Annotated in this window: 90 protein-coding genes, 6 tRNA genes and 2 pseudogenes (2 of these 98 cut by a window edge); 55 read left to right on the top strand and 43 right to left on the bottom strand. The window is 68.2% G+C overall.

The window, feature by feature from the left end; translation table 11 throughout:
• The 17 genes from fabD to nagZ form a co-directional block, all read left to right on the top strand.
• Positions 1-626: the 3' portion of an ACP S-malonyltransferase gene (fabD, locus tag F1599_RS07905; RefSeq protein WP_149317032.1), read on the top strand. 307 nt of this gene lie to the left of the window's left edge; 626 of the gene's 933 nt are visible here — the last part of the coding sequence; the start codon falls outside the window, past its left edge; the stop codon is at positions 624-626.
• 55 nt (positions 627-681) lie between these two features.
• Positions 682-1,431, top strand: a complete 750-nt coding sequence (gene fabG / locus F1599_RS07900) for a 3-oxoacyl-ACP reductase FabG (RefSeq protein WP_053822165.1) — start codon at positions 682-684, stop codon at positions 1,429-1,431.
• A gap of 138 nt (positions 1,432-1,569) precedes the next feature.
• Positions 1,570-1,809 carry an acyl carrier protein gene (acpP, locus tag F1599_RS07895; RefSeq protein WP_006577662.1) on the top strand — a complete coding sequence of 80 codons (240 nt, stop codon included), beginning with the start codon at positions 1,570-1,572 and terminating at the stop codon, positions 1,807-1,809.
• A gap of 298 nt (positions 1,810-2,107) precedes the next feature.
• A complete protein-coding gene (fabF, locus tag F1599_RS07890) occupies positions 2,108-3,340 on the top strand; it encodes a beta-ketoacyl-ACP synthase II (protein WP_149317033.1) in 1,233 nt (410 codons plus the stop codon).
• Between the two features lie 28 nt (positions 3,341-3,368).
• A complete protein-coding gene (locus F1599_RS07885; RefSeq protein ID WP_149317034.1) occupies positions 3,369-3,848 on the top strand; it encodes an FUSC family protein in 480 nt (159 codons plus the stop codon).
• A gap of 173 nt (positions 3,849-4,021) precedes the next feature.
• Positions 4,022-4,621, top strand: a complete 600-nt coding sequence (rpoE, locus tag F1599_RS07880) for an RNA polymerase sigma factor RpoE (protein WP_006578764.1) — start codon at positions 4,022-4,024, stop codon at positions 4,619-4,621.
• A gap of 108 nt (positions 4,622-4,729) precedes the next feature.
• Positions 4,730-5,368 carry a sigma-E factor negative regulatory protein gene (locus F1599_RS07875; RefSeq protein ID WP_149317035.1) on the top strand — a complete coding sequence of 213 codons (639 nt, stop codon included), beginning with the start codon at positions 4,730-4,732 and terminating at the stop codon, positions 5,366-5,368.
• An 8-nt stretch (positions 5,369-5,376) separates the two neighbouring features.
• The gene (locus tag F1599_RS07870; RefSeq protein ID WP_149317036.1) at positions 5,377-6,450 is read left to right on the top strand and encodes a MucB/RseB C-terminal domain-containing protein; all 1,074 of its coding nucleotides are present in this window, start codon (positions 5,377-5,379) and stop codon (positions 6,448-6,450) included.
• Between the two features lie 158 nt (positions 6,451-6,608).
• Positions 6,609-8,090 carry a DegQ family serine endoprotease gene (locus F1599_RS07865; RefSeq protein WP_149317037.1) on the top strand — a complete coding sequence of 494 codons (1,482 nt, stop codon included), beginning with the start codon at positions 6,609-6,611 and terminating at the stop codon, positions 8,088-8,090.
• Positions 8,091-8,536: 446 nt separating this feature from the next.
• Entirely contained in the window at positions 8,537-10,330 is a 1,794-nt protein-coding gene (gene lepA / locus F1599_RS07860; protein ID WP_150082691.1) for a translation elongation factor 4, read from the top strand.
• A gap of 98 nt (positions 10,331-10,428) precedes the next feature.
• On the top strand, positions 10,429-11,328 hold the full coding sequence (lepB, locus tag F1599_RS07855) for a signal peptidase I (protein ID WP_150082690.1): 900 nt from the start codon (positions 10,429-10,431) through the stop codon (positions 11,326-11,328).
• A gap of 59 nt (positions 11,329-11,387) precedes the next feature.
• Positions 11,388-12,158, top strand: a complete 771-nt coding sequence (rnc, locus tag F1599_RS07850) for a ribonuclease III (protein ID WP_149317040.1) — start codon at positions 11,388-11,390, stop codon at positions 12,156-12,158.
• The gene (gene era, locus F1599_RS07845) at positions 12,155-13,105 is read left to right on the top strand and encodes a GTPase Era (RefSeq protein ID WP_150082689.1); all 951 of its coding nucleotides are present in this window, start codon (positions 12,155-12,157) and stop codon (positions 13,103-13,105) included. Before rnc ends, era begins: the two co-directional genes overlap by 4 nt.
• Positions 13,098-13,985 carry a DNA repair protein RecO gene (gene recO / locus F1599_RS07840; protein WP_150082688.1) on the top strand — a complete coding sequence of 296 codons (888 nt, stop codon included), beginning with the start codon at positions 13,098-13,100 and terminating at the stop codon, positions 13,983-13,985. Before era ends, recO begins: the two co-directional genes overlap by 8 nt.
• A 7-nt stretch (positions 13,986-13,992) precedes the next feature.
• Positions 13,993-14,775, top strand: a complete 783-nt coding sequence (gene pdxJ / locus F1599_RS07835) for a pyridoxine 5'-phosphate synthase (RefSeq protein WP_150082687.1) — start codon at positions 13,993-13,995, stop codon at positions 14,773-14,775.
• Entirely contained in the window at positions 14,772-15,200 is a 429-nt protein-coding gene (acpS, locus tag F1599_RS07830) for a holo-ACP synthase (protein ID WP_150082686.1), read from the top strand. The genes pdxJ and acpS overlap by 4 nt, the downstream gene beginning before the upstream one ends.
• A 17-nt stretch (positions 15,201-15,217) precedes the next feature.
• A complete protein-coding gene (gene nagZ, locus F1599_RS07825; RefSeq protein WP_150082685.1) occupies positions 15,218-16,267 on the top strand; it encodes a beta-N-acetylhexosaminidase in 1,050 nt (349 codons plus the stop codon).
• A 106-nt stretch (positions 16,268-16,373) separates the two neighbouring features.
• Here nagZ and efp read toward each other — a convergent pair whose 3' ends face one another.
• Entirely contained in the window at positions 16,374-16,934 is a 561-nt protein-coding gene (gene efp, locus F1599_RS07820) for an elongation factor P (RefSeq protein WP_006578548.1), read from the bottom strand.
• A gap of 175 nt (positions 16,935-17,109) precedes the next feature.
• Entirely contained in the window at positions 17,110-18,417 is a 1,308-nt protein-coding gene (gene earP, locus F1599_RS07815; RefSeq protein WP_150082684.1) for an elongation factor P maturation arginine rhamnosyltransferase EarP, read from the bottom strand.
• Positions 18,418-18,595: 178 nt separating this feature from the next.
• Between earP and uvrC the strand changes: the two genes are divergently transcribed.
• The 6 genes from uvrC (at position 18,596) to ybaL (ending at position 23,885) form a co-directional block, all read left to right on the top strand.
• Complete coding sequence (uvrC, locus tag F1599_RS07810) at positions 18,596-20,857, top strand: excinuclease ABC subunit UvrC (RefSeq protein WP_223819525.1); 2,262 nt, start codon at positions 18,596-18,598, stop codon at positions 20,855-20,857.
• Between the two features lie 242 nt (positions 20,858-21,099).
• Entirely contained in the window at positions 21,100-21,699 is a 600-nt protein-coding gene (gene pgsA / locus F1599_RS07805) for a CDP-diacylglycerol--glycerol-3-phosphate 3-phosphatidyltransferase (protein ID WP_150082683.1), read from the top strand.
• A 159-nt stretch (positions 21,700-21,858) separates the two neighbouring features.
• Positions 21,859-21,934: transfer RNA gene (locus tag F1599_RS07800), tRNA-Gly, on the top strand.
• A 54-nt stretch (positions 21,935-21,988) separates the two neighbouring features.
• A tRNA-Gly gene (locus F1599_RS07795) sits at positions 21,989-22,064 on the top strand.
• Positions 22,065-22,168: 104 nt separating this feature from the next.
• A tRNA-Cys gene (locus tag F1599_RS07790) sits at positions 22,169-22,242 on the top strand.
• A 410-nt stretch (positions 22,243-22,652) separates the two neighbouring features.
• Complete coding sequence (ybaL, locus tag F1599_RS07785; RefSeq protein WP_149317048.1) at positions 22,653-23,885, top strand: YbaL family putative K(+) efflux transporter; 1,233 nt, start codon at positions 22,653-22,655, stop codon at positions 23,883-23,885.
• A 185-nt stretch (positions 23,886-24,070) separates the two neighbouring features.
• Here ybaL and F1599_RS07780 read toward each other — a convergent pair whose 3' ends face one another.
• Complete coding sequence (locus F1599_RS07780; protein WP_150082682.1) at positions 24,071-25,000, bottom strand: LysR family transcriptional regulator; 930 nt, start codon at positions 24,998-25,000, stop codon at positions 24,071-24,073.
• Between the two features lie 101 nt (positions 25,001-25,101).
• On the opposite strand from F1599_RS07780, the gene F1599_RS07775 reads away from it, so the two are divergent.
• On the top strand, positions 25,102-26,202 hold the full coding sequence (locus tag F1599_RS07775; protein ID WP_150082681.1) for a YeiH family protein: 1,101 nt from the start codon (positions 25,102-25,104) through the stop codon (positions 26,200-26,202).
• A gap of 249 nt (positions 26,203-26,451) precedes the next feature.
• On the opposite strand, the gene F1599_RS07770 is transcribed toward F1599_RS07775, so the two are convergent.
• Positions 26,452-26,538: transfer RNA gene (locus F1599_RS07770), tRNA-Leu, on the bottom strand.
• Positions 26,539-26,718: 180 nt separating this feature from the next.
• On the opposite strand from F1599_RS07770, the gene F1599_RS07765 reads away from it, so the two are divergent.
• Both F1599_RS07765 and F1599_RS07760 read left to right on the top strand, forming a co-directional pair.
• Positions 26,719-27,093 (top strand): hypothetical protein, encoded by a 375-nt coding sequence (locus F1599_RS07765; protein ID WP_149317051.1) that lies wholly within the window; start codon positions 26,719-26,721, stop codon positions 27,091-27,093.
• A 156-nt stretch (positions 27,094-27,249) separates the two neighbouring features.
• Positions 27,250-27,657 (top strand): heme-binding protein, encoded by a 408-nt coding sequence (locus F1599_RS07760; protein WP_149317052.1) that lies wholly within the window; start codon positions 27,250-27,252, stop codon positions 27,655-27,657.
• A gap of 127 nt (positions 27,658-27,784) precedes the next feature.
• Here the strand turns inward: F1599_RS07760 and F1599_RS07755 are convergent, their stop codons facing one another.
• From F1599_RS07755 to F1599_RS07740, 4 genes are all read right to left on the bottom strand, one after another.
• Positions 27,785-28,129, bottom strand: a complete 345-nt coding sequence (locus F1599_RS07755) for a hemin uptake protein HemP (RefSeq protein WP_150082680.1) — start codon at positions 28,127-28,129, stop codon at positions 27,785-27,787.
• Between the two features lie 245 nt (positions 28,130-28,374).
• The gene (locus tag F1599_RS07750; protein ID WP_149317054.1) at positions 28,375-28,788 is read right to left on the bottom strand and encodes an ExbD/TolR family protein; all 414 of its coding nucleotides are present in this window, start codon (positions 28,786-28,788) and stop codon (positions 28,375-28,377) included.
• Between the two features lie 38 nt (positions 28,789-28,826).
• Positions 28,827-29,555, bottom strand: coding sequence for a MotA/TolQ/ExbB proton channel family protein (locus F1599_RS07745; protein WP_149317055.1), 729 nt, complete (start codon positions 29,553-29,555; stop codon positions 28,827-28,829).
• A 46-nt stretch (positions 29,556-29,601) separates the two neighbouring features.
• Complete coding sequence (locus F1599_RS07740) at positions 29,602-30,267, bottom strand: energy transducer TonB (RefSeq protein ID WP_149317056.1); 666 nt, start codon at positions 30,265-30,267, stop codon at positions 29,602-29,604.
• Positions 30,268-30,846: 579 nt separating this feature from the next.
• Between F1599_RS07740 and F1599_RS07735 the strand changes: the two genes are divergently transcribed.
• Positions 30,847-33,147, top strand: a complete 2,301-nt coding sequence (locus tag F1599_RS07735) for an AAA family ATPase (protein WP_149317057.1) — start codon at positions 30,847-30,849, stop codon at positions 33,145-33,147.
• 147 nt (positions 33,148-33,294) lie between these two features.
• Here the strand turns inward: F1599_RS07735 and murI are convergent, their stop codons facing one another.
• The 4 genes from murI to F1599_RS07715 form a co-directional block, all read right to left on the bottom strand.
• Entirely contained in the window at positions 33,295-34,143 is an 849-nt protein-coding gene (gene murI / locus F1599_RS07730; protein ID WP_150082679.1) for a glutamate racemase, read from the bottom strand.
• 122 nt (positions 34,144-34,265) lie between these two features.
• Positions 34,266-35,789 carry a fumarate hydratase gene (locus F1599_RS07725; RefSeq protein ID WP_149317059.1) on the bottom strand — a complete coding sequence of 508 codons (1,524 nt, stop codon included), beginning with the start codon at positions 35,787-35,789 and terminating at the stop codon, positions 34,266-34,268.
• 267 nt (positions 35,790-36,056) lie between these two features.
• Entirely contained in the window at positions 36,057-36,605 is a 549-nt protein-coding gene (locus F1599_RS07720; protein WP_149317060.1) for a TIGR00645 family protein, read from the bottom strand.
• Positions 36,606-36,748: 143 nt separating this feature from the next.
• A complete protein-coding gene (locus F1599_RS07715) occupies positions 36,749-37,750 on the bottom strand; it encodes a DMT family transporter (RefSeq protein WP_223819524.1) in 1,002 nt (333 codons plus the stop codon).
• A 305-nt stretch (positions 37,751-38,055) separates the two neighbouring features.
• On the opposite strand from F1599_RS07715, the gene acs reads away from it, so the two are divergent.
• Complete coding sequence (acs, locus tag F1599_RS07710; protein ID WP_150082678.1) at positions 38,056-40,038, top strand: acetate--CoA ligase; 1,983 nt, start codon at positions 38,056-38,058, stop codon at positions 40,036-40,038.
• A gap of 88 nt (positions 40,039-40,126) precedes the next feature.
• Positions 40,127-42,178: a sodium:solute symporter family protein gene (locus tag F1599_RS07705; protein WP_149317062.1), complete on the top strand. Its 2,052-nt coding sequence runs from the start codon at positions 40,127-40,129 to the stop codon at positions 42,176-42,178.
• Here the strand turns inward: F1599_RS07705 and F1599_RS07700 are convergent.
• The 9 genes from F1599_RS07700 to F1599_RS07660 form a co-directional block, all read right to left on the bottom strand.
• On the bottom strand, positions 42,175-43,347 hold the full coding sequence (locus tag F1599_RS07700; protein WP_150082677.1) for an HlyD family efflux transporter periplasmic adaptor subunit: 1,173 nt from the start codon (positions 43,345-43,347) through the stop codon (positions 42,175-42,177). The genes F1599_RS07705 and F1599_RS07700 overlap by 4 nt on opposite strands.
• 4 nt (positions 43,348-43,351) lie before the next feature.
• Positions 43,352-45,619 (bottom strand): type I secretion system permease/ATPase, encoded by a 2,268-nt coding sequence (locus F1599_RS07695; protein ID WP_150082676.1) that lies wholly within the window; start codon positions 45,617-45,619, stop codon positions 43,352-43,354.
• Positions 45,620-45,728: 109 nt separating this feature from the next.
• On the bottom strand, positions 45,729-47,213 hold the full coding sequence (locus F1599_RS07690; RefSeq protein ID WP_149317065.1) for a TolC family protein: 1,485 nt from the start codon (positions 47,211-47,213) through the stop codon (positions 45,729-45,731).
• A gap of 229 nt (positions 47,214-47,442) precedes the next feature.
• The gene (locus F1599_RS07685; RefSeq protein WP_150082675.1) at positions 47,443-54,378 is read right to left on the bottom strand and encodes an Ig-like domain-containing protein; all 6,936 of its coding nucleotides are present in this window, start codon (positions 54,376-54,378) and stop codon (positions 47,443-47,445) included.
• A 294-nt stretch (positions 54,379-54,672) separates the two neighbouring features.
• Entirely contained in the window at positions 54,673-55,638 is a 966-nt protein-coding gene (locus F1599_RS07680) for a helix-turn-helix transcriptional regulator (RefSeq protein WP_149319772.1), read from the bottom strand.
• Between the two features lie 547 nt (positions 55,639-56,185).
• Positions 56,186-56,515: a DMT family transporter gene (locus F1599_RS07675; RefSeq protein WP_149319773.1), complete on the bottom strand. Its 330-nt coding sequence runs from the start codon at positions 56,513-56,515 to the stop codon at positions 56,186-56,188.
• A gap of 124 nt (positions 56,516-56,639) precedes the next feature.
• A complete protein-coding gene (locus F1599_RS07670) occupies positions 56,640-57,128 on the bottom strand; it encodes a GFA family protein (protein ID WP_149319774.1) in 489 nt (162 codons plus the stop codon).
• 174 nt (positions 57,129-57,302) lie between these two features.
• The gene (locus F1599_RS07665) at positions 57,303-58,541 is read right to left on the bottom strand and encodes an NAD(P)/FAD-dependent oxidoreductase (RefSeq protein WP_149319775.1); all 1,239 of its coding nucleotides are present in this window, start codon (positions 58,539-58,541) and stop codon (positions 57,303-57,305) included.
• A 164-nt stretch (positions 58,542-58,705) separates the two neighbouring features.
• The gene (locus F1599_RS07660; RefSeq protein WP_149319776.1) at positions 58,706-59,626 is read right to left on the bottom strand and encodes a LysR family transcriptional regulator; all 921 of its coding nucleotides are present in this window, start codon (positions 59,624-59,626) and stop codon (positions 58,706-58,708) included.
• A 261-nt stretch (positions 59,627-59,887) separates the two neighbouring features.
• On the opposite strand from F1599_RS07660, the gene F1599_RS07655 reads away from it, so the two are divergent.
• The 3 genes from F1599_RS07655 (at position 59,888) to F1599_RS07645 (ending at position 62,515) form a co-directional block, all read left to right on the top strand.
• Positions 59,888-60,817 carry a Bug family tripartite tricarboxylate transporter substrate binding protein gene (locus F1599_RS07655; protein ID WP_395895092.1) on the top strand — a complete coding sequence of 310 codons (930 nt, stop codon included), beginning with the start codon at positions 59,888-59,890 and terminating at the stop codon, positions 60,815-60,817.
• Between the two features lie 6 nt (positions 60,818-60,823).
• The gene (locus F1599_RS07650; RefSeq protein ID WP_150082674.1) at positions 60,824-62,347 is read left to right on the top strand and encodes an amidase; all 1,524 of its coding nucleotides are present in this window, start codon (positions 60,824-60,826) and stop codon (positions 62,345-62,347) included.
• 77 nt (positions 62,348-62,424) lie between these two features.
• Positions 62,425-62,515 (top strand) — tRNA-Ser (locus tag F1599_RS07645).
• Between the two features lie 129 nt (positions 62,516-62,644).
• Here the strand turns inward: F1599_RS07645 and F1599_RS07640 are convergent.
• The 3 genes from F1599_RS07640 to F1599_RS07630 form a co-directional block, all read right to left on the bottom strand.
• Positions 62,645-62,992, bottom strand: coding sequence for a hypothetical protein (locus F1599_RS07640; RefSeq protein WP_150082673.1), 348 nt, complete (start codon positions 62,990-62,992; stop codon positions 62,645-62,647).
• 16 nt (positions 62,993-63,008) lie between these two features.
• Positions 63,009-63,293, bottom strand: coding sequence for a BrnT family toxin (locus F1599_RS07635; RefSeq protein WP_190286327.1), 285 nt, complete (start codon positions 63,291-63,293; stop codon positions 63,009-63,011).
• A gap of 176 nt (positions 63,294-63,469) precedes the next feature.
• Positions 63,470-63,871 carry a VOC family protein gene (locus tag F1599_RS07630; RefSeq protein WP_150082672.1) on the bottom strand — a complete coding sequence of 134 codons (402 nt, stop codon included), beginning with the start codon at positions 63,869-63,871 and terminating at the stop codon, positions 63,470-63,472.
• Between the two features lie 353 nt (positions 63,872-64,224).
• Here F1599_RS07630 and F1599_RS07625 point away from each other — a divergent pair.
• A pseudogene (locus F1599_RS07625) lies at positions 64,225-64,821 on the top strand (copper resistance protein CopQ); the annotation flags it as partial.
• A gap of 233 nt (positions 64,822-65,054) precedes the next feature.
• On the top strand, positions 65,055-65,777 hold the full coding sequence (locus F1599_RS07620; protein ID WP_149319781.1) for a TetR/AcrR family transcriptional regulator: 723 nt from the start codon (positions 65,055-65,057) through the stop codon (positions 65,775-65,777).
• On the opposite strand, the gene F1599_RS07615 is transcribed toward F1599_RS07620, so the two are convergent.
• The 13 genes from F1599_RS07615 to glpK all read right to left on the bottom strand — a co-directional run bounded on the left by F1599_RS07615 (position 65,758) and on the right by glpK (position 85,792).
• Positions 65,758-66,027, bottom strand: a complete 270-nt coding sequence (locus F1599_RS07615; RefSeq protein WP_149319782.1) for a hypothetical protein — start codon at positions 66,025-66,027, stop codon at positions 65,758-65,760. The two genes, F1599_RS07620 and F1599_RS07615, sit on opposite strands and share 20 nt — an antisense overlap.
• Complete coding sequence (bcsG, locus tag F1599_RS07610; protein WP_150082671.1) at positions 66,024-67,724, bottom strand: cellulose biosynthesis protein BcsG; 1,701 nt, start codon at positions 67,722-67,724, stop codon at positions 66,024-66,026. Before bcsG ends, F1599_RS07615 begins: the two co-directional genes overlap by 4 nt.
• A 147-nt stretch (positions 67,725-67,871) precedes the next feature.
• Entirely contained in the window at positions 67,872-70,439 is a 2,568-nt protein-coding gene (bcsA, locus tag F1599_RS07605) for a UDP-forming cellulose synthase catalytic subunit (RefSeq protein WP_223819523.1), read from the bottom strand.
• Positions 70,436-71,329 carry a cellulose synthase operon protein YhjQ/BcsQ gene (locus F1599_RS07600; RefSeq protein ID WP_150082670.1) on the bottom strand — a complete coding sequence of 298 codons (894 nt, stop codon included), beginning with the start codon at positions 71,327-71,329 and terminating at the stop codon, positions 70,436-70,438. The genes bcsA and F1599_RS07600 overlap by 4 nt, the downstream gene beginning before the upstream one ends.
• Positions 71,326-71,529, bottom strand: coding sequence for a hypothetical protein (locus tag F1599_RS07595; protein ID WP_149319785.1), 204 nt, complete (start codon positions 71,527-71,529; stop codon positions 71,326-71,328). The genes F1599_RS07600 and F1599_RS07595 overlap by 4 nt, the downstream gene beginning before the upstream one ends.
• Before the next feature lie 7 nt (positions 71,530-71,536).
• Complete coding sequence (gene bcsE / locus F1599_RS07590; RefSeq protein WP_150082669.1) at positions 71,537-73,549, bottom strand: cellulose biosynthesis protein BcsE; 2,013 nt, start codon at positions 73,547-73,549, stop codon at positions 71,537-71,539.
• An 18-nt stretch (positions 73,550-73,567) separates the two neighbouring features.
• The gene (locus F1599_RS07585) at positions 73,568-77,416 is read right to left on the bottom strand and encodes a cellulose synthase subunit BcsC-related outer membrane protein (protein WP_150082668.1); all 3,849 of its coding nucleotides are present in this window, start codon (positions 77,414-77,416) and stop codon (positions 73,568-73,570) included.
• The gene (gene bcsZ / locus F1599_RS07580) at positions 77,398-78,621 is read right to left on the bottom strand and encodes a cellulose synthase complex periplasmic endoglucanase BcsZ (protein ID WP_190286326.1); all 1,224 of its coding nucleotides are present in this window, start codon (positions 78,619-78,621) and stop codon (positions 77,398-77,400) included. The genes F1599_RS07585 and bcsZ overlap by 19 nt, the downstream gene beginning before the upstream one ends.
• A gap of 1 nt (position 78,622) precedes the next feature.
• Positions 78,623-80,965, bottom strand: a complete 2,343-nt coding sequence (gene bcsB / locus F1599_RS07575; protein WP_150082667.1) for a cellulose biosynthesis cyclic di-GMP-binding regulatory protein BcsB — start codon at positions 80,963-80,965, stop codon at positions 78,623-78,625.
• A gap of 488 nt (positions 80,966-81,453) precedes the next feature.
• Positions 81,454-81,837 carry a hypothetical protein gene (locus tag F1599_RS07570; RefSeq protein ID WP_053822121.1) on the bottom strand — a complete coding sequence of 128 codons (384 nt, stop codon included), beginning with the start codon at positions 81,835-81,837 and terminating at the stop codon, positions 81,454-81,456.
• A gap of 83 nt (positions 81,838-81,920) precedes the next feature.
• Complete coding sequence (locus F1599_RS07565) at positions 81,921-82,310, bottom strand: MliC family protein (RefSeq protein ID WP_190286325.1); 390 nt, start codon at positions 82,308-82,310, stop codon at positions 81,921-81,923.
• An 82-nt stretch (positions 82,311-82,392) separates the two neighbouring features.
• Entirely contained in the window at positions 82,393-84,003 is a 1,611-nt protein-coding gene (locus F1599_RS07560) for a glycerol-3-phosphate dehydrogenase/oxidase (RefSeq protein ID WP_150082666.1), read from the bottom strand.
• 190 nt (positions 84,004-84,193) lie between these two features.
• Positions 84,194-85,792: a glycerol kinase GlpK gene (gene glpK / locus F1599_RS07555; protein WP_150082665.1), complete on the bottom strand. Its 1,599-nt coding sequence runs from the start codon at positions 85,790-85,792 to the stop codon at positions 84,194-84,196.
• Between the two features lie 92 nt (positions 85,793-85,884).
• Here glpK and F1599_RS07550 point away from each other — a divergent pair, with 92 nt between their 5' ends.
• A complete protein-coding gene (locus tag F1599_RS07550) occupies positions 85,885-86,781 on the top strand; it encodes an NUDIX hydrolase (protein WP_150082664.1) in 897 nt (298 codons plus the stop codon).
• Between the two features lie 84 nt (positions 86,782-86,865).
• Positions 86,866-87,732, top strand: a complete 867-nt coding sequence (gene purU / locus F1599_RS07545) for a formyltetrahydrofolate deformylase (RefSeq protein WP_149319792.1) — start codon at positions 86,866-86,868, stop codon at positions 87,730-87,732.
• A gap of 61 nt (positions 87,733-87,793) precedes the next feature.
• Here purU and F1599_RS07540 read toward each other — a convergent pair whose 3' ends face one another.
• On the bottom strand, positions 87,794-88,561 hold the full coding sequence (locus tag F1599_RS07540) for a DeoR/GlpR family DNA-binding transcription regulator (protein WP_150082663.1): 768 nt from the start codon (positions 88,559-88,561) through the stop codon (positions 87,794-87,796).
• Positions 88,562-88,768: 207 nt separating this feature from the next.
• Here F1599_RS07540 and F1599_RS07535 point away from each other — a divergent pair, with 207 nt between their 5' ends.
• The 7 genes from F1599_RS07535 to waaC all read left to right on the top strand — a co-directional run bounded on the left by F1599_RS07535 (position 88,769) and on the right by waaC (position 96,449).
• Positions 88,769-89,980, top strand: a complete 1,212-nt coding sequence (locus tag F1599_RS07535) for an ABC transporter ATP-binding protein (RefSeq protein WP_150082662.1) — start codon at positions 88,769-88,771, stop codon at positions 89,978-89,980.
• Positions 89,981-89,984: 4 nt separating this feature from the next.
• Entirely contained in the window at positions 89,985-91,151 is a 1,167-nt protein-coding gene (locus F1599_RS07530; RefSeq protein ID WP_150082661.1) for an ABC transporter ATP-binding protein, read from the top strand.
• Positions 91,148-92,029 carry a carbohydrate ABC transporter permease gene (locus F1599_RS07525; RefSeq protein ID WP_023265145.1) on the top strand — a complete coding sequence of 294 codons (882 nt, stop codon included), beginning with the start codon at positions 91,148-91,150 and terminating at the stop codon, positions 92,027-92,029. Before F1599_RS07530 ends, F1599_RS07525 begins: the two co-directional genes overlap by 4 nt.
• Positions 92,022-92,843, top strand: coding sequence for a carbohydrate ABC transporter permease (locus F1599_RS07520; RefSeq protein WP_149319796.1), 822 nt, complete (start codon positions 92,022-92,024; stop codon positions 92,841-92,843). The genes F1599_RS07525 and F1599_RS07520 overlap by 8 nt, the downstream gene beginning before the upstream one ends.
• Positions 92,844-92,870: 27 nt before the next feature.
• Positions 92,871-93,179: a DUF2160 domain-containing protein gene (locus F1599_RS07515; RefSeq protein ID WP_006576489.1), complete on the top strand. Its 309-nt coding sequence runs from the start codon at positions 92,871-92,873 to the stop codon at positions 93,177-93,179.
• Positions 93,180-93,363: 184 nt separating this feature from the next.
• Complete coding sequence (locus F1599_RS07510) at positions 93,364-95,115, top strand: ABC transporter substrate-binding protein (protein WP_223819522.1); 1,752 nt, start codon at positions 93,364-93,366, stop codon at positions 95,113-95,115.
• A gap of 350 nt (positions 95,116-95,465) precedes the next feature.
• Positions 95,466-96,449: a lipopolysaccharide heptosyltransferase I gene (gene waaC, locus F1599_RS07505; protein WP_150082660.1), complete on the top strand. Its 984-nt coding sequence runs from the start codon at positions 95,466-95,468 to the stop codon at positions 96,447-96,449.
• A 568-nt stretch (positions 96,450-97,017) separates the two neighbouring features.
• Here waaC and F1599_RS07500 read toward each other — a convergent pair.
• Entirely contained in the window at positions 97,018-97,764 is a 747-nt protein-coding gene (locus tag F1599_RS07500; RefSeq protein WP_150082659.1) for a hypothetical protein, read from the bottom strand.
• Positions 97,765-97,980: 216 nt separating this feature from the next.
• Here F1599_RS07500 and F1599_RS07495 point away from each other — a divergent pair, with 216 nt between their 5' ends.
• The gene (locus tag F1599_RS07495) at positions 97,981-98,550 is read left to right on the top strand and encodes a DUF1801 domain-containing protein (protein WP_190286324.1); all 570 of its coding nucleotides are present in this window, start codon (positions 97,981-97,983) and stop codon (positions 98,548-98,550) included.
• A gap of 212 nt (positions 98,551-98,762) precedes the next feature.
• Here F1599_RS07495 and F1599_RS07490 read toward each other — a convergent pair.
• The 4 genes from F1599_RS07490 to F1599_RS07475 form a co-directional block, all read right to left on the bottom strand.
• Positions 98,763-98,837, bottom strand: a tRNA-Val gene (locus tag F1599_RS07490).
• Between the two features lie 139 nt (positions 98,838-98,976).
• Complete coding sequence (gene dnaQ / locus F1599_RS07485; protein WP_149319817.1) at positions 98,977-99,702, bottom strand: DNA polymerase III subunit epsilon; 726 nt, start codon at positions 99,700-99,702, stop codon at positions 98,977-98,979.
• A 10-nt stretch (positions 99,703-99,712) separates the two neighbouring features.
• Entirely contained in the window at positions 99,713-100,162 is a 450-nt protein-coding gene (gene rnhA, locus F1599_RS07480) for a ribonuclease HI (RefSeq protein ID WP_149319818.1), read from the bottom strand.
• A gap of 141 nt (positions 100,163-100,303) precedes the next feature.
• Positions 100,304-101,107, bottom strand: a complete 804-nt coding sequence (locus F1599_RS07475; protein WP_150082658.1) for a methyltransferase domain-containing protein — start codon at positions 101,105-101,107, stop codon at positions 100,304-100,306.
• 10 nt (positions 101,108-101,117) lie between these two features.
• On the opposite strand from F1599_RS07475, the gene gloB reads away from it, so the two are divergent.
• From gloB to carA, 11 genes and pseudogenes are all read left to right on the top strand, one after another.
• Positions 101,118-101,918 (top strand): hydroxyacylglutathione hydrolase, encoded by an 801-nt coding sequence (gloB, locus tag F1599_RS07470; RefSeq protein WP_150082657.1) that lies wholly within the window; start codon positions 101,118-101,120, stop codon positions 101,916-101,918.
• Positions 101,919-102,045: 127 nt separating this feature from the next.
• A complete protein-coding gene (locus tag F1599_RS07465; RefSeq protein WP_149319821.1) occupies positions 102,046-103,716 on the top strand; it encodes a transglycosylase SLT domain-containing protein in 1,671 nt (556 codons plus the stop codon).
• A 237-nt stretch (positions 103,717-103,953) separates the two neighbouring features.
• Positions 103,954-105,846, top strand: coding sequence for a propionate--CoA ligase (locus F1599_RS07460; RefSeq protein WP_149319822.1), 1,893 nt, complete (start codon positions 103,954-103,956; stop codon positions 105,844-105,846).
• 271 nt (positions 105,847-106,117) lie between these two features.
• Positions 106,118-108,487, top strand: coding sequence for a bifunctional salicylyl-CoA 5-hydroxylase/oxidoreductase (locus tag F1599_RS07455; RefSeq protein WP_150082656.1), 2,370 nt, complete (start codon positions 106,118-106,120; stop codon positions 108,485-108,487).
• Complete coding sequence (locus tag F1599_RS07450) at positions 108,484-109,290, top strand: SDR family NAD(P)-dependent oxidoreductase (protein WP_150082655.1); 807 nt, start codon at positions 108,484-108,486, stop codon at positions 109,288-109,290. Before F1599_RS07455 ends, F1599_RS07450 begins: the two co-directional genes overlap by 4 nt.
• A 132-nt stretch (positions 109,291-109,422) precedes the next feature.
• Positions 109,423-110,274 carry an enoyl-CoA hydratase family protein gene (locus F1599_RS07445; RefSeq protein WP_149319825.1) on the top strand — a complete coding sequence of 284 codons (852 nt, stop codon included), beginning with the start codon at positions 109,423-109,425 and terminating at the stop codon, positions 110,272-110,274.
• A 38-nt stretch (positions 110,275-110,312) separates the two neighbouring features.
• Complete coding sequence (locus F1599_RS07440) at positions 110,313-111,533, top strand: acyl-CoA dehydrogenase family protein (RefSeq protein ID WP_150082654.1); 1,221 nt, start codon at positions 110,313-110,315, stop codon at positions 111,531-111,533.
• Positions 111,534-111,577: 44 nt separating this feature from the next.
• Positions 111,578-113,248 (top strand): AMP-binding protein, encoded by a 1,671-nt coding sequence (locus F1599_RS07435; RefSeq protein WP_149319827.1) that lies wholly within the window; start codon positions 111,578-111,580, stop codon positions 113,246-113,248.
• Positions 113,245-113,679, top strand: a pseudogene (locus F1599_RS07430) (acyl-CoA thioesterase); the annotation flags it as partial. The gene F1599_RS07435 and the pseudogene F1599_RS07430, both read left to right, overlap by 4 nt.
• A gap of 312 nt (positions 113,680-113,991) precedes the next feature.
• The gene (locus F1599_RS07425) at positions 113,992-114,414 is read left to right on the top strand and encodes a RidA family protein (protein ID WP_149319873.1); all 423 of its coding nucleotides are present in this window, start codon (positions 113,992-113,994) and stop codon (positions 114,412-114,414) included.
• Between the two features lie 351 nt (positions 114,415-114,765).
• On the top strand, positions 114,766-115,343 hold the 5' portion of the coding sequence (gene carA / locus F1599_RS07420; RefSeq protein WP_064576072.1) for a glutamine-hydrolyzing carbamoyl-phosphate synthase small subunit. Its footprint extends 559 nt past the window's final position; only the first 578 of its 1,137 coding nucleotides appear in the window; its start codon is at positions 114,766-114,768; its stop codon lies off the right edge, out of view.

Raw genomic sequence — 115,343 nt, 5'->3', positions numbered from 1 at the left:
TTCCGTTTGCGGATGCCGTGCCGCTGGTGCGTTTCCGCGCCCAGGCGATGCAGGAAGCAGTGCCGGTGGGCGAGGGCGGCATGGCCGCGATTCTCGGCCTGTCCGACGACGACGTGCGCGCCGCCTGCGCCGAGGCCTCGGCCGCCGGCGTGGTCGAAGCCGTCAACTTCAACGCCCCGGCGCAGGTGGTGATCGCCGGCGCCAAGGCGGCGGTCGAGAAGGCCTGCGAAATCGCCAAGGCCAAGGGCGCCAAGCGCGCGCTGCCGCTGCCGGTCTCGGCGCCGTTCCATTCGTCGCTGCTCAAGCCAGCCTCGGACCGCCTGCGCGAACGCATGGCGGGCCTCACGTTCTCGGCGCCGTCGATCCCGCTGATCAACAACGTCGACGTGGCGATCGTCAACGATCCGGAGGCGATCAAGGACGCGCTGGTGCGTCAGGCCGCGGCGCCGGTGCGCTGGGTCGAGTCGGTGCAGAAGATGGCCGCCGACGGCGTCACGCATGTGATCGAATGCGGCCCGGGCAAGGTGCTGGCCGGCCTGACCAAGCGCATCGACGGCAATCTGGTCGGCGGCGCGATCGTCGATCCGGCCTCGCTGCAGGACACGCTGGCGCTGGTGCGCGGCTGATCCGCGTACGGCAAACGGATACGGCTAGGCCAAGCGAACAAGGAGAAATAACGGGATGAGCAAGACCCTGGACAATCAGGTCGCGCTGGTGACGGGCGCCTCGCGCGGCATCGGCCGCGCGATCGCACTGGAACTGGCCCGGCAGGGCGCGCTGGTGATCGGCACGGCCACCAGCGAGAAGGGCGCCGCCGCGATCGGCGAATACCTGGCCGCCGAGCAGCTCAAGGGCGCCGGCGCGGTGCTCGACGTCAACGACGCGGCGCGCTGCGAGGCGCTGATCGACGAGATCGTCAAGAATCACGGTGGCATCCATATCCTGGTCAACAATGCCGGCATCACGCAGGACCAGCTGGCGATGCGGATGAAGGACGAGGACTGGAGCGCGGTGATCGACACCAATCTGACGGCGGTATTCCGCCTGTCGCGCGGTGTGCTGCGGCCGATGATGAAGGCCCGCGGCGGACGCATCATCAACATCACCTCGGTGGTCGGCTCGACCGGCAATCCGGGCCAGATGAACTATGCTGCGGCCAAGGCGGGCGTGGAAGGCATGACGCGGGCGCTGGCCCGCGAGATCGGCAGCCGCAACATCACCGTCAATTGCGTCGCACCGGGGTTTATCGATACCGATATGACCAAGGTGCTGTCGGAAGAGCAGCATGCCGCGCTCAAGACCCAGATTCCGCTCGGCAGGCTCGGTCAGCCGGAGGACATCGCCAACGCGGTGGCTTTCCTGGCCGGTCCGCAGGCGGCTTATGTGACCGGCACCACGCTGCATGTCAACGGTGGCATGTATATGAACTGAGGGGGCGCGACGCCTTGGCGTCACCCCCTTTTTTAGAAGAACGGGCGCATTTCTTGCGAAAGACTGCGGACGGCATTTTCACGGGCCAAACCTGCTAAAATGCGCCCACTTTTTTGTCGAACTTCCCTGGAGGGCTAAATGGACAATATCGAACAACGCGTCAAGAAGATCGTGGCAGAGCAACTCGGCGTCGCCGAAGCCGACATCAAGAACGAATCCTCGTTCGTGAACGACCTCGGCGCCGACTCGCTGGACACGGTTGAACTCGTGATGGCGTTGGAAGATGAATTCGGCATGGAAATTCCCGATGAGGAAGCCGAAAAGATCACGACCGTGCAGCAGGCCATCGACTACGCCTCGGCGCACGTCAAGGCGTAAGCCTGTCGTATCCGGATTCCGGGCCACAGAAAACGGGCGAAGGGGTCGTCAGATCCCGTTGTGCCGTTTTCTGTGGCTTTCGTTTGTTCGAGCAAGCGGAGTTGCGGTGGAGCTGAACCTGGCTCCATCAGCGGCCATCGTGCCGCCGCGCTGGCGGCCCCGGATCGGGTCCGTCGGTCCGGCCGGCATGTTGGCCGATGCGCCGGTCCGCCGGCGCGGCGGAATCGCCATGGCGCCTTCACGGTGCCGCGGGCTGCCGCCCGTTCCGCCTTGCCTCATCCACCCGTAGGAAATCATAGTGAGCCGTCGTCGCGTCGTCGTCACCGGGCTCGGCCTTGTGTCTCCGGTCGGAAACACGGTTGCCGAAGGCTGGGCCAATCTGGTTGCCGGCAAGTCCGGCATTGCCACCATCACCAAATTCGATCATTCCGCGCTGGCGGTGCATTTCGCCGGCGAGGTGAAGGGCTTCAACGTCGAGGACTACATCCCGGCCAAGGAAGCGCGCCATATGGATACCTTCATCCACTATGGCATCGCGGCCGGCACCCAGGCCCTGCGCGACAGCGGCCTGGAAGTGACCGAGGCCAACGCCGATCGCATCGGCGTGCTGGTCGGCTCGGGCATCGGCGGCCTGCCCATGATCGAGGATACGCACGCGGAGCTGACCAACCGCGGCCCGCGCCGGATTTCGCCCTTCTTCGTGCCCGGCTCGATCATCAACATGATCTCCGGCCACCTGTCGATCAACCATAACCTCAAGGGCCCGAACCTGGCCGCCGTGACCGCCTGCACCACCGGGCTGCACAGCATCGGCCTGGCCGCGCGGCTGATCGAGGCGGGCGACGCCGACGCGATGCTCGCCGGCGGTGCGGAATCGACCGTGTCGCCGCTGGGTATCGGCGGTTTCGCCGCGGCGCGGGCGCTGTCGACCCGCAACGACGATCCGGCAGCCGCCTCGCGTCCGTGGGATGTCGATCGCGACGGCTTCGTGCTGGGCGAAGGCGCCGGCGTGATGATGCTCGAGGAGTACGAGTCGGCCAAGGCGCGCGGCGCCAAGATCTACGCCGAACTGTCCGGCTTCGGCATGAGCGGAGACGCGTTCCACATGACGGCGCCGAGCACCGACGGTCCGCGCCGCTGCATGGTCAATGCGCTGAAGAACGCGGGCATCAACCCGGACGAAGTGCACTACCTGAACGCGCACGGCACCTCGACGCCGCTGGGCGACAAGAACGAGTCCGACGCGATCAAGCTTGCCTTCGGCGAGCACGCCTACAAGATCGCGGTGAACTCCACCAAGTCGATGACCGGCCATCTGCTGGGCGGCGCCGGCGGCCTGGAGTCGGTCTTCACGGTGTTGGCGCTGCATCACCAGGTCGCGCCGCCGACGATCAACATCTTCAATCAGGACCCCGAGTGCGATCTCGATTACGTGCCGAACACCGCGCGTGAGATGAAGATCGACGTGGCCGTCAAGAACAACTTTGGCTTCGGCGGTACCAACGGCACGCTCGTCTTCCGTCGTGCCTGAAGCCGGCGCCCGCCGGCCCCTCCCTTGCTTGCTGTCCCTGGGACGTCATCCGCAGCGTTGGCTGCTGACGGCGTTCCTGGGCTGCGAGCTTGCCGCGCTGCTGTGGTTGCTGTGGCGGGCAAGGCAGGGTTGGGCGGCGGGCGAGACGGCGCCGCTGTGTTGGGCGGTCCTGGCAGTGGCTGCTGTGCTGTCGGGTGGCCGTACCTGGCGAGGGGCGTGGCGGGCGGCGGCATGCCGCCTTGCCGGCGTCGCGCCGGGCGGTTCGGCGGCTCGGATCGTCGTCGCGTTGCCCGACGGCGGACAAGTCAGGGCCCGCGTGGTGGCGTGCTGGCAGTTGGGTGGGGTTGCCGCGGTGCTTCGGCTGGCGCCTGTGGAGTCCGGGCAAGCCGCCGTGCCGCCCGTGCTGGTGATGGGCAGCGGTGGCGTTCCGGACGATCGGGACAGCGCTTCCGGTGCCTCGCGGCGAGCGATGCTGCGGGCGCTGCATGCGTCCTCTGGGCCGCTTTGAACACGATCGGCGGCCCAAGCGGTGCCGCTTAATGCATACTGACGCCCGGTGGCATTCGCCCCGGCTGTCAATACGCTTTTCGCTCCGCGGCGGTTTCGCGGGGTGCGGCGTAGGTAAAATACAACGTTTGTTTTGACAGCGATACCAAGAGATACACTGCAGGTGAACTATTCGTGAGCGAACGCGAAGCCGACCAGCTCCTTGTTGAACGCGTCCAGCAGGGCGACAAGCGGGCCTTTGAACTGCTGGTGGCCAAATACCACCGCAAGATCATCCGGTTGATCTCGCGTCTGGTCAGGGACCCCGCTGAAGTGGAGGATGTGGCGCAGGATGCCTTTATCAAGGCATATCGCGCCTTGCCCCAATTCCGCGGGGAATCGGCGTTCTACACCTGGCTGTATCGGATCGCTGTCAACACGGCCAAAAACTACCTGGCCACGCAGGGCCGCCGGCCCGAGGCGTCCAGCGACATCGATGCCGAAGAGGCTGAAACTTTTGCGGATGGTGAGCAACTAAGGGATATCAATACGCCGGAGTCGATGCTCCATACGCGCCAGGTGGCAGACACCGTCAACCGCGCCATGGAGGCCCTGCCGGAGGAATTGCGAACCGCCATCACGCTGCGCGAGATCGAAGGCCTCAGCTACGAGGAAATCGCCGAAGCGATGGGGTGTCCGATCGGTACGGTCAGATCGCGCATTTTCCGGGCACGCGAAGCGATTGCGGAAAAATTACGCCCGCTGCTGGGAACGGCAGAAGGCAAGCGGTGGTAGAAGTCAAAGACATGTCGTGCGGCCAGCGTTGCAGCCTGCTCCTGCATCGAGAAGCGACAGTATTGTGACGGGATTGTTCGGTGTTCGATGGTTATCGAGGGGTTGGAAATGGGTCAGGCTCACAGGCAATCGGTTCATGCGCCCGAGGCAGCGGAGCAGATTTCCGCATTGATCGACGGCGAACTGGCGCCGCATGAATTCGAGGCCGTGCTGGCGCTCGCGAAAAGCGAGCCGGGCCAGGAGCAATGGTCGGTGTTCCAGTTGATCGGCGATACGCTGCGTTCCGAGGAGCTGGCCCATGCCGGCTCGACCGCGGCCTTCGTGTCGCGCTTCGCCAGCCGTCTTGAAGACGAGCCGCATCTGCTGGCGCCGGCCGCGCTGGCCGATGCGCCGGTACGCCGCCACCGTCTGCTGTTGCGCCCGTCGTGGGTGCGCCGCGTGATGCCGGGCACCGCGATCGCGGCCGCCGTCGCGGCGGTCAGCTGGGTGGTGGTGCCGCAAATGCGCGATGCCGATCCGGCCGCGCCCGGCGCCATCGTCGCCAGCACCAGTGAAGGCGTCCCCGCGGCGCCCAAGGCCGCCGGCGTGCTGACCGTCGCCGCCGATGCCGGCCAGATGATTCGCGATCCGCGCCTGGACGAGTACCTGCGGGCTCACCGGGTGTCCGTGACGACCAACGCCATGGTGCCGACCATGCGCAACGTCGCCAATAGTGCAAGCTTCTCTCAGGACAACACGCAGGAATAATGCCGGACATGCAAAAAGGATGGGCGCCCGCCCATGCAGCGGGCGCACAAGGAATAAGGGCCCTGAGGAGGTCCTTTTTTCTCGCCTTGTGCCTGACGGCCGCGGTGGCGACGGCGCAGACGCCCGAGCCCACGCTGGCGCGCCGCGATGCCGCGGCCTGGCTTGGCAAGATCCACCGCGCCGCGCAGCGCGAAAACTACGTCGGTACTCTGATCTACCAGCGTGGCAGCGTGATGCATGCCTCGCGCATCCAGCATTTCAGCGATCTGGTGCACAACGAGTACGAGCGGCTCGAGACGCTCGACGGCAAGCCGCGCGAGGTCCTGCGCCAGAACGACATCGTCCATAGCCTGATCCCCGAAGCCAAGCTCGTGGTGGTCGAGCGCCAGGACGCCAAGGACCGTTTCCCGGCACTGCTTGCCACCAACAAGGGCGATGTGCTCGATCTCTACGAGATGCGCAGGCTGTCGCCCGAACGCGTGGCGGGCATGGAATGCGAAGTCTTCTCGCTGGTGCCGCACGACGGCGCCCGCTATGCGGTCCGCCTCTGGGCCGAGAAGCATTCCGGCCTGCTGATGCGGGCGCAGACCATCGGCGAGGGCGGCAAGGTGCTCGAGCAGGTCGCGTTCTCGCAGATCGAGATCGGCGTGCCGTCCGAAAAGCAGAAGATCCTCGGCGCGATCAAGAGCGCCGCCAACTGGCAGCGCTACGAGATCAACTACCAGCCGGCCAATATCGCCGAAGAGGGCTGGCTGATCACGGTGCCAATCAAGGGTTTCCAGAAGATTCGCGAGGTCCGTCGCCCGCTGGGCGACCTGCGCAGCGCGCAAGGCAGCGGCCGCGAACAGGTGTTCGAGGTGCTGCAGGTCGTCTACAGCGATGGCCTGACCGGGCTGTCGGTATTCATCGAACCGGTATCGGAACAGCGGGTGCGCCGCGAGGGCGTTGCCTCGCTGGGCGCGACCCAGGTGGTGGTGCGCAAGGTCGCCGATTTCTGGATCACCGTCGTCGGCGAGGTGCCGGCGGCCACGGTCAAGCAGTTCGCGGCCGCGGTGGAATACCGCGCGCCCAAGCCACGCTGAGCCGGGATGCGGCGCGCGCCGGCGCGCCCGCCTGCACACGCCGGGCAATTCTTCGGATGTTCTCCGCACGGTTGCGTGGACACCCTTCGGGCTGGCCCTGACTGGACCGGACGCCCCGGCTTGCTTACCCTGTTACGCTGAACTCGCGGGAGTCGACCATGTCGTCAAACTATTACGCCGTGGCCAGGACCATGGCATTGGCCGCCGTGCTGGCGGCGGGTCCCATGCTGGCCACGCCGGTCCATGCGCAGGCCACCGCTTCCAATTACAGCCTGCCCGACTTCACCGACCTGGTGGAGCGCGTCAGCCCGGCCGTGGTCAATATCCGCACCACCGAGCGCGTGCGTTCGCGCGGCATGACGCCCGAGGACGAGGAGATGGCCGAGTTCTTCCGGCGCTTCTTCGGCATCCCGATGCCGGGCGCGCCGACGCCGCCGGGGACGCCGCGCCGCGGCCAGCCGCCGCAGGGCGAGGAGCAGAGCCGCGGCGTCGGCTCGGGCTTCATCATCAGCCAGGACGGCTACGTGATGACCAACGCCCACGTGGTCGCCGACGCCGAGACCATCTACGTCACGCTGCCCGACAAGCGCGAGTTCAAGGCAAGGCTGATCGGCACCGACCGGCGCACCGACGTCGCGCTGCTGAAGGTCGATGCCAATGGCCTGCCGCGCCTGCAGATGGGCGATTCGAACAAGATCCGCGTCGGCGAATGGGTGCTGGCGATCGGCTCGCCGTTCGGCCTGGACAACAGCGTGACCGCCGGCATCGTCTCGGCCAAGGGGCGCGACACCGGCGACTACCTGCCGTTCATCCAGACCGACGTCGCGGTCAACCCCGGCAACTCGGGCGGACCGCTGATCAATCTGCGCGGCGAGGTGATCGGCATCAATTCGCAGATCTACAGCCGCAGCGGCGGCTACATGGGCATCTCGTTCGCGATTCCGATCGACGAGGCGCTGCGCGTCAGCGAGCAGCTGAAGTCGACCGGCAAGGTCACGCGCGGCCGTATCGCGGTGGCGATCGGCGACGTCACCAAGGAAGTCGCCGATTCGCTGGGCCTGGGCCGGGCGCGCGGTGCACTGGTCGGCAGCGTCGAGCCGGGCGGTCCGGCGGAGAAGGCCGGCATCGAGGCGGGCGACATCATCCTGAAGTTCAACGGCCGCGATATCGAACGCGCCTCGGACCTGCCGCGCCTGGTCGGCGAGACCAAGCCGGGTACGCGCGTGCCCATGCAGCTGTGGCGCAAGGGCGGGACCCGCGAGGTCACCATCACGGTGGCGGAGCTGGAGCCGGATGCCAAGCCGCGCCCGCGCGCCGGCACCACGCCGGGCGATGACGGCGCGGCGGGCGCCAAGCCCAATGCGCTGGGACTGGTGGTCGGCGATCTGTCCGAGGCCAGGTTGCGCGAGCTGAAGATCAAGTCCGGCGTCGAGGTCCAGGCGGCCGAAGGCGTCGCGGCACGTGCCGGCATTCGTCCCGGCGACGTGATCCTGCGCCTGGGCGACACCGATGTGACCAGCGCCCGCCAGTTCAACGAACTGGTGCGCGGCCTGGACAAGAGCCGGATGGCGGCGGTCTTCGTGCGCCGCGGCGACGCCACCCAGGTGCTGACGCTGCGCCCGAACGGCGGCGCACGCTGAGGCAGGCCGAGTCGGTTGAAGGGAGCCGGGTCGGACCGAGGCCGACTGGCGCGAAAAAAACGCCCCAGATATGCGCTCCGGCCGTCCCCGCGAAAGCGGGGCGCCGGCGCCTTTCCGGGCGGACTTCGCGGTCGGTCCAGGGCGCTTTTCTGCGTCCGGACGACCGCGATATCGATGCCGCCGTCGTTGCCACGGCATTTTCCCGCTTCGCTCTGCGATTGAGCACCGGGACCCCCTTGAAAATCCGGTAAAATCGCCGTCTGGCGCGAAAGCCGCCGACCCTGTGAAACGGTCGGGCCCAAGCGCCACCAACCTGCGGCCGGGCCCAGGCGCGCCCGGCGGGCCGCCCGTCCCTCCGCCCATGACATGCTGTGCCGCGGCCGGATGCGCGTACGTCGCCATCGCCCGTTGCCAATGCGCTGCCGCGGCGCTCCCCTGACCAACCGATGGACCATATCCGTAACTTTTCGATCATTGCCCATATCGACCACGGGAAATCGACCCTGGCCGATCGCATCATCCAGCTGTGCGGAGGCCTTTCCGACCGCGAAATGGAGGCCCAGGTCCTGGATTCGATGGATATCGAAAAGGAGCGGGGCATCACGATCAAGGCCCAGACCGCGGCGCTGAGCTACAAGGCGCGCGACGGCAAGCTCTACAACCTGAACCTGATCGACACGCCGGGACACGTCGACTTCAGCTACGAAGTCAGCCGCTCGCTGTCCGCCTGCGAAGGCGCGCTGCTGGTGGTCGACGCCTCGCAGGGCGTCGAGGCCCAGACCGTGGCCAACTGCTATACCGCGATCGAGCTCGGCGTCGAGGTCGTCCCGGTGCTCAACAAGATCGACCTCCCGCAGGCCGATCCCGACAACGCGATCCAGGAAATCGAGGACGTGATCGGCATCGACGCGCACGACGCGACCCCGTGCTCGGCCAAGACCGGCCAGGGCGTCGAGGACGTGATCGAGGCGCTGATCGCCAAGGTGCCGCCGCCCAAGGGCGACCCCGACGCGCCGCTGCAGGCGCTGATCATCGATTCGTGGTTCGACAACTACGTCGGCGTGGTGATGCTGGTGCGCGTGGTCAACGGCACGCTGCGTCCCAAGGACAAGGTGCTGCTGATGGCCAACGGCTCGCAGCATCTGGTCGAGCAGGTCGGCATCTTCTCGCCCAAGTCGATTCCGCGCGAGGCGCTGTCGGCCGGGCAGGTGGGCTTCGTGATCGCCGGCATCAAGGAACTGAAGGCGGCCAAGGTCGGCGACACGATCACCACGGTGACGCGCAAGGCCGAGGCGCCGCTGCCGGGCTTCAAGGAAGTCAAGCCGCAGGTGTTCGCCGGCCTCTATCCGGTCGAGGCCAACCAGTACGAGGCGCTGCGCGAATCGCTGGAGAAGCTGCGCCTGAACGATGCCTCGCTGCAGTTCGAGCCCGAGGTCTCGCAGGCGCTGGGCTTCGGCTTCCGCTGCGGTTTCCTCGGCCTGCTGCATATGGAGATCGTGCAGGAGCGGCTCGAGCGCGAGTTCGACATGGACCTGATCACCACCGCGCCGACGGTGGTCTACCAGGTGCAGATGCGCGACGGCACCATGGCGCAGGTCGAGAACCCGGCCAAGATGCCCGACCCCAGCAAGATCGACGCGATCCTGGAACCGATCGTCACGGTCAACCTGTACATGCCGCAGGATTACGTCGGCTCGGTGATCACGCTGTGCACGCAGAAGCGGGGCACGCAGGTCAACATGAGCTACCACGGCAAGCAGGTGCAGCTGACCTACGAGATTCCGATGGCCGAGATCGTGCTCGATTTCTTCGACCGGCTCAAATCGGTATCGCGCGGCTATGCGTCGATGGATTACGAGTTCAAGGAGTACCGCGTTTCCGATGTGGTCAAGGTCGATATCCTGATCAACGGCGACAAGGTCGATGCGCTCTCGATCATCGTGCACCGTTCCAATTCGCAATACCGGGGCCGCGAAGTTGCCGCGAAGATGCGCGAGATCATTCCGCGCCAGATGTACGACGTCGCCATCCAGGCGGCGATCGGCTCGAACATCATCGCGCGCGAAAACGTCAAGGCGCTGCGCAAGAACGTGCTGGCCAAATGCTATGGCGGCGATATCTCGCGCAAGAAGAAACTGCTGGAAAAGCAGAAGGCCGGCAAGAAGCGCATGAAGCAGGTCGGCACGGTGGAAATTCCGCAGGAAGCGTTCCTGGCCATCCTGCAGGTGGAAGAGAAATGACGCGCCGGACGGCAAGCGTGGCGAATCGGCGCAGCGCCGGTCCAGCCCACACGCCCTCCGGTTCGTACCAATAAGATTTCGCCAACGATCTAGCCGTCATGAATTTTGCACTGATCCTTTTTGTGCTGGTGGTCATCACCGGTATTGCCTGGGTAGCCGACAAGCTGGTGTTTCAGAAGCAGCGCCGCGTTTCGGCGCAGGCCGCGCTGGCCGAGTTCGATGCGCGCCGCGCCGCGATGCCGGGGCACGGCTCCGGCGCCGACTTCGAATCCTCGCGCAGCCGGCTGGCCGAGGAAAAGCTGCGCCAGCCCTGGTGGCTCGAATATTCGGCCAGCTTCTTCCCGGTGATCCTGGCCGTGTTCGTGCTGCGCTCGTTCGTGGTCGAGCCGTTCAAGATCCCGTCCGGCTCGATGATCCCGACGCTGCTGATCGGTGACTTCATCCTGGTCAACAAGTACGAATACGGCCTGCGCCTGCCGGTGATCAACAAGAAGATCGTCTCGCTGGGCGAGCCGCAGCGCGGCGACGTGATGGTGTTCCGCTATCCGAAGGATCCGTCGCTCGATTACATCAAGCGCGTGATCGGCGTGCCCGGCGATGTGGTGACCTATGAAAACAAGCGGCTGACCGTCAACGGCAAGCCGGCGCAATACGACGCGCTGCCCGACTATCTGGACGAGGAACGGCTGTCGTATTCCAAGCATTACAAGGAAACCCTGCCGGGCGGCGCGCCCCATGGCATCCTGAACGACGCCGACCGGCCGGCCTTCGTGGCCGGTGCCGACCCGGATTTTCCCTTCCGCGAAAACTGCACTTACAATCAGCAGGGCGTGACCTGCAAGGTGCCCTCGGGTCACTATTTCGTCATGGGGGATAACCGGGACAACAGCCTGGATTCGCGCTATTGGGGCTTCGTGCCGGACGAGAATATCGTCGGCAAGGCATTCCTGATCTGGATGAATCTCGGCAACCTGGGCCGGGTGGGGTCGTTCCAATAAACGGCGGCCGCCGGCCGGAGCGCGCCATTCGATTACCTCTTCGGGAACGCAGTACTGACATGAACCTCGACGCCTTGCAGCAACGACTCGGCTACCGTTTCAGCAAGCCCGAATTGCTGCAGCAGGCGCTGACGCACCGCAGCCATAGCGCGCACCACAACGAGCGGCTGGAATTCCTCGGCGACTCGGTGCTGAACTGCGCCGTCGCGGACATGCTGTACGGCATGTTCGGCAAGCTCGACGAGGGCGACCTGTCGCGGGTGCGGGCCAATCTGGTCAAGCAGCAGGCGCTGTACGAGATCGCGCAGATGCTGCAGCTGTCCGAGTCGCTGCGGCTGGGCGAGGGCGAGCTGAAAAGCGGCGGTTTCCGCCGCCCCTCGATCCTCGCGGACGCCCTCGAAGCCATCGTCGGCGCGGTCTTTCTCGACGCCGGTTTCGAGGCCGCCCGCAGCCTGATCCGCAAGCTCTATATCCCGATCCTCGAGCAGGTCGATCCCCGCACGCTCGGCAAGGACGCCAAGACGCTGCTGCAGGAATACCTGCAGGGCCACAAGATCGCGCTGCCCCAGTACAACGTGATCGCTACCCACGGCGCCGCCCATAACCAGCAGTTTGAAGTCGAATGCATCGTGCCTAAACTGGAGGTGCAGGTATTCGGCACCGGGGCCTCGCGCCGCGCCGCCGAACAGGCCGCCGCCAAGCTGGCGCTGGAAGAGGTGCAGCGGCTGGTGCCCCAGCTGCTCAAGCGCAGCCGCGCCGAACGCACCGGCAAGACCCGCAAGCAGCCCGTTCCCCCGGATCCGCAGTTGTCTCTCAGGTTGAAGGAATGACCGAATCGAATCGCCCGCAGCCGGAGTCCACGGACTCCGCGGCGGCAAACCCGCCCGCGGCATTCCGCTGCGGCACCGTGGCCATCGTCGGACGGCCCAACGTCGGCAAGTCGACCCTGGTCAATGCGCTGGTCGGCCAGAAGATCAGCATCACCTCCCGCAAGGCCCAGACCACGCGCCATCGGCTGGTCGGCATCCAGACCACCGACGATACGCAGTACGTGTTCGTCGATACGCCGGGCTTCCAGACCCGGCATGCCAGCGCCCTGAACCGTTCGCTCAATCGCGCCGTGACCTCGACGCTGTCGTCGGTCGACCTGGTGCTGTTCGTGGTCGAGGCCGGCCAGTACGGGCCCGACGACGAGAAGGTGCTGACGCTGCTGCCGCGCAATACGCCGGTGCTGCTGGTGGTCAACAAGATCGACCGGCTGCCCGGCGACCGGCGTTCGGAGATCATGTTCCCCTTCCTCGAGAAGATGGGACACCAGTTTCCGTTCCGCGAGGTGGTGCCGATGTCGGCCAAGACGCGCGACCATATCGAACGCCTGCTCGGCATCATCCGGCCCTATCTGCCGGAAGGCGAGCCGATGTACGACACCGACGCGCTGACCGACCGCAGCGAACGCTTCCTCGCCTCGGAAATCATCCGCGAGAAGGTGTTCCGCTGGACCGGCGACGAGCTGCCGTACACCAGCACCGTCGTGATCGACAAGTTCGAGACCGAAGGCCGGCTGCGGCGCGTGTTCGCCACCATCCTGGTCGAGCGCGATGCGCACAAGGCGATGGTGATCGGCAGCAAGGGCGCCAAGCTCAAGCAGATCTCCACCGAGGCGCGCCTGGACATGGAAAAGCTGTTCGACGGCAAGGTCTACCTGGAGCTGTGGATCAAGGTCAAGAGCGGCTGGGCCGACAACGAAGCCGGATTGCGTGCCTACGGATATGAGTGACCGCCCGGCGGTCCCGGCGCCTGCGCGGCGCGGGACCGCCTCCGGGCGCCGCGCGGACCCGGTGGCAGAGGAAGCCGCCGAAGTGCTCGACAGCGTCGGCGCCGAGCTGGCCGGCGCGCGCGCGATGATGGATCGCGCGATGCGGATCGTACCGGCGCGCACCGAGCTGCGCGTGGTCAATCAGCCGGGCTTCGTGCTGCATGCCTGGCCGTATCGCGAAACCAGCCTGATCGTCGATGTCTTCACGCGCGACCATGGCCGCATGGCGCTGGTCGCCAAGGGCGCCAAGCGCCCGCATTCTGCGCTGCGCGCGGTGCTGCAGCATTTCCTGCCGATCTCGCTGTCGTGGAGCGGGCGCGGCGAGGTCAAGACACTGACCAAGGCGGAGTGGATCGGCGGCATGCCGCCGCTGGCCGGCGAGGCCCTGCTGTCCGGCTTCTATCTGAACGAATTGCTGCTGCGCTTCTGCCCGCGCGAGGACGCGCACGAAGCGCTGTTCCGCCATTACATGGCGACGCTGACGCGGCTGGGGCAGGGCGAGCCGGCCGGACTGGTGCTGCGCGGGTTCGAGCGCGTGCTGCTGCAGGAGACCGGCTTCGCGGTGGCCTTCGACCGCTGTACCTCGACCGGCGAGGCGGTGCAGCCGGGGCTCGACTACGTCTACCAGCCGGAGCGCGGCGTGCGGCGCGCGCATGCCAGCGATCCATCGTCGTGGCCGGTGGTATCGGGGCAGACGCTGCTCGACATGTCCCGCGACGACTACAGCCGGCCGCAGACCGTCACGCAGGGCCGCGCGCTGATGCGCTTTCTTCTGCATTATCATCTGCAAGGCGTGCCACTGAAGACGCGCCAGATCCTGATCGACCTGCAAGCCCTGTGATCTCCCTATGATTTTCCACGCTCATCCTGGCGTCATTGCGCTCGGCGTCAACATCGACCACGTTGCGACGCTGCGCAACGCGCGCGGCACCGTCTATCCGGATCCGATCCAGGCCGCGCTGCAGGCCGAGGAGGCCGGCGCGGACCTAATCACGCTGCATCTGCGCGAGGACCGCCGCCATATCCGCGATGCCGACGTGCGCGCGCTGCGGCCGCAGCTGGCCACGCGGATGAACCTCGAATGCGCGCTGACCCCGGAGATGCTGGACATCGCCTGCGAGATCCGTCCGCAGGACGTCTGCCTGGTGCCCGAGCGCCGCGAGGAAGTGACCACCGAAGGCGGGCTCGACGTGGCGGGGCGATTCGAGCAGGTCAAGGCGGCGTGCCGCCAGCTGGCCGATGCGGGCATCCGCGTGTCGCTGTTCATCGATGCGCAGGCCGAGCAGATCGAGGCCGCCGCCGCCAGCGGCGCGCCCGTGATCGAGCTGCATACCGGCCGCTATGCCGATGCCGAGACGCCCGACGCGCAGGCGCTGGAATTCCGCCGCATCGCCGACGGCGTCGAAACGGGCCTGAAGCACGGCCTGGTGGTCAACGCCGGCCATGGCCTGCACTACACCAATGTGCAGCCGATCGCCGCGCTGCCCGGCATTGCGGAACTCAATATCGGCCACGCCATCGTCGCCCACGCGGTGTTCGCCGGCTGGCAGAACGCGGTGCGCGAGATGAAGGCGATCATGGTCGCCGCCCGGCTCGGCACGCGCTATCCCGCGCCGAAGGCTCCGGCGTGATCTACGGCGTCGGCACCGACATCATCCAGATCGAGCGCGTGCGCGGCGTGATGGCCCGCACCGGCGGCCGCTTCGCCGAGAAGGTGCTGGGCCCGCAGGAGCTTGCCGTCTATCATCGGCGCCGCGCGCGCGTCGAAAAGCGCGGCCTGGCCTTCCTGGCGACGCGTTTCGCCGCCAAGGAGGCCTTCTCCAAGGCGATCGGCCTGGGCATGCATTGGCCGATGACCTGGCGCGCGATGGAACTGCTGAACCTGCCGTCCGGCGAGCCCTATGCGCACTGCCACGGCGAACTGGCGCAATGGCTGGACGAACGCGGCCTGACGGTGCGCGTCAGCGTCAGCGACGAACACGACTATGCGGTCGCCTTCGCGATCGCGGAACGGACCGGGCCGGCCGAGACCTCGGGCGTGTCCCTACCCAGATAACTCCCTCTCTTTCACCGATGACCAAGAAGAACGCAGGCAAGCGACCGGGCCCGGTCGTGCTGGATGTCAAGGGCAAGCAGCTGGACGCCGACGATGCGCGCCGCATCTCGCATCCGCTGACCGGCGGCGTGATCCTGTTCGCGCGCAACTTCGAGTCGCGCGCGCAACTGGTGTCGCTGACGCGCGAGATTCGCGCGCTGCGCGACGACGTGCTGATCTGCATCGACCATGAAGGCGGGCGGGTGCAGCGCTGCAAGACGGACGGCTTCACCCATCTGCCGGCGATGGCCAGGCTCGGCGAGCTGTGGGATCGGGACGTGCTGGCCGCGACCCGCGCGGCAGTGGCGTGCGGCTATGTGCTGGCGGCCGAGCTGCGCGCCTGCGATATCGACCTGTCGTTCACGCCGGTGCTCGATCTCGATTACGGGCGCAGCGGCGTGATCGGCGATCGCGCCTTCCACGCGGATCCGCGCGTGGTGGCGATGCTGGCCAACCATCTGACCCACGGCCTGCTGCTGGCCGGCATGGCCAACTGCGGCAAGCATTTCCCGGGGCACGGCCACGTCGAGGCGGATTCGCATGTCGCGGTGCCGGTCGACGAGCGCACGCTGGACGAAATCCTGGAACAGGACGTGCGGCCGTATCAATGGATGGGTATGACGCTGGCCTCGGTGATGCCGGCCCACGTGATCTACCCGAAGGTCGATCCCAATCCCGCCGGCTTCTCGCGCTATTGGCTGCAGGACATCCTGCGCGGCCAGCTCGGCTTCGAGGGCGTGATCTTCAGCGACGACCTCAGCATGGAAGGCGCCAGCGTCGCCGGCACCGTCACGCAGGGCGCGCGTGCCGCGCTGGATGCCGGTTGCGACATGGTGCTGATCTGCAATCATCCCGAGCGCGCCGACCAGTTGCTGGCCGAGCTCGACGTGTCGATCGACAAGGCCTCGCAACGGCGCGTGCGCCGGCTGTTCGCGCGCGGCAAGGCGATGGACTGGAACAAGCTCGAGCAGGACGCGGGCTATCGCAGCGCGCTGCGGCAGCTGCGCGACGAGGCGCTGATCGGCTGAGGCCGCAGCGCTCGCGGCAATCATCGCGCCGCAACGAAAAAGGGCAGCCGGTCGGGCTGCCCTTTTTTCGTCTCGGCACGGACCGCGAGGGTCCGTCTGCCTCGCCTTAGTTGGCGCGGCTGCGGTATTCGCCGGTACGGGTGTCGATTTCGATCTTGTCGCCGATATTGCAGAACAGCGGCACCTGCAGTTCGAAGCCGGTATTGATCTTGGCGTTCTTCAGCACCTTGCCCGACGAGGTATCGCCCTTGACGGCGGGCTCGGTGTAGACGATCTCGCGCACCAGCGTGGTCGGCATTTCGACCGAGATGGCCTTGTCGTTGTAGAACACCACTTCGACGTTCATGCCGTCTTCGAGGTAGTGCAGGGCATCGCCCATGTTGTCGCTTTCGACTTCGTACTGGTTGTAGTCGGCGTCCATGAACACGTACATCGGGTCGGCGAAGTACGAGTAGGTGCATTCCTTGCGATCCAGCACGACCACTTCGAACTTGTCGTCGGCCTTGAACACGGCCTCGCCCGGTGCGTCGGTCAGCAGGTTCTTGTACTTCATCTTGACGACCGCGGCGTTGCGGCCCGACTTGTTGTACTCGGCCTTCTGCACGACCATCGGATCGGCACCGATCATGAACACGTTACCGACGCGGAGTTCCTGTGCGGTTTTCATCTGAACTAATCTTCCTGAATTAAAAATGTCTGGGAGTTCGGCGTGGCGAGGGCGCGCCGGGGCGGCGCGTTCGCGATCCGTGCTCAGTTCCGCGCGGGGCCCGCAGGCTCGGACGCCGTCAGGCGCCGTGCGGGCAACCCAGGATTTCCAGCCCGGTCGCCATCAAATCAACCCGCTATTTTACCCGACTTTCGCAAAACGCTACGAGGTTCGCTGCGAGATCGCCCAGCGCGGCCAGGCTGTGCTGCCAGCGCTGCGCCGTGCGCGCCAGGCCGGGTAGCGCGTCGCGCAGGCCGTCCCACGCGGCCGCGATGTCCTCGGGCGGCGCGGCGCCGTTCCACACATGCCAGAAGCGCGTCATCGCCTCGGCGTGGGCCGGCTCGCCGATCTGCTGCCGATACAGCGCCAGGAAGGCGTCCAGCTTGACGCGATGGGCGTCGTCGGCCTGCGGATAGATGTGCCAGACGAAGGGGCGCGCGGCCCATTGGGCGCGCACGAACGAGTCCTCGCCGCGAACGAAGTTGACATCGCAGGCCCACAGCAATTCGTCGAACTGCTCCTGGGGCAGGAAAGGCACCTGCTGCAGATGCAGCCGGCCCAAGGTGCAGGCCGCCCCGGGCGACGCTGCCGCCGCGGCGTCCGTGCCCGCCCAGGCGAACGCCTGCTGCGCCGCCGGGCCGGACGGCATCAGGCACTGCACCGGCTCGTCGCCGTCGCGCCAGCGGGCCAGCAGCGCCGGCAGCGCCGGGTTTGGGTAAGCGAACAGGCTGACCCGGCGCGCGCCGTCGATCGGCGTGACGCCGAGCCGATGCCACAGCCGCGCCTGTGCTGCCGGCGAGTCCGTAAAGCTGCGCCGCTGCATGGCGAGCAGCGATTCGCGCAGCACGCCGCCGGTGCCCGGCTCGAAGCCGGGGAAGAAGAAGTACTTGACCAGCGGCAGGCGCGGATGCGGCGACGCCATGCCGTGATGCTCGCGCACCCAGGGCTCGGCGCTCAGGTATTCGAGATTGACCCACACCGGCTTGCGCGGCGCCTGCGCCATCCGGGCGACGAAGGCCGGCGGCAGCTCGCAGGCGAAGGCCTCGATCACCGCGTCGTGCGGCGCGATGTCGCCCATCGACTCGCCCGCTGACTTGCCTGCCGACTTGCCTGCCAACTCGCCAGCCGACTCGCCAGCCGACTCGCCAGCCGACTCGCCGACGGTCTCTCCGGCCGTTTGGCCTCCGGACTCGCCCGCCGGCCCGCCCAGCCCCTCGTCGCTGCCCGCGACCCAGCGGCGGACCTCGACGCCGGCCAGGCGCTGGCGGTCGGCAGCGGGATCGATGGCCGGCGCCAGGCGCGCAAAGCTGGCCAGATCGTCGACCCACAACCGCACGGCGTGGCCATGCTCCTGCGCGAGTTGGCGGGCCAGCCGCCAGCAGACACCGATGTCGCCGAAGTTGTCGATCACGGTGCAGAAGATGTCCCAGGAGCGGATGGTCATAGGGAAGTCGGCCGTTTCCGGCGCGGGCCAGGCCCGGTGAGGCGAAGGCGGGGCCGCCGGTTTGGCAGGAGGCGGGCGGAATTGCTCTAAACTTGCGATTTTAGAGCCCCGCGAGCCTTCGCGCGTGCAGCGCGTCACGTTTGCGGCGGCCCCTCGCATGTCCCTGCCGCCTTCCCCGATGTCACGTCCGGATCCGCAACCCACTGGCACGCCCGCCGAGGTCGAGCCGCGCATCGACACGCCTGCCGAGGCCGAGCCGCACCTCGACGCGCCCGAGCCAGGGCCCGACACGCCCGGGTCGACGTCGCCCGCCGCCAGGGCTTCGTCGGCCGACGCTTCGGTCGCACCCGCGAAGGCCGGTGCACCGCGGCAGGAGCCGCAGCGCAAGCCGGAGCAGGGGCCGGAGCAGGGGCCGGAGCTTGAACAGGAATCGGAGCAGGAAAGCCACTTCGACCCTCGCCCCGTGATCGCCGCGCTGCCGGGCCTGCCCGGCGTCTACCGCTATTACGACGCGGCCGGCGGCGTGCTCTATGTCGGCAAGGCGCGCGACCTGAAGAAGCGCGTCTCGAGCTATTTCAACAAGACCCAGCTGTCGCCGCGCATCGCGATGATGGTGTCGCGCATCGCCCGCATCGAGACCACGGTGGTCCGCAGCGAGGCCGAGGCGCTGCTGCTCGAGAACAACCTGATCAAGGCGCTGACGCCGCGCTACAACATCCTGTTCCGCGACGACAAGTCGTACCCCCTGCTGAAGCTGTCGGCGCATCGCTATCCGCGCATGGCGTACTACCGCGGCGCGACCGATCGGCGCCACCAGTATTTCGGCCCGTTCCCGAGCGCGCATGCGGTGCGCGAGAGCATGCAGATCCTGCAGAAGGTGTTCCAGCTGCGGACCTGCGAGGACACCGTCTTCAACAACCGCACCCGGCCGTGCCTGCTGCACCAGATCCACCGCTGCACGGCGCCCTGCGTCGGCGCGATCAGCGAGGAGGATTACGCGCGCGACGTGGGCAACGCCGCGCGCTTCCTGCAGGGCCGACAGAAGGAGGTGCTCGAAGGCCTGCAGCAGAAGATGGAGCAGCACGCCGAGCGGCTCGAGTTCGAGCAGGCCGCCGCCGTGCGCGACCAGATCGGCGCGCTGTCGACGGTGCTCAAGCGCCAGGCCGTCGAGGAAGTGGGGCAGAGCAGCGATATCGATATCCTGGCCGTCGCGGTGCAGGGCGGACGCGCCTGCGTCAACCTGGCGATGGTTCGCGGCGGCCGCCATCTGGGCGACAAGGCGTACTTCCCCGCGCATGTCGAGGAGGCCGCGATGATCGTCGACGAGGAGGCCGAGGACGTCGTTGCCACGGCCGAGGGCGGCGCGCCGTCCGATCCGGCCAATCCGGTCAATCTGGTCGAACCTGCCGAACCCGCCGAACCTGCCGAACCTGCCGAGGCGGCCGCGCCTGCGGCGTCGGGCGCCGCGACGGCCGAGCGCGTCGCCGCCAACGTGCTGGCCGCCTTCATGGCGCAGCACTATCTCGATCAGCCGGTGCCGCCGATCCTGGTGGTCAGTCACGCGCCGGCCGACGGCGCGCTGATGGAGGCGCTGACGATGCAGGCTGGCCGCCGCATCACGCTGGTGCGCCAGCCGCAGGGCCAGCGGCGCGCGTGGCTGGAGATGGCGCAGCAGGGCGCGGCCCTGGCGCTGGCACGGCGCCTGGCGGAGCAGGGCAGCCAGGAGGCTCGCACGCGGGCGCTGGCGGAGACCATCGGCATCGAGCTCGACGATCTGGGCGCGCTGCGGGTCGAATGCTTCGACATCAGCCATACCGCCGGCGAGGCGACGCAGGCCTCGTGCGTGGTGTTCCATCACCATGCGATGCAGAACAGCGAATACCGCCGCTACAACATCGACGGCATCACGCCCGGCGACGACTATGCGGCGATGCGCCAGGTGCTGACGCGCCGCTATCAGAAGCTGGTCGAGCGCAGCCAGGAGGACAGCGCCGCGATGCCGCATATCGTGCTGATCGACGGCGGCAAGGGGCAGGTCGAGGTCGCGCGCCAGGTGTTCGAGGAGCTCGGTCTCGATATCGGGCTGCTGGTCGGCGTGGCCAAGGGCGAAGGCCGCAAGGTCGGCCTCGAGACGCTGGTGTTCGCCGACGGCCGGCCCGCGCTGGAACTGGGGCAGGGCAGCGCGGCGCTGATGCTGGTGGCGCAGATCCGCGACGAGGCGCACCGCTTCGCCATCACCGGCATGCGCGCGCGCCGTGCGAAGACGCGGACCACCTCGCGGCTGGAGGAGATCGAAGGAATCGGCGCGCGCCGGCGGCAGAAGCTGCTGACCCGTTTCGGCGGCATCCGCGGCGTGATGGCGGCGAGCGTCGACGAGCTCGCCAGCGTCGACGGGATTTCGGGCGCGCTGGCCGAGGAAATCTACCGGCAGTTGCACTGACGCGGCGTCCGGTTGCGGTGACCGGTTGCGGTGACCGGTCGCGGCATCCGGTTGTGGGACGCCGGTGGCCGCACTCCGGTCGTGGCCCCCCGGTTGCAGGTCCGCCATGGGTTCGGCCGCCGATACCGGCCACCGCCGGCGCGGAACGTGATCGGTCGTCCCCGCTTCGAGAAATGCTCAATTGATGTCGGAATCGGCGACAATCGCGTGATTGTCCCGTCTTCGACCCTGCCGATCCGCCTATGCCGCTGAATATTCCGATCCTGCTGACCTGGCTGCGCGTGGCCATGATCCCGCTCGTGGTCGGCGTCTTCTATCTGCCCGATGCCTGGCTGTCGATGCCCGCCAAGAACCTGACGGCGGCCGTGTTCTTCATCGTGGCGGCGGCCACGGACTGGCTCGACGGATTCCTGGCGCGGCGCTGGAACCAGACCTCGTCGTTCGGCGCCTTCCTCGACCCGGTTGCCGACAAGCTGATGGTCGCCGCTGCGCTGCTGTCGCTGCTCGCGCTGGACCGCGTCAGCGATCTGATCGCCCTGGTGATCATCGGGCGCGAGATCACCATTTCGGCGCTGCGGGAGTGGATGGCGCAGATCGGTGCCTCCAAGAGCGTCGCCGTCAATTTCCTGGGCAAGCTCAAGACCACGTTCCAGATGATCGCGATCCCGCTGCTGCTGTTCGATGCGCCGCTGTTCGGCATCGACGCCGGCATGCTGGGCGGCTGGCTGATCTATGTGGCGGCGGTGCTCACCCTTTGGTCGATGTTCTATTACATGAAGCTGGCCTGGCCGCAGATCCGGGAGCGCAGCGCGGCGGCCGCGCGGGCCGCGGCGCAAAAGTGAGGATCAGTGCAAAAATATGCTTGACTTCATTGTCGGATGTTTGCATAATTTCGTTCTCGCTTCTGACGAAACAAAACGAACGAAGCGAGATGCAGCAAGAAGCGGTCTATATGCAGTGATTTAGCACCGTGTTGTTGCAAGTGCAGTACGCAGGACACTGCGGGAGTAGCTCAGTTGGTAGAGCGCAACCTTGCCAAGGTTGAGGTCGCGAGTTCGAGACTCGTCTCCCGCTCCAGATTTTTCTGGTCGATCCGGTAGCGAATTCCGGGTTTGCCGCAGCAGGTGTCATGCGGGAGTAGCTCAGTTGGTAGAGCGCAACCTTGCCAAGGTTGAGGTCGCGAGTTCGAGACTCGTCTCCCGCTCCAGTCCGAAAGGGAAGCAGCGCTTCCCTTTTTAGTTTGCGATGCTGCCGCATCGGCCTCCGGCGCCCGGAAGCCGCAGCGGCTACAATCCAGCATCCAGGTCACCCGGCGGGGTGGCAGAGTGGTTATGCAGCGGCCTGCAAAGCCGTGTACGCCGGTTCGATTCCGACCCCCGCCTCCATCGATCTTCCCCCTCTGTTGCGCCCGATCCGCGGCGCCCGATCCGCGGTTTTCGCCGCCGATCCCGTGCCCTCGCGGGCATTCACAGCGGTCTCTCGCTGACTTTTCTCTGTCTCTGCGCGGCGTTTTTGCGGTCTTATCGCGGCTTTACCGCGTGGCTCGCGTGATACATTACGTCTATCGCACCAGTCGTCGCCGTTGCTGGACCATGCTGGCAACGTGCCCAGGCCTCGCGCCCCGGGCACCGCTGCCGGTGGCGACGACTCCCATTCGGTTTCATTTCCGCAGACTGTCCGCCCGGGCGGCGCCGGCACCAGGCCCCGTCGATGGCGGCGTGTCCGCGTCGATCGGGACCGGATCGCCGTTCGACTTCCCGGCGCCATGCCGGCCATCAGAAGGAAACCACCACGCATGCATCACGCTACTCCGCTCATCAGCACCATCGTCGGCGGCATTGTCCTGGCATTTGTCCTCGGTGCGTTGGCGGGGCGTTTACGGTTGCCGCCCTTGATCGGCTACCTGTGCGCGGGCGTGGTGGTCGGACCGCATACGCCGGGCTATACCGCCGACCAGGCGCTGGCGCCGGAGCTGGCCGAGCTGGGGGTGATCCTGCTGATGTTCGGCGTGGGCCTGCATTTCTCGATCCGCGACCTGATGGCGGTGCGCAAGATCGCGATCCCCGGCGCGGTGGCGCAGATCGGCATCGCGACACTGCTTGGCATGGGCGTCGCCTGGGGCTTCGGCTGGAGTTGGGGCCAGGGCCTGGTCTACGGGCTGGCCCTGTCGGTCGCCAGTACCGTGGTGCTGCTGAAGGCCTTGCAGGATCGCGATCTGGTCGACAGCGAGCAGGGCCGCATCGCGGTCGGCTGGCTGGTGGTCGAGGATCTGGCGATGGTGCTCGCGCTGGTGCTGCTGCCGGCGCTGTCCGGCCTGCTGGTGCCGGCCGGTGCCAGCGGGGAGGCGCCGGCGGCCAGCGTCACGGACATCCTGCTGACGGTGTCGCTGACGCTCGGCAAGGTCGCGGCCTTTGTCGCCGTGATGCTGGTGATCGGCCGCCGCTTCATTCCGTGGATGCTCGAGCGCATCGTCTGGACCGGCAGCCGCGAACTGTTCCGCCTGGGCGTGCTGGCGACCGCGCTCGGCGTCGCCTTCGGCGCCTATTCGCTGTTCGGCGTGTCGTTCGCGCTGGGCGCGTTCTTTGCCGGCATGGTGCTGGCCGAGTCCGAATTCAGCCATCGCGCGGCCGAGGAATCGCTGCCGCTGCGCGACGCCTTCGCGGTGCTGTTCTTCGTCTCGGTCGGCATGCTGTTCGACCCGATGGTGCTGGTGCGCGATCCGTGGGGCGTGCTGGCGACCGTATCGATCATCGTGGTCGGCAAGTCGGTGGCAGCCCTCGGCATCGTGCGGATGTTCGGTTATTCGAACCGGACCGGCATGACGATCGCCGCCAGCCTGGCGCAGATCGGCGAGTTCTCCTTCATTCTGGCCAGCCTCGGCGTGTTCCTGCAGATCCTGCCGGAACGCGCGCAAAGCCTGATCCTGGCGGGCGCCTTGCTGTCGATCGTGCTCAACCCGCTGCTGTTCCGCTGGCTGGACCGCTATGTGGCGCGCCAGAGCGAGGCGGGCGAGGCGCAGGCGGCCTGACGATCCGGCGGGGGCCGCGTCCGGGCCTCCTGATAGGCCCCCGATTGGCCCCCCGAATGGCCTGCCGCTTGGCACGCCGATCGGTTCGCCGCGTGGATCGCCGAGCGGTTCGCCGCGTGGATCGCCGAGCGGCTCGCCGCGTGGATCGCCGAGCGGCTCGCCGCGTGGATCGCCGATCGGTTCGCTCATCCTTCCCGCTTTTCCACTTCTTCCAGTTCCAGTTGTGGCGCCGTCCGGCGCAGGTATTCGGTAAAGGCCAGCAGGCCCTGGGTCGGATACTTGTCCCGATGGACCACCAGGTGCCAGGGCCGCACCAGCCGCGGCAGGCCGCGGCGCAGCGCCACCAGCGTGCCGCGCTCCAGCTCGTCGCGCACCACATGCAGCGACAGGCAGCTGACACCAAAGCCGCTCATCACCGCGCGCTTGATCGCTTCGGCGTTGCCGAGCTCCAGCGCAAAGCGCAGCGGCCCGAGCAGCGGGGCAAGCCGTTGCTCGACGATCTCGCGCGTCCCCGAGCCGCGCTCCCGCACCAGCCAGTCCGCCTCGCGCAGCGCCCCCAGATCGCCATCGGCCTGTGCCAACGGATGCCCGGCGCCCACGACCACCACCATCTCGTCGTCGCACCAATGCACGCTGGTCAGCTCGCGCTCGTGGCAGGTGCCCTCGATCAGCCCGATATCGGCTTCCAGCCGCAACAGCTCCTGCAGCACGTCATGGGTATTGCCGATGCGCAGGTCCAGCGCGCAGGGCTGTTGCTGCGCCTGACGGAAGCCGGTCAGCAGGGCGGGCAGCAGATAGCTGCCGATGGTGTTGCTGGCGGCGATGCGCAACTGCACGCCGGCGTCGGCGGCGAAGCGTTCCAGCTCGTGCGCCTGATCCAGCAGCGACAGCGCGCGCGGGAAGAACTGCCGTCCGGTTTCGTTGATGGTCAGCCGTTTGGCGATGCGGTCGAACAGGCGCCGGTCCAGTGCACGTTCCAGGTCGGCCAGCGCGGCGCTGACGGCGGACTGCGACATCGCCACCGCATCGGCGGCGGCGGTCGTGCTGCCGTGCTGGACCACGGCGACGAAAACGGCGAGCTGACGCAGCGTCAGCCGCAAGGGGCGATGTTGCATATCTATAAACCAGGTAAGAAGTAACGATATTACCTGTTTTACAGATGAGAGGTCGGTTGTTACGCTGGCGTCATTCTCCACGCCCATGTCGTCCCTGCGCCATGCCGACCACCTCGATTCCTGCCGCCGCCCCCGCTACCGCCCCAGCCCGCGCCATTTCCTGGCGTTATCGACTGCTGACGCTTGCGCCGCTTGGCGCGATTGCGTGGCTCGCGCTGGTCCTGTCCGGGCTGCCGGCGCTGTCGCAATTGGGCGTCAGCCCGCTGATGCTCGCCATGTGCGCCGGCATGGTCGCCTGCAATACCTTGCCGCGCCACTGGCTGGCGCCGCTGGCGCCGGGCATGCAGCTGGCCCGGCAGACGTTGCTGCGGCTGGGCGTGGCGCTGTACGGCCTGCGGCTGACCTTCGGCTCGATCGAGGCGCTCGGTGTCGGCGGTGTGGTGGCGCCGTTGCTGATGTTGGCGGCGACGCTGTGCGTCGGAGTCTGGGTCGGCACCCGGTGGCTTGGCCTGACCCGCCGCGAGGCGGTGGTGGTCAGCGCGGGCAGCGCGGTGTGCGGCGCGGCGGCCGCGATCGCGGTCGCCTCGATCGCGCGCACCGACGACCGGCAGACCGCGGTCGCGGTGGCCACAGTGGTGCTGTTCGGCACCGTCGGCATGCTGCTGTATCCCTATCTGTATGAACTGGTGACCAACGTCTGGCACTGGCAGGTCGGCGAGCGCGCCTTCGGCATCTATACGGGCGCCACGCTGCACGAGGTCGCGCAGGTGATCGTCGCCGGCAAGGCGGTCGGCGAGACGGCGGGCGATGCCGCCGTGCTGGCCAAGATGGTTCGTGTGCTGGCGCTCGGCCCGTTGCTGCTGATCCTGGCGCTGTGGCCGCGTGCCGAGGACCGGGCGCAGGGTGCAACGGCCGGCCGCCGCGGCATCGACTGGGCCCGGATCCGGGCGGCGATCCCCTGGTTCGCGCTCGGCTTCGTCGCCGTGCTGGCGATAAACTCCTTCGGCCTGGTGCCGAGCGAATGGAAGCGGGGTCTGGTTGCCTTCGACAACTGGCTGCTGGCCTGCGCGATGTTGGCGATCGGCCTGCATACGCGGATCGGCGACCTGCTGCGCGCCGGCCGCAGGCCGATGCTGCTGGCCGCGCTGCTGTTCGTCTTCCTGCTCGGTGCCGGCGCGCTGCTGTGCGCGGTGCTTCTGTGACGAGCGATCGAGTCCGTCGGCAGGAGCGATGAGGGATAGGGGGGTGGCGGGCGGGGCTGCAATGGCCCCGCATCGGCTTGGCGCCGCCCGGTCGCGCGGCAAGGTGCTACCCGCCTGCGACGTCAGGTGCCGCCGGGGTGCGAGGCAAGGTACTACCGGATTCAGGCCAGGGTGATACCGGAATGTGGGTAAGGTGCCAAAGGGGCGCGGGTAGTACCGTAGAAGTACGGCGGGGGCTTGCGGCGTGGTTGGTGCGGCCGACGGGACTCGAACCCGTAAGCCCGGAAAGGCGGCAGATTTTAAGTCTGCTGAGTCTACCAATTTCTCCACGGCCGCACGGCAAGCCCGGTATTGTGGGCGGTCGCCGCCCGGGACGCAAGCGCCGCATGATCGCTCTCGTACCCTTCCTGGCAAGGATGTTACTGGCGGTAACAATGTAGAACCCGCCGTTGCACCTGTGATCTAGCCCGGGCCTAGAATACGGGTATCAAGATCAACCTTGCGAGGAGCAAGATCATGAAACGTTGGTTGCTCGCAGGGCTTGGCGTGCTGGCTGCGATGGCCTCAGGCGCCGCGATGGCCCGTGTCGACGTCGGCGTGGTGATCGGCGTGCCGGGCGTCGTGGTCGGCGGTCCCGCCTACTATCCCCCGCCGGCCTATGTCGCGCCGCCGCCCGTGGTAGTGGCGCCCGCGCCGGTCTATTACGGTCCGCCCCCGGTGGTGGTGCGGCCGGGTTACGGCTACTACGGTCCGCCGCCGCGCTATTACGGCCCGCCGCCGTCGCACTACTATGGCCCGCCGCGCTACTACGGCCATCCTGGCCGGCACTATCACGGCGGCCGGCACGGCCACTGGCATGGCGGTCACGGACATCGCCATCATCGCGACTAGATCGCCGAATCGACGATCCGGATCACAAGGGCCCCGCGGGGCCCTTTGCTTTTTTGGCATGGCTGTTTTGCCCGACAAAGGTGCCCGCGTCGTGGTCACCGAAGTGGTGCCGGCGCTATACTGCCGGCTCATTGTTTATCGATTCAGGAGAGTGGTATGCAGCAAAAGTCCGTGCTGACTGCGGAAGACGTGAAGAAGGTGATGGCCGCAGCCGAAGCCGAGGCCAAGGCCCATCACTGGGCCGTCTCGATCGCCATCGTCGATGACGGCGGCCATCTGCTGGCCCTGCAGCGGCTCGACGGCGCTGCGCCGATCTCCGCCTATATCGCGACCGAAAAGGCCCGCACCTCGGCGCTGGGCCGCCGCGAATCGAAGATCTACGAAGACATGATCAACAACGGCCGCAATTCGTTCATGACGGCGCCGGTGCTGCAGGGCATGCTGGAAGGCGGCGTGCCCATTATCGCCGGCGACCAGGTGGTCGGCGCGGTGGGCGTGTCGGGCGTCAAGTCCAGCGAGGATGCGCAGATCGGCCGTGCAGGCATTGCCGCGCTGGGTGTCTGATCCGGCGGCTTCGGCCTGATCGTTCTTCATCGGCCGCCGGCGGTTGCGGCGGCCGCGCCCGCTCCGTCCTGGAGCGGGTTGCCCGATGCCGGGATGCCGCGCGATGCGGCATGCCACGGCGGGCGGCTTACTTCGTCAGAATCAGTTTTCCGTAGCGCGTCTTGCGCAGCGTGTAGACCTCGCCGTTATGCAGGATCGGCAGCGTGGTCGCGCCCCGCATCAGCGCTTCCAGCGGCACCGCCTCGGCGGTCTGTGCGAGGGCCGCATGGGCAGCCGCATTGGCGCTGCGATTGTCGCGCACCAGCGCTTCGAGGCGGGCCACCGCCGACTTGACCGTCGCCATCGCCGAAGGCGCCGCAGTCTCGCGGCGCGCGTTCGGCGCCGGATTCTCGTTCACCACCACGCGGCGCAGCGACAGGCGGCGGCGGGTGACTTCGCGCGGTTGCGTCAGCGGCAAGGCTAGGGTGCTCATCGATGGGGCTCCTGTTCGGGGATGGTCGGTGTCACGGCGCCGGGAATGGAAAAGGTGGCTGCCGTCGTTCCGTTCATATTAAATGAGAATCGTTATCATTACAACGACTCTGTGCATGATATCGGGCGGCCGAAGGCAGCGCTGCCAAAAAACGCATTTGGTTTCATTCGAAACACAAAAGAAAAAGCCCCACCGCAGGGTGGGGCTTGGGGAAAGCGGCGCGGCACTGCGCGCCGCTGGGGGTCTTACTGCTTCGGCTCCGTGATGAAGCCGATCTTGCCGAGACCGCCGTGCTGCGCGGCGGCCATCACCTCGGCCACGCGCTCGTAGCGCACGTCGCGGTCGGCGCGCAGATGCAGCTCGGGCTGCGGCTGTTGCTGGGCCGCCTGCGCGATATTGTTCTGCAGCGTCGTGTCGTCGATCTCCTGCTGGTTCCAGAACACCTTGCCGGCCGCGTCGATCGACAGGTTGATGTTCTGCGGCTTGGGATCGTTGGGCTGATTGGTCGCACGCGGCAGGTCGATCTTGACCGCGTGATTGATCACCGGGATGGTGATGATGAAGATGATCAGCAGCACGAGCATGACGTCGACCAGCGGCGTCATGTTGATCTCGCTCATGACTGCGTCATCGTCATCGTCGAGAGTACCGAATGCCATGATGACTTCCTTTCGAGCGGAGGGCGGTCCGCGTCAGTTCAGTTCTTGACCGCGAGGCGCACCGCGTTGTCGTCGGCGGCGCGGGTGCCGGTCGGGCGCACGCGGGCGCCGGTGACGAAGTAGGCGTGCAGATCGTGCGCGAAGCGGTTCAGCTTCGAGATCACCGCCTTGTTGCCGCGCGTCAGCGCGTTGTAGCCGAGCACCGCGGGGATCGCCACGGCCAGGCCGAAGGCCGTCATGATCAGCGCTTCGCCGACCGGGCCGGCGACCTTGTCGATGGTCGGCACGCCCGAGGCGCCGATGCCGATCAGCGCGTGGTAGATGCCCCAGACGGTGCCGAACAGGCCGACGAACGGCGCGGTCGAGCCCACCGAGGCGAGGATGGCCAGGCCCGACTGCATGCGCGAAACGGCATCGTCGATCGCGCTCTTGAGCGAGCGGGTCAGCCAGTCGGAAATATCCATCACGTCATGCAGCTGCGGCTGGCTGGCGCGATGGTGCTGGGCCGCTTCCTTGCCGGTCAGCGCCAGCGTGCGGAACGGATTCGATTCGCTGCTGCCGAGCGTTTCGAGCGCATGGTCGAAATCGTCCGAATGCCAGAAGCGCTTTTCCGCGCCCTGCGCCATTTTCTTCAGGCGGACCAGATCCCACGCCTTGGTGAGAATCACGATCCATGACGCCAGCGACATGACGAGCAGAATGATGGCGGTCGCACGCATGACGAAATCGCCTTGCGCCCACAGATGGCTGAGTCCGAGGTCCTGCATGATGGTTCCTGGTAAGTCGTAAATCGTATGGAGGGTTCAGTTCAAATCAGTTCAGCTCGAAAGCGATCGGCTGCTGCGCGGTGACCGCGATCGCACGACCATTCTCGACATAAGGCTTGCAGCGCATCCGCTGGACCGCGTCGATCGCGGCCTGGTCCAGGCGCGACGAGCCGCTGGAGCTCACTACGGCGGTCTTGACGACCTTGCCGGTATCGTCGGTGGTCAGGCGCACCACGGTCTTGCCGGTCTCGCCCATCCGCCGCGATTGCGACGGGTAGGTCGGTTGCGGCGGCGTGCATTGAATCTCGCCGATCCCGACGGCGCGCGGACCGGTGGCGACCGGTGCCGGCTCGGGCGGCGGCGGAGGGGCGGGCGGAGCCGGTGGTGCGGGCGGCGCTTCCACCGCGGTCGGGGTCGGCGGCAGCGCCGGCGTCGGCTCGATGCGCGGCTCCGGCTTCGGTTGCGGCTTGGGCTGCGGCGTCGGCTTGGTGACCTTGACCTGCTTGGGCGGGGTCTCCGGTTTCGGCGTCGGCTTGGGCGGCTCCGGTGCCGGCTGCTGCGGCGGTTCCAGCGGAATGATACGGGCGATGATTTCGGGCGCGATCACCGCTTCGGTCATCTTGCGCGCGAGCCCACTCTGGATCAGATACAGCAGGCCGGCGTGGAAAAGCAGAACGGCAAGCGTGATCTTCAGGAAACGTTGATCGAACATGTGAGACAACAAATTTCGGCTAACCGGCGTTGCAGGCGCGGCCTTCCGCCCGAAGGCGGCTACGGTGTGTCGGGCGCGAGCGGCGCGGCGATTCGGCTGGTCTGCAGCCGTTCCAGCAATCTCTATTTACGGCGAAACAGCACCAGCGAAATACCGCAACCAACCAGCAGGCTAATCAGCAGTTCCATGATAAACGCTCCTTCAAAGTCAAAGCCCGGGGGAGCGCCACTCTCTGGCAGCGTGTCAGCGCGTGAGTATAAACGATAATGATTCCTATTTGTCGGCCTTCTCGCCACATAACCCTGCAGGAGAGCGGGTCGGCCTGGCGGCGCCGTGCGGGGTCGCCCCGACTAACTGCGCCCGGCAAAGCGAGCTAGCATACGAAAAAGGGGGCCGGTGAACTGGCAGGCGGCCCGCACGACAAAGGGTAAAGCAGGCGGAACAGCAGGCGATCGAGGTCAGTAAAAGAGCACGCGGCAGGAACAGCGGCAAAGCAGGCCGAGAACCAAGCGAAAAAAACGGCGAAGGAAGCGGCGGCGACGGTCCTCCGTCGCTCGTCCGGGACGAGGAGCCTTGCCCATGGATTTCACCCGCAGCATCGACGAGGACCGGCCGGCGCTGTTGCGCGCGGCCCCCGGGGCGGGCGCCACCACGGCGCTCGACTGGATGTGCGCCCAGTTCGCGCTGCGCGTGGTTTGCGCGCTCGGACCGCGTTTCAATCTGCGCAGCAATATCAACGACGTGCTGACGGTCAGCGCGCAGGAGTTGGTGTGGCCCTACGGCGTGGTGATGCGCGTGCAGCGGTTCCTCGCCGCGCGCTGCGCCGACATGCCGGCCTGGCGCGGCGCGGGCCGGCTGACTCCCGAGGAATTTCTCGAGCGGCACGGCCAGTGGAACAGCGCCTTCGACGAGGGGGCCCTGTTCTATTACCTGGACGAGTACGTCAAGCACCATGCCAAGGACATGTTCACCGTGTTCGAGGTCTCGGCCGCCGCGCTGGCGGCCCGGCTCGACGGCGAGCGCGTGCTGCTGGTCCGCAATATCGACATGCTCAGCCATGTGCTGGACCTGCCCGACCACGAGCGCAAGCTGCTGCTGTTCGCCGCGCTGGCCAAGTACAAGCGCGACCTGCGCGCGGTGATGGTCGACTGCAAGGTCGCGCACAGCCAGGAAGCCTTCCAGATCCTGGCCGGGCTCACCGGTGCCGCGCCGGCCCAGGTGGCGGCGTCGCTGCGGCCGGGCTCGCGGCTCGAGACGCTGAACCTGATCGAGCAGCCGCTGCCCGAAAACAGCGTGACCGATCTGGGCGACCTGATGCGGCTGTCGGACCGGCTGCTGCATGTGCTGCTCGGCAACTACGCCGACGAGGCCGAGATGATGGCGGTGTTCACGCGCCCGGCCGCGCCGCCGACGCTGTCGAGCACCGACTACCCCCATGTCGAGAGCGACGCCCGCTATCTGACCGCGCTGCTCGCCAACGCCACGCGCCAGCATGCCGAGGGCGTCAACGTGCTGATCTACGGGCCGCCCGGCACCGGCAAGACCGAGTTCGCGCGGCTGCTGGCGCGCGAGGCCGGCTGCGAGCTGTACGAGGTCGACTGCCTGGACCGCGACGGCAACAGCCTGTCGGGCAAGGACCGCTATCGCTCGCTGCAGGTCTCGCAGGCCTTCCTGCGCGGCCGCGCCAATACCGCGCTGCTGTTCGACGAAGTCGAGGACGTGTTCCCCGGCTCGGCGCGCGAGCTGATGAGCCTGTTCGGGCAGGAGGACACGCGTGCCTCGGTCAACGGCAAGGCCTGGGTCAACCAGACGCTCGAGCGCAATCCGGTGCCCGTGATCTGGATCTCCAACTCGATCCGGCAGATCGATCCCGCCTATCTGCGCCGCTTCCAGTTCCATCTGGAGCTGCGCATTCCGCCGCCTCAGGTGCGCGAGAACATCATCCGCAAGCACCTTGGCGGACTGGCGGTCGACGATGCCTTTATCGCGTCGCTGGCGGCGCGCCGCACGCTGACGCCGGCGCAGGTGCAATCGGCCGCGCGCTTCGTGCAGCTGGCCCAGCCCGGCATCGGCGAACCGGTCGAGACGCTGATCCTGCGCCAGCTCGAACACGCCGACCGCGCGATGGGACTGCGGCCCGAAGCGGAGACGCGGCCGGTGGTCACGCATTACCGGCTCGATCGGCTCAACCTGGAAACGCGCTATCGGGTCGAGCGGATCATCCAGGCGCTGCAGGCGCGGCGACGCGGCACGCTGTGTTTCTACGGCCCCCCGGGCACCGGCAAGACCGCCCTGGCCGAGCATATCGCCGCCGCGCTGGAGCTGCCGCTGATGATCCGGCGCGCTTCGGACCTGATGAGCAAGTACGTCGGCGAGACCGAGCAGCAGATCGCGGCGATGTTCGCGCGGGCCGAGGAAGACGGCGCGGTGCTGCTGCTCGACGAGGCCGACAGCTTCATGCAGAGCCGCCAGCAGGCGGTGCGCAATTACGAGGTGTCCGAGGTCAACGAGATGCTGCAGGGGATGGAGCGGTTCAACGGCATCTTCGTCTGCACCACCAATCTGTTCGACCGGCTCGACGAGGCCGCCTTGCGCCGCTTCTCCTTCAAGATCCGCTTCATGCCGCTGCTGCCGGCGCAGCGCGAATCGATGTTCGTCGACGAGGCGCTCGACGGCGATGCGTCCGCGCTGGACGATGCGATGCGGCGCGAACTGGCGGCGCTCGACGGCCTGACGCCGGGGGACTTCGCCACCGTCAAGCGGCAATGCGCGTTGCTGGGCGAAGCGCTGACGCCGGACGAATTCCTTGCCCAGCTGCGCCAGGAGCATGCGGTCAAGCCTGAGGTGCGGGAGCGTCGTCCGCTGGGCTTCGTGCGTTGATGTTGGGCAGGAGGGCGGGCAACGAGGCCCGCAACATGGCTGGCAGCGAAGCAGGCAATGAAGCTGGCAGCGAGGCTCGCAAAGAAGCAGCGGCGAGGCTCGGAACGAAGCAGGCACCAGCAGGGCAAGCAGCGCCCCGCCGTACCATCACAGCGAAATCGGCGCCGGTTCGATGACCACCGTTTCCGCCGCGGCATCGACATGCAGCAGCGCGCGCGCCATCCTGCGCAGATGTTCGGCGTCGCTGGTGGTGCAATAGCGCGCCACCGCGATCGGATTCGCGCCAGGTTCGATGCCCGTATTCCCGCCCATCCCGGCGTCCGCCGCCAGGCCGTGTTCGGCCAGCTTGCGCTGCAATTGCCGCGCGACCGCGACGCCGGTATCGATCAGCGTCATCCGCTCGCCGATCAGCTCGCGCACGGTCTCGCTCAGGAAGGGATAGTGGGTGCAGCCGAGCACCAGCGTATCGGCGCCGGCTTCGAGCATCGGCGCCAGGCAGGTCTGCAGCCGTTCGCGAACCAGCGGCCCGTCGACATCGCCTTGCTCGATCCTCGCCACCAGTCCGCCGCCGGGCTGGCAGACGAAGCGGCACTGGTCCTCCAGCGAATGCAGCAGCCGCGCGAACTTGTCGCTGGCGAGCGTATTGGCGGTGGCCAGCACGCCGACCACCTTGCTGCGGCTGGCCGCGACCGCCGGCTTCAATCCGGGCTCGACACCGACGATGGGCAAGGGCAGCCGCTCGCGCACCGCCTGGATGCCGTGCGCGGTGGCCGTATTGCAGGCCACCACCAGCGCCTTGCAGCCCTGCGCCGCCAGCCATTCGCAGGCCTGCAGCGTGCGCGCCTGCACGAAGGCCTGCGGCTTGTCGCCATAGGGTGCATAGCGCGAGTCGGCGAGATAGAGCAGGGTTTCGTGCGGCAGCAGCGCGCGGACCTCGCGCAGCACGGACAGGCCGCCGAGGCCGGAATCGAAGATGCCGATGGGGGACGGGGACACGGGAGGGCGGTGTGTGCTCCCTCTCCCGTGCGGGAGAGGGTGGGGAGAGGGCTGGGGAGAGAACAGGGGCGGTGAATCGTACCGGGCGATCGCGAACCGCTATCGCCCGGCAACCACCGACCTTAGACCGCCGCGACCGGGATCTTGCCGATCCTGGCCTGCCATTCGGCGGGGCCGGTCTTGTGCACCGAGGTACCGCTGCTGTCGACCGCCACCGTCACCGGCATGTCCTTGACGTCGAACTCGTAGATCGCTTCCATGCCGAGGTCTTCGAAGGCCAGCACCTTGGCGCCGCGGATTGCCTTCGACACCAGGTAGGCCGCGCCGCCGACCGCCATCAGGTAGGCCGACTTGTGCTTCTGGATCGATTCGATCGCCACCGGGCCGCGCTCGGCCTTGCCGATCATCGCGATCAGGCCGGTCTGCGACAGCATGGTCTCGGTGAACTTGTCCATCCGCGTGGCGGTAGTGGGGCCAGCCGGGCCGACGACCTCGTCGCGCACCGGATCGACCGGACCGACGTAGTAGATCACGCGGTTGGTGAAGTCGATCGGCAGCTTCTCGCCCTTGGCCAGCATGTCGGCGATGCGCTTGTGCGCGGCGTCGCGGCCGGTCAGCATCTTGCCATTCAGCAGCAGCGTCTGGCCCGGCTTCCACGAGGCGACTTCCTCGGGCGTCAGGGTGTTCAGATCGACGCGCCTGGACGTCTCGGTGTTCGGCGCCCACTCGACCTGCGGCCACTGCGACAGGTCCGGCGCTTCCAGCTTCGCCGGGCCGCTGCCATCCAGCGTGAAATGCACGTGGCGGGTCGCCGCGCAGTTCGGGATCATCGCCACCGGCTTGGACGCTGCGTGCGTCGGCGCGGCCATGATCTTGACGTCCAGCACCGTGGCCAGACCGCCCAGGCCCTGCGCGCCGATGCCCAGCGCATTGACCTTCTCGTACAGCTCGACGCGCAGTTCCTCGATCCAGTCCTTCGGGCCGCGGGCGATGATGTCCTGGATGTCGATCGATTCCATCAACGATTCCTTGGCCATCACCATCGCCTTCTCGGCGGTGCCGCCGATGCCGATGCCCAGCATGCCGGGCGGGCACCAGCCCGCGCCCATGGTCGGCACGGTCTTCAGCACCCAGTCGACGATCGAGTCGGACGGGTTCAGCATCACGAACTTGGACTTGTTCTCCGAGCCGCCACCCTTGGCCGCGACCTGAATGTCGACCTTGTCGCCCGGCACGATCTCGTAGTGGATCACCGCGGGCGTGTTGTCCTTGGTGTTCTTGCGGCCGCCTTCGGGCGGATTGACGATCGAGGCGCGCAGCACGTTGTCGGGATGGGTGTAGCCCCGGCGCACGCCTTCATTGATCATGTCGGTCAGGCTCATGGTGGCGCCGTCCCAGCGCACGTCCATGCCGACCTTGACGAAGACGGTCACGATGCCGGTGTCCTGGCAGATCGGGCGCTTGCCTTCGGCGCACATGCGGCTGTTGGTCAGAATCTGCGCGATCGCATCCTTGGCCGCGGGACTTTGCTCCAGCTCGTAGGCACGGCCCAGGCTGGTGATGTAGTCCATCGGGTGGTAGTAGCTGATGTACTGCAGGGAGTCGGCGACGCTCTGGATCAGGTCTTCTTGCTTGATGACGGTCATGTCTTGTGGGGGAGGGCAGTCGGACAAAAGCTGACGAAAATTCCGCCCGGAATCATACACCCCCTCGCAGGACCCGTCCCGGAGGCCGGCCAGCGGTCCGGCATGGAATGTGGCGTAAATTCCATATCATGCGCGAATATCGGCCAAGAGCCGCGACATGCCGCGACATGGCGGCGCATGAAAAAACCGCGGCCGGGAGCCGCGGTCTTCGAGGGCTGGCGCAGTGCCGGCGTCGCGGCCGGCACTGCGGGAGGCCGCCGGGGCGGGTCAGAGCCCCCGATCCTGCAGCGCAGGATGCGAGTGCGTGATCATCTTGTCGACCCACGCCATCGCGATCGCCGAGAACAGGAAGGCGACGTGGATCACCACCTGCCACATGATCGTATGGGTGTCGCGCTGCCCCGCGTCGATGAAGGTCTTGAGCAGGTGGATCGACGAGATGCCGATCAGCGCCATCGACAGCTTGACCTTGAGCACGCCGGCATTGACGTGGTCCAGCCATTCCGGCTCGTCCGGATGGTTGTCGATGCCCAGCCGCGACACGAAGGTCTCGTAGCCGCCGACGATCACCATGATCAGCAGGTTGGAGATCATCACCACGTCGATCAGGCCCAGCACCACCAGCATGATCTTGTTCTCGTCGTACTCGGTGACGTGGGCCAGCAGATGCCAGACCTCCATCAGGAAGTGATAGACGTAGACGCCTTGCGCGACGATCAGGCCCAGATACAGCGGCAGCTGCAGCCAGCGCGAGGCGAAGATCAGACGGGGAATCGGCCGCATCCGTTGCGGCTCCGGCGATAAGTTCGATGCCATGGTGCTTGCGTAGGGGGTTGCCTGGGGTGCCCAGGGATTGCGTGAGAGGTTACGAAAGAGCTTGCATGGAAACGTTGCGCTGCCGGTGCGGCAGCGCGACGTGCCGGCCGGCGCCCCGATCGAGGTTCGGGGCGGCGCCCCGGTCAGCGGCCGCGGGATTGTACCGTGGCGCCGTGGCCGGTCCCGATGCGGGCGGCCTTGTCGCGGCTCTCGCCGCTGTCCCTGCTGTCGCCGCGTTGTGCGGCCGCCGCCCGCGCCAGCCTGCCCGGCCAGCTCGCCAGCGCGATGCCCGCCAGCACGCAGACCAGCGCGACGCCGTGTGCCCAGCCCGGCGTCTCGCCGAGGAACACGATGCCGTAGAGCGCCGCCGCGATCGGCAGCACCGAGGTGAACACGCCGGCCAGCTGCGCCGGCACATGGCGGATGCCCTTCATCCACAGCCAGAACGAGAACACGCTGGCCGACAGCGCGTACCACAGCACCATGGCCCACACATGCAACGGCACGGTCGTCGCATCGAAGTCGAGCAGCGGCACCAGCCCGAGCGGCAGCATCAGCAGGCCGCCGATCAGGTGCGTATAGGCGCAGATCTCGATCGCGGCCAGCGTCTGCGCCAGCCGCTTGGACAGGATCACGTAGATCGATTCGCAGACCACCGCGCCCATCACCATCAGGTTGCCGAGCAGCGCATCGCCGCCGCCGCCGCCGTGGTGGCCGCCCCGCGCGATATTGAGCACCGCAATGCCCGCCACCGCCAGCAGCACCGACAGCACGGTGCGGCGCGACAGCCGTTCGCGCAGCACCAGCCACGACAGGATCGCCACGGTCGCGGGAATGGTGCTGGTGATGACGCCGGCGGACATCGCGCTGGTCAGCCGCACGCCGCCCAGCATCAGCAGCGTGAACAGGAAGGTCCCGAAGAAGGCCTGCAGGAACAGGTTGAACCACTCGCGGCGGGACACGCGGCGCATGCGCGCGGGCCGATACCACGGAGACAGGCAGACGATGGCGACCACGAAGCGCAGCAGCGCGAACAGCAGGATCGGCACATGGGCCACGATCGCCTTGCCGAGGCCGACATTGCTGCCGACCAGCGCCATCGAGGCGGCCAGCAGCAGGGCATTCAGGGGAAGGGAAGGGGGCACGGGATCGGTCTTCGGTGGCACTGCGCGCGGTCGGCTGCAGCGGTCGTCAGCGGACCGCAGCGCGCGCCGCCGCACGCGCCGGGCGATTATAGCTGTGCTAGCCTTAAGGCTTAGGCTTCACATGCGGACGCCATGCGCGCAACGCCAAGCCGGCACCATTGCTGCATCGCAATGCGCCTTCGGCCAGCACGACCGGAAAGGACGGGAACGGACAGCAAGGGAACAGCGTCAGGTTGCAGTAAGCCGCGCAGCGTAGCGTTGCGGCAAAAGTATCGAAGCCATACCGGCCTTTCAGGAGACGAGCTATGTCCGCCATCGAATCGGTGATGCAAGAGCATCGCGTATTCCCCCCACCCGAATCGTTCGCCAAGAGCGCAGCCATTTCCGGCATGGACGCCTACCGTGCGCTGTGCGAAGAGGCCGAGCGCGACTACGAAGGCTTCTGGGCGCGCCATGCCCGCGAGCAGCTGGTCTGGGCCAAGCCCTTCACCAAGGTGCTGAACGAGAGCAACGCGCCGTTCTACAAGTGGTTCGAGGACGGCCAGCTGAACGCCTCGTACAACTGCCTGGAGCGCAATCTCGAAAACGGCAACGCCGACAAGGTCGCGATCGTGTTCGAGGCCGACGACGGCACGGTCACCCGGGTCACCTATCGCGAGCTGCATGCGCGCGTGTGCCAGCTGGCCAATGGCCTGAAGGCGCTGGGCATCGGCAAGGGCGACCGCGTCGTGATCTACATGCCGATGTCGATCGAGGGCGTCTGCGCGATGCAGGCCTGCGCCCGCATCGGCGCCACCCATTCGGTCGTGTTCGGCGGCTTCTCCGCCAAGTCGCTGCAGGAGCGGCTGGTCGACGTCGGCGCGGTGGCGCTGCTGACCGCCGACGAGCAGATGCGCGGCGGCAAGGCGCTGCCGCTGAAGGCGATCGCCGACGAGGCGCTGGCGCTGGGCGGCTGCGAGGCGGTCAAGCACGTGGTGGTCTATCGCCGCACCGGCGGCAAGGTCAACTGGGTAGAAGGCCGCGACCGCTGGCTCGACGAGGTCTGCGCGGGCCAGCCGGAGACCTGCGAGGCCGAGCCGGTCGATGCCGAGCATCCGCTGTTCGTGCTGTACACCTCGGGCTCGACCGGCAAGCCCAAGGGCGTGCAGCACAGCACCGGCGGCTATCTGCTGTGGGCATTGATGACGATGAAATGGACCTTCGACATCAAGCCCGACGACCTGTACTGGTGTACCGCCGACATCGGCTGGGTCACCGGCCACACCTATATCGCCTACGGCCCGCTGGCCGCGGGGGCGACCCAGCTGATGTTCGAGGGCATCCCGACCTATCCGAACGCCGGCCGCTTCTGGGACATGATCGCGCGCCACAAGGTCAGCGTGTTCTACACCGCGCCGACGGCGATCCGTTCGCTGATCAAGGCCGCCGAGGCCGACCAGGCCGTGCATCCGAAGCAGTACGACCTGTCGAGCCTGCGCCTGCTGGGCACCGTCGGCGAGCCGATCAATCCGGAAGCGTGGATGTGGTACCACGAGAATATTGGCCGCGGCCGCTGCCCGATCGTCGATACCTTCTGGCAGACCGAGACCGGCGGCCACATGATCACGCCGCTGCCGGGCGCGACGCCGCTGGTGCCGGGCTCGTGCACGCTGCCGCTGCCCGGCATCATGGCGGCGGTGGTCGACGAGACCGGCCAGGACGTGCCCAACGGCAGCGGCGGCATCCTGGTGGTCAAGCGTCCGTGGCCGGCGATGATCCGCACCATCTGGGGCGATCCGGAGCGCTTCAGGAAGAGCTATTTCCCGGCCGAGCTGGGCGGCAAGCTCTATCTCGCCGGCGACGGCGCGGTGCGCGACAAGGAGACCGGCTACTTCACCATCATGGGCCGCATCGACGACGTGCTGAACGTGTCGGGCCACCGCATGGGCACGATGGAGATCGAGTCGGCGCTGGTGGCCAATCCGATCGTCGCCGAGGCCGCGGTGGTCGGCCGTCCCGATGACACCACCGGCGAGGCCATCTGCGCCTTCGTGGTGCTCAAGCGCGCGCGTCCGAACGACGAGGAGGCCGTGCAGATCGCCAACGAGCTGCGCAACTGGGTCGCCAAGGAGATCGGGCCGATCGCCAAGCCGAAGGACATCCGCTTCGGCGACAACCTGCCGAAGACGCGCTCGGGCAAGATTATGCGCCGCCTGCTGCGGTCGCTGGCCAAGAACGAGGAAATCACGCAGGACACCTCCACGCTGGAGAACCCGGCGATCCTCGAACAGCTGCGGCAGGCCAAGTAAGACCCGCCGCGCGAAGCGGGCGCCATTGCCGCGGCGCCCGCTTCGCGTTTGATCGCCGCCTTCCTCGCTCCCGATTCCGCTCCCGCCCATGGCCCAAGCCCAGTCGCGCTTTCGCCGCCGGCTGCTGCTGTACTACGGCCTGTTCACGCTCGGACTGTTCGGCTTCATCGGCATGATGGGGCTGCTCGAGCGATCCAATGCCGACGCGCTCTGGCTCGGCTACGTCTTCCTCTTCATCACCATCGCGATCTATGCCTGCATCGGGCTGATCTGCCGCACCGCGGACCTGCACGAATACTATGTCGCGGGCCGGCGCGTGCCCGCGATGTTCAACGGCATGGCGATCGCCGCCGACTGGATGAGCGCGGCGTCCTTCATCGGCCTGGCCGGCATCCTGTTCGCCTCGGGCTACGAGGGGCTGGCCTATGTGATGGGCTGGACCGGCGGCTACTGCCTGGTGGCCTTCCTGCTTGCGCCGTATCTGCGCAAGTACGGCGGCTACACGATTCCCGATTTCCTCGCCGCGCGCTACGGCAACGGCAAGCCGGGCGGCAACCTGCCGGTGCGCGGCATCGCGGTGCTGGCCGCCTCGCTGTGTTCCTTCGTCTATCTGGTCGCGCAGATCCAGGGCGTCGGGCTGGTGGTCACGCGCTTCATCGGCGTCGACTTCGCCGTCGGCGTGTTCTTCGGCCTCGCCGGCATCCTGGTCTGTTCCTTTCTCGGCGGCATGCGCGCGGTGACCTGGACGCAGGTCGCGCAGTACATCGTGATGATCGTCGCCTTCCTGACCACGGTGTCGATGATCGCGTGGAAGCATCACGGCGAGGCGGTGCCGCAGCTGGGCTACGGCACGGTGCTGACCGATGTCGCGCAGCGCGAGCGCGAGCTGCTGCGCGATCCGGGCGAGCTGGCGGTGCGCGAACATTACCGGCAGCAGGCGATCGAGCTGCAGGAGCGCATCGCGCGGCTGCCGCAGTCCTTCGACGAGGTGCGCGACGGGCTCAATGCGCGGCTGCTGGAGCTGCGCGCCCGCAATGCGCCGCTGCGCGAGATCAAGGCGGTCGAGCGCGAGCGCGCCGACTATCCGGCGGACCCGGCCGCGGCCCTGCAGCAATGGACGCAGCAGCGCGAGGACGCGCTGGCGCGCAGCCAGCCGCCGGTGCCCGCCACCGAGCCCTATCCGTCGCCATCCGAGGCGGAGCGCAAGACCGAGCGGTTGAACTTCGTGCTGCTGACCTTCTGCCTGATGCTCGGTACCGCCAGCCTGCCCCATATCCTGACGCGGCTCTACACCACGCCGTCGGTCAAGGAGAGCCGCAATTCGGTGGCCTGGGCGGTGTTCTTCATCGCGCTGCTGTACGTCAGCGCGCCCACGCTGGCGGCGCTGGTCAAGTACCAGTTCCTGCATCATCTGGTGGGCACGCCCTATGCCGATCTGCCGGCGTGGGTCATGCAATGGCGGCGCATCGACCCGCCGGTGTTCGGCATCCGCGACGTCAATGGCGACGGCATCGTGCAGTGGGCCGAGGTGATGATCCAGCCCGACATGATCGTGCTGGCCGCGCCGGAAATCGCCGGGCTGCCTTACGTGATTTCCGGGCTCGTCGCCGCCGGCGCGCTGGCCGCGGCGCTGTCGACCGCCGACGGGCTGCTGCTGACGATTGCCAACGCGCTGTCGCACGACGTCTTCTATCACATGGTCGATCGCGGCGCGAGCCAGCAGCGGCGCGTGACCACCGCCAAGATCCTGCTGCTTGGCGTGGCCCTGTTCGCGGCCTACGTGACCTCGCTGCGGCCCGGCAACATCCTGTTCCTGGTCGGCGCGGCGTTCTCGCTGGCGGCGTCCAGCTTCTTCCCGGTGCTGGTGCTGGCGATCTTCTGGAAGCGCACCACCGCGGCCGGCGCTTTCGCCGGCATGCTGGCAGGGCTGTCGGTGTCGATCTACTACATCTTCGTCAACTACCCGTTCTTCACGCGGATGACCGGCATCTTCGGCGACCGCTGGTTCGGCGTCGATCCGATCGCCTCGGGCGCCTTCGGCGTGCCGGCGGGGTTTGCGGTCGCCATCGTGGTAAGCCTGCTGACGCGGCGCAATGCGCCGGTGATCGACCGGCTGGTGACCTATCTGCGCAAGGGCTAGCGCTCGCGCAGTGCCTCCGCGGCGCGGTTCAGCGGCTTGACCAGGTAGTCCATCACGGTGCGGCGGCCGGTGCGGATCTCCGCGGTCGCCACCATGCCCGGCAGGATCGGATGGCGCTTGCCGTCCTTCGTCTCCAGGAACGCATGCTGGGTCAGCACGTAGACGCGGTAGTAGTAGATGCGCCGGTCGACCTGGTCCTCGATGGTGTCGGGCGAGATGCGGTCCACCCTGGCCGGCAGCGTGCCGTAGATCGACGGCTCGAACGCGGTGATCTTGACCGTGGCCTCCTGGTTCGGATGGATGAAGGCGATGTCGCGCGGCGACAGCCGCGCCTCGATCAGCAGCTGGTCGCCCAGCGGCACGATTTCCATCAACACGCCGCCCGGCGTGATCACGCCCCCGATGGTCGAGACGCGGATGTCCTTGACGATGCCGCGCGCGGGCGAGGTGATCGCCGTGCGCCGCAGCTGGTCGGCGCGTCCCTCGCGCACCTTCAGCAACGGGCCCAGGTCCGCCATCGTCTTGGCGTAGTCCGCCTTCAGCGCGACGTAGTACTCGCTCTGCGTCGAATCGAGCTTGGTGGCGAACTCGGCCACCTTCTGCCGCAGCCGCAGGATCTCGACCTCGTTGGTGGCGCCGGTGCGCAGCAGCGGCAGCGCGATCTGCAGCTCCTGTTCGGCCAGGCGCAACTGCTGGCGCAGATTGGCGAGGTTCTCGCGGAAGGCGCGGCGGTTGGCGATGAACAGCTGCCGCTCGCGCTCGACCACGGCGGTGTCGCGCGCCAGCTCGGCGGGGAAGGCCACCGCGTCTGCGTCGTTCATCTCCGCGTGCAGCCGCGCGGCGCGCGCCTGCAGCGCGGCGATGCGCTCCAGCGTCTCCTCCATCGACGAGCGCGCCTGCACCGGGTCCAGCGTGGCCAGCTGCTGGCCGGCCTCGACCACGTCGCCTTCGCGTACCGCCAGTTCGGCGAGGATGCCGCCCTCCAGGCTCTGGATGATCTGGCCCTTGGAGGCCGGCGTCACCTTGCCTTCGCCGACCGCCACTTCGTCCAGGCTGGCAAAGGCGGACCACAGCAGGAAGGCTGCGATCGCGCCGATGCCCAGCCACAGCAGCAGGCGCGCGCCACCGGCGCCGTCTTCGAATCGTGCACGCATCGAGATCTTGTCCATGGGGCTACTCCGCGGCCGGGGCCGCGTGGGCGGGCGCCGGCGACGATGGTTGCGCGGATGGTTGTGTCGGCGGTTGGGCCGATGCCGCCGGCCGTGGCGGCGCCGTGCGCTTGAGCGCGGCCAGCACCTCGTCCTTCGGCCCGTCGCGCACGATGCGCCCGCGGTCGACCACGATGATGCGGTCGACCAGCGACAGCACCGGATAGCGATGCGTCGCCACGATCAGCGTGCGCCGGCCCATCCATTGCCGCATCCGTTCGATCACCGCGAGCTCGGTGCCCTCGTCCAGCGAAGCGGTCGGCTCGTCCAGCAGCAGCACCTGCGGGTCGCGCAGGAAGGTGCGGGCGAGGACCAGTACCTGCTTCTGGCCGCCGGACAGGCCAAGCCCGTTCTCCCGGATGCGCAGGTCCAGCCCGTGCGGCTGGTTCAGCAGCAACTGGTCGGCGCAGGCAATGCGCAGCGCGCGCAGCAGCTGCTCGTCGGTGGCCAGCGGATTGGCGATCAAGAGGTTGTCACGCAGCGTGCCGTAGAAGGGGCTCGATTCCTGCAGCACGCTGCCGATGTCGCGGCGGATGTCGGCGACATCGATCAGCTCCATCGGCGTGTCGTCGAGCACGATGCGGCCCTGCGTCGGCGAGGCCAGCCCGCCCGCGAGCCGCAGCAGCGTCGACTTGCCGGCGCCGACGCGCCCCAGGATCGCGATGCGCTCGCCCGGCGCGATGCGCAGCTGCGGGATCGTCAGCACCGGCCTTTCCTGCGGATCGAAGCTGAAGGCCACGTTCTCGAAGCGATAGCCGCCGCGCAGCACGGGCTTGTGATAGGCGTCCTTGTCGGGATCGTGGTCCACCGGCAGCCGCAGCAGCTCGTCCAGCGCCTTCTTGCCGACGCGCGCATTCTGGATGCGGCCCAGTACCGCCGGAATCTGCGCCAGCGGCGCGATGGTGCGGCTGGTCAGGATCGAGCAGGCCAGCACCGCGCCAAAGGAGAGATTGCCGTCGAGGATGCCGTAGACGCCGGCGATCACCACGCCGACATAGGCGACCTGCTGCACCGTCTGCGACACGTTGACCAGCAGCCCGGCGATGAAGCGCTGCTTCAGCCCGATCTCGCCGTTGACGTGGTTGGCCTGGTCCCACAGCCCGCGAAAGCGTGGCTCGGCCTGCAGCGACTTGATGTCCTCGGCGCGGTAGATCGATTCCATCAGGATCGCATTGCGCAGCGCGGCCTCGGCCATCCCTTCGCGCGACAGCCGGGCCAGCGGTATCTGCGCCAGCAGCCCCGGCAGGATCAGCAGCGGAATCGCCGCCAGCGGAATCACCACCAGCCAGCCGCCCAGCACCCAGATGATGAACAGGAAGGCGGCGACGAAGGGCAGGTCGATCAGCACGCCCAGCGTGCTCGAGGTCAGCAGCTCGCGCAGCTGTTCGAGGTCGCGCAGCTGCGCGATCAGCGTGCCGGGCGAGCGCGGCCGCGCATCGTTGCGGATATCGAGCACGCGGGCGAAGAACATCGCCGACAGCTTCATGTCGACGCGCTTGCCGAAATGATCGGTGATGGAGACGCGCGCGGTGCGGATCAGCAGCTCCAGCGCGAGGGCGAGCGCCACGCCCGAAGCCAGCACCCACAGCGTATGGAGCGAGCGCGCCGGCACCACGCGGTCCCACACCTGCATCGCGAACAGCGAGGTGCCGACCGCCAGCAGGTTGCCGAACAGCGAGCCCAGGCCGAGGTCCAGCATGGTGCGCCAGTGCGCGGTGAAGATGCCGGTCAGCCACGAGTCCGGCGCCGCGCGCAGATAGGCATCGAGCCGGTCGCCGCGGCGAGCGGTGCGCGCCTGCACCAGCAGCAGCTGGCCGCTCGCCTCGCGCGCCAGCGCGTCCAGCGTCAGGCTGCGCTCGACCGGCTTGCCATCGAGCGGCAGCAGCAACGTGGCCACGCCGTTGACCACGGCGATCACCATGCCGACCTGCCGGCCCAGCGGCACCAGCACCGGCAGCATCACCGGCGACAGCGAGGCCGGCGGCAGCTCGACGAATTGCGCGGACAGACCGGCCGATGCGGCCAGCTCGACGATGGCGGTGTCGCGCTGCTGCTCGCCGCGCCCGACCCACGCCGCGGCATTGCGCAACTGCTCGGGCGAGGCCTGCACGTTGAGCCGCCGCGCGGCGAGCAGCATCGCATCGATCCACGGCTGCAGCGTGGCATCGGCCTCGGGCTCGGCATGCTGCGAAGGCGCGGGCGCTGGCGCTGGCGGTGGCGTTTGCGATGGCATTTGCGATGGCATTTGCGATGGCGTATGCGGTGGCGTATGCGGTGGCGCTGACGCTGGCGTGTGCGGGGACTGCCCGGCGGCCTGCGCCAGCGCGCTCAACGGAGTGGGGTCATTCATCGCGTGCGCCTTCCTGCTGCCGCAGCAGCTCCACGAACTTGCCGACCGCGGCATACGCCTTGATGCGGGCGCGGATGCCGTCGGCCATGGCGTTGATCCATTCTTCCTCGGCGAGGAAGATCTCGCGGTCGCGCGTGATCACCTCGGTCAGCGAGCGCTTGTTCAGCATGTATTCCTGCCAGTACAGATTGCGCGACGAGCGCGACAGCTCGATCACGTTGCGGTAGCTGGCGAGCCGCGCGGCCGCGCCTTCCGCTTCGGTCTGCGCCGCGTACAGCGCGGTGCGCGTGCGCAGCCGCTGGTTTTCCAGCGCATCGGCGGCGGCGCGCTCCTGCGCCTGCGCGGCGGCGATGCGGTGCTGGGCGAGCCGGCCCAGCGAGAAGTCGCCGCGGATCGACAGGCCGACCCAGGTGTCGTCGTTGGCGTTGGCGCGTCCGGTCGACAGCGAGCGGCTGACGCCGACGCTGACCGAGGGATAGCGCTCGGCCTTGGCCAGATCGACGTTGGCGGCGGCCGCATCGACCGCCGCGCGTGCCGCCAGCACCGACGGCGTGTCGTCGATCTGGTCGTCGCGTCCGCCCCCGCCGTCGCGCGTGATCCGCTCGATCACGCCGCCGGTGTTGGCCAGGTCCGCCACCTGCTGCGGACGCGCGCCGATCAGCTCGGCCAGCTTGGTGGCCGCCACATCGAAGCGGTTGCGGGCCTTCAGCACCTCGGCGCTGGCGCGTAGCGTGGCTACCTCCGCCAGGTCCCGGTCGGACGACACCGACAGTCCCGCGCGCACGCGCTCGCCGATGCGGGCGCGCGTTTCGTTCATCGATTCCACCTGCCGTTGCGCGGCCGCGATCACGGCCTGGCTGGCGGCCAGTTCGACGAAGGTGTCGGCGGTATTGGCCGCCACCGTCTCGACGGTATCGGCGAGCTGATGCTGGCTCTTGCCCAGATTGGCGTCGGCCGCCGAGACCTTGCTGCGGGTGCGGCCGAAGTCGTATAGCAGCTGGCTGGCGCCGACCGAGGCGCGCGAGCCGAGATCGTTGCCGCCGCTGCCGAAGCTGCCGCCATAGCCGGGCTGCACGCCGTATTCGATCTTCGGATACCAGGCGGCCTTGGCCACGGAGATTTCGGAGAGGTTTTGCGTAACCACCGCGTTGGCGCGGCTGATGTCGGGATGGCGCGCGATCGCGATGCCGACCGCGTTGCGCAGCGTCAGGCCGTCGAGGGCGATGCGTTGCGGTGCCGAGGGGCCCGGCATGCCGGCCGAGCTTGCCGGGGCCGTGGACGTCGAAGCGGTATAGGGCGCGGCCGACGCCGGCCCGGAGCAGGGCAGCACCAGCAAGGTCAGCGCGGCCAGCGCGGCCGGCGCAGTAAAGGCGGACAGCGTCGCCGACGAGGGCGTAATGCGCAGCGTGTACCCGGCGGGAAGCCGGGAAAGGAGCGCGCGCTGCCGGGTCCGCGCTCCGTTGGCAAAGAGGGCCACGATGGATCTCAACAATGTCGGTTTCACGAAATCACCACGCTTCGCGGTGAAGGCTTTGACATGTGGCCACGCATCGGTCGCGAGGCAGCGTCGCGGCCGACGGGGTATTGCAGGGTGGATCGATGCGGTGGGGCGGGTCTCCTTGTCGTGGTGTGAATGCGGTGAGAGCGCGGCGAGAAAGCGTCTGGCGAAGCGGGCGGCGGAACGGGGGGACCGCCGCCCGCTTCGCTCAGACGAGAACCTGGCGATTGGCCAGCAGCGTCTCCATATCGGTGTTGACGTTGGTCAGCGTGACCAGCGTCTCCGAGCCGAAGGCGGCGCCGGTACCGTCGCGGTCGATATGGATGACCGTATTGGTGCCGTCGTTGGTGACGCTGAGGTAGTCGCCGATGTTGTCGCCGTCGTCGATCGTCGCCACGCCGTTGACGTAGTGCGCCGGGCCATCGCCGTCGCCGGTGTAGCCGACTAGCAGACTCGACAGGTCGATCACGTCGGATGCCGCCTGGCCCGGCGCGGTCCCCACCGTGAAGTCGGTGATGACGTCGCTGCCGTTGCCACCGGTACCGTCGTTGGCGGTGACCTCGTACAGGAACACGTCGCCGCCCGCGCCGCCGCTCATCGTGTCGTTGCCGGCGCCGCCGATCAGCAGGTCGTTGCCGTTGCCGCCGTTCAGCGTGTCGTTGCCCGCGCCGCCGCGCAGCAGGTCGTTGCCGTCGCCGCCGTTCAGCGTGTCGTCGCCGGCGTAGCCGTACAGGCGATCGCTGTTGCCGGTGCCATCGACCGTGTCGGCGGACGAGGTGCCTTCGACGATCGCGGTGGACTGGCTCGAGCCGAGCAGGCCGGCGAGTACCTCGGCGCTGGCGAGCTGGGTGGCGTTGGCGGTATCGGTCAACCCGGTGGTGTCGGTCGCGGTGATCGTGAAGTTCGACAGCAGGTCCAGGCTGACGCCCAGCAGCCCGCCTTCGATCGTCACCGAGCCGAGCAGCTCGTTGAGCCGCAGCGTATCGATCGGCCCGCCGTCGGCGGAAGTGATCGTCAGCGTCGACACTGCCGCGATCACGCCCAGGATGCCCGGGTCGTGCAGCGGAACCACGTTGATGCCCAGCTCCGCGGCAAGCTCGGCGTTGTATCCCAGCCGCTGCAGCGGCAGGCCGATCAGGCCGCCGTAGCGCAGCACCACCTGCTGGATGTTGTTGTTGTAGTCGCTCGCGCCGAACACCTGCTGCGAGCTCAGGTCGATCAGGCCCAGCACATTGGCGTCGACGATGCCGAGCAGCCCGCCCGATTCCTGCGCCGACACCTCCGGAGCGACATTGGTGGAGATCGTGAAGGTCTGCGTGTCGCTGCTCGCGCCGATATTGCCGGCGGCATCGATCAGCCGCACCGTCACCGAGTGGTTGCCGTCGGCGAACTGGTGATTGGGTGCCGACCACGACCAGCTGGTGCCGTTGACAGTGGCCTGCGTCCAGGTGGTGCCGCCGTCGTAGCTGACCTCGACGCGGTCGCCGTCGGCCAGCGGAGCGCTGAGCGTTCCCGAGAAGGTCGGCGCGGTATCGCCGGTGGTCCAGTCGCCCGCGGTGCCCGTGTCGTCCGTCATGCCGGTGATGGCGAGCGTCGCGGCCGGTGCCGCGGTATCGATGGTCAGATCGAAGGCCGTGCTGCTGCCGCTGGCATTGCCCGCCGCGTCGGTGGCGACCGCCGTCAGCGAATAGCTGCCGTCGGCCAGCGCCGTGGTCGGCGTGAAGGACCAGTTGCCGGTGCCATCGGCGGTCGCCGTGCCGACCAGCGTGGTGCCGTTGAAGATGCGCACGGTGCTGTTGGCCTCGGCTGTGCCCGCGATGGTCGGCGTGCCATCGTTGGTGCTGCCGCCGGAGGTCAGCGGGCCGCTGGCCGGGTCGACATCATCGGTCACGCTGACGATGACCGGCACGATTGGCGCCACGGCGTCGACCGTCGCGCTGCCCGGCGCGCTGGTGTTGCCGGCGGCGTCGGTGGCGGTGGCGCTGACGACGGTACCGTCGGCCAGCGGGGCGGTCGGCGTATAGGTCCAGTTGCCACTGCCGTCGGCCGTGACCGTGGCCTCGGGCGTGCCGTCGCCATTGGTGTCGATCGCGATCGTGCTGTTGGCCTCGGCGGTGCCTTCGATCACCGTGCCGTTGGTCGGCGCGATGACCGGCGCGGCCGGCGGCACGGCATCCACGGTCGCGGTGGCCGGCGCGCTGGTGTTGCCGACGGCATCGCGTGCCGTGACGCTGACGACGGTGCCGTCGGGCAGTGGGGTCGGCGGCGTATAGGTCCAGTTGCCGCCGCCGTCGGCCGTGACCGTGGCCTCGGGCGTGCCGTCGCCATTGGTGTCGATGTCGACGGTGCTGTTCGCTTCGGCGGTGCCCTCGAGCAGCGTGCCATCGGTCGGTGCGATGGTCGGCACGCCCGGCGGCAGCGCATCGACCGTGGTGGTCGCCGGGGCGCTGACGTTGCCGGCGGCATCGCTGGCCGTGACGTTGACCACGGTGCCGTCGGCCAGCGGAGTAGTCGGCGTATAGGTCCAGTTGCCGCTGCCGTCGGCCGTCACCGTGGCGTCGGCGGTGCCGTCGCCGTCGGTGTCGATATTGACGGTGCTGTTCGCATCCGCCGTGCCCTGCAGCAGCGTGCCGTCGGTGGGCTGGACCGTCGGCGTGCCTGGCGCCACCGCATCGACGGTGGCGCTGCCTGGCGCGCTGGTGTTGCCGGCGGCGTCGGTGGCCGTCGCGCTGACGACGGTGCCGTCGGCCAGCGGGGTGGTCGGCGTATAGGTCCAGTTGCCACTGCCGTCGGCGGTGACGGTGGCATCGGGCGTGCCGTCGCCATTGGTGTCGATCGCGATCGTGCTGTTGGCCTCGGCGGTGCCTTCGATCACCGTGCCGTTGGTCGGCGCGATGACCGGGGCGGCCGGTGCGACCGAATCGATGGCGATAGTGGCCGGTGCGCTGGCGTTGCCGGCGGCATCGGTCGCCGTCACGCTGATGGTCGTGCCATCGGCGATCGGCGTCGTCGGCGCATAGCTCCAGTTGCCGCTGCCATCGGCGGTCACGGTGGCATCGGGCGTGCCGTCGCCATCGGTGTCGATGGCGATGCTGCTGTTGGCCTCCGCGGTGCCGGCGATGGTGCCGCCATTGGCTGTGGTGATGACCGGGGCGGCCGGCGGAGCGGTGTCGACCGTGAAGTCGAACGCGCCGCTGGCCGGGCTGATGTTGCCCGCCGCGTCGGTGGCGACTGCCGTCAGCGAGTAGCTGCCGTCTGCCAGCGGCGAGGTCGGCGAGAACGTCCAGTTGCCGGTGCCGTCGGCGGTTGCCGTGCCGATCAGCGTGGTGCCGTTGAAGATCTGCACCGTGCTGTTGGCTTCCGCGGTGCCGGCGATCGTCGGCGTGGCGTCGTTGGTGCTGTCGCCGGAGGTCAGCGGCGCCGAGACCGGATCGGCGTCATCGACGACCGACGTGATGGCCGGGGCTGCGGGTGCCGCCGCATCGACCGTGGCGGTGGCCGGTGCGCTGGTATTGCCGGCGGCATCGGTGGCCGTGACGGTAACGACGGTGCCGTCGGTCAGCGGCGTAGTCGGCGTATAGGACCAGTTGCCGGTGCCGTCGGCGGTGACCGTGGCGTCGGGCGTGCCGTCGCCGTTGGTGTCGATGTTGACGGTGCTGTCAGCCTCCGCGGTGCCTTCGAGGACCGAGCCGTTGCTGGGCTCGATCGTCGGCACGGCGGGAGCGGCGGCATCGACGGTGGCGGTGGCCGGGGTGCTGGTATTGCCCGCGGCATCGGTGGCCGTGACGCTGACGACCGTGCCGTCGGCCAGCGGGGTCGCCGGCGTGTAGGTCCAGTTGCCGGCGCCATCGGCGGTGACCGTGGCATCGGGCGTGCCGTCGCCATTGGTATCGATACGGACGGTGCTGTTGGCTTCGGCGGTGCCCTCGAGCTGGATGCCGTTGGTCGGCGCGATGGTCGGCGTGCCCGGGGGCAGGGCATCGACCGTCGCGGTGGCAGGAGTGCTCGCGTTGCCGGCGGCATCGGTGGCGGTCACGCTGACCGTCGTGCCGTCGGCAAGCGGCAGGCCCGGCGAGAAGCTCCAGTTGCCGCTGCCATCGGCGGTCACGGTGCCGTCCGGCGTGCCGTCGCCATTGGTGTCGATCGCGATGCTGCTGAAGGGGTCGGCCGTGCCCGTGATGGTGTCGGCGCTGGCCAGCAGGATGACCGGAGCGGCGGGCGCGGCGGTATCGACGGTGAAGTCGAAGGCGGCGCTGGCCGGGCTGGTGTTGCCCGCCGCGTCGGTGGCGACTGCCGTCAGCGAGTAGCTGCCGTCGGCCAGCGGCGTGGTCGGCGAGAAGGTCCAGTTGCCGCTGCCATCGGCGGTCGCCGTGCCGATCAGCGTGGTGCCGTTGAAGATCTGCACGGTGCTGTTCGCTTCCGCGGTACCGGCGATCGTCGGCGTGGCGTCGTTGGTGCTGTCGCCGGAGGTCAGCGGCGCGGAGACTGGATCGACATCGTCGACGACGGTGTCGATCGAGGGCGCGCTCGGTGCCGCGGCGTCGACGGTCTCCGTGGCCGGCGCGCTGGTATTGCCGGCGGCATCGGTGGCGGTGACCTCGACGACGGTGCCGTCGGCCAGCGGCGCGGTCGGCGTATAGGTCCAGTTGCCGGCGCCGTCGGCGGTCACCGTGGCATCGGCCGTACCGTCGCCGTTGGTGTCGATATTGACGGTGCTGTTGGCTTCGGCGGTGCCCTGCAGCAGCGTGCCGTTGGTCGGTGCGATCGTCGGGGTGCCCGGTGCCACCGCATCGACGGTGGCGGTGGCCGGTGCGCTGGCGTTGCCGGCGGGATCGGTGGCGGTGACACTGACCGTCGCGCCATCGGCCAGCGGCGTAGTCGGCGTGTAGGTCCAGTTGCCTGCACCGTCGGCGGTGACCGTGGCGTCGGGCGTGCCGTCGCCGTTGGTGTCGATGGCGATGGTGCTGTTCGCGTCCGCGGTGCCGGCGATCGTGTTGCCGTTGGCCTGCACGATGACCGGAACGGCCGGCGGCGCGGTATCGACCGTCAAGTCGAATGCCGTGCTGGCCGGGCTGGTGTTGCCGGCCGCATCGGTCGCGGTGGCCGTCAGCGAGTAGCTGCCGTCGGCCAGCGGCGTGGTCGGCGTGAACGTCCAGTTGCCGCTGCCGTCGGCGACGACGGTGCCCAGCAGCGTGGTGCCGTTGAAGATCTGGACCGTGCTGTTCGCTTCCGCGGTGCCGGCGATCGTCGGCGTGGCGTCGTTGGTGCTGCCGCCAGAGGTCAGCGGGCCGCTGACCGGGTCGGCGTCGTCGGTGACGCTGGCGATGGCCGGTGCAGTCGGCGCGACGGAGTCGATGGTGGCGGTGACGGGCGCGCTGCCGTTGCCGGCGGCATCGATAGCGGTCACGCTGACGACGGTGCCGTCGGGCAGCGGCGTGGCCGGCGTGTAGCTCCAGTTGCCGCTGCCGTCGGCGGTGACGGTGGTATCGGGCGTGCCGTCGCCATTCAGGTCGATCGCGATCGTGCTGCCGGCTTCGGCCGTGCCGGCCAGCGTGGTGCCGTTGGCCTGGGAGATGGCGGGCGCGGCCGGCGGCGCCGTATCGACCGTGATGATGAAGGCGGTGCCGGGACCGCTGACATTGCCGACCGCATCGGTGGCCGTGGCGGTCAGCGAATAGTTGCCGTCGGCCAGCGGCGTGGTCGGCGTGAAGGTCCAGTTGCCGCTGCCGTCGGCGACGACGGTGCCCAGCAGCGTCGTGCCGTTGAAGATCTGCACGGTGCTGTTCGCTTCGGCGGTACCGGCGATCGTCGGCGTGGTGTCGTTGGTGCTGCCGCCCGAAGTCAGGGGCCCGCTGACCGGATCGGTGTCGTCGGTGACGCTGGAAATCGCGGGCGCGGCGGGGGCGGCCGCGTCGACGGTCGTGGTCGCCGGGCCGCTGGTATTGCCGGCCGGGTCGGTCGCGACCACGGTCACCGTGGTGCCGTCCGGCACCGGCGAGGTCGGCGTGTAGGTCCAGTTGCCGCCGCCGTCGGTGACGACCGTCGCATCGGGCGTGCCGTCGCCGTTCAGGTCGATGCCGACCGTGCTGCCGGCCTCGGCGGTACCGCTCAGCGAGGTGCCATTGGTCGGGTTGACGGTTGGGGTGGCTGGCGGCTGGGCGTCAACCGTCGTCGTGGCCGGCTCGCTGGTGTTGCCGGCGGGGTCGGTCGCGACCACGGTCACGGTGGTGCCGTCGGGCAGCGGCGAGGTCGGGGTGTAGGTCCAGTTGCCGTTGCCGTCGGCGATGACGGTGGCATCCGGCGTGCCGTCGCCGTTCAGGTCGATGCCGACCGTGCTGCCGGCCTCGGCGGTACCGCTCAGGGTCGCGCCATTGGAGGGGTTGAGCGTCGGCGTGGCCGGCGCCGTGGTGTCCACCGCCAGGTCGATCACCGTGGGCTCGCTGGTCTTGCCATCGGCGCCGGTCTGCGTGACGACGATCTGATGCTGGCCGGCGGCCAGCGCCGGCGGCGTGTAGCTCCAGTTGCCGTTCGCGTCGGCGTTGACGGTCACCGGCGGCTGGCCATCGATCGAGATCTGGATGCGGCCGTTGGGTAGGGCACCGGTGCCCTGCAGCGTCGGCGTGGCGTCGTTGGTTGCGCTGCCGTTGGCGATCGTTCCCGTCACCGGAGACTGGTCGTCCAGCAGGCTGACGGTCGGACGACCGGGCGCCGGCCGGCTGTCATCGCCACCGCCGCCGCCACCGCCCGCTGCCGCCGCGATCACGCCGGCGCCCGCCGCCAGGCCGAGGATGCCCAGCAGCGCCGCGCTGCTGTCGGCGATCGGCTCGTAGACCACCGCCGATTCGAGGACATTGTCGCCGCCTGCCATCAGGGCCTGGTCGAACGTGGCCAGCCAGCGCGCATCGTCCTGGACGAACACCAGATTGTTGAAGTTCACGCCATTGGCGAAGAAGCCCTGGATGCGCAGCGTCTGTCCATCCTTGAACTCGATCAGCAGGTCGTTGCCTTCGCGCGCATAGTTGGCGACGTTGTCCTTGTTGCCTGCGACCAGGAAATTGGCGGCACCCTCGGGCGCCGCGATGGTCTTGGTCCCGACGGGCACCGCGACATCGATGTGGTTTTGCAGAACTGCTGACGAAGCCATGCCTATCTCCTTGGGTCGATCGAGATTACTGCTCGCTATTGGAGATGCAGCGTATAAGTGATTCGCAAGTGGCGATATGGGTCTGTCTGTTCGGTAAGCGATATAGTGCGTGCGATTGATATGGTTTGCGTTTTTTTGATAATGAATCGCCTGGCAGTCATTAATACCACGGGGTGGTTTTAAAGAAAAAATACCCCTACGCCGGTAGGCGCAGGGGTATTAGTATTCGATTCTATTAATTCTGATTTAAACCGTATTTATTTGGCTGGCGACAATTAACCTCGACAATTGCCGTCAATCGCCGCGACGGGTCTCGGAAGGCGTTTCGCCGAAGGCCATGCGATAGTCCCTGGCGAATTGTCCGAGATGGCTGAAGCCCCAGCGCCGCGCGATGTCGGCGATCGACTGTTCCGCGCCGGCGGTCCGCAGGTCGGCGTGGGCGCCCTCCAGGCGCACCCGCTTCACGTAACCCATCGGCGTGAAGCCCTTGAACTTGGCAAAGCCCGCCTGCAGCGTGCGGATGCTGACGCGGGCGGCGTTGGCGATGTCGGCCAGGCCGAGCGCCGCGGTGGCGTTGGCGTGGATGTACTCGATCGCCCGGCGCACATGGCGCGGCGAAGGGCCGGTATGCCGGCGCGCCATGTAGACCGAGTAGTTGTGCGGGATCTCCTTGAGCATGGCGAAGATCACGGCGTCCTGCACGCTCTGCACGATGTCCGGGGCGATGGCGTGCGGGCCGCCATCCGCATTGAAATAGCGCCGCGCCGCCCGCACCAGTTCGCCCGCAAAGCGCACGCCGGAAGGCACGCTGTCTCCCGCCGGCAAGAATTTCACGCGGTGCGGCACCGGGCGTTCGATCGACTGCGACAGCCGGCCGTGGAGGCGGGCCGCATCGATCAGGATGGTTTCGTAGCGGCCCGGACCGAAGCTCCAGGCGGTGACGCGCCTGGCGTCGACGACGGCCGCGCCGGCTGGCAAGGGCTGCAGCTCGTCCTGATCGGCCGCCAGGGCGAGCTGGCCTTCGGCGTGGGTGACCAGCACATAGCCGTCGGTCTGGCAAGGCAGCCGCAGGCAAAGCGTGGTGTCGGTGACCAGCGTATGCACGGCCATGCCGTCGAGATAGTCGATCTGGATTTCGAGCCGGGGCCGGCTGCCATCGGCCGCGATCGTGATGCCGGGATAGTGGCGAGCGAGCCAGTCCTGCGCCTGCGCGCAGCTGGACGCGATGATTGCGTCCGTTCCAATGCGGGTTTGAGCCATACGCCAGTTCTGTCCTGCCAAAAAACGAGCGCACGCCGGGACGGCGAACGCTACAGGCGATCCCACAAAGGGCCGCGGCAAAACCGCGGCAAAACGGGTTGGCTGAATCAGGCGATGGCGACAGACCGCGACAATGACCCTGGATATTCCATGGCAATGGAATATCCATCAATTGGCATGGGCTGCGCCCGGATGCCCCCCCGGAATTCTCTGGTCAAGACTGGCGCTGGAATTCGATCTGGCCGCTGCAATGAAATGACCGCGCGGTTTCGTCGAACTTCCGATTGCCGGTTGCTTGATTTTAGTTTTGTTTAAATCGATATTTACTGATAACTTAAATCGATTGTTATTAGAGTACTGCAGTTTTTACAAATTATGGTCGCTTCCAACGCACTTTTGAAAGTGCTTACATTTGTTTGCACTTGGTAGGGTGCCGGTAGGGTGCTGGTAGGGTGCGCGCAGGGTGTGCAGGTAGGGCGCAGGCCGGTTGCGTCAGCGCAAGAGGAAAGGCGCGGAAGCGGTCAAGGCGCGCGAAGGCGCCTGCATTTCAATGCGTGACCGACTTCGACCACAGATTGATGACGAGCACGCCGGCCATGATCAGCGCGATGCCGAGCAGCGCCGGCAGATCGAGCCGCTGGCCGAACAGCAGCCACGCCGCCACCGACACCAGCACGATGCCGACGCCGGACCAGATCGCGTAGGCGATGCCGATCGGCACGCTGCGCAGCGTCAGCGACAGACAGAAAAAGGCGATCGCATAGCCGGTCACGACGACCAGCGAGGGCAGGGGACGGGTAAAGCCGGCGGCGGCCTTGAGGGCCGTGGTGGCAATGACTTCGGCGACGATGGCGATGGACAGGTAGATCCAGTGCATGGGATGGCGTGGTGTCGTGTATCGACGGAGCGCCAAGCATAGCAGCGGTGCCCTGTCCCCCCTTGCTGCATGGCGTGGCGCGCGGCAAGACGCACGGCGGCGATACGCCCCTGTGCGGCGCGGCTCAGCGCTGCTCAAGGCCGTGCCGCCGATGCCATTGCGCCAGCGTTTCCTCGGGCCACTGTGCGCAATGCACATGTCCCTTGCCGCTCGGCACTTCGACCCACGACGCCGCGGAGTCGAGCTCCGCTTCGACGATCTCCGGCGGGCGCGGCAGCGGCGTATCGATGGCCGACGCATGCGGATAGACGCGCTCGGGCTCGTCCGGGGTACGTATCCACAATGCGCTGCCGCACTTGGTACAGAAGTGCCGCTCCATCGGCGATCGCCTGGCGCGTTTGCCGGGCTCACGCATCACGGCGTGATAGATGCCGATATGCTGCCGGCCGCGTATGCGCAAGGTGTCGTTCAGCGCGCCGATGTTCGCGGCATAACCGCCCGCGCCCGCGGTCTTGCGGCAGATCGAGCAGTAGCAATGCAGATAGGGGTAGGGCCAGGGCGATTCCACGCTGAAGCGGACCGCGCCGCAGTGACAGGAGCCTTCGAGATGCATGCGACCTCCCATGGGGTAGGGCGAGCGTCGCCGATGCGTTGCCCGCCGTTGCTGCCATTGGATTTTGCATGACATCGAACCCGTATTCGAGCCCTTGTTCGGGCCCTTGTTCGGGCCCTTGTGGGGCTTGTTCGGGCCCATGCTCGCGCGCTGGTTGGAGGCCCGATTCGCGCCCTATCCGAATCGCGCAGGATCGTAGGGCCGCGGATCGACGTAAGGCGTCTCGCCGTCGATCAGCTCGGCGAGCAGCCGCGCGGTCGCAGGGCCGAGCGTGAAGCCCTGATGCGCATGACCAAAATGGAACCACAGGCCGCGATGGCGCGGAGCGCGGCCCACCACGGGCCGCATGTCGGCCACGCAGGGCCGCGCGCCCATCCACGGTTGCGCTTCCACCGGCGCGCCGAGATCGACGAGGTCGCTTGCGTAGCGCTCGGCCGCCGCCAATTGCACCGGCGTCGGCGGCGCGTCGTGGTGCGCGAATTCCGCGCCCGTGGTCAGGCGAAGGCCGCGACGCATCGGCGCGAGCACGAAGCCGCGTTCCGCGTCGAGCAGCGGCAGCGACGGCATGCGCGCGCTGGCGTAGTGGCGGTGGTAGCCCCGCTTGATGAACAGCGGCAGCCGATACCCGAGCGTCCGTGTCAACGTCGACGCCCACGGACCCAGCGCAATGACGGCCTGGGCGGCCGACAGCGGACCGGCGTCCGTCATCACGCGCCAGCCGCTGCCGTCGGGCTGCAGCGTCGCGGCATCGCCACGGCGCACGATGCCGCCTTGCCGCTCGAACAGCGCGGCATAGCGTTGCACCAGTTCGCCGGGATCGCTGACGGTCCACGGGTCGCGCCAATGGATCGCGCCGGCGAGGCCGCCATGCAGCACGGGCTCGGCGGCCTGCAACGCGGCACCGTCGAGCACGGCGCAATCGAGGGCATGCTCGCGCGCCACCATCGTCGCCGTGCGCACCGTATCGTCGAACGCGCGTTGGCTGCGGTATGCCTCGAGCCATCCCGCCTTGCTGACGAGGTCCTCCGCACCGGCGGCGGCGATCCACTGTTCGTGTTCGCTGACGCAGTGCCTGACCAGGGCCGCATAGGCGGCGATCGTGCCGGCGTAGCGGTCCGGTGCCGATTCGCGCCAGTACCGGGCCAGCACGGGCAACAGGCGCAGCATCGCACCGGGGTGGTAATGCACGTCGTTGCCCCGGCGGGCGATCACACGCAGGATCGTCTTCCAGTCGCGCGGGAACGCATACGGCTGCACCGCCTCGCGCTGGATGAAGCCTGCATTGCCGTAGGAGGTCTCGGTGCCCGGCGCGGCGCGATCGACGAGGACGACATGGTGCCCGCGATGGCGCAGGGCCAGGGCGGTGCTGACACCGACCATGCCGGCGCCGAGAACGAGGATTTCCTGTGACATGAAGGCAGCGACTCGCGGGAAAGGTGGATCGGGAGGATGAGCTGGGTCAGATGGACAGGTGGATCAGGTGGATCAGGTTCGTACCTGGATTTTCGCCGCGCCGCGCCTGCGTGAAGGCATGCGGCACGCGCAATATTCCGAATCCTCGATTGCGGTTTCGGCAATCACGAATTTGGAAACTCGATCAGTCCCTGCCGCAGATGGTCGACGAAGGCACGCGCGGCCGGCGGCAGCTTGCGGTTGGCCAGCGTCTGCACCTCGATCTGCCGCTCGTTCATCTCGCGGTCGCGCAGCGGCACCGCGGCGATGGTGCCGGCCTTGAGCCTGCCGCGGATCGATACCTCGCCGTAGAAGCAGATCGCGCCGCCGCCGGCCGCCGCGAAACTGACCAGCGAATCGAGCTGGTTGCTGGAAAACACCGTCTGGTAGCGCAGGCCCTGCCGGCTGCAGCCGGCGTCGAGCAATTGCCGTACCGAGCTGTCCTTCGGCGGCAATGCCAGCGGATAGGTGGCGACCTGCGCCAGCGACAGTTGCCGATGCCGCGCCAGCGGATGGTCCGGCGCCATCACGGCCAGCACCGGAGCGGGGTACCGCAGCTCCACGTGGATTTCCGGCTCCGGCAACCACGCCAGCGTGATGCCGATATCCGCTTCGCCATCGCGGATTCGCCGGGCGACATCGCCCTGCGGACAGACCTCGAGCTCGAAGTGAATGCCCGCATGGGTCTCGCGAAAGCTGGCGGCCAGATTCGGCAGGAATTCGTGCGCGATGCCCTCGACGGCCGCGAGCCGCACGCGCCCGACGCGAAGACCACGCAGCGCCTGGATATCGCCGGCCACGCGCTCGATGTCCTGCTGCGAACGCTTGGCGAATGCAGCCAGCAGCTCGCCCGCGGCATTGGGGACGAGGCCGCGCGCGCGCCGGTCGAACAGCAGCGTGTCGAGCTCGCTTTCGAGCTTGGCGATCTGCCGGCTGACGGCCGATGGCGCGACGTTCAGCTTGATCGCCGCATCCTTGACCGAGCCGGTGCGAACCACTTCGAGGAAGTAGCGCACCGCGGTCTCCTGCAGGGCCCGATAGGACATGGGATATCGAGGTGAAAAAGGGGAAAAGGGGTCGCGGGCGTCCTGGGGAAAACCCGCTCGGGGATTGCGCCAAGGATTGCCGTTTCGGCAATCGACTGTTCGAAACATTGCGACGATTCTATGCGAAGTTTGACATTAGGATGACATCGAACCGACCCGCTTATGCCGGCGTTGCCCTGGATTCCTACGAGAGAGCATCCCATGCGTTCTTCCTCACCCGTCCGTTTGCTGTTTGCCGCCACCGGCCTGGCGCTCGTTGCGATGGCGCCGTCGGCCGCGTCGGCGCAGGACAGCTTCCCCGCCAAGCCGATCCAGCTGGTGTTGCCGTTCCCGCCCGGCGGCGCCACCGACGTGGTGGGGCGCATCGTCGCGCAGAAGCTCGGCGAACGGCTGGGCAAGACCATCGTGGTCGAGAACCGGCCGGGCGCCGGTACCGTGGTCGGTGCCAGCTACGTCGCCAAGGCCGCGCCGGACGGCTACACGCTGCTGGCCAGTTCCGGCACGACGTTCACGGTCAATCCCGCGGTCTATCCGAAGCTGCCGTACGATCCGCAGAAGAACTTCGAACCGATCGGCCTGATCGGCGTCACCGGCCTGATCCTGCTGGCCAACCGCGATGTACCGGTGAACAACCTGAAGGAGTTCGTGGCCGCGGCGAAGAACGAGCCCGGCAAGTACTCGTACGGTTCGTTCGGCGCCGGTACCACCGCGCATTTTGCCGGCGAGCAGTTGCTCAATCTGACGGGCGCGAAGATGCTGCACGTGCCGTACAAGGGCAGCGCGCCTGCGATGACCGATCTGATCGGCGGCCAGATTCCGTTCAGCATCGACACCGTCGCCGCGGCGATCCCGCAGGTGCGCGCGGGCAAGGTCAAGGCCATCGCGGTGACGACAGCCAGGCGCTCGTCGCTGCTGCCGAATGTGCCGACCGTTGCCGAGGCCGGCTATCCCGGCATGGACGCCAGCACGTGGATCGCGCTGATGGCGCCCCGCGGGCTGCCGGCCGAGGTGCACGCGAAGCTGGAGAAGGCGCTGGCCGATACGATCGCCGACCCCGACACGCGCAAGAAGCTGGCCGACAACGGCATCGAGCCGTCGTTCGCAACGGGCAAGCAGGTCAGCGCGATGATCGAGAAGGAAATTCCGCAGATGCGGGCCATCGCGCAGCGCGCCAACATCAAGCTCGACTGACCCGCCATGTCCGACCAGAACCAACTGACTTCGCTGTCCGCCGTCGAGCTGCGTCGCCTGATCGGCGCGCGCCAGATTTCGCCGGTGGAACTGCTGGAGGCCTGCATCGCGCGGATCGAGCGCTATAACCCGCTGATCAACGCAATCACCGCCACCTGCTACGAGCGCGCACGCGAGGAGGCGAGGGCGGCGGAACAGGCGGTGATGCGCGGCGATACGCTCGGCCTGCTGCATGGCCTGCCGCTGGGCGTCAAGGATCTCGAGGCGACGGCCGGCCTGCTGACGACCTACGGCTCGCCGCTGTACCGCGGCAATGTGCCCGCGCAGGACAACACGCTGGTCGCGCGGCTGCGGCAGGCCGGCGCCGTGGTCGTCGGCAAGACCAATATTCCGGAGATGGGCGCGGGCGCCAATTCGCGCAATGCCGTGTGGGGCGCCACCGGCAATCCGTTCAATCCGAACCTGAACGCGGGCGGCTCGTCGGGCGGTTCGGCGGCTGCGCTGGCGGCGGACTTTCTGCCGGTCTGCACGGGTTCGGATACCGGCGGGTCGCTGCGTATCCCCGCTGCGAAATGCGGGGTGGTGGGCTTTCGCCCGTCGCCGGGGCTGGTGCCGAACTCGCGCAAGCTGCTGGGATGGACGCCGATTTCCGTGGTCGGCCCGATGGGCCGCACGGTGGCCGATGCCTGCTTGCAACTGGCGGCATCGGCGGGCGAGTCTGCGGGGGATCCGCTCAGCCACGCGGTCGATCCGCTGGCGTTCCTGACGCCGGCACGCGTCGATCTGTCCGGGCTGCGCGTGGGCTGGACCGAGGACTTCGGCAGCTGCGCCGTCGATGCCGATATCCGCCGCGTATTCCGCGCGCGGATCGCCGCGATGCGGCACCTGTTCAAGTCCTGCGACGAGGTCGCGTTCGACCTGGGCGACGTGCATCGCTGCTTCGACGTGCTGCGCGCAGAGAGCTTCGTCGCGTCGCTGCGCGACACCTACGAGCGCGACCCCGACAGCCTCGGCCCCAATACGCGCGCCAACTACGAGATCGGCGCGCGCATGTCGCTGGTCGACAGCGCGTGGGCGCAGGCCGAACAGACTCGCATCTTCCAGCGCTTCCAGCAGGCGTTCCGCGACTACGACGTGATCCTGTCTCCGACCACGCCGGTGTCGCCGTTCCCCTGGACCACGCTCTACGCGGACGTCGTCGAGGGGGCGAAACAGGAGAACTACTACCGCTGGCTGGCGCTGACCTATGTGGTGACGCTGACCACCCATCCCTGCCTCGCCTTGCCCTGCGGCACCGACGAGGCGGGCATGCCCTTCGGCCTGCAGATTACCGGCCCGTTCCGCGGCGATGCACTGACGCTCGGCGTGGCACAGGCGATGGAATCGGCGTTTGCATCGATGCCCGCCTTGTCGCGCCCGAAGCCGGACCTAGACAGGCTGACGCCCGCCGAGCCGGGATTGCGGTCGATTGTTACGGCGCCGCCGGAGGGGGTGGGGGACACGGCTTCGGGTCCGATTTCCATGGTGTAAGGTGCCGGCCGGGAGGCCACTTTCCCTCCACGAAACTGTGGCGTGCAAAGGGAAGCCTGCTATAATCACGGGTTCCCGGAGAGATGGATGAGTGGTTTAAGTCGCACGCCTGGAAAGCGTGTATGGGTTAATAGCCCATCGGGGGTTCGAATCCCCCTCTCTCCGCCATGAATTTGTAGCGTTGAACAAAAAGGGCCTGGGTCATAACCCCGGCCCTTTTTGTTTGCCCCAACAGTGCTGTCGTTCGCAGCTGGAGCGCCTCGGTCGGTGTGGGTAGATGCTTGTGGCAAGCGCCTGTCAGGCGGCCTTCCGGCGAGCCTTTGGCCCAGGCTCACGTTGTTCCTCTCGCGCCTGGTCGCGCTCGTTGCTGACCTCGATGACGATCCGTTTCATCTCCGAGGTCGCGAAACGCGTAAGCGCTTCGCGCATCAGCGGCTGGTAGCCCATCTTGTGATATTGGGCAATGGCCTTGTATTGCTCCAGCAGGTCCTTGGGCAGGCGAATCGAGATCGCCTGCATCCCCAGCGACTGATTCACCGAGTCCTGCAGGTCCTTGGGCGCGACGGCCACGTAGTGTTCGTCTTCGCCCAGCGTACCGTTGTCCCATGCCTCTTCGGTACCCGGGATCTTGGCGGCTTGAGTCATACCCTCTCCTGGTCAGTTACTTTCCGAACTTGTTGTAGATGGCCTGGATCTTCTCGGAGGCGTCGTAAGCGGACTTGACGACGTTGTTTCCTTCCTTGTGGATGAAGATCACCTTGAGCAAGCGGCCCGCGTTGGTCTCCGCAACGAACCACAGCGTTGGCGGGTCGGTGGCATGTTCCTCTCGGGTGTCGATAAGGAGTTGGCCGCAAATGTTGGAGAACGCCTCTCGCACCTCCGCCTCGGAAACATTGTGCTTGGTCCGCAGCTTCTCAATGATTCGAGGCGCGAGAACTATGCTCATGATGAGAGTGTATATACAGTAAGTGAGTTCGAAATAAAAGTGGCGCACCGTGATAAATACTCGATGCGCCACGTTGAGGCCTATTTAAGCACTTTGTCGGCCGATTTTCTTGGTCATGCTGCCGAAAAGCAAAATCTTCTGTATATACGCGATGCTCGCCGACTTCCCGGCCGGGCTCACCAACTGACCACCACCGCCTCCGCCGACCGCTGGTGCGGCCCATGGTAGACGGCCTCGACGTTGTTCCCGTCCGGATCCAGCAGGAAGGCCGCGTAGTAGCCGGGGTGATAGTCGCGCTCGCCGGGGCCGCCGTTGTCGCGGCCGTCGGCGGCGAGGCCGGCCTTGTAGAAGGCGTCGACCGTTTCGCGGTCCTTGGCCTGGAAGGCGAAGTGGGCGTGGGAGATCTGGCCCGGCGTGCCTTCGTCGACCCACAGCTCGTCGGCGTAGAAGTAGCCATCGCCGTCGGTGATGTCGATGCCCAGCACGCCGAGCACCGCGCCGTAGAAGCGGCGCGACGCGCCGAGGTCGCGGACCTTGAGGTGGAGATGGTCGATCAGGCGGCCGCGTTGGATCTGCATGGGTGTCTCTTGGGTGAGGATTCGATGGTGGCAATCCGAGGCCGGTGAGGCATCGGAGTGACTTTATCGGCGCACCACGGCTGGGTGGCCGGTATCGAAGCATTATGGTCTCCGCCCACCCGAACGGAAGCGCCCGAAAAACTCCTTGACTATCTACCTAGTAGTAGATAAAGTGAGGCTCATGGATGCGGCGCCGCAGCGAAGAAGAAGTGAAGCGGCACCAGTCCAACGCAACAACCCCGGGAATCCGGGATTTTTTTGAGTCGGGTTATCTATCTATTAGTAGATTCGACAGCCGGATTCCAACCCAAATCGATTCGAGCCGCGATGCGGCTTCCTGAAAGGAGCAAATCATGACCGACCGTACCTTCGCCAAGACCCTGTTGACCGCCGCCACCCTTGCCGCCGCCTTCGTGGCTGGCACCGCGCAGGCTGCCACCGTTCCCGCCGACAAGTACGGCTACGAGTTCCGCGCCGGCGAGCGCAGCACCTATGTCGACGGTGCCCGCAGCGGCAATCGCAACACCTTCGTTGACGGCGCCCGCAGCGGCAAGGCGGATCCGTACGCGGACGGGGCTCGCACCGGCAAGGCCGACCCGTACACCGATGGCGCCCGCATCGTCGCCGGCCTGGACCGCACCGGCGTGTCGGCCAGCCCGGCTCGCAGCGTGAACCAGTTCACAGACGGCGCCCGTAGCGGCAAGTTCGACCCGTACACCGACGGCGCGCGCGTCGTCGCCGGCCTGGATCGCTCCGGCGTGTCGGCCAGCCCGGCTCGCAGCGTGAACCAGTTCACCGACGGCGCCCGTGGCGGCAAGTTCGACCCGTACACAGACGGCGCCCGCATCGTCGCCGGCCTGGATCGCACCGGCGTGTCGGCCGAGCCGTCGCGCAGCCCGTACACGGACGGCGCGCGCCAGGGTCGCTTCGATGTCTTTACCGAAGGCGCTCGCCAAGGCCAGTTTGACGTGTTCACCGAAGGCGCGCTCGTCGCCGGCCTCGATCGCACCGGCGTGTCGGCCGAGCCGTCGCGCAGCCCGTACACCGACGGCGCCCGCCAGGGCCGCTTCGATGTCTTCACCGAAGGCGCTCGCCAGGGCCAGTTCGACGTGTTCACCGAAGGTGCCAACGCTTGAAGGGCAATACCGCAACGGCCGCTCGTGGTAGCGGGGGAGGGCATGTCATGAAAGACGCTTCGACTTCCCGCTCCGCCGGCCGGGGTCACCCCTCCGGCGCGAGCTCGACGGTCCGTGACAGGCTGCTCGAACACACGCTCGACCTGATCCGCAAGCGGGGCTTCAACGGCTTCAGCTACCGCGATCTGGCCGAGCGCGTCGGCGTCAAGACTTCGAGCATCCATTACTACTTCCCGACCAAGGAAGACCTGGCACTGGAAGCGGTGAACGCCTACAGCGAACGCTCGGCGCGTTACCTGGAGGGCATCGATCCGGCGCTGCCGCCGCTGGAGCAGGCCAAGCGTTATCTGGCGTCGTGGCGGCGCGAATGCAGCGGGCAACAGGTGTGTCTTGCCGGCATGCTGTCGACGGAGGCGCTGTGCCTGCCGCCGGCGGTGCATCACGCGCTGCAGGAGTTCCATCGGATCAACGAAAGCTGGCTGACGGCGCTGCTGGAGCGCGCCCGCGCGCAGAACGGCGGCGATGCGCAGCCGGCGATCGGCTCGGCGGCGCTGGCGCAGGTATTGTTCGCGGCCTTGCAGAACAGCCTGGTGTCCGTGCGGCTGTTCAATCAGGCCGAGCGGCTCGAGCCGGCGGCGAATCTGCTGCTGGCCGCGGTGGCGGGACCCGATGTGCCGGCAGGGTTGTCGTCGGCTTCGACCTCGGCCGCGGGCAACGCAACGAACGAGCCAAAGGCCGAGCCGCAGGCGCTCAACGCGGCGACGGCTTGAGCGCCGGTGCGTCGACGGCGCCGTGGCTCTCCGCCTCGCCGTCCTTCCCATAGCCAAGCCATCCCGCCAGCCGTGGCCACCGCGCCGCGGCGGCGCGGGCCGCCTGGGCTTCCTGCTCGTCGACATAGCGATGCGCGGCGAAGCCCGGCACCTTCATCGCCAGCGCCTCGATATCGTTATTGGGCCGCGGTGCGTGCCGCGCTCGCAGGCCGCGCCGCAGTCCGGCGCGTTTGCGCTCGCCGTCGCTCATTTGCCATCCACCCATACGCCGTCGGGCGTGCGCACCACGTAGCCGGTGCCGCGCTTCATCATCACGGTCGCCTCGTTTTCGCCGACCATGCGCGTTTGCGGCAGGTCCGCCGCGTATTGCGACGGCGCGGGGGCGCCCTGCCGGAACGGACTGTCGGCGACCAGGTTCGACAACAGCTGCGACAGCGCCAGATAGCTGCTCGGCGCGTGGATCGTCACCGGCCCGCCGGCGCCATTGACGTTGCCCTGCGCATGGCCTGCGGCATTTCCTGCCGCATTACCTCCCGCGTTGCCGCCGGCACTACCGCTGCCCGCAATACCACCCGCATTGCCGCCAACCTCGCCGCCCGCCTTGCCACCCTGCAGACCGATCAGCTTGACCCCCACCGGCACATGCACGATCCGCGGCGTTGGAATCTCGCGCATGCCGGCGATCTGGTTGGCATCGCCACGCAGCGCCGCGCCGTGCTCGGGCACGAACACCACCACCGCCTTGCGGCCCGACTGCTCGATCAGCGCGATCAGCTTGTCGATATCGTCCAGCAGCCGCGTCAGCCGCAGCGGATACGACTGGATGCTGGTCAGCTTCGAATCCGGCAGGCGGTTGCCGTCGTGCAGCGTGACCGTGTTGTAGTACAGCGCCAGCGGTCCGCTGTTCTGCGCGAGTCGAAACTTGTACCACTTCTCCAGCACCGCGTAGTCGCCCAGGATCGGCGAATTGTCGAAGGCCCGCATTGCCGGCGGCACGCCGTCGACCGGCACGTGCGTGACGTTCGGAATGCCGATCTCCTTGTCGACGAAGCCGCGGAAATTGTCGAAGCGGCCATCGTGGTTCATCAGCACGCGCGTATCGAAGCCGGCCTGCGCCAGCGCCTCGAACAGATGGCATTGCGGCTGCGCCGGCGAGTACAACGCCTGGTGCGGCTGCTGCCCGCAGGTTGCGCGCAGCAGCCGGATCGCCGCCGGACCGCTGTAGCTGGCCGCCGAACTGAACTCGGTGAACAGATAGTCGAAGCGCGACAGCAGCGGATGGTTGCGTGCCTTGGCGACGTCGAGATCGTCCCAGGACAGCGAGCAGACATGCAGCACGATGATGTCGAACTGGCTGTCGGGCGAGGCGCTCAACGGCGTGAACGCGACCTGGCGCGAGGCCTCCTGCGTGCGGAACGCGTTCAGCTGCGCCTCGTTGTCGCCGACCTCGGCCGGGCTGTCGATCCGCATCGTCGGAGCCGGGCGCTGCGCGGCGCGCGTGGCGGCGGCCCCGGTCGCCGCGGCGCCCGTCGAAGCCGTGCCGGCCCCTTGCCACAGCGGCACCACGACCAGCGCGAGCAGTACGAAGGTGGTGACGCGCACCCAGCGGTTGATCACCAGATAGGCCAGCGTAACAACGATCGCGCCCAGCACCATCTGCGGACTGACGAAGCGCTGCAGCAGCTCCAGCAGATAGGCCGGCGTGAAGGCGCTCAGGTTCGAGAACTGCGAGACCACCCGCGCGAACGGCGGCAGGTTCGATTCGTGGTACAGCAGCGCCACGCCGACGACCACGGCCAGCACCTGGCGCAGCACGCGCAGGCCGCGGTGTTCCACCGGCAGCACCAGCCACAGCGCGAACAGCAGGTTCAGCAGCCAGCGCGGCTGCACCTGTCCGATCGCGAACAGGTAGAGCTTGGCGGCGAAGTAGAGGTTCCAGATTCCCATGGGGTTGGCGGTTCGGGATTGCGATTCGGGGTGCGTGGATGGGTGCGTTGATCGATGCTATGGCGTGCGATGGCGGTGCGATGGCGGTGCGATGGCGGTGCGATGGCGGTGCGAGGGCGTTTGCAACGACGGTGCGCGTGCCCGGACTCAGGACTGCCGCGTTCGCCGCCGCACCAGCGCGGCCTCGAGCATGTCGATCGCGGCGTCGTACAGGCGCAGGAAGCCTTGATAACCCATCTCGATGACCTCCTTGAGCCCGCGCAGCGGCGCGTCGCGCGGCTGGTCGTCCAGCCAGTCGATCCACGCGTCGGCACGGCCGAAGGTGCACTGGATCAGCTGCGTCTCGGCTTCCGGGCTCAGGTCCTGCATCCGCACGCCCAGGTGGCGGTTGACGTTGCGCGCCACCGTGGCGGCGAAGTGGTATTCGCGCGCGCCGCGCGACAGGCAGACGCCGACGCGTTCGCCTTCGCCGAGCGCCACGTCGATCGGCAGCAGCAGTCCCAGGCCGCCCAGCGAATAGTTCTCGGTCTTGCACGCCAGCGTGGTGCCGTCCGGCAGCAGCAGCGTGGCCGGCACGCGCATCGGAATCCGGTGCGACACGCGCACCTGGCGCGCTTCCTTGGCGACGCCGATGGCCGCGCCGAGCATCAGCAGGTTGACGGTCGCCCAGACCATGTTCATCACGACCGTGCCGGGTTCCGTGGTGGTGCCCATCAGCAGCCGGCCCACGCCCATGCCCAGGCCCGCCACGTTCAGGCCGAGCAGCAGCAGATAGGGCTTGGAGATCGTCCAGTCCAGGTAGTCGTCCTCGATCCGGCCGCCCTTGGCCGTCACGTTGAACTTGCCGAGGCGCGGATTGATGAAGGCCATCGTGGTCGGCAGCACGATGTACCACGCCAGCACCGATTCGTAGACCTCGGCCCAGAACGAATGCCGGTACTTGCCCTGGATGCGCGAGTTGGTGATGTTGGCGATCACCAGATAGGGCAGCACGTAGGCCGCGATCATCGCCGCCGAGGTGTTGATCACGTGCATGCCGAACACCAGGTAGGCGAGCGGCATCGTCAGGAAGATCAGCCGCGGGATGCCGTAGAAGAAATGCAGCATCGCGTTCGAGTAGCACAGCCGCTGGAACAGCTTGAGCCCCTTGCCGAGCAGCGGATTGTCGATGCGGAAGATCTGCGCCATGCCGCGCGCCCAGCGGATGCGCTGGCCGATATGGCTGGCCAGGCTTTCGGTGGCCAGCCCAGCCGCCTGCACGGTGCGCAGGTACGCGGTGTTGTAGCCGCGCCGGTGCAGCTTCAGCGCGGTGTGCGCATCCTCGGTCACGGTCTCGACCGCGATGCCGCCGATCTCGGCCAGCGGCGCACGCTTGATCACCGCGCACGAGCCGCAGAAGAAGGCCGCGTTCCACAGGTCGTTGCCGTCCTGGATCAGCCCGTAGAACAGGCTGCCTTCGTTGGGCACGCGGCGGAAGGTATCGAAGTTGCGCTCGAACGGATCGGGCGAGAAGAAGTGGTGGGGCGTCTGCACCATCGCGCAGCGCGGATCGGCGATGAACTCGCCCATCGTCATCTGCAGGAAGGAGCGGGTCGGAATGTGGTCGCAATCGAAGATCGCGATGTAGTCGCCCTGCGTCACCGACAGCGCATGGTTGATATTGCCGGCCTTGGCGTGCCGATTGTCGTTGCGCGTCAGGTAGTGCACGCCGGCCTGCTCGGCGAAGGCTTGCATCTGCGGCCGCCGGCCGTCGTCCAGCAGGTAGATGTTCAGCTTGCCGCTGGGCCAGTCGAGGCTGCGCGCGGCGTAGACGGTCGGCTGCACCACCGACAGCGGCTCGTTGTAGGTCGGGATATAGACGTCGACGGTCGGCCATTGCGCCGGATCGGCCGGCATCGGCTTGGGCCGGCGCGACAACGGCCAGGCGGTCTGCACATAGCCGAGGATCAGCACCAGCCAGGTGTAGGCCTCGGCGGCGAACAGCAGATAGCCGATGGTGACCTCCATCGGCGTGGCCAGGTCCAGTGTCTCGGTGGCACGCCACCAGATATAGCGCAGCGTCATCAGCAGCGACAGCGCCATCATCGTCAGCGTGGGGAAGCGCCCCGGGATCCTGCGCAGCACCATCACCGCGATCCAGACCAGCGCGAACACCGTCAGCTGTCCGCCCAGCGGCAGCGGCGTGGTGCACAGCACCAGCCCGGTCAGCGCGGCCAGCACCAGCAGCGTGGGCGCGAGGCCGCGCACGCGATGCACCAGCGCCGCCACGTGGGCCAGGCCGCTGCTGGCACGCATCCAGTCGACGCGCGGCAGGCGCGCCGCCAGGCGCCGCCGCTTGCGCGCGACGTAGCGATAGGCCGGCTCGAGCCGGTGATCGAGCCAGCGGCGCAGCGGCGATTGGGGCGGCGCCTGTTCCTGCGGGCTGCGCCGGCGCGTCGGCGCGGCCAGGCGCCGGCGCGGCCGGGGCGGGCGCACGAACAATCGCCATACGCGACGCGGCAGGCTGTGCCGTGGATCGATGCCAAGACGCTCGGCGGAGCGGGCCGACAGCCACGCGGCAAACTCGGCCGGCCAGTCGCGCTTGCCGGGCCGCGCCGGGCGGAAGAACAGGCGCACCAGCCATTCGTTGCGCGCGGGCCGCTCGCCAAGATCCAGGCCTTGGGCCAGCGCGGCACGCAGCCGCAGGGTCAGGTCGAGCAGCACGCCGAGGATCATCTGCGTGTCCCCGCGTCTTGCGCGGCCGCACCAAGCGATGCCGCGATCCATTGCGACAGCCAGGCTGCGATGCCCTGCAGATCGTGCGCGGCTTGCGAATGCGGCATCGCGCGGCAGAAGTTCTCGCCGCGCGCCAGCGCTTCGGGCAGGCCGTGATCCAGATGCACCTGATAGGGCAGCAGCCGCTCGCGCAGCCGGGTGCGCAGCAGCGCCAGCACATCGCCATGCAGCTGGCGCGCGGGCTGGACCCGCGTTGCCACCACGCGATAGGGCAGGCCGATCCGTTCCAGCGCATGTTGCATGCGCGGCAGCGTGGCGCAGACCTCCGGCTCGGGCGGCGCCAGCACCAGCGCCAGATCCGCGGCGGCGAGCGCCTGCGTGGCATGCAGGGCCGGCCAGGCGGGCGTATCGATCAGGACAATGCCGTCGTCGGGCAGGTCGACCTGCGCCAGCAGCGCGCGCAGCCAGTGCGGCTGCTCGATCAGGCAGCGCGTGGCGACGGCCTCGGCGTCATCATCGGTGCCGCCGCATTCGCATTCGCGTTCGCGTTCGCCGTCGCCGTCGCCGTCGCCGTGGCTGTGGCCGTGGCTGTCGCCACCACGGTTGTCGCGAGGCAATCCATCCACCTGACCCCACGGCACCAGCAGCACGTCGTCGTCGCTGCGCAGGGCCGCGGTGGCCCAGTCGCTCGCCGACGGCCGCAGCGCCGCGTCGACCAGCCCGCGTTCGACCGGCTCGCGCAGGCCAAAATGCAGGCCGAGCAGATTACGCGGATCGCACTCCAGCGCCAGCACCGCATGCCCGCGCCCGGCCAGCAGCGAGGCCAGCGCGGCGGTCATCGTGCTGCGGCCCGCGCCGCCTACCGGCGCGACGATGGCGATCGTCTTCATCGCGTGCCGTCCTTCGGCGCCTGCCACCGCTTGCCGCGGATCACGATGCCTTCGAGCTGGGGCGGCAGCCGCACCGCGCGGCGCTGGCGCGGCTGGAACCAGCGCGGCATCACGCGCATCAGGTCCAGCTTCCAGATCAGCCAGGCGACGGGGGCGGCCAGTATCAGGCCCCAGATGAAATATCCGATAAAGACGCGCATGGCGATGCTATTCCCGGGCTTTGAGCGGCACCGCGGCCGGCGTCGGCGCGGTGCGGGGTTTGGAATGCGTGGCGTGAGCCGCTGCGGCCGGCCGCAGCGCATCGAGCGGGGACAGCAGCGGCAGCGCGGGGCCGGCGCGATGTTCTGCGCGATGTTCGGCGTGATCCTCGGCGCGATTCCGCGCGCGATTTTCACCGGTGATTTCGGCGCGAATGTCGGCGCGATGTTCGCCGCGGTCCTCGGGCCAGGCACCGGCTCCGGCCTGTGGACTTGCCTCGGCCGGCATGGCGGGCACCGTGGCGCCTTCGGCCACCGTAGCGCCTTCCGCCACCGCCGCCGCGCTGGCTTCCTCCCGCGCCTGCAGCCAGCCGCTGTAGTCGGGCAGCGTCCGCTCCGCGGCCTGCTGCGCGAACGCGTTCAGCGCGGCCTCGATGGTCGGCGCGTCGCCGCAGCGCAGCTCGCCCGAGAACAGCGCCTCCAGCGGCCGCTGGAACACGCGCCGGCAGACCGCGTCGGCGTCGTCGAGCCGGCAGGCAAAGAAGAACACGTAGACGCTGTCGGCATCGGCGCTGCAGATATCGCCGGTACGGTTCATGCGGCAGGCGCGCAGCGCGTCGATATGCGCGACCTCCGGCAGCAGCGTCAGGCGCAGCAGCACGTGCGGCAGCCGGATGGTCCGGCCCTGTTCGACCGCGCCGCGCACCGTGTCGATGAATTCGGCCGGGGGCACGTAGCCGATCGCCGAGCCCGTCAGCACCGCCGACAACGCGGTGCGGTAGTCCGCCGGCAGCGGACGCGAGAACACCTGTCCCTGCACGCCCTCGAGCATCGCCTGCACGCGCGCGAACGGCGTGCGCCGCGCGATCACCAGGTTGGCGCCGAGATTGAGCAGCAGCAGCTCGTAGTGCTGCCGCATCGCTTCCTGGTCCTCGCGCACGACGATCTTCAGCGCGCTGCCGCGCGTGCGCCGCAGCCGGTGCACCTGCTCGGCCAGCGTCTCGAAGGCGCGGTTGCCCTGGTAGTGCAGCAGCACGGTCGCCGCCACCGCGCCGCCGGCGCTGGCCACCGCGGCCTCGTTGCTGTCGACCAGCTGCCAGGACTCCGGCACCCAACGCTCGTGGGCGACGGCGTCGCGGCAAACGATCACGCGATGTTCGTCGGGCGCGAGCAGGCCGGCCGCCGCCGCTTCGCCTTCGCCGTCCGCGCCGGCGCCGCTGACCATCAGGCGATGCTCGTCGGCGGCGAAGCGCAGCGGCAGCGAGCGGCTGGCGAGCACCGCTTCGCGATCGCGCCAGAACGCCACCTCCCAGGTGTATTGGCCCTGCACCTGGGACAGATGCGCGGCACCGGCGAAGCGGGCGTGCAGGCTGCCGAGATCGGCCGGCCGCCGGATCTCGTCGAGGTCGTCCGTCGGCGGCGCCAGCACCAGCAGCAGCGACAGCCGCTCGCGCGCGCACCACGCGGCGAGCCGCGCGCCTTCGCGCGACAGGCGCGCGCCGTCGTCCCAGGAGAAGCAGGCCTCCGCGCCTTCGACCATCACCACGCTGTGGCGGGCCGCGCATTGGTCTGCCAGCGCCTGCAGCGCATCGGTCAGCGTGTCGATGCCGGCGGCGCGGCTTCCATTGCCGTTGCTGCTGCCGTGAGCGCGGCCGACTCGCAGCCCGCACAGATTGGCGCGATGATGCAGCGCGCCGCGGACGTCGATATCGAGGCCGTGCTCGCGCAGCGCCTGCGCGATGCCGTCGACCGGACGTGCGGACAGCACCGTGGCCGGTCCGCGCAGCGCGTTGGCGGCGGTCTGCCAGAAAAGCGCATCGCGCGCCGGCGACGGCTCGGCATAGACGATATGCACGTGGCCAGGCGCCAGCGTCGCCAGTTCGGCCGGGAGGCCGTCGATCGCCAGCGAGGGCCGCGCCTGCAGCCGCGCGAACAGCGCCGAGCGCGGCGGGGCGGGCGTCGCCGTCGTCGCGGCGGAGGACGGTGTCAGGGAGGTGGTGGCGGGCCTCGTCGATGGGTTCATGATTCGCGTCGATCCGATCTAGTACGAGGAATACGGCCGAACCGGCTCGGGCGGGAACGGCACCGGCCCGCGCTGCGGTTCGAAGTGATAGCGCAGATAGGCGATCGCGCGATTGGGCGCATAGTCGCGCGAGCGGTCGATCTGCAGCGCCATGCCGGCGACCCACTTCGGCGCGAAGCGGTATTCGACCGCGGCCAGCGCGGTATAGCTGAAGCCGCCGCCGTTGCCGCCGCGGAACGTCCGATCGCCCGCCATGCGCTGCAGGTCCGGCCGGGTCGGATAGTAGGGCATGTCCTTCTCGTAGGTATCCGACCAGCCGGCCGAGCCGCCCAGCCGCCACGACCACGCGCCGCGCCGTCCCGTCCATTCGAGCGGCACCGCCAGCGACAGATAGCGCTGCGGGCTGTAGTAGCCGCCGTGGCCGAAGGTGTAGTAGCGCAGGTTTTCCTGGTAGCGCCAGTAGTTGACCACCAGTCCGCTGGTCACGCGCTGGTTGCGCGCCTGCAGCAGCGGCCAGTCGAAGCCGGCGCGCACCGTGAACTCGCGATTGGTGCGGACGTTGTGCCCGGTCAGCACACCGGCGCCAACGGTGGCGAACACGCTGCCGCGCCCGACATCGTGCGAGTACCCAAGCGTGATGCCGTTGCGCGCCACGCCACCCCAGCGTTCGCCGCTGGCTGGATCGATCGCGCCGGCGTAGGAGATCAGGCTGCTGGTGACCGCGCGGCGCGACACGTCGACCGTGGCCGCGGCGCGGTTCAGCTCGGCGCGATAGCGCAGTCCGCCCACCACGGTCTGCTGCAGGAAGCCGAGCGGGGTCGTGCCGAGATCCGCGCGCCAGCTGTCGTAGGCGCCGTTGTACGCATAGCCCGCGGCCAGCGCCACGCCCTTGTCGGATTGCCCGCGCGGCGCGATGCCGGCGCCGCCGCGCGCGGCGATCTGGCCGAACTCGTCGGCGCCGTTGGCGACGTCCGTGCGCAGCGTGCCGGCATCGAGCAGCACGGTATCGGCGTGGAAGAACACATGGCCGGTGTAGCCATGCGGAATCCGCACGTAGAGCGGGATTTCGGTGGCGCTCAGCTCGGAAATGCCGCTGTCGCCGGACTTGCGCGAGAACAGCGTCGCGGTGGCGACCTGGCCGTCGCGACGCGCATCGAGATCCTGCAGCGCGCGCTGCGCGGCGGTGCCGCCGGCCGCGGGCGCCGCGGCCTCGGCCTGTTCGAGCGTGCGGGCCTGCCGGTACAGCGAGGCCGCCTCGTTGAACTCGCCGCGCGACTGCGCGATGCGCCCCTGCTGTACGACGATATCCGCGCGCTGTGGATAGCGCTGGCGCAGCGCGTCGACCACCGCGGCCGTTTCGCCGTCGCGGCGCAGCGCGGTCAGGCGCCGCGCTGCCGACAGCCGCGTATCGATATCGTCCTCCGCCGTGCCGGCCAGCACGTCGCGCACGATGCGCAGCGCCTCGTCGTTGCGCCCGGCGCGTTCGGCGAGCCGGGCCAGCGTCAGGCGCGCCTCGGCATCGTCCGGGCTGCGTGCGAGCACCGTGCGCGCGGCAGCGGCGGCGCCATCGAGATCGCCTTGCCGCTCCCGCACGTCGGCCAACGCGAGCGACCAGCGCCGGTCCTGTTGCTGTCCGGCCGGCACCGCCGCCAGCACGCGCAGCGCACCGGCGGGATCGTCGGCGTCGAGATGGCGGTCGGTGTCGCGCAGCGCGAGCCGCAGCGCCTGGTCGTCCAGCGCGGCGCGCTGCCCGGGTTCGAAGGCGCCCCGTTGACCGCGGGTCCGCGCATCGCGGGCACGCAGGTCGTCCAGCCACGCGCGCAGCGCATCGTCGCGGCCCGCGGCGGCCAGCAGCTCGCCGTAACGCAGCCGCACGCCGATGGCCGGGTCGTCGGGATGCGCGGCCAGCCACTGTTGCACGAGCCCGAGCCCATAGTCGGCCTCGCCCAGCGCGATCGCTTCGCGGCCGACGGTGGCCAGCATCTGCGGGTCCGCCTGCGTCGCGTCGGCGGCTTGCCGCAGCAGCGCGCGCGCCTCGTCGGGACGGCCGGCGGCCAGCGCCAGGCGGCCCTGCCGCAGCCACTGCTGCGCGTGCAGATTGCCGCCGAGTTCGCGCATGCCCTCGGTGCGCTCGGTGTCGGGAATCTGCGCCAGCAGCGTGGCGGCGGCATCGGGGTCGTCGACCGAATTCAGGAACAGCGCGCCCGCATAGCGCATGTCGGCGCTCGGCGCGAGGCGCAGGCCCTCGTCCATGGTCTCGCGGCCCAGCGCAGGCAGGCCGAGATCGCGATAGGCCCGCGCCAGCGTGTAGCGCGTCCAGGGCGCGTCGGGTGTCAGCCGCAGCGCCTCCTCCAGCCGGGCGATCGCCGGGCTCGCGCGGCGCTCCGCCAGCAGTTGGTCGGCCTGGCGCGTCAGCAGCTCGGCGCGCAACTGGCCCAGCGTTTCCGCATTGGCCGGCGATTTCTGCAGGCGCGCTTCGGTCGCGGCCAGCAGCGGTCCGATCTCGGCGTGGCGGCCGCTGTTCTGCAGCAGCGCCACCAGCCGGCGCAGCGCGCCAGGGTCCGGCGTGCGGCCGGCCAGCTGCTGGCGCAGCAGCGTCTCGGCTTCAGCCTCGCGTTGCTGCGCAACCAGCGCGTCGGCCAGGATGACGAGCGCATCGGCGTTGTCGGGCTGGCGCGCCAGCGCCTGCTGGGCCAGTGTCTCGGCCTCGGCGGGCTTGCCCTGCGTGCCGGCCAGCCGCGCGCGTGCGATCGTGCCCCAGAAGGTGGCGGTATCCAGCAGGCTGCGCCACTTGTTGCGCTGCTCGGGATCGAGCTGCAGCGCGCGGGAAAACAGCGCGCGCGCCTCGTCGTGGCGGCCCTCGCGCAGCCGCACCAGGCCCAGGCCGCCGACCACCTCGGCATCGTTGCCGCGCGTGCGCATGGCCTGTTCGAAGGCGGCCTGCGCTTCGGCAAGGTTGCCGCGCTCGAGCTGCCGCAGGCCGCGCTGGCGCGCCTGCCAGGCGGGATCGGCCAGCATGCGCCGATGCGCCTCTCGCCTGGCCTCGAGTTCGGCCAGCGTCTGCCGCGCGATGTCGTCGTCGGGCACTTCCTTCAGATAGCGCTCGAACCAGACCGCGTAAGCGGGATCGTCATTGACGCGATACAGCGTGCGGCGCCAGATGTCGAGCGCCGTCTTGCGGTCGGCGTCGGTGCGCTGGCTCAGTCGATACAGCAGATCGAGGCCTTCGGCGCGCGTGGCGGGGCGGTCGGTCAGCAGGTCCCCCAGCACCAGCGCGAGGCGCGCATCGTCGGGCCGCTGCGCCAGTTGCCTGCGCAGTTCGGCGATGGCGCGCGGACGGCCGGCGTCGGTGCCCGCCAGGATCCGGTAGTAGTCGATCGCCAGCTCGCCCTGCGGCGGCCCGTCGGGAAACAGCCGCTGCAGCCGGTCGAGCGCTTCCTTCTCGTTGCCGCCGCGCGCCAGCATGCGCACCGTCGCCATCTCGCGCTTGTCCTGCGTGGCGATGCGGTAGGTGTCCTCGAGCTCGCGGGTGGCCGGATGCTTCGGATGATGCTGGCGCAGGCGCTGCAGGATACGTTGCGCCTCGGCCGGGCGGTTCGAGCGCAGCTCGATCTGCGCCAGCAACAGCAGCGCATCGGGCTGCTGCGGCTCGATCGTCAGGATCTTGTCGAGGGCGCTGCGCGCCAGGTCGGCGCGATTCTTGGCTTCCCACATGCGCGCCGACGACAGCAGGCGGGCGAGTTCCGCATTGGCTGAGGACGTGGCCGGCGCGGCGGGCGCGGCGGGCGCGGTTGGGGCCTGCGCTGCCGCGGGCATCGCCGGGACGAGCAGTACCGCGGCGGCGGGGATCAGCGGCGAACGGGGCATGTCGCTGTCCAGGCCGGCGTCAGCGCGCCGTCGGCTTCGAAACGGTACAGGCCATCGAGATGGCCGAGGGCGAACAGCGCCAGCACCTGGCTGTAATAGCCCAGCGGCTGTTCCGCGGCCAGCTTGCGCATCCGCTCGACCTGGCGCTGCGCCGCGGCGGCTTCGCCGAGCGCGGAGAGGTACGGCGCCACCGCGGCGGAAAAGCCGCCGTTGCCCGAATTCGGCCCGACGGTGCCGGAGCGCGTATCGACGCGCTCGGGCGGATGGCCGTGCGCGATGGTGTAGTCCGCCATCGGGCGATAGGTCTTCAGCAGCGGCGCGCGCAGCGGATCCTGCGGCGCCAGCATGCCGGCCCACAGATAGACGCGGATCGCGTTGTACGCGCCTTCGGCCTGCGTCTGCTGGTCGGGACGGAAGCCCGGTTTCGCACCCGCGTGATATTCGACCCAGTCGGGAGAGAAGCCGCGCGGCGCGGTATCGAGCAGCAGGCGGGCCGAACTGGACAGCAGCTGCGCCCATTCCGGCTGTTGCGGCCACAGCGCGGCGAACCGGCGCATCAGCTGCGGCGGCACATAGCTCGGATTGAGCCGCCACATCGTCGGCGAAGGATGAAAGCCCATCGGCCCGGGCAGCAGCGTGCGGCCCAGCCCCGGCAGCAGCGCGGTCTCCTGGCGCACCACCTGGCGCGCGATCACGGTGCCGAGCGCGGTGTAGCGGCGCTCCTGCCAGAGCCGGCCGGCCTCCAGCAGCGCGTAGGCGATCCACAGATCGGCGTCGGAGGCGGGGTTCGCGTCGAGCACGCCCCAGCTCTCGGGCTTGCCGTCGGCGGCCTCGCGCTTGCCCCAGATCCATGCCGGCAGACGTGAAGCGAGATCGCCCTCGGCGAGGTTGTTCTCGGTCCAGGCGAGCAGCCGCTCGAAGGTCGGCCGGTCGTTGGCGACCAGCGCGAAGAACAGCGCATAGGCCTGGCCTTCGGACACCGTGGTCTGCTGCGGCGTGCTGGCGTCGATCACGCGGCCGTCGGCGCTGATGGTGTCGCGCTTGAAGCTGTCCCAGGCGGGCCAGGGACAGGACGCCGCGGCGCAGCCGAGCGACGCGGTCAGCAGCGCGGCGCCGAGCAGCGCGCGCGACGCCGCCGCGAGCCGGCGGACGTTACCGCGCAGGCACGCCCTCATCGCGACCCCCGCCATCGCGAACGCTGCCATCTCAGCCTCCGTTGCGCCGCGCCGCCAGCCTGGACAGCGCCCAGAACGCGCTCAGCGCCACGGCGAGGCCGGCCAGGATGCCGGCGATGCCGAGGAAAACCGGATGCGAGGACACCCGCACCCAGACCCGCGCATACCAGGGGAAATCGCCGACGAAATAGCGCTCGCCGAGCCGCAGGCCTTCCACCTCCTTGGCGCGCACCACGGTCAGGTCGCCGCGGATCTGCGCGACCTTGGTCGGATCGTCGAGGGCATCGAGCACGTCGCCGAGCCGATCTGCCTCGGTGGCGGTCACGGCGACCACGCTGTGCCGTTCGCGGTAGGGCGATTCGAAGCCGACCAGCGCGGCGAGCGGGCCGTCGGCCGACAGGATCGCGCGCCCGGCCGGCGTCATCGTCTCCGGCTCGCTCTCGCTGAGCCAGTTCGACCACGCGTTGGCGCGCTGGTCACGCAGCGCCATCTCGGTCTTGCCGCGCGCGATCATCAGCGGCAGCGACTTGCCCCAGCGCGCCAGCAGTTCGCCGGCGCTGCCGTTGCCGACGATCAGCAGGTTGCGCTGGCCGACCGATTCGACGTCCTTCGCCGGCACCACCGTGACGCGCAGCGCCGGCAGCCCGGTCCAGCGGCCCATATGGCCGAGCAGCGTCAGCAGGGCCTCCTGGTCGATCGCGCGCGGCGCGTCGGGCAGCACCACCGCGGTATCGGCCAGGTCGGCCAGGCGCGTGAACGGGTAGCCGCTGTTGGCGAAGAACGCCAGGTTCGGCATCGCGGCGTAGTGCGCAAAGCCGCTGAAGTCGATGCTCGAGTCCGGATCGATCGCCGCGCGCGCGACCTTGGCCGGCGTCGACGCGCACAGGCCCGTCTTCTGCGAATCCAGATGGAAGCGGAACTGCATCTGGTTGTCGCTGCCGACGCGGAAGGCCGGCACGCGGATCTCGTTGGAGACCACCGCGTCGCTGCCCGACAGCAGCGGCACGCTGACCAGGTTCTCGTCGTCGCTGCCCGACAGCGGACGCAGCCGGTACGAGCGCACCAGCTGCTCGTTGATATCGACGTTCAGCACCGAGTCGTTGTAGGTCGACGGTGCCGTGTAGCGGTATTTGAGGTTCAGCGGCACGCTGCGCTGGTTCCAGCCGTACAGGTCGGCCGGCACGCGCAGGTTGACGCGGATCGCCTGCGGGTCGTTGCCCGAGACCTGCAGCTGCTGCGGATCGGTAACCAGCTCGCGGAACAGCACCGGACGATGGACCGGCGCCCAGTTCGGCGCGTCATACGGCGCGCGCGGCGGTCCCAGGTCGACGGTCTGGATCAGTGCCTGGCGGCCCGCCATCGCCGCCTTGCCGAGCACCAGCGCATTGGCCGCGGTCTGCAGTTCCTCGGCATTGCGGCCGGCGATCACCAGCAGCTTGTGGTCGGGGCTGTTCGGATTGGGCATCACCGTGACCGACGGCCCGGCGATCTCGCGCAGGCCCAGCGCGGCCGCGCCGGGGCCGGGCAGGGTCAGCATGATCGCGTGCTGGCCCGCCGGCGCGCTGCGCGCCACGGGGAAGCGCGCGCCGCGGTAGTCGGCCAGCGCGCCCAGCCACGACGCCACCACGCCGGCCGCGCGCAGCGTCGCCATGTCGGCGTTCCCGGCGAGCACGAACGGCACGGTGACGCGGCGATTGTCGCGGCGATCGAAGAAAGGCAGCGGCAGCAGCGCGAGGTTGTCCGGCAGCCGCAGCGCGGCGGTGGTCAGCGTCAGCGTGCTGTTGGCGCTGATATCGGTCCACAGCGCCGAATGCGCGGCGTCCTCGCAGTGGTCCACGGTGTAGTGGCCGATGAATTCGATCGCCAGGCGATTGAAGTCGGTAAACAGCCGCGGCTCCAGCGCAATCTCGCGCGTGACCTGCTGGCCCGCGCGATTCGCTTCGAGCGGCAGCGTGGCGACGACCTCGTCGTTGAGCTTGACCTTCAGATGCGACAGCGGATAGATCAGCGAGGGCGAATACGTGTAGTGCAGCCGCAGCGTGGCGCTGGTGACGACCTCGTCCGCACGGATGCCGACATTGAGCACGCGTTCGGGGTCGAGTCCGCGCAGTGCGATCGGACCATAGGCGCCCATCTCGGCGACCGTCAGCGTCTGGCGGCGCGTCGGCGTGCCGGCCGGCGCAGCTGTTGCGGCCGGGGCGCTGGCGGCGGACGTGGCGGCGCCTCCGTTGCTGTTCGGGCCTTCGATTGCCGTAGCGGGAGAAGCGGGTTGGGAGTGCGCTGGCGGCAAGGCCAGCGCGGCCAGAAGGCATGCCGTGGTCAGCATGGCGCCACGTCGGCGCGGCGTGGCGGCGGTCAGATCGATCCTCGTCATCAATGCCAAATAAACGATGAACGCCCGTGAAGCGTCCGTCTGGCCATGTTCCCCTCGATAGCAGCGGCGGGGGCGGCGCTCTGTGGCAATACGATGCGCCTTGTCCGGCGGAGTCTACACCAATGTGTTTGGACGACCGCTGCGGCGGGATGGCGGCGCGCAATAAAAACGTCCGCCTTGCGGGCGGACGTTGGATCGTTGCCACATGGGACGTGGCCGACGGCGAGACGGTCGCGGAGGCCGCCGGCCACGTCCGCGGATCAGTGCGCGAACAGCCAGATCAGGACCAGCACGAAGGCCGGTACACCCAGCAACCAGGCGAGGATATAAGGCATGGTTTCGCTCCTTGTCGTGAACTCCATGGCTTCACTATAGGGAGCGGGGGCGGGGCCTACTGTCGGGACCCCTCCGCTAGGTTTGTAGGACTGGGCCGACCGGGTGTCCGACTGTCTGTGCCCCCTGCGGCCCGTTTTCGGCGGGTTTGCGGCTCAATCCTCGTCATCCTCGCTGTCGAGGAAGTCGCGGCGGATCATCCAGTTGCGGATGGCCTCGTCGCAGACCTTCTTCAGCTTCTGGCGGTCGGGCAGCTTGTCGAACAGCTCGAAATTGACCAGCGCCATGCCGGCATCGGTGATGTAGAACAGGCGTGCGGGATCGTCGTAGTGGACGATGCGGCCGTCGATGCCGGACTCGTCGCTCTCGGTGGGCATGTCCTCGAGCTCCACCACGCGGCAGGTGAAGCGCGGGCTGCGGGTATGCGTCAGATACTCGAATTCGTCGTGCATCACTTCGCCCCCCTTGCCGGTGGCGATGGCGAAGCCCCAGATGAAGCGGGGCATCGGCAGATCGGACAGATCGTCTATCTCGTCCATGGTGTTCTCCCTGATTCGATGACCCGCATTATCGCTCGGACACCATGGCCGCGCCCACCCTCCGCGCGTCTGGCGCGGCGCGCTTATCGCTGCGCGTGGCAATTCGCGTAGACGGGAGGCGCGTTTTCGCCCTGCGTGATGTCCTGCAGCATCGCGTCGTCGCCCCTGGTCCACCAGACATGCTGGCCATGCGCATAGCGCGCGCCGGACGCGCTCAGCACGGTGACGAACAGCAGCGGCTTGCCGTCGAGCCGCAGGATCGCAATCTGGTTGTCGGGGCTGTTGAAATAGCGTGCGGTCAGCTGTTTGCCTTCGTCGCAGCGATAGCGCACGGTGACCGGCGGGTCGAAGCGTACGCCATCGATGCCGGGGCGGGCCTGTGCCGGCGCGGTGAAGGAGACCGCCGCAATCAGCGCGGCGCAGGGCATCAGCGCGGCGCGGCGAAGGGAAAAGGACGGACGGGGGAAGGGCATGGCCATATCGGTTGGTTCCTGCAGCGAAGCGGTAAGAGGCAATCGTTGAAGGGGCGCCGGCACATGAAGCGCAACGTCCCGCTCAACGTCCCGCGCCGCCATCGAGCCGGTAGCTTGCCGCGAGGCTGCGCAGGCTGTCGATCTCCGCCTGCTGCCAGGCGGCATCGTGGCCCAGCTCTTGCGCGAGGATCGCGGCCACGCGGGGGGCCGCGGCCTCGGCGGCGCGGGCATCGAGGAACAGCAGCCGGTTGCGGCGCGCCACCACGTCCTCGACCTTGCGCGCCAGTTCGTAGCGCGCGGCGAAGCGGACATGCGCTTCGGTCAGGCCCGATTCCGGCGCGATCACGTTGTCCGCGCCCGGCAGGCTGCGCAGCAGACCGAGGTCGCCGCCATAGTAGCGGTCCGGCGCGTTCAGGTTGGCCTGCTGGCCGGCCCACGCGCCGGCGCCATGCAGCGGCAGGTCGGCGGTCACGCAGGGCGCGGCGCGCAGCATCTGGCGACGAATCGCGGTGTCCACCACGTCCTCGGCCATCTTGCGATAGGTGGTCCATTTGCCGCCGGTCACCGTGATCAGGCCCGCTTTCGATACCACGATGGTGTGTTCGCGCGACAGCGAGGCGGTCGAGCTTTCGCCGGTCGCCTTGACCAGCGGGCGCAGTCCGGCCCAGACACTGGTGACATCGGCGCGAGTGGGGTCGCGCGACAGATAGCGCGCCGCCGTCTCGAGGATGAAGTCGACGTCGTCGTCCTCGGCGCGCGGCTCCAGCGGCAGGTCGCGGCGCGGCGTGTCGGTGGTGCCGACGATCGTGTGGCCGTTCCAGGGCACCAGGAACAGCACGCGGCCGTCGTCGGTCTTGGGCACCAGGATCGCGCGATCGCCCGGCAGGAAGCTGCGCGGCAGCGTCAGGTGCACGCCCTGGCTGGGCGCCACCATCATCTGCGCGCGCTCGTCCTCCATGCGCCGCACCGCGTCGACCCAGACGCCGGTGGCATTGATCACGCACTCGGCATGCAGCGTCAGTTCGGCGTCGCCGAGCTCGTCGCGCACGGTAACACCGCCGACCACGCCGGCCTGCATCACGAGCCCGCTCACGCGGGCATAGTTCAGCGCGATGCCGCCCAGATCGAACAGCGTCCGCATCAGGGCGATCGCCAGGCGTGCGTCGTCGAACTGCCCGTCGAAATACAGGTTCGCGCCGCGCAGCGGGCGGCCGCCGACATGCTCGGCCAGCGTCGGCGCCGCGGCCAGCGCCTCCTGGTGGTTCAGCCAGCGGCTGTCCATCAGGTTGCGGCTGCCGGCCAGCATGTCGTAGACCTTCAGGCCGATGCCGTAGAAGGGCTGGTCGAACAGCTGATAGGCGGGCACCACGAAGCCGAGCGGCCACACCAGATGCGGCGCGTTGCGCGCCAGCATGCCGCGCTCCTGCAGGGCCTCGCGCACCAGCCCGATATTGCCCTGGGCCAGGTAGCGCACGCCGCCGTGTACGAGCTTGGTGGCCTTGCTCGAGGTGCCCTTGGCGAAGTCGGCGGCCTCCAGCAGCAGCGTGCGATAGCCGCGCGCGGCGGCATCGACGGCCGTGCCGAGCCCGGTTGCGCCGCCGCCGATCACGATCACGTCCCAGCGGCGCTCGCGCTCCAGCGTGGCGATCAGCGCCGCGCGATCCGGGGGCAGGGTAGGGTTGGGTGTCTGCATGGCAAGGAAGAGCGGTGCGAATCGGGTCGGTGGTGGCGGTTCTTCGGCGCGTCGGCGGATTGCGGGGATCGTCGGCGGGGCGTCGGAGGCGGTCGGTTATGGGCGGCTATCGGCGGCTGTCGGCGGCTGTCGGCGGCTGTCGGTGGTTATTGGCGCTTGATGGCGTTGTTGGCGTATCGAGGCAACGCGCTCAGCCGGCCGGCGAGGCACTGGCTGATGCCCCATCGTCCCGCGCCCAGTCCCGCGCGCGCTCCACCGCGCGATGCCAGCGCGCGAGCTGGCTCTCGCGTGCATCGGCCGACAGCCGCGGCTCGAAACGCTGTTCGATCTGCCATTGGCTGGCCAGTTCCTGCTGGTCGCGCCAGAAGCCGCAGGCAAGGCCCGCCAGATAGGCCGCGCCCAGCGCGGTGGTTTCGGTGACGCGCGGACGCACGACCGCGGTGCCCAGCAGATCGGCCTGCATCTGCATCAGCAGGTCGCTGCGCGAGGCGCCGCCATCGACGCGCAGCTCGGCCAGCGCGATGCCGGCGTCCTTCTGCATGGCATCCAGCACGTCGACGCTTTGCAGCGCGATCGCCTCGAGCGCGGCGCGCGCGATCTGCGGACGACCGGTGCCGCGCGTGATGCCGATCAGCGTGCCGCGCGCAAACGCGTCCCAGTGCGGCGCGCCGAGGCCGGCGAAGGCGGGGACCAGCACCACGCCGCCGGTGTCGTCGCATTGCCGCGCCAGCGGCTCGACCTCGGGCGCGCTCTGGATGATCTGCAGGCCGTCGCGCAGCCACTGGATCGTCGCGCCGCCCATGAAGACGCCGCCTTCGAGGCAGTATTGGGTGCTGGCTTGCGCCGAGCCTTGTGTCGTGCCTTGTGCCGTGCCGCCGGAGCCCGCGCCAAGCTGCCAGCCGATCGTCGTCAGCAGCCGGTTCTGCGAGACCACCGGCGCCGAGCCGGTGTTCATCAGCAGGAAGCAGCCGGTGCCATAGGTGTTCTTGGCCATGCCCGGCGACAGGCAGGCCTGCCCGAACGTGGCCGCCTGCTGGTCGCCCGCGATGCCGGCGATCGGCAGTTCGGCGCCGAACACGCGTTGCGAGGTACGCGCGACCTCGCCGCTGGACGGCACCACGTCGGGCAGCAGGCTGCGCGGAATGTCGAGCAGCGCCAGCAGTTCGTCGTCCCAGCGGAATTCGTGGATGTTGAACAGCATCGTCCGCGACGCGTTGGAGACGTCGGTGACATGGCGCGCGCCATCGGTCAGCTGCCAGATCAGCCAGCTGTCGACGGTGCCGAAGGCCAGCTCGCCGCGTGCCGCGCGCTCGCGCGCGCCGTCGTAGTGGTCGAGCATCCAGCGCAGCTTGGTGCCGGAGAAATAGGCGTCGATGACCAGGCCGGTCTTCGCGCGGAAGCGCTCGCCATGGCCGTCGCGCTGCAGCGCCTCGCACATCGGCGCGGTGCGGCGGTCCTGCCAGACCAGCGCGCGGCCGACCGGCTCGCCGGTGCGGCGGTCCCACAGCACCGCCGTCTCGCGCTGGTTGGTGATGCCGATTGCGCGGATCTGGGCGGCCGACACGCCGGCGCCGTTCAGCACCTCGTGCGCGACCGCCAGCTGCGATTGCCAGATCTCGTAGGGATCGTGCTCGACATGGCCGGGCTGCGGATAATATTGCCGGAACTCGCGCTGGGCGATCCGCACCACATTGCCGGCATGATCGAACAGGATTGCCCGCGAACTGCTGGTGCCCTGGTCGAGCGCCAGGATGTATTCGCCGCGCGCTGGCGTCGTGCTGTCGGTCATGGCTGCCATCCTGCTGATTTCGATTTCAATGATTCCGTGGTTTCGTACCGGGACCCGTACGGAGAACGCCCTTGCCGGGCGCCAATATGCCGATGTCCGATTCCCTCGACCTTGCCCAACACATTGCCGCCGACGTCGCCGCGGACCTCGTCACCAGGCTCGCGGCCAACCTCGCCGCGCGCTCGCGCTTCGATCCCGCGCAGCATCTGCGGCTGACCGTGGAGGGCCGGCAGGTCGGCTGGCTGCCGCGCCGGCATGCGCGGACGCTGCGCAAGCTCGAAGGAGCGGAGGGCATCGACTTCGCCGTGCTGGGCGCCGAGAGCGCGGACGCGGTCGCGTTGTTGCCGGACGTGCAGGGCTTCGAGGCCCGCAGCGCGGCACTGGCCAGGCTGGCCCGCCGGCTGGCCGCGCATAACCTGCTGCGCGGCTGGCGCGACGAGCCGTTCGCGGTCACGCCGGCGCTTGCTCACCCGGCCTTCGCGACGATCGAACGCGCCGCCGCGCGCTATTTCGGGCTGCTGACCTTCGCTTCGCACATGAACGGCATCGTGGCCGGGCAGCGCGCGCTGTGGATCGCCCGGCGAAGCGAGAGCAAGGCGGTCGATCCCGGCATGTGGGACAACCTGGTCGCCGGCGGCATGCCCCACGGCAGCGACCCGCTGGCGACGCTGGTGCGCGAATGCGACGAGGAATCGGGCATTGCGCCGTGGCTCGCGGCCCAGGCGCAGGCCCATGGCGAGGTGCAGGTGCTGCGCGAAATCGACGAGGGCGTGCAGTGGGAAACGGTCTATCTGTACGACCTGGAACTGCCCGCCGACTTCGTGCCGCACAACCGCGACGGCGAGGTCGCCGAGCACCGGCTGGTGGGTGCGGACGCCGCCCTTGCTATCATGGCGGATGGCGCGATGACGCTCGATGCCACGCTGGTGACGCTCTGTGCGCTGCGCCGGCGCGGCTGGGCGCCGCCGGTACCGGGCTTCGCCGCCTAGCGCGATCTCGCCGTACCGGACCCCGTACGAGGCCCTGCAAGGCGGCCGGCCCGCCGGACGCGCCCCCTCCAGAGAACACCAACGATGAGCAATCCAGGCTTTATTCTGACCATTTCGTGCCCCGATCAGCCGGGCATCGTGCACGCCGTTTCGGGACTGCTGTTCCAGCACGGCTGCAATATCGTCGATTCGGACCAGTACGGTGACGAGTACACCGGCCGCTTCTTCATGCGCGTGCATTTCACCGCGGCCCCGGGCGGTCCGGAGCTGGGCACGCTCAAGAGCGCGTTCGCGCCGGTCGGCGAGCAGTTCTCGATGCAGTGGGAGCTGTTCGATGCCGCGATCAAGCCGCGCGTGATGATCATGGTGTCGCGCATCGGCCATTGTCTGAACGACCTGCTGTTCCGCGCCAAGAGCGGGCAACTGCCGGTCGAGATCGCCGCGATCGTGTCGAACCACCGCGATTTCTACCAGCTGGCCGCGTCCTACGACATTCCGTTCTTCCATCTGCCGCTGATGAACGCATCGGCCGAACAGAAGGCGGCGCAGGAGGCCAAGGTGTTCGAGGTGGTGCAGGACCAGAAGATCGACCTGGTCGTGCTGGCGCGCTACATGCAGGTGCTGTCGAACGACCTGTGCCGCAAGCTCGAGGGCCGCGCGATCAATATCCACCACTCCTTCCTGCCCAGCTTCAAGGGCGCCAAGCCCTACTACCAGGCGCATGATCGCGGGGTCAAGCTGATCGGCGCGACGGCCCACTACGTGACCGCCGACCTCGACGAGGGCCCGATCATCGAGCAGGAGATCGAGCGCGTGGACCACAGCATGGACCCGGACCAGCTGACCGCGGTCGGCCGCGACGTCGAATGCGTGGCGCTGGCCCGCGCGGTCAAGTGGCATGCGGAACATCGCATCCTGCTGAACGGGCACAAGACGGTCGTCTTCAAGTAAGCACGGCCCTGCCCCTCTCCCCCGAGCGGAAGAGGGGCAGGGCGCAGGCCGGGCTCCGGCCTTATTCCGCCGCCACCACACACTTCACCCCGCTGTCCGCAACGATCTGCTCGAACGGCGCCCGCAAGGGCTCGTCGGTGAAGAGCCGGTCGATCTGCGACAGGTGCGCCAGCTCGACCATCGCCTGCCGGTTGAATTTGCTGGCGTCCGCGGCCAGCCAGACCTCGCGCGAATGCTCGATGATCGTGCGCGCGACCTTGACCTCGCGGAAATCGAAATCGCGCAGCGTGCCGTCGGCCTCGATCCCCGAGATGCCGATCAGCCCGATATCGACCTTGAACTGGCCGATGAACTCGACCGTGGCCTCGCCGACGATGCCGCGGTCGCGCGAACGCAGCACGCCGCCCGCGACGATGACCTCGCAGTCCTGGTTGTCGGCCAGGATATTGGCGACGTGCAGGTTGTTGGTGATCACGCGCAGGCCGCGGTGATGCACCAGCGCGCGGGCGATCTCCTCGACCGTGGTGCCGATGTTCAGGATCAGCGAACAGCCCTCGGGCACCGCGGCGGCCACCGCGCGCGCAATGCGCGCCTTGCCTTCGGCATTGAGCAACTGGCGCTGGCGATAGGCGATGTTCTCGGTGGTCGAGCCATCCATCCGCACGCCGCCGTGAAAGCGCGCCAGCATGCCGTTCTCCGCCAGCAGATTGACGTCGCGCCGGACCGTTTGCAGGGTCACGCCGAACTTGCGTGCTAGCTCTTCGATGGAGGCGAAACCCTGGCTGCGGACTTCTTCCAGAAGAGCGGTCTGGCGGGGATTGAGCGTCATGCCGGGATTCTAGTTCAAACAAAAACGAAAACAAATGACGCATTGCACTATTGTTTTTTGTTCGCTTCTTTACTAAAACGAGCAAGCAAGCAATCGATGCGCGCCGGTGTTCCCTTTTGCGTCCCGTTCTGTGTCCGCTGATCCCGCGACCTTCCTTCGGGCCGAACGATGCCGCGCGCCGGGCAGCAGAACCCTGACGGAGACCGGATGCAGCTCAGACTGGAAGGCATCGCGCAGCAGGCAGGTTCGCAGGTCCATCTCTATCCGATGTCGCTGGCGCCGGTCCCGGGCGCGGTGACGATCCTGCTCGGGGCGACGCAGGCGGGCAAGACATCGCTGATGCGGGTGATGGCCGGGCTCGACCGCCCCAGCGCGGGGCGCGTGCTGGTCGACGACGCAGACGTGACCGGCATGCCGGTACGCCAGCGCAATGTGTCGATGGTCTACCAGCAGTTCATCAATTACCCGTCGCTGACCGTGTTCGACAACATCGCCTCGCCGCTGCGGCTGCGCGGGGCGGCGGAGATCGACCGGCAGGTGCGGGCGCTGGCCGCGCGGCTGCATATCGACCATCTGCTCGAGCGCCATCCCGCCGAGCTGTCCGGCGGCCAGCAGCAGCGCGTTGCGCTGGCGCGGGCGCTGGCCAAGGGCGCGCCGCTGATGCTGCTGGACGAGCCGCTGGTCAACCTCGACTACAAGCTGCGCGAGGAACTGCGGGAGGAACTGGCCCAGCTGTTCGCGCAGGGCGACGCCACCGTGATCTACGCGACCACCGAGCCGGCCGAGGCGCTGCTGCTCGGCGGCCATACCGCGGTGCTCGATGCCGGCGAGCTGCTGCAATACGGGCCGACGGCCGAGGTCTTCCACTATCCCGACTCGCTGCGCGTGGCGCGCGCGTTCAGCGATCCGCCGATGAACCTGATCGCGGGCGAATGGCGCGACGGCGCCGTGCATCTGCCGGACGGCATCGAGGTGGCGCTGCGGCCAGATGACGGCGCCATCAGCAGCGCCATTAGCGGCAACGGCGCCGTCGGCGGCCCCGCCGATCGTGCCGGCGATGCGCTGCAAGGCTATGCCGGGCCGGTCACCGTCGGCGTGCGCGCCGGCACGCTGTGGCTCGATGGCGTCTCCGACCGGCACGACGAGCTCGCCGTCGGCGTGCCGCGCGCGCGCGAAGGCGTGCCGCTGCCGGGTCGCGTCGCGCTGGCCGAGCTGTCCGGCTCCGATACCTTCGTGCACGTCGACACCGCGGTCGGCAACCTGGTGGCACAGGTGCCCGGCGTGCTGGAACTGGCGCTCGGCGAGACGGTGACGCTGCGGCTCGATCCGTCCCAGCTCTATCTGTTCGATGCGCAGGGCCGCTGCGTTCGCGCACCGCGCCGCCAGCATCTGCGGCGCGGCAACGGGCAGGGGAACTGAGGCCATGGCCCGCATCGACCTGGACCTGGCCCACGCCTACGGGCCCAATCCGCGCAGCGACGAGGACTATGCGCTGTTGCCGCTGCGCTTTACCTTCGACGACGGCGGCGCCTATGCGTTGCTCGGGCCGTCGGGCTGCGGCAAGACCACGCTGCTGAATTGCATCTCGGGGCTGCTGCGGCCGTCGCAGGGCACCGTGTCGTTCGACGGGCGCGACGTCACCGGCGACTCGCCGCAGGCGCGCAATATCGCGCAGGTGTTCCAGTTCCCGGTGATCTACGACACCATGACCGTCGGGCAGAACCTGGCCTTCCCGCTGCGCAACCGCGGCGTGCCGGCGGCCCAGGTGCGCGAGCGGGTGGGGCAGGTGGCCGAGATGCTGGACCTGTCGGCCGTGCTCGACCGCCAGGCCAGCGGGCTGTCGGCCGATGCCAAGCAGAAGATCTCGCTGGGGCGCGGGCTGGTGCGGCACGATGTCGCCGCAATCCTGTTCGACGAGCCGTTGACGGTGATCGACCCGCACCTCAAATGGCAGCTGCGGCGCAAGCTCAAGCAGATCCACCGCGAATTCCATCTGACGCTGATCTACGTCACGCACGACCAGACCGAGGCGCTGACCTTCGCCGACCAGGTGGTGGTGATGTCGCGCGGCAAGGCGGTGCAGGTCGGCACCGCGGACGCGCTGTTCGAGCGGCCCGCGCATACGTTCGTGGGGCATTTCATCGGCTCCCCCGGCATGAACTTCCTGCCGGCGCGCTGGCGCGACGGCTGGATCGAACTGGCCGGACGACGCTATGCGCCGCCGGCGGACGAGGCCATCGCGCAGCGGCTGCAGGCGGCCGGCGCGTTCAAGATCGGCGTGCGGCCCGAATACCTGCGCCTCGCCCGGCCCGACGACGAACAGGCGGTGCCCGCGGTGATCGAGCGCGCGCAGGACATCGGCACCTACTGGATCGCGGCCGCGCGGCTGCAGGACCACGCTGGCGGCGCAGGCGTCGAGGGAACCGATGGCATCGTTGGCGCCAATGGCATCGTTGGCGCCGATGGTTCCCCGCTGCTGCGCGCCCGGCTCGGCGACGAGGCCGCCGCGCTGCGGCCCGGGGAGACCGCGTGGTTCTCGGTCTTCCACCGCCATACCTGCTATTACGTCGACGAGGAGCTGGTCCGATGAAGCCGATCAACCAGAAGGCGTGGCTGCTGGTGTTGCCGGTGGTCGTCTGCGTCGCGTTCTCGGCGATCCTGCCCTTGATGACCATCGTCAACTACTCGGTGCAGGACATCATCTCGCCGGAGCGGCGCGTGTTCGTCGGCACCGAATGGTTCCGCGCGGTGCTGCGCGACGGCGAACTGCACGACGCGCTGCTGCGGCAGCTGGGGTTCTCGCTGGCGGTGCTGCTGGTCGAGATTCCGCTGGGCATCCTGCTGGCGCTGTCGATGCCGGCGCGCGGCTGGAAGGCGTCGGCCGTGCTGGTGATCGTGGCGCTGTCGCTGCTGATTCCGTGGAACGTGGTCGGCACCATCTGGCAGATCTTCGGCCGCACCGACATCGGCCTGCTCGGCGCCGCGCTGGCGGGGCTGGGCTTCGATTACAACTACACCGGCAACGCGCTGGACGCGTGGCTGACGGTGCTGGTGATGGACGTCTGGCACTGGACGCCGCTGGTCGGGCTGCTGTGCTACGCCGGCCTGCGCGCGATTCCCGACGCCTACTACCAGGCCGCGCAGATCGACGGCGCCTCGCGCTGGGCGGTATTCCGCCATATCCAGCTGCCCAAGCTGCGCGGGGTGCTGATGATCGCGGTGCTGCTGCGCTTCATGGACAGCTTCATGATCTACACCGAGCCCTTCGTGCTGACCGGCGGCGGCCCCGGCAACGCCACCACCTTCCTGTCGCAATACCTGACGCAGAAGGCGGTGGGGCAGTTCGACCTCGGCCCGGCCGCGGCGTTCTCGATCGTCTATTTCCTGATCATCCTGCTGCTGTGTTTCGTGCTCTACAACTGGATGCAGCGCGCGGGCACGGTCGCCGAGGAGGTTCCCCATGCATGACCCGGCCTCGCGCGGCGGCTGGTGGCGCGCCGCCTTCCTGCTGGTCTATCTGCTCTTTGCGATCCTGCCGATCTACTGGATGCTCAACATGTCGTTCAAGACCAACGACGAGATCCTGTCGACGCTGTCGCTGTGGCCGGCGCAGTTCACGCTGGAGCACTACCGCACCATCTTCACCGATTCGTCCTGGTACTCGGGTTATATCAACTCGCTGATCTATGTCGCGCTGAACACCGTGATTTCGGTCACCGTGGCGCTGCCCGCCGCGTATGCGTTCTCGCGCTACCAGTTCATCGGCGACAAGCACGTGTTCTTCTGGCTGCTGACCAACCGGATGACGCCGCCGGCGGTGTTCCTGCTGCCGTTCTTCCAGCTCTATACCAGCGTCGGGCTGATGGACACGCACCTTGGCGTCGCGCTCGCGCACCTGGTGTTCAACGTGCCGCTGGCGGTGTGGATCCTGGAGGGCTTCATGTCCGGCGTGCCGCGCGAGATCGACGAGACCGCCTATGTCGACGGCTATTCGTTCCCGCGCTTCTTCCTGACGATCTTCCTGCCGCTGATCAAGGCCGGCGTCGGCGTCGCGGCGTTCTTCTGCTTCATGTTCAGCTGGGTCGAGCTGCTGCTGGCGCGCACGCTGACCTCGGTCGACGCCAAGCCGATCGTGGCGACGATGACACGCACGGTGTCCGCGTCGGGCATGGACTGGGGCGTGCTGGCCGCGGCGGGCGTGCTGACCATCGTGCCCGGCGGCATCGTGATCTGGTTCGTGCGGCACTACATCGCGAAGGGCTTCGCGATGGGCCGCGTCTGAGCGGGGGTGGCGATGGAAACGACGGCCATGTTCGGCTGGATGGTGTGGACCACGCCGGTCGCGGTGTTCTTCGTCTGCGTGGTGCTGATGCTGATCGGCATGACGATCTGGGAGCTGCGCTCGCCGACGCGCCTGCGCAAGGGCTGGCTACCGATCGCCACCACGCGCGGCGACCGGCTGTTCATCGGCCTGATGTGCGCGGCGTGGATCAACCTTGCATGGGTGGGCCTCGGCGAGGCGATGATGAACTGGTTCTCGCTGCCGGAGGAGCCGTCGGTGTGGATCAGCTTTGTGGTGTCGATGGCGGTGCTGGCGCTGGTGATGCGCAAGGGGTGAGCCCGCGGGCGGGTTTTCCGGGCGGATGTCCGGCTTGTATTGCCGAGGTTCAGAGGTGCATTGGGTGCTTGGGTGATTTGGGTGATTTGGGTGATTTTGGTTGGTATTCGCAGGTAGCGCGGCTCAATCCTTCCCCGGCCGCGACCCGCAACGCTATCGGGAAGGACCATTCGAGGAGACATCGATGACAGCGCTGAAGCAACGGGCAAGGCTTGCGGTGAAGCTGGTGGCGGTGGCCGCCGCGCTCGCCTGCGGCCATGCCGCCTGGGCGGGAGAGGCCGAGGCGAAGAAGTGGATCGACAACGAATTCCAGCCCTCGTCGCTGGCCAAGGACAAGCAGCTGGCCGAGATGAAGTGGTTCATCGACGCGGCCGCCAAGCTCAAGGCCAAGGGCGTGACGCAGGTCAACGTGGTGTCCGAGACCATCACCACGCACGAGTACGAGGCCAAGACGCTGGCGCGCGCCTTCGAGGAGATCACCGGCATCAAGGTCAATCACGACCTGATCCAGGAAGGCGACGTGGTCGAGAAGCTGCAGACGTCGATGCAGTCGGGCAAGTCGATCTACGACGGCTGGATCTCCGATTCGGACCTGATCGGCACGCACTATCGCTACGGCGCGATCCTGCCGCTGACCGACTACATGAACGGCGCCGGCAAGGAATTCACCAATCCGGATCTCGACATCAAGGACTTTATCGGCACCAAGTTCACCACCGCGCCGGACGGCAAGCTGTATCAGCTGCCGGACCAGCAGTTCGCCAACCTCTACTGGTTCCGCGCCGACTGGTTCGCACGCAAGGACCTGCAGGAGAAGTTCAAGGCCAAGTACGGCTATGACCTGGGCGTGCCGACCAACTGGTCCGCTTACGAGGACATCGCCAACTTCTTCACCAACGACGTCAAGGAGATCGACGGCAAGAAGGTCTACGGCCATATGGACTATGGCAAGAAGGATCCGTCGCTGGGCTGGCGCTTCACCGATGCCTGGCTGTCGATGGCCGGCACCGCCGACAAGGGACTGCCCAACGGCATGCCGGTCGACGAGTGGGGCATCCGCGTGGCCGCGGACAAGTGCACGCCGGTCGGCGCCTCGGTCGCGCGCGGCGGCGCCACCAACAGCCCGGCGGCGGTCTACGCGCTGACCAAGTACGTCGACTGGATGAAGAAGTACGCGCCGCCGCAGGCGATGGGCATGACCTTCTCCGAGGCCGGCCCGGTGCCGGCGCAGGGGCAGGTCGCGCAGCAGATCTTCTGGTACACCGCCTTCACCGCCGACATGACCAAGAAGGGGCTGCCGGTGGTCAACGCGGACGGCTCGCCGAAGTGGCGCATGGCGCCGTCGCCGTATGGCCCGTACTGGAAGCAGGGCATGCAGAACGGCTACCAGGACGTGGGCTCGTGGACCTTCTTCAAGAAGACCGATCCGAACCGCCTGGCGGGCGCGTGGCTCTACGCGCAGTTCGTGACCTCGAAGACCGTGTCGCTGAAGAAGTCGCTGACCGGGCTGACGTTCATCCGCGACAGCGACATCAACCACGAGTACCTGACCAAGAACGCGGCCAAGTATGGCGGGCTGATCGAGTTCTACCGCAGCCCGGCACGCGTGGCGTGGACGCCGACCGGCACCAACGTCCCAGACTATCCGAAGCTCGCGCAGCTGTGGTGGAAGAACGTTGCCACGGCGGTGACCGGCGAGAAGACCCCGCAGGCCGCGATGGACAGCCTGGCCGAGGAGATGGATCAGGTGATGGCGCGGCTGCAGCGCGCGGGCATGGCGACCTGCGCGCCGAAGCTCAACCCCAAGGGCGATGCGGCCAAGTGGCTGTCGGACGAGCACGCGCCGTGGAAGAAGCTGGCCAACGAGAAGCCGAAGGGCGAGACGATCGCCTATGAGAAGCTGCTGCAGGCCTGGAAGGAGGGCAAGGTGCGGTGAGATGGCGCCGGACGGGCCCCTCGGCTCGTCTGGCCGGACTGTCTCGTCGGATTCGTCTGGCTGCCTGGGTGGCGGGCCGGGCTAGCTGGTTTGGGCGGGCTCGGCTTGGGTGGGCTCGGCTTGGGTGGGCTGGGCCTGACCTGGTTGGCCTGGCCGGTTCGGCCCGGTCTTGCCGATGTCGTTCTCCCCTCTCCCGCCCGCGGGAGAGGGGCCGGGGGAGAGGGCAGCCGCTCGCCTTCCCCCAGGTCCAATTTCCCCGTTACGTCCCGAAACGTTGACCCGCCAGCCTCTGGTGCATACTACGGCCTTCGCAAAACTCAGCCCCGCGGCGAAGGCCCGTTCCTGCACCCATGAAGCGCATCCTGGTTATCAAGATCACCTCCCTCGGCGATATGGCACACACGCTGCCGCTGATCTGGGATCTGCGGCACGCCTATCCCGAGGCCAAGATCGACTGGGTCGCCGACGCCTCCTGCGCCGATATTCCCCGCTGGACGGTCGGCGTCGACCGCGTGATTTCGCCCCCGCTGCGCGGCTACAAGAAGTCGAAGCAATGGAAGGACCTGCGCGCGATCCTCGCCGCGGTGCGCGAACTGCGCCGTGAAAAGTACGACGTGGTGCTGGACGTGCATGGCGTCTACAAGAGTGCCATCGTCGGCTGGTTGGCCCGCACGCGCCGCCGCTTCGGCTACGCCGCCAAACACCTGGGCGAAGCCCGCGCCGAGATGTTCTACACCGACATCTTCGCGCCGCACGGCGACGCCACCGCCCGCCACAAGATGCGCCTGGTCTGCGCCAAGGCGCTTGGCTACGAACTCGACCCGAAGGAACACTACGAACTGCGCATCCCGGCTCCGGCCGCGCCGCTCAATACCGACGGCGTACCGCGCGCGATGCTGTTCCACGCGACCTCGCTCGAGATCAAGAAATGGCCGCCCGAACGCTGGATCGCGGTCGGCCGCGAACTGACCGCCCGCGGGTACCGCGTGCAACTGCCCTGGGGCTCGCCGGCGGAAAAGGAGCAATCCGAAGTGCTGGCGCGCGGCATCCCGGACGCCGAGGTACTGCCGAAGATGACGATCACCGAATGCGCGCAGCGCGTCGCCGCCGCGGACCTGGTGATCGGCACCGACACCGGCTTCGTCCACCTCGCCCATGCACTGGGCAAGCCGTCGGTGATGCTGTTCACCGCGACGTCGCGCGAGCACTTCGGCATTTCGGAGCCCGGCCGGGCGGTGTCCATCGGCAATGAAGGCGTGGTGCCGGACGTGCCGGAGGTGATCGGGGCGATCGATCAGGTGACCGGCAGGGTGGGATCACCGGCAGCTGTTTGACGGTAGTGCGGGCCTCCCGGACGGGTTTGCCTCAGCCAGTCCCTAGCAGTCTTTCTATCAGTTGTTTGGTCAGGTTACCCGGTCCCATGCCGACAAGGTCGCTGCCATCTTCGACCAGCTTGCCGAACACGTAGCTGTATTGCCCACGCGGGCTTGGCGCTCTCGGGTCAATTTCCGCCACGGCTGGTGTCCTCGTCGACCATGGCTTGCGCCTGTTCAAAGCTCCGATTGATATCGTGTTCCGTCATGGCGCGGATCGTCCTGACGTAGGGAAGGAGTATTGGCGGAACCGGACTCGGTCGATACGACGAGTCTCGGAGCTTTGCATTGACGCGCAGGATCAGCGCTGGAGGGAAATAGCCGGATCTGGTCACGATCGCTCGTCTTGGTTGAGGTCTGAAACGGTGGCCAGTGTGGCGGTACGGTCGCAATCGGGCTATCGGAAAACCGAGCGGACACTTAAAAAGCGGCGACACAAAGTTTAACGGCGTCCATTTGGGACGGCTTGCGTCCCACGGCGTATGCCATGCCGCCACGGCATATGGCGGCGGCATGGCGTGTCATCACGTTATCGCGTACCCACAAACAGCACGCCCGCCGACCGGTCCGAAGTCGTGCCGGCGGCGATCAGGCCGCGGTCTTCCGCGCTGTAATACGCGACGCCGCTCATCTTCTGCCCCGGACGGGCGCACGGCGACGGACCGAACGTCACGGTGATGTCGTAGGCGTTGCCACGCGCGCGCGGCTTGGCCACGCCTTCGATGCGGCAGCCGGACGCGCCCGCGCCGCTGATCGTGCCCGAAGCGGCCACCGTAATGGTCGCCGACTCGCCGCCCTCCGGAATCACCGACGTACCGGTGTAGGTGCCGGCCAGCGTCGCCAGCGACGGCGTCAGTTCGTAGTTCTTGTCGTAGGTGCTGGTAAAGGTCGCGGTCTGGCCCGTTGCCGGATAGCGGACGGTGCCGTTCAGGTTCCCCTTGGTCGCGTAGGTGCCGTTGACCGCCACGTCGAAGATGCCGCGCGACGACACGCTGAAATCCTTGCCGTCGTTTGACATGAAGCTGCCATTGGCGGCATTCAGCTTGCCCTGGACCACGCCGAGCGATACCGGCGCCAACGAGGTGTAGATCATGTAGTAGGTGCCATCGTCGAGCACGAGGCCGGCGATGTCCTGGTTCGCCGAAGTCTTGCCCGTGTACAGGCCTTCCGCAGGGGAGGTGGCCGGCTGCGGAGCCGGGCCGTCATCGTCTCCGCCGCCACCGCCGCAAGCGGCGAGCGCCAGTGCCAGGGAGGCAATCAGCAGGGTCTTGTTCATGGATTTCTCGAAGGGTGTCTTTGTTTTTTATCGGGATGGCGCCCTGGCATTGCACCGGGGCGCGGCAATCTTAGAGGCAGGCCGCGGTGGCCGCCATTCCCGATTGGTGGGGGGGGCGCTGGACCTTCGAGCGGCGCTGGGTTGTTGGGGGCAGACGTTTGACCTAGGATCGGACCGGTTCAGTGCCGGACGCGCGTCGCGCTGGGAGGGAAGACGATGGCAAACAAGACATCCACGAAAGCGGGGAAGGCCGGGGAGAAAATCGACGTGAAGACCGAGGTGACGGCCGCGGTGAAGACCACGGCGAAGGCCGCGGCGAAGCCGGCCGCGAAACCGGCAGCAAAGGCGGCCGGGAAACCCACAGCAAAATCGCCGCCCGACGGAAAGCCGGTCCTGCTGTCGGGCGGCAATCCTCAAATCCCGAAGCGCGACGGCGATGGCCCGGTGCAGGCCTACATCGCTGCCATGCCCGGCTGGAAGCGCGACCTCGGGCGACGACTCGACGCGCTGATCGTGCGCACCGTGCCGGACGTGCGCAAGGCAGTGAAATGGAATTCGCCGTTCTATGGCGTGGAGGGGGAGGGCTGGTTTCTCAGCTTCCATTGCTTCACGCGATACGTGAAGGTGGCCTTTTTCAAGGGATCGTCGCTGCGCCCGCTGCCGCCCGGCGAATCGAAGGACCCGAATACCCGATATCTCGACATTTACGAAGCCGACGAGATCGACGAGAAGCAGGTAGGCGACTGGATACGGCAGGCGGCGGAATTGCCGGGGTGGGTGCCGTAACCCGGCGATTTGGGCGCTGCGGACCGCGCGGTGCCACGGCTTTCGTTGCGTGGCCCATCGGTCAAGTGAGGATCGGGGTCCAGGTCGCAATGGCAAATTGCGGCATCGGACCGATTGCAGGGGAGAGGGTAGAAGGGGGGCAGAAATCGCAGGATCGTGCGCCCCGACCCCGGAAATGAGAAAAGCCAGCGCAAGGCTGGCTTTTCCTGTTCTGGTGGGTGGTACAGGGATTGAACCTGTGACCCCTGCCGTGTGAAGGCAGTGCTCTACCGCTGAGCTAACCACCCCTGCCGCTGCGCTTGAACTGCCGTGCAGCAGAGAAAGCGAGATTATGTCAGGACCTTTGTATCTTGTAAAGCCCTTCGGCGAATTTTTTGCGTTGCGGCGCTGCCTCCGACCCTGCCTGCGGCCCGTGGCGGCAGGGCGTCATGCCGCCTCTTCCAACGGCGGCGCCTCCTGCCATACCGTCTTGCCGCCGCTGGCCTTGTCGAGGTCCTTGAGCACCGCGGCGTGCGCGGCGAGTTCGTCCTCGCTTGGCTCCAGCACCGGCAGGCGCAGCGCCGACAGGTCGGCGGTGGCGACCGCGGCCGGGCCGGCGCCCGCGCTCGCGTCCATCATGTCGATCACCAGCGAGTTCTGGCCGCGCGTCATCGCCAGGTAGACCTCGGCCAGCAGCTCCGCGTCCAGCAGCGCGCCGTGCAGCGTGCGGTGCGCGTTGCTGACGCCCAGGCGTTCGCACAGGGCGTCGAGCGAGTTGCGCTTGCCGGGGAACATCTGGCGCGCTTCGAGCAGCGTATCGATCACGCTGCCGACATGCTTGCGGAACGGCGGCAGGCCTAGCCGCTGGAATTCCATGTCGAGGAAGCCCAGGTCGAACGCGGCGTTGTGGATGATCAGCTCGGCGTCCTGGACGAAATCGCGGATCTCGTGGACGACCTCGGCGAACTTGGGTTTGTCCGCCAGGAATTCCACCGTCAGGCCGTGCACCGCAATCGCGCCGGCGTCGATGTCGCGCTCCGGGTTGATATAGAAATGCAGGTTGCGTCCGGTCAGCCGCCGGTTGACCAGCTCGACGCAGCCGATTTCGATCAGCCGGTCGCCGGTGGCGGCGTTCAGGCCCGTGGTTTCGGTGTCCAGTACGATTTGTCGCATGGCGGGCATTCTACTCAACCTGGGCGCCGGTGAGGGAGGCGACACCGCGATTGGCCAGCGCGTCGGCCCGTTCATTGCCCGGGTGGCCGTTGTGGCCGCGCACCCAGTGCCAGGTGACGTCGTGCTCGGCGGCAGCGGCGTCGAGCGCCTGCCACAGGTCGGCGTTCTTGACGGGCTTCTTCTCGGCGGTTTTCCAGCCGCGCGCCTTCCAGCCGCGGATCCATTCGGAGATGCCTTTCTGCACGTATTGCGAATCGGTCCAGACCTGCACCTTGCACGGCCGCTTCAGCGCGCGCAGCGCCTCGATGACGGCGGTCAGCTCCATCCGGTTGTTGGTGGTATTGGCCTCGCCGCCGAACAGCTCCTTGACGTGGCCATTGGCGACGAGCACGGCGCCCCAGCCGCCGGGGCCGGGATTGCCTTTGCAGGCGCCATCGGAATAGATCGTGACTTCTTGCATCGATGAAGGTTGGGAACCGGTGCGGCGGGACGGCGCCGCGGGCCGGGCGTCCGCCGGGGCGGACAAGGTTGGATTCAGTGCCGGGCCGGCACGGGCTCGGCAGCGGGCGGGGCGGGGCTGCGGCGCTGGCCCCGACTTTCGTTACTTCTCTTCGCCGGGCGCCTTGCCGTGCGTGCCGTTGGGCGTGGCGACCGGGGCCGCCACCGGCGCCAGCGCCGCCTTTGGCGTCTTCCAGGCCGGCCCGACCAGACGGATGTTGCGCACGCGCTTGACCGCCGACAGCATATAGACCGCGCCGAAGATTGGCCACCAGCGATCGCCGGCCTTCTCCATGAACGCGGCGCGCTGCAGCCAGCGGTCGGTGCGGTAGGGCGGACAATAGCAGCCGAAGCGGCCGCGGATGATATCGAAGCCGAGCAGCTTGAGCCAGTCCTTGATGCGAACGAAGCCGATCGACTGGGCGTCGGTCGGCAGGAAGGGATCGGCGCCGAGCCGGTTCAGGCCCTGGCGCGCGCCCCACAGGCTCATCGGATTGAAGCAGGACACCACCACGCGCCCCTCGGGCATCAGTACGCGCGAGACCTCGCGCAGTACCTCGTGGGGATCCTCGGAGAATTCGAGCACGTGGGGCAGCGTGACCAGGTCGAGGCTCTGCGTATCGAAGGGCAGCTCGTCGAAGCGGCACAGCACCTGGGCACCGGGGGCGCTGCCCGTCTCCGCGGCGCGCGCGCCGTGCGGGCCGCTGCGGGCGTCCAGCGCCAGGCCGCCGAACGGCATGCGGTTCTCGCGCAGGGTGTCCAGCACCGGCATGCCGAGCTGGATCGCGTGATAGCCGAAGATGTCGGCCACGGTGCGGTCGTACTGGCCTTCCTCCCAGCGCAGCATGTACTGGCCGGGCGGGGAGGCCAGCCAGTTTTCCCAATCTATAATCGGACGCTTGGACATAGGAGCACGCATGTTGAGGGTGGAGCCGATCCCCGCTTTCCAGGATAACTATATCTGGGCGATCGACGACGGTCATGCCGCCGCCGTGGTCGATCCCGGCGAGGCCGCGCCGGTGCTGGCCTATCTGGCGCGGGCGGGGCTGGTCCTGGGCGCCATTGTAATCACCCACCACCACGGCGATCACCAGGGCGGGGTGGCGGACCTGCTGGCGGCCTGGCCGGCCGGGCCCGACGGCGAGCCTGTGCCGGTGATCGGACCCGCCGCCGAGCGCATCGGCCATCGTACCCGCGCGGTGCGCGAGGGCGACGAGGTCGAGCTGAAGGCGCCGGCGCTGCGGCTGCGGGTGCTCGAGGTGCCCGGCCATACCGCGGGACATATCGCCTACACCGGCGAGCTGGTCGGCATCGGCCCGGTGGTGTTCTGCGGGGACACGATGTTCGCCAGCGGCTGCGGGCGGCTGTTCGAGGGGACGCCGGCGCAGATGCTGGCGTCGCTGGACAAGCTGGCCGCGCTGCCCGACGCGACCCGCGTCTATTGCGCTCACGAGTATACGCGCAGCAATGTCCGCTTCGCCCGCGCGGTCGAGCCGGACAACGCCGCGCTGGCCGCCTGGGAGGCGCGCGTCGAGGCGCTGCGCGCCGCCGGCGAGCCGACCGTGCCGACCACCATCGGCCACGAGCGCGCGGTCAATCCCTTCCTGCGCTCGCGCGAGCCCGCCGTGCGCCGGGCACTGGCCGGGCAGGGCGCGCAGGCGGGCGACGATGCCGCGGCGTTCGGCGCGCTGCGGGCCTGGAAGGACGGCTTTCGCTGACCGACATCCCGCCCATCCATCCGCGCCACCGCTAAGCGCCCCCGCGGAATGCGGAAAATCCGATTGACGCACGAGCCGCTTTGTCTTTAGCATCAGCCAATTTTTAGCGTCACGATCCGAGAAATTGATGAGAATTGGTCGATACCTGGCGGCCGTAGCCTGTGCGGCGCTGCTGGCGGCATGTGCCAGCACGCCCGTTCCGCCTGATGAAGCCGGCACGGCCGGCTCGCCGACCGCCCTGGCCTCCGCCACCAAGCCCAAATCCGGCCTTCCCCCCACCGATCCGCTCAATTCGATCCACCTGCCGCCAACCATCGCGCGCGATACCGCGCCGATCAACGTCGACGAGGACAGGATCGACTGGACACTGGGCCAGTCGCAGGACATCTGGGTGCGCATCCGTCGCGGCTTTTCGATGCCGGACCTGGAAGGCACGCTGGTCGAGGACCGCACGCAGTGGTATGCGGCGCGGCCCGACTATATGGAGCGGATGATCGCGCGGTCGAGCAAATACCTGTACCACATCGTCGCCGAGCTCGAACGCCGCAACATGCCGACCGAGCTGGCGCTGCTGCCCTTTGTCGAGAGCGCGTTCAATCCAGAGGCGGTGTCGAGCGCGAAGGCGGCGGGCATGTGGCAGTTCATTCCGAGCACCGGCAAGAGCTACAACCTGAAGCAGAACATGTTCCGCGACGAGCGCCGCGACGTGCTCGCCTCGACCGAAGCGGCGCTGGACTACCTGAGCCGGCTGCACGACATGTTCGGCGACTGGCATCTGGCGCTGGCGGCGTACAACTGGGGCGAGGGCGCGGTGTCGCGGGCGATCGCGCGCAACGAGGCGCGCGGGCTGCCGACCGACTACGCCAGCCTGACGATGCCCAACGAGACGCGCTACTACGTGCCGAAGCTGCAGGCGGTCAAGAACATCGTCAGCAATCCGGCCTCGTATGGCGTCACGCTGCCGCCGATTCCGGACCACCCGTACTTCGTCACGGTAACCACTTCGCGGGACATCGACGTGACGCTGGCCGCCAAGCTGGCCAACATGCCGCTGGAGGAATTCCGCGCGCTCAATCCGTCGTTCAACAAGCCGGTGATCCTGGGCGCGTCGAACCCGCAGATCCTGCTGCCGTTCGAGAACGCCGAGCGCTTCCAGTACAACCTGAACACCTATCGCGGCGGCCTGTCGAGCTGGACCGCGGTGACGGTGGACGGCCGCGAGCGCGTCGAATCGCTGGCGGCGCGGCTGAACGTCGATCCGGACACGCTGCGCGAGATCAACCGGATTCCGAAGGGGATGCGGCTCAAGCCCGGCTCGACCGTGATGATCCCCCGCTCCGGACGCCATACCCAGGACATCAGCGCCACGCTGGCGGAGAACGCGATCCTGGCGATGGAGCCGGACCTGCCCGAAGCGCGCCGGCTGGTGGTGCGCGCCGGCAAGCGCGATACGGTGGCCTCGGTGGCGCGCCGCTATGGCGTGTCGGTCAGCCAGGTGCGCGCCTGGAACAAGCTGTCCGGCTCCAAGCTGGTGGCCGGGCAGAGCCTGGTGCTCAACGTGCCGGTCAAGCGCGCGCGGGCCATCGCCGAGCGCGACGACGAGGTACGGGTGATCCGCGTGTCGGGCAAGGGCAGCCGCGTGAGCGCCCGCCAGCGGGTGGTGGTCGAACCGCACGGCAAGGCGGTGCGGGCGTCGTCCAGGGCGTCCGCCAAGGCCAGCGCCAAGGCGTCCGGCAGCCGCGCCAGCGCCAAGGCCAGCGCCGCACCGAAGGCCAAGGCGAAGGGCAAGGCGCGCTGAGGCGCGGCACCGCAGCAGGCACCGGCGCAGTCGACAGCGGCGCCGAAGACACGGGAAAGGGCATGCCGAGGGGCGTGCCCTTTTTCTTTGGCGAGCCGGGCCAGCCGGATCAGCGGGATCAGTCGGACCAGCCGGCCCCGCGCGTGACCTTGTGGACATTGCGGATGGCGAAGCCGGTGCCGGTGGTGGCAAACTGGCGGTCCAACGATAACCGCCGCCCCAGCGGAGGAGACAGCAATGACCACCACCCGCGCCGTGCACGCGCGCTCCCTCGTCGATCCCGACGCCTTCTGGGCCGAACAGGCCCGCCGCATCGACTGGCAGACCCCCTGCGAACAGGTACTCGACTACAGCCGGCCGCCGTTTGCGCGCTGGTTCGTCGGCGGCCGCACCAATCTCTGCCATAACGCGGTAGACCGGCACCTGGCCAAGCGCGCCGAGCAGCCGGCACTGGTCCATGTCTCCACCGAAACCGACCAGCGCCGCAGCTACAGCTATCGCGAGCTGCACGCCGAGGTCAACCGCATGGCGGCGGTGCTGCTGGCGCTGGGGGTGCGCCAGGGCGACCGCGTGCTGATCTATATGCCGATGATCCCCGAGGCGGTGTTCGCGATGCTGGCCTGCACGCGCATCGGCGCGGTGCACTCGGTGGTGTTCGGCGGCTTTGCCTCGGTCAGCCTGGCGGCCCGCATCGACGACGCGCGGCCGCGCGTGGTGGTCAGCGCCGACGCCGGCTCGCGCGGCGGCAAGGTCGTGCCCTACAAGCCGCTGCTCGACGAGGCGCTGCGCTTGGCGCAGAACCCGCCCGAGAAGGTGCTGCTGGTCGACCGCGGGCTCGCGCCGATGGAGCGCACCCCTGGCCGCGACGAGGACTACCTGGCCTGGCGCGAGCGCGTCGGCGGGACGCAGGTGCCGTGCGAATGGCTGGAATCGAGCGCGCCGTCGTACATCCTCTACACGTCGGGTACCACCGGCAAGCCCAAGGGCGTGCAGCGCGATACCGGCGGCTATGCCGTCGCGCTGGCCACGTCGATGGAATACATCTTCTGCGGCAAGCCCGGCGACACAATGTTCTGCACCTCGGACATCGGCTGGGTCGTCGGCCACAGCTATATCGTCTACGGCCCGCTGCTGGCCGGCATGACGACGGTGCTGTACGAGGGCACGCCGGTGCGGCCTGATGCCGGCATCCTGTGGCAGCTGGTCGAGCAGTATCGCGTCAACGTGATGTTCAGCGCGCCGACCGCGATCCGCGTGCTGAAGAAGCAGGACCCGGCCTGGCTGACCCGCTACGACCTGTCGAGCCTGCGCATGCTGTTCCTGGCGGGCGAGCCGCTGGACGAGCCGACCGCGAGCTGGATCCAGTCGGCCATCGGCAAGCCGGTGGTCGACAACTACTGGCAGACCGAGACCGGCTGGCCGATCATCGCCCTACAGCACGGCATCGAGGCGCTGCCCGCCAAGCTGGGTTCGCCGGGGCTGCCGGTGTACGGCTACGACGTGCGCATCGTGGACGAGCAGACCGGCGCCGAATGCGCGCCGGGGCAGAAGGGCGTGGTGGCGATCGAGGGGCCGCTGCCGCCGGGCTGCATGAGCACGGTCTGGGGCGACGACGAGCGTTTCGTCAAGACCTACTGGTCCGGCTTTCCCGATCGCCAGCGCTACTCGACCTTCGACTGGGGCGTGCGCGACGAGGACGGCTACCTGTTCATCCTCGGGCGCACCGACGACGTGCTGAACGTCGCCGGCCACCGGCTGGGGACGCGCGAGATCGAGGAAAGCATCGCCTCGCATCCCGCCGTGGCCGAGGTCGCGGTGGTGGGCATCGCCGATCCGCTGAAGGGGCAGGTTGCGCTGGCGGTCTGCATCCTGCGCGATGCGGGACGCGCCGCCACGCCGCAGGACCGCATGGCGCTCGAAGGCGAGATCATGCAGACCGTGGACCGGCAACTCGGCGCGGTCGCGCGGCCGTCTCGCGTGGTGTTCGTCGGCGCCTTGCCGAAGACGCGCTCCGGCAAGCTGCTGCGCCGCGCGATCCAGGCGGTGGCGGAAGGGCGCGATCCCGGCGACCTGACGACCATCGAGGACCCGTCGGCGTTGGCGCAGTTCCGGGAGGCGCTGCAGGGCTGAGCACACGCCGGCGAGCGGCGCCCACGGCCATGCCGGTGGTGCCGCTTGCCAAGCGGTCATCCTCGCCCTATTATTTTAGATATAAAATATTTAGGGCTGCATTGATTGCGGCACAGGCGGCACAGGATGACGGCGCCGCGCCCGCACATCCACAACGGCAGTGGTGATCAGCCGCGACCGGTGCCCATCCATGGCGGTCAGGGGCGAACGGTCGCGATCCGTGGCGAACGGTGGCGAGCGGTAGCGACCCGACGCCGCGAGGAGACGACAGATGCGAGTACTGTGTATTGGCGGCGGACCGGCCGGCCTCTACTTCGGCCTGCTGATGAAGCGGCAGGATCCGCGCCACGAGGTGGTGGTGGTCGAGCGCAACCGGCCCTACGACACCTTCGGCTGGGGCGTGGTGTTCTCGGACGCCACCATGGACAACCTGCGCGAGGCCGACCCGGAGAGCGCGCGCGAGATCGACGCGGCGTTCAATCACTGGGATGACATCGACATCCACTTCCGTGGCCGCACGATGCGCTCCAGCGGGCACGGCTTCATCGGTATCGGGCGCAAGCGCCTGCTGAACATCCTGCAGGCGCGCTGCGAGGCGCTGGGCGTGGAACTGGTGTTCGAGACCGACGTGCAGGACGACCAGGCGCTGGCAGAGACATACCGCGCCGACCTGGTGATCGCCTCGGACGGCGTCAACAGCCGCGTGCGCACCCGCTACGCCGGGACCTTCGCGCCGGACATCGACACGCGCCAGTGCCGCTTCGTCTGGCTCGGCACCAAGAAGCGCTTCGACGCCTTCACCTTCGCCTTCGAACAGACCGAGCACGGCTGGTTCCAGGCGCACGCCTACCGCTTCGACGACGATACGTCGACCTTTATCGTCGAGACGCCGGAACGCGTCTGGCGCGCCGCCGGCATCGAGCAGATGGACCAGCAGCAGGGCATCGCCTACTGCGAGCGGCTGTTCGCAAAATATCTCGATGGCCAGCCCTTGATCAGCAACGCCACCCACCTGCGCGGCTCGGCCAACTGGATCCGCTTCAACCGCGTGATCTGCAACACCTGGGTCCACTGGAACACGCTGGCCGGCGGCCGCCGCGTGCCGGTGGTGCTGATGGGCGATGCCGCCCACACCGCGCATTTCTCGATCGGCTCGGGCACCAAGCTGGCGCTCGAGGATGCGATCGATCTGGCCAGCAATCTGCGCGGCATGACGGAGCCCGGTCCGGACGCGCTCGACGAGGCGCTGCGCCGCTACGAGGCCACCCGCAGCGTCGAGGTGCTGAAGATCCAGAACGCCGCGCGCAATTCCACCGAATGGTTCGAGCACGTCGAGCGTTATGCGGGCCTGGCGCCCGAGCAGTTCGCCTATTCGCTGCTGACGCGCTCGCAGCGCATCTCGCACGAGAACCTGCGGCTGCGCGATCGCACCTATGTCGAGGACTACGAGCGCTGGCTGGCGCGGCAGGCCGGCGTGCCCGAGGAAAGCCTGCGCGCGCATGACGGTGCGCTGCCGCCGATGTTCACGCCTTACCGCGTGCGCGGCCTGACGCTGAAGAACCGCGTGGTGGTGTCGCCGATGGCGATGTATTGCTGCGTCGACGGCGTGCCCGGCGACTTCCATCTGGTGCATCTGGGCGCGCGCGCCCAGGGCGGCGCCGGCCTGGTGATGGCCGAGATGACCTGCGTCTCGCCCGATGCGCGCATCACGCCGGGATGCCCGGGTTTGTGGAACGACGTGCAGCGCGACGCCTGGCGGCGCATCGTCGAGTTCGTGCATGCAGGCACGGGGCTCGCCGGCGGCGCGCGCATCGGCATGCAGCTCGGCCATGCCGGCCGCAAGGGGTCGACGCAGCTGGGCTGGCAGGCGATGGACCATCCGCTGCCCGAGGGCAACTGGCCGCTGGTCTCGGCCTCGCCGCTGCCCTACCTGCCCGGCATCTCGCAGGTGCCACGCGCGATGACGCGCGAGGACATGGACCGTGTGCGCGACGATTTCGTTGCCGCGGCGCGGCGCGCGGCCGAGGCGGGCTTCGACTGGCTGGAGCTGCATTGCGCGCACGGCTATCTGCTGTCGTCGTTCATCTCGCCGCTGACCAACCGGCGTGAAGACGAGTACGGCGGATCGCTGGCCAACCGGCTGCGCTATCCGCTCGAGGTGTTCGCCGCGGTGCGCGAGGTATGGCCGTCGCAGCGGCCGATGTCGGTCCGCATTTCCGCGCACGACTGGGTCGAGGGCGGCATCACGCCCGACGACGCGGTCGAGATCGCGCGGGCCTTCAAGGCGGCCGGCGCGGACCTGATCGACTGCTCGTCGGGCCAGGTCAGCCCCGAACAAACGCCGGTCTATGGGCGCATGTACCAGACGCCGTTCGCGGACCGCATCCGCAACGAGGCGGGCATTCCGACGATCGCCGTGGGCGCGATCTCCGAGGCGGATCACGTCGACAGCATCATCGCCGCGGGCCGCGCCGACCTGTGCGCGATCGCCAGGCCGCATCTGGCCGATCCCGCCTGGACGCTGCATCAGGCCGCGCAGCTGGGCTATCGCCCGGTGGACTGGCCGGTGCAGTACCAGGCCGGCAAGCGGCAGCTGGAGACCAACCTCGAACGCGCCGCGGCGCTGGCGGGGGCGCGATGAGCGGCGATCGTTCGTCCTTGCCGCTGCACGGGCGGCACGCGCTGGTCACCGGCGGCGCGCGCGGCATCGGAGCGTCGATTGCCGCTCGGCTGCTGGCCGACGGCGCCAGCGTGACACTGCTGGGCCGCGACGGCGATGCGCTGGCGCGCGCGGTGGAGAGGCTTGGGCAGGACCATCCCGGTGCGCGGCTGCATCGAGTCCAGGCGGACGTCGCCGATGCCGACAGCGTGGCGCGGGCGTTCGACGCGGCCGCCCGGGCGCTGGGTCCGATCGGCCTGCTGGTCAACAACGCCGGCCAGGCGCACAGCGCGCCATTTGCAAAAACCGACCTGGCGCTGTGGCGCCGCATGCTGGACGTGAACCTGACCGGTACCTTCCTGTGCACGCAGGCCGCGCTGCCGGCAATGCGGGACGCGGGCTGGGGCCGCGTGGTCAATGTCGCGAGCACGGCCGCGCTGACCGGCTATGCCTATGTGACGGCCTACTGCGCCGCCAAGCACGGCGTGCTGGGGCTGACGCGCGCGCTGGCGCTCGAGCTGGCGCGCAGCGGCGTCACGGTCAATGCGGTCTGTCCCGGCTATACCGATACCGACATCGTGCGCGAGGCGGTGGCCAATATCGTGAGCAAGACCGGCCGCACGGAAGAGCAGGCGCGCGCCGAACTGGCCGGCCGCAATCCGCAGCGTCGGCTGGTGGATCCCGATGAAGTGGCCGACGCGGTGGCGTGGCTGTGCCGGCCGTCCGCGAGTGCGATCACGGGCCAGGCCATCGCGGTGGCCGGCGGCGAGGTGATGGCGGGCTGAACCGGCTTTCCGCGGCGGCGAGCGACGAAACCATACACCGGGATATCGGCACAGAGACATCGACACACCGACGCACCGACGCACCGACGCACCGACACACCGACACATCGACACATCGACGAGAGAACGCAGATGAACGAGATCGCACTGGACATGCGCCACCAAAAGCGGGGCTTCGCGGACTTCGCGCCGCGCCACTTCCTGTGGTCGGTATCCGATGACGGCAAGGTCGGCACCGTGACGCTGAACCGCCCCGAGCGCAAGAACCCGCTGACCTTCGACGCCTACGCGGAACTGCGCGATCTGTTCCGCGCGCTGGTCTATGCGAACGATATCAAGGCGGTGGTGGTGCAGGGCGCAGGCGGCAATTTTTGCTCGGGCGGCGACGTGCACGAGATCATCGGCCCGCTGACGAAGATGGCGATGCCCGAGCTGCTGGATTTCACGCGCATGACCGGCGACCTCGTCAAGGCGATGCGGGCGTGTCCGCAACCGATCATCGCGGCGGTCGACGGCGTCTGCGCTGGCGCGGGCGCGATGATCGCGCTGGCCTCCGACATGCGTCTGGCGACCGAATCGGCGCGTACCGCCTTCCTGTTCGTTCGAGTCGGCCTGGCCGGCGCCGACATGGGCGCCTGCACGCTGCTGCCTCGCATGATCGGCCAGGGACGCGCCAGCGAGCTGCTGTACACGGGCCGCGCGATGAGCGCGCAGGAAGGGCTGCAGTGGGGCTTCTTCAATGCGCTGCACGCGCCGGAACGCCTGCGCGACGAGGCCGCCGCGCTGGCCGCGCAACTGGCCGCGGGCCCGACCTTCGCGCATGGCGTCACCAAGAAGCTGCTGCACCAGGAATGGAACATGGGGCTGGACGAGGCGATCGAGGCCGAGGCGCAGGCCCAGGCGATCTGCATGCAGACCGGCGACTTCCGCCGCGCCTACGAGGCCTTCGTCGCCAAGGCGAAGCCCGTGTTCGAAGGCAACTGAGTGAAGGTGACTCAGTGAAGGCAACCGAGGGAACTGACATGACCGGCTGGCAAGACGATCTGGCGCTGCCTTTCTTCGACGACGCGCACCGCGCGCTGGCGCGCGAGCTGGACGCCTGGTGCGCGCGCTCGTTGTCCGCGCAGCCGCATGCGCCCGGCGCCGATGTCGACGCGGACTGCCGCGCGCTGGTGCGCCAGCTCGGCGAAGCCGGCTGGCTGCGCTACTGCGTGCCGCGCGCCCATGGCGGGGCGCTCGACCAGCTCGATTCGCGCGCGCTGTGCCTGCTGCGCGAGACGCTGGCGCGCCATGACGGGCTGGCCGACTTCGCTTTCGCGATGCAGGGCCTGGGCTCGGGCGCGATCACGCTGGCGGGCGACGAGACGCTGCGCCAGCGCTATCTGCCGCGCGTGGCGCGCGGCGAGGCGATCGCGGCCTTCGCGCTGTCCGAACCGGAGGCCGGTTCCGACGTCGCCGCGATGCAGTGCAACGCGACGCTGGACGGCGACCACTACGTGCTCGACGGCACCAAGACGTGGATATCGAACGGCGGCATCGCCGACTTCTACTGCGTGTTCGCGCGCACCGGCGAGGCGCCCGGCGCGCGCGGCATCACGGCCTTCGTCGTCGATGCCGATACGCCGGGCCTGCGGATCGCCGAGCGCATCGACGTGATGGCGCCGCATCCGTTGGCCACGCTGCGTTTCGAGGGCTGCCGCGTGCCGGTCTCGCAGCGGCTGGGCGAGCCGGGGCAGGGCTTCAAGCTGGCAATGATGACGCTGGACATCTTCCGCGCCTCGGTCGCGGCCGCCGCGCTTGGCTTCGGCCGCGCGGCGCTCGATGAAGCGATCGCGCGGGCCACCGCGCGCCCGATGTTCGGCGGCAAGCTGGCCGACCTGCAGCTGACGCAGGCCGCGCTCGGCGAGATGGCGACCGCGCTCGACGCGGCCGCGCTGCTGACCTGGCGTGCGGCGTGGCTGCGCGATACCGGCGCGGGCCGCAGTCAGGGCGGCACCCAAGGCGGCGCTCCGGTCCGCACGACCCGCGAGGCCGCGATGGCCAAGATGACCGCGACCGAGAACGCGCAGATGGTGATCGATCGCGCGGTGCAGCTGTTTGGCGGACTTGGCGTACGCATCGGCAGCCGGGTCGAGAGCCTGTACCGTGAGATCCGCTCGCTGCGCATCTACGAGGGCGCCACCGAAGTGCAGAAGCTGATCGTCGCGCGCGAAACGCTGGCCGCGCGGCAACCGCGGTCCTGACCGCGCGCTCCACAGAACGAGCGCCGCCCATCAAGGAGACAGCCATGGCGAGCACAGCCCACATCGATACCTTCGCCCAGGACCGCCTGCCGCCGCGCGAGGCCTGGCCGCAGTTCCTGTTCAACGACGACACGCGCTATCCCGAGCGGTTCAACGCGGCGGTGGAACTGGTCGATCGCCATGTGCGCGAGGGCCGCGGCGAACGGATCGCGATCCGCTATCCCGATGCCGGCAGCGCCGGCGGGTTCGCCACCGTCAGCTATGCCGAGCTGGCCGCGCTGACCAACCGCATCGCGCGCGTGCTGACCGAGGACATGGGACTGGTGCCCGGCAACCGCATCCTGCTGCGCGGTCCCAACAACCTGATGATGGCCGCGAGCCTGCTGGCGACGCTGAAGGCCGGCCTGATCGCGGTGCCGACGATGCCGCTGCTGCGCGCGCGCGAACTGAAGCAGGTAATCGATCGCGCCGAGGTGGGCGCCGCGCTGTGCGATGCGCGGCTGCGCGACGAGCTGGACGCGAACATGCGCGAGGGCGGCGAGTTCCACTGTCCGACGATGCGGCAGGTGCTGTGCTTCAACGGCAGCGGGCCGGGCTCGCTCGAGGCGGCGCTGGAAGGCAAGCCCGACGATTTCGCCGCCTGCGATACCGCCAGCGACGACATCTGCCTGATCGCCTTTACCAGTGGCACCACCGGCCAGCCCAAGGGCACCGTGCATTTCCATCGCGACGTGCTGGCGATGTGCGACCTGTTCCCGCGCCATGTGCTTAAACCCACGGCCGACGACGTGTTCTGCGGCACGCCGCCGCTGGCCTTCACCTTCGGCCTGGGCGGGCTGCTGTGCTTCCCGCTGCGGGCCGGCGCCTCGACGGTGCTGGCCGAGAAGCTGACGCCGGAGACGCTGCTGGCGCTGATCCAGGACGCGCGCGCGACCATCGTCTTCACCGCGCCGACCTTCTATCGCCAGATGGCCGCGGCGGCGGGGCGCTACGACCTGTCGAGCCTGAAGAAAAGCGTGTCGGCCGGCGAGGCGCTGCCCGACGCCACGCGCCAGAGCTGGAAGGCGGCGACCGGCATCGAGATGATCGACGGCATCGGCGGCACCGAGATGATGCACATCTTCATCTCCAGCGCCGGCGACGAGGTGCGCCCGGGGGCGATCGGCAAGGTAGTGCCCGGCTATGTCGCGCGCATTGTCGACGAGAACATGCAGACGCTGCCGCCCGGCGTGCCCGGCAAGCTGGCGGTGCAGGGGCCGACCGGCTGCCGCTATCTGGACGATCCGCGCCAGGCCAACTACGTACGCGACGGCTGGAACCTGCCCGGCGATACCTTCGTGATGGACGCCGACGGCTACTACTTCTACCAGGCGCGTTCGGACGACATGATTGTCTCCGCCGGCTACAACATCGCCGGTCCCGAGGTCGAGGCCGCGCTGATGCAGCACGAAGCGGTGGCCGAGTGCGGCGTGGTCGGCGCGCCCGATGACGGGCGCGGCCAGGTGGTGGCCGCCTATGTGGTGCTGCGACCCGGCTTCCACGGCGACGATGCGATGCGCGTCACGCTGCAGGAGCACGTCAAGCGGCAGATCGCGCCGTACAAGTATCCGCGCCGCATCCACTTCGTCGACGCGCTGCCGCGCACCGAGACCGGCAAGCTGCAGCGTTTCCGGCTGCGGCAGATGGCCGAGCAGAACGGGACGCCGGCGTCATGACGGCAGCCGCGAGCTTTCGCAACACGGTGCGGGTGCGCTTCAAGGACTGCGACGCCGCCGGCATCGTGTTCTTTCCGCGCTATTTCGAGATGCTGAACGATCTGGTCGAAGACTGGTTTCGCGAGGCGCTCGACTGGCCGTTCGAGCGCATGCACGGCGCCGACCATGCCGGCGTGCCGACCGCGGACCTGCAGTGCCGCTTCGTCGCGCCGAGCCGGATGGGCGAGGTGCTGACGCGCGAGCTGGCGGTGACGCGGCTGGGCAGTTCCAGCTGCACGCTGCGAGTGTGTTTTCTCGGCGCGGAAGCCGACCGGCGGGCGGACCTGCGCGTCGAATTCAGTCAGCGCCTGGTCTGCGTCGATACGGCCCGCATGGCGCCGCGGCCCTTTCCCGCGCCGGTGCGCGAGGCGATGGCCCGCTTCGTCGACGAAGCGGCCGAAGCCGCATCGGCCACAGCGACCGCAACGGGCAGCTCGGCCAAATCGGCCACATCGGCTACATCGGCCACATCGGCCACATCGGCCACATCGGCCACATCGGCCACATCGGCCACATCGGCCGCTTCGACCACAGCGCGCAGTTCGGCCGCAGAGGGCACCTCCGCCGCCTCGGCCATCTCGGCCTCTACTTCATCGAATTCCTGACGAGTCCAAGCTATGAACGATATCGTGGCGCCTGCCGCCAAATCCTCGACCAGTGCGAACACCGCGAAGACCGCCACCGCCGCCGAGCGGGGCGAGCCGATGGCCGTGCTGCAGCCCCCGGGCTGGGCCGCGCCGCGCGGCTATGCCAACGGCATCCTGACCGAATTCCAGGCCGGCAGCCGGCTGATCTTCGTCGGCGGCCAGATCGGCTGGAACGGCCAGTGCGAATTCGAAAGCGACGACTTCGCCGAGCAGACGGCCCAGGCGCTGCGCAATGTGGTCGCGATCCTGGAGCAGGGCGGCGCGCGGCCCGAGCATATCGCCCGAATGACCTGGTATGTGAAGGACAAGGCGGAATATGTCGCCGCCTATCCCGCCATCGGCAAACACTATCGCCAGATCATCGGGCGCCACTTTCCGGCCATGACCGCGGTCGAGGTCGCGGACCTGATCGAACCGCGCGCCCGGGTCGAGATCGAAGTGACAGCCGTGGTGCCGCCGACCGTGCCCGCGACAGCGTGATACTGGCGCTCGCATCACGTAACCGGGGGAGGGAAATCCCTCCCCCGGCATACGCAAGTCCTTGAAAACTTGAGAAATTGGCCGGCGTGAGGTAGAATCCGAAAGTTTCGCTTTCAGAACCCTTCACCCTAGCGCCAACCGCATTCCACCTTCCGCCGCCCTGACCGCTGCCCTGCGGATTCGCCCCGGAGCGCCGTGCCGATCGCCGTCGACACCTTCGCCGCCCCCACGCCGAATCCCGCGCAGCCGGCCCGACAGCCCCGGCTCGCCGCCGGTGCGCTCGCCGTCAGATTCGGGGCACGAGGCGTCGAGAGAGGTCGGTCACGGGGTGAATCCAGCAGGAGCCTACCCGTGTTACCGTCTTTTCCGCCCGCCATCCTTGCGCTAGCAGACGGCACGGTCTTTCGTGGCTATTCCATCGGCGCCTCCGGCCATACCATCGGCGAAGTGGTGTTCAACACCGCGCTGACCGGTTACCAGGAAATCCTCACCGACCCGAGCTATTCGCGGCAGATCGTCACGCTGACGTATCCGCATATCGGCAATGTCGGCGTCAATTCCGAGGATGTCGAAGCCACCAAAGTCCATGCCGCCGGCCTGATCATCAAGGATCTGCCGCTGCTCGCCTCGAACTTCCGCAAGCAGCACACGCTGCCGCACTACCTGAAGCAGGAGAAGGTGCCCGCCATTGCCGGCATCGACACCCGCAAGCTGACCCGCATCCTGCGCGAGAAGGGTGCGCAGAACGGCTGCATCCTGGCCGGCGAGGACAACGCGCAGAAGGCCATCGACCTGGCGCGCTCGTTCCCGGGCCTGGCCGGCATGGACCTGGCCAAGGTCGTGTCGGTCAAGGAGCCGTACGAGTGGAACCAGACCGAGTGGGCGCTGGAACGCGGCTACGGCAAGCTGGAGAACCCGCGTTTCCACGT

The organism is Cupriavidus cauae (genome assembly GCF_008632125.1).
Taxonomy (GTDB): Bacteria; Pseudomonadota; Gammaproteobacteria; order Burkholderiales; family Burkholderiaceae; genus Cupriavidus; species Cupriavidus cauae.
This window is presented reverse-complemented; position numbering and strand designations above follow the sequence as displayed.

What these genes read in the sequence shown, in the direction of transcription:
- F1599_RS07655 (WP_395895092.1), top strand. Translation starts at nt 59,888, where the DNA reads ATGGCGCCGTCGGCCGCGTCGGCGCAGGACAGCTTCCCCGCCAAGCCG.
- fabG (WP_053822165.1), top strand. Translation starts at nt 682, where the DNA reads ATGAGCAAGACCCTGGACAATCAGGTCGCGCTGGTGACGGGCGCCTCG.
- acpP (WP_006577662.1), top strand. Translation starts at nt 1,570, where the DNA reads ATGGACAATATCGAACAACGCGTCAAGAAGATCGTGGCAGAGCAACTC.
- F1599_RS07745 (WP_149317055.1), bottom strand. Translation starts at nt 29,555, where the DNA reads ATGCAGGACCTCGGACTCAGCCATCTGTGGGCGCAAGGCGATTTCGTC.
- F1599_RS07750 (WP_149317054.1), bottom strand. Translation starts at nt 28,788, where the DNA reads ATGGCATTCGGTACTCTCGACGATGACGATGACGCAGTCATGAGCGAG.
- bcsG (WP_150082671.1), bottom strand. Translation starts at nt 67,724, where the DNA reads ATGGGAATCTGGAACCTCTACTTCGCCGCCAAGCTCTACCTGTTCGCG.
- F1599_RS07510 (WP_223819522.1), top strand. Translation starts at nt 93,364, where the DNA reads ATGACAGCGCTGAAGCAACGGGCAAGGCTTGCGGTGAAGCTGGTGGCG.
- F1599_RS07650 (WP_150082674.1), top strand. Translation starts at nt 60,824, where the DNA reads ATGTCCGACCAGAACCAACTGACTTCGCTGTCCGCCGTCGAGCTGCGT.
- F1599_RS07670 (WP_149319774.1), bottom strand. Translation starts at nt 57,128, where the DNA reads ATGCATCTCGAAGGCTCCTGTCACTGCGGCGCGGTCCGCTTCAGCGTG.
- rnc (WP_149317040.1), top strand. Translation starts at nt 11,388, where the DNA reads ATGAACCTCGACGCCTTGCAGCAACGACTCGGCTACCGTTTCAGCAAG.
- pdxJ (WP_150082687.1), top strand. Translation starts at nt 13,993, where the DNA reads ATGATTTTCCACGCTCATCCTGGCGTCATTGCGCTCGGCGTCAACATC.
- F1599_RS07440 (WP_150082654.1), top strand. Translation starts at nt 110,313, where the DNA reads ATGACCGGCTGGCAAGACGATCTGGCGCTGCCTTTCTTCGACGACGCG.
- rnhA (WP_149319818.1), bottom strand. Translation starts at nt 100,162, where the DNA reads ATGCAAGAAGTCACGATCTATTCCGATGGCGCCTGCAAAGGCAATCCC.
- F1599_RS07870 (WP_149317036.1), top strand. Translation starts at nt 5,377, where the DNA reads ATGCAAAAAGGATGGGCGCCCGCCCATGCAGCGGGCGCACAAGGAATA.
- F1599_RS07775 (WP_150082681.1), top strand. Translation starts at nt 25,102, where the DNA reads ATGCCGACCACCTCGATTCCTGCCGCCGCCCCCGCTACCGCCCCAGCC.
- F1599_RS07495 (WP_190286324.1), top strand. Translation starts at nt 97,981, where the DNA reads ATGGCAAACAAGACATCCACGAAAGCGGGGAAGGCCGGGGAGAAAATC.
- F1599_RS07620 (WP_149319781.1), top strand. Translation starts at nt 65,055, where the DNA reads ATGAAAGACGCTTCGACTTCCCGCTCCGCCGGCCGGGGTCACCCCTCC.
- dnaQ (WP_149319817.1), bottom strand. Translation starts at nt 99,702, where the DNA reads ATGCGACAAATCGTACTGGACACCGAAACCACGGGCCTGAACGCCGCC.
- F1599_RS07875 (WP_149317035.1), top strand. Translation starts at nt 4,730, where the DNA reads ATGGGTCAGGCTCACAGGCAATCGGTTCATGCGCCCGAGGCAGCGGAG.
- F1599_RS07525 (WP_023265145.1), top strand. Translation starts at nt 91,148, where the DNA reads ATGAAGCCGATCAACCAGAAGGCGTGGCTGCTGGTGTTGCCGGTGGTC.
- bcsA (WP_223819523.1), bottom strand. Translation starts at nt 70,439, where the DNA reads ATGATCCTCGGCGTGCTGCTCGACCTGACCCTGCGGCTGCGTGCCGCG.
- lepB (WP_150082690.1), top strand. Translation starts at nt 10,429, where the DNA reads ATGAATTTTGCACTGATCCTTTTTGTGCTGGTGGTCATCACCGGTATT.
- F1599_RS07700 (WP_150082677.1), bottom strand. Translation starts at nt 43,347, where the DNA reads ATGGACAAGATCTCGATGCGTGCACGATTCGAAGACGGCGCCGGTGGC.
- acs (WP_150082678.1), top strand. Translation starts at nt 38,056, where the DNA reads ATGTCCGCCATCGAATCGGTGATGCAAGAGCATCGCGTATTCCCCCCA.
- F1599_RS07530 (WP_150082661.1), top strand. Translation starts at nt 89,985, where the DNA reads ATGGCCCGCATCGACCTGGACCTGGCCCACGCCTACGGGCCCAATCCG.
- F1599_RS07740 (WP_149317056.1), bottom strand. Translation starts at nt 30,267, where the DNA reads ATGTTCGATCAACGTTTCCTGAAGATCACGCTTGCCGTTCTGCTTTTC.
- F1599_RS07725 (WP_149317059.1), bottom strand. Translation starts at nt 35,789, where the DNA reads ATGACCGTCATCAAGCAAGAAGACCTGATCCAGAGCGTCGCCGACTCC.
- F1599_RS07720 (WP_149317060.1), bottom strand. Translation starts at nt 36,605, where the DNA reads ATGGCATCGAACTTATCGCCGGAGCCGCAACGGATGCGGCCGATTCCC.
- ybaL (WP_149317048.1), top strand. Translation starts at nt 22,653, where the DNA reads ATGCATCACGCTACTCCGCTCATCAGCACCATCGTCGGCGGCATTGTC.
- F1599_RS07560 (WP_150082666.1), bottom strand. Translation starts at nt 84,003, where the DNA reads ATGCAGACACCCAACCCTACCCTGCCCCCGGATCGCGCGGCGCTGATC.
- F1599_RS07660 (WP_149319776.1), bottom strand. Translation starts at nt 59,626, where the DNA reads ATGTCCTATCGGGCCCTGCAGGAGACCGCGGTGCGCTACTTCCTCGAA.
- F1599_RS07465 (WP_149319821.1), top strand. Translation starts at nt 102,046, where the DNA reads ATGAGAATTGGTCGATACCTGGCGGCCGTAGCCTGTGCGGCGCTGCTG.
- F1599_RS07615 (WP_149319782.1), bottom strand. Translation starts at nt 66,027, where the DNA reads ATGAGCGACGGCGAGCGCAAACGCGCCGGACTGCGGCGCGGCCTGCGA.
- bcsE (WP_150082669.1), bottom strand. Translation starts at nt 73,549, where the DNA reads ATGAACCCATCGACGAGGCCCGCCACCACCTCCCTGACACCGTCCTCC.
- F1599_RS07540 (WP_150082663.1), bottom strand. Translation starts at nt 88,561, where the DNA reads ATGACGCTCAATCCCCGCCAGACCGCTCTTCTGGAAGAAGTCCGCAGC.
- F1599_RS07635 (WP_190286327.1), bottom strand. Translation starts at nt 63,293, where the DNA reads ATGAGCATAGTTCTCGCGCCTCGAATCATTGAGAAGCTGCGGACCAAG.
- lepA (WP_150082691.1), top strand. Translation starts at nt 8,537, where the DNA reads ATGGACCATATCCGTAACTTTTCGATCATTGCCCATATCGACCACGGG.
- F1599_RS07685 (WP_150082675.1), bottom strand. Translation starts at nt 54,378, where the DNA reads ATGGCTTCGTCAGCAGTTCTGCAAAACCACATCGATGTCGCGGTGCCC.
- F1599_RS07755 (WP_150082680.1), bottom strand. Translation starts at nt 28,129, where the DNA reads ATGAGCACCCTAGCCTTGCCGCTGACGCAACCGCGCGAAGTCACCCGC.
- efp (WP_006578548.1), bottom strand. Translation starts at nt 16,934, where the DNA reads ATGAAAACCGCACAGGAACTCCGCGTCGGTAACGTGTTCATGATCGGT.
- F1599_RS07450 (WP_150082655.1), top strand. Translation starts at nt 108,484, where the DNA reads ATGAGCGGCGATCGTTCGTCCTTGCCGCTGCACGGGCGGCACGCGCTG.
- F1599_RS07570 (WP_053822121.1), bottom strand. Translation starts at nt 81,837, where the DNA reads ATGGACGAGATAGACGATCTGTCCGATCTGCCGATGCCCCGCTTCATC.
- uvrC (WP_223819525.1), top strand. Translation starts at nt 18,596, where the DNA reads ATGTCACGTCCGGATCCGCAACCCACTGGCACGCCCGCCGAGGTCGAG.
- F1599_RS07680 (WP_149319772.1), bottom strand. Translation starts at nt 55,638, where the DNA reads ATGGCTCAAACCCGCATTGGAACGGACGCAATCATCGCGTCCAGCTGC.
- bcsZ (WP_190286326.1), bottom strand. Translation starts at nt 78,621, where the DNA reads ATGGCAGCGTTCGCGATGGCGGGGGTCGCGATGAGGGCGTGCCTGCGC.
- F1599_RS07585 (WP_150082668.1), bottom strand. Translation starts at nt 77,416, where the DNA reads ATGCCCCGTTCGCCGCTGATCCCCGCCGCCGCGGTACTGCTCGTCCCG.
- F1599_RS07735 (WP_149317057.1), top strand. Translation starts at nt 30,847, where the DNA reads ATGGATTTCACCCGCAGCATCGACGAGGACCGGCCGGCGCTGTTGCGC.
- nagZ (WP_150082685.1), top strand. Translation starts at nt 15,218, where the DNA reads ATGACCAAGAAGAACGCAGGCAAGCGACCGGGCCCGGTCGTGCTGGAT.
- bcsB (WP_150082667.1), bottom strand. Translation starts at nt 80,965, where the DNA reads ATGACGAGGATCGATCTGACCGCCGCCACGCCGCGCCGACGTGGCGCC.
- F1599_RS07535 (WP_150082662.1), top strand. Translation starts at nt 88,769, where the DNA reads ATGCAGCTCAGACTGGAAGGCATCGCGCAGCAGGCAGGTTCGCAGGTC.
- F1599_RS07675 (WP_149319773.1), bottom strand. Translation starts at nt 56,515, where the DNA reads ATGCACTGGATCTACCTGTCCATCGCCATCGTCGCCGAAGTCATTGCC.
- F1599_RS07565 (WP_190286325.1), bottom strand. Translation starts at nt 82,310, where the DNA reads ATGCCCTTCCCCCGTCCGTCCTTTTCCCTTCGCCGCGCCGCGCTGATG.
- F1599_RS07455 (WP_150082656.1), top strand. Translation starts at nt 106,118, where the DNA reads ATGCGAGTACTGTGTATTGGCGGCGGACCGGCCGGCCTCTACTTCGGC.
- purU (WP_149319792.1), top strand. Translation starts at nt 86,866, where the DNA reads ATGAGCAATCCAGGCTTTATTCTGACCATTTCGTGCCCCGATCAGCCG.
- F1599_RS07595 (WP_149319785.1), bottom strand. Translation starts at nt 71,529, where the DNA reads ATGCGCGTCTTTATCGGATATTTCATCTGGGGCCTGATACTGGCCGCC.
- era (WP_150082689.1), top strand. Translation starts at nt 12,155, where the DNA reads ATGACCGAATCGAATCGCCCGCAGCCGGAGTCCACGGACTCCGCGGCG.
- F1599_RS07630 (WP_150082672.1), bottom strand. Translation starts at nt 63,871, where the DNA reads ATGCAGATCCAACGCGGCCGCCTGATCGACCATCTCCACCTCAAGGTC.
- F1599_RS07705 (WP_149317062.1), top strand. Translation starts at nt 40,127, where the DNA reads ATGGCCCAAGCCCAGTCGCGCTTTCGCCGCCGGCTGCTGCTGTACTAC.
- F1599_RS07460 (WP_149319822.1), top strand. Translation starts at nt 103,954, where the DNA reads ATGACCACCACCCGCGCCGTGCACGCGCGCTCCCTCGTCGATCCCGAC.
- pgsA (WP_150082683.1), top strand. Translation starts at nt 21,100, where the DNA reads ATGCCGCTGAATATTCCGATCCTGCTGACCTGGCTGCGCGTGGCCATG.
- F1599_RS07515 (WP_006576489.1), top strand. Translation starts at nt 92,871, where the DNA reads ATGTTCGGCTGGATGGTGTGGACCACGCCGGTCGCGGTGTTCTTCGTC.
- F1599_RS07425 (WP_149319873.1), top strand. Translation starts at nt 113,992, where the DNA reads ATGGCCGTGCTGCAGCCCCCGGGCTGGGCCGCGCCGCGCGGCTATGCC.
- waaC (WP_150082660.1), top strand. Translation starts at nt 95,466, where the DNA reads ATGAAGCGCATCCTGGTTATCAAGATCACCTCCCTCGGCGATATGGCA.
- earP (WP_150082684.1), bottom strand. Translation starts at nt 18,417, where the DNA reads ATGACCATCCGCTCCTGGGACATCTTCTGCACCGTGATCGACAACTTC.
- F1599_RS07865 (WP_149317037.1), top strand. Translation starts at nt 6,609, where the DNA reads ATGTCGTCAAACTATTACGCCGTGGCCAGGACCATGGCATTGGCCGCC.
- F1599_RS07445 (WP_149319825.1), top strand. Translation starts at nt 109,423, where the DNA reads ATGAACGAGATCGCACTGGACATGCGCCACCAAAAGCGGGGCTTCGCG.
- F1599_RS07760 (WP_149317052.1), top strand. Translation starts at nt 27,250, where the DNA reads ATGCAGCAAAAGTCCGTGCTGACTGCGGAAGACGTGAAGAAGGTGATG.
- F1599_RS07500 (WP_150082659.1), bottom strand. Translation starts at nt 97,764, where the DNA reads ATGAACAAGACCCTGCTGATTGCCTCCCTGGCACTGGCGCTCGCCGCT.
- F1599_RS07600 (WP_150082670.1), bottom strand. Translation starts at nt 71,329, where the DNA reads ATGAAGACGATCGCCATCGTCGCGCCGGTAGGCGGCGCGGGCCGCAGC.
- F1599_RS07550 (WP_150082664.1), top strand. Translation starts at nt 85,885, where the DNA reads ATGTCCGATTCCCTCGACCTTGCCCAACACATTGCCGCCGACGTCGCC.
- F1599_RS07665 (WP_149319775.1), bottom strand. Translation starts at nt 58,541, where the DNA reads ATGTCACAGGAAATCCTCGTTCTCGGCGCCGGCATGGTCGGTGTCAGC.
- F1599_RS07435 (WP_149319827.1), top strand. Translation starts at nt 111,578, where the DNA reads ATGGCGAGCACAGCCCACATCGATACCTTCGCCCAGGACCGCCTGCCG.
- F1599_RS07765 (WP_149317051.1), top strand. Translation starts at nt 26,719, where the DNA reads ATGAAACGTTGGTTGCTCGCAGGGCTTGGCGTGCTGGCTGCGATGGCC.
- F1599_RS07780 (WP_150082682.1), bottom strand. Translation starts at nt 25,000, where the DNA reads ATGCAACATCGCCCCTTGCGGCTGACGCTGCGTCAGCTCGCCGTTTTC.
- glpK (WP_150082665.1), bottom strand. Translation starts at nt 85,792, where the DNA reads ATGACCGACAGCACGACGCCAGCGCGCGGCGAATACATCCTGGCGCTC.
- gloB (WP_150082657.1), top strand. Translation starts at nt 101,118, where the DNA reads ATGTTGAGGGTGGAGCCGATCCCCGCTTTCCAGGATAACTATATCTGG.
- F1599_RS07640 (WP_150082673.1), bottom strand. Translation starts at nt 62,992, where the DNA reads ATGACTCAAGCCGCCAAGATCCCGGGTACCGAAGAGGCATGGGACAAC.
- F1599_RS07520 (WP_149319796.1), top strand. Translation starts at nt 92,022, where the DNA reads ATGCATGACCCGGCCTCGCGCGGCGGCTGGTGGCGCGCCGCCTTCCTG.
- F1599_RS07475 (WP_150082658.1), bottom strand. Translation starts at nt 101,107, where the DNA reads ATGTCCAAGCGTCCGATTATAGATTGGGAAAACTGGCTGGCCTCCCCG.
- F1599_RS07695 (WP_150082676.1), bottom strand. Translation starts at nt 45,619, where the DNA reads ATGCCATCGCAAACGCCACCGCCAGCGCCAGCGCCCGCGCCTTCGCAG.
- recO (WP_150082688.1), top strand. Translation starts at nt 13,098, where the DNA reads ATGAGTGACCGCCCGGCGGTCCCGGCGCCTGCGCGGCGCGGGACCGCC.